This window comes from Mycobacterium sp. Dal123C01 (assembly GCF_052566995.1).
Map to the genome: position 1 here is coordinate 3697153 of NZ_CP199580.1, position 115343 is coordinate 3812495.

101 protein-coding genes and 2 pseudogenes (2 of these 103 only partly in view) are annotated in these 115343 nt (G+C 65.4%); 67 read left to right on the top strand and 36 right to left on the bottom strand.

Annotation, left to right across the window (positions count from 1 at the left end):
- Window positions 1-1042: the 3' portion of a DEAD/DEAH box helicase gene (locus ACTXG5_RS17470; protein WP_445164475.1), read on the top strand. Its footprint begins 1721 nt before the window's first position; 1042 of the gene's 2763 nt are visible here — the last part of the coding sequence; the start codon falls outside the window, past its left edge; it ends in the stop codon at window positions 1040-1042.
- A gap of 55 nt (window positions 1043-1097) precedes the next feature.
- On the top strand, window positions 1098-1877 hold the full coding sequence (locus tag ACTXG5_RS17475; RefSeq protein WP_445159988.1) for a DUF4333 domain-containing protein: 780 nt from the start codon (window positions 1098-1100) through the stop codon (window positions 1875-1877).
- Window positions 1878-1881: 4 nt separating this feature from the next.
- On the opposite strand, the gene ACTXG5_RS17480 is transcribed toward ACTXG5_RS17475, so the two are convergent.
- Window positions 1882-2838, bottom strand: coding sequence for a 5'-3' exonuclease (locus ACTXG5_RS17480; protein WP_445159989.1), 957 nt, complete (start codon window positions 2836-2838; stop codon window positions 1882-1884).
- 47 nt (window positions 2839-2885) lie between these two features.
- On the opposite strand from ACTXG5_RS17480, the gene ACTXG5_RS17485 reads away from it, so the two are divergent.
- Window positions 2886-4022 (top strand): M24 family metallopeptidase, encoded by a 1137-nt coding sequence (locus tag ACTXG5_RS17485; RefSeq protein ID WP_445159990.1) that lies wholly within the window; start codon window positions 2886-2888, stop codon window positions 4020-4022.
- Here ACTXG5_RS17485 and ACTXG5_RS17490 read toward each other — a convergent pair.
- Both ACTXG5_RS17490 and ACTXG5_RS17495 read right to left on the bottom strand, forming a co-directional pair.
- Entirely contained in the window at window positions 4019-4351 is a 333-nt protein-coding gene (locus ACTXG5_RS17490) for a DUF2563 family protein (protein WP_445159991.1), read from the bottom strand. The two genes, ACTXG5_RS17485 and ACTXG5_RS17490, sit on opposite strands and share 4 nt — an antisense overlap.
- A gap of 8 nt (window positions 4352-4359) precedes the next feature.
- On the bottom strand, window positions 4360-5103 hold the full coding sequence (locus ACTXG5_RS17495) for a DUF5631 domain-containing protein (protein WP_445159992.1): 744 nt from the start codon (window positions 5101-5103) through the stop codon (window positions 4360-4362).
- A 283-nt stretch (window positions 5104-5386) separates the two neighbouring features.
- Here ACTXG5_RS17495 and ACTXG5_RS17500 point away from each other — a divergent pair, with 283 nt between their 5' ends.
- Window positions 5387-5638: a hypothetical protein gene (locus tag ACTXG5_RS17500; RefSeq protein WP_445159993.1), complete on the top strand. Its 252-nt coding sequence runs from the start codon at window positions 5387-5389 to the stop codon at window positions 5636-5638.
- A 536-nt stretch (window positions 5639-6174) separates the two neighbouring features.
- Window positions 6175-6447 (top strand): hypothetical protein, encoded by a 273-nt coding sequence (locus ACTXG5_RS17505; protein WP_445159994.1) that lies wholly within the window; start codon window positions 6175-6177, stop codon window positions 6445-6447.
- A 74-nt stretch (window positions 6448-6521) separates the two neighbouring features.
- On the opposite strand, the gene ACTXG5_RS17510 is transcribed toward ACTXG5_RS17505, so the two are convergent.
- Entirely contained in the window at window positions 6522-6974 is a 453-nt protein-coding gene (locus ACTXG5_RS17510) for a hypothetical protein (RefSeq protein ID WP_445159995.1), read from the bottom strand.
- A 913-nt stretch (window positions 6975-7887) separates the two neighbouring features.
- Window positions 7888-8811 carry a hypothetical protein gene (locus ACTXG5_RS17515; protein WP_445159996.1) on the bottom strand — a complete coding sequence of 308 codons (924 nt, stop codon included), beginning with the start codon at window positions 8809-8811 and terminating at the stop codon, window positions 7888-7890.
- Between the two features lie 345 nt (window positions 8812-9156).
- Here ACTXG5_RS17515 and ACTXG5_RS17520 point away from each other — a divergent pair, with 345 nt between their 5' ends.
- A complete protein-coding gene (locus tag ACTXG5_RS17520; protein WP_445159997.1) occupies window positions 9157-11676 on the top strand; it encodes an ADP-ribosyltransferase in 2520 nt (839 codons plus the stop codon).
- A gap of 43 nt (window positions 11677-11719) precedes the next feature.
- Window positions 11720-11941 carry a hypothetical protein gene (locus tag ACTXG5_RS17525; RefSeq protein ID WP_445159998.1) on the top strand — a complete coding sequence of 74 codons (222 nt, stop codon included), beginning with the start codon at window positions 11720-11722 and terminating at the stop codon, window positions 11939-11941.
- On the opposite strand, the gene ACTXG5_RS17530 is transcribed toward ACTXG5_RS17525, so the two are convergent.
- Complete coding sequence (locus tag ACTXG5_RS17530) at window positions 11942-12352, bottom strand: F420-dependent biliverdin reductase (RefSeq protein WP_445159999.1); 411 nt, start codon at window positions 12350-12352, stop codon at window positions 11942-11944.
- A gap of 35 nt (window positions 12353-12387) precedes the next feature.
- Between ACTXG5_RS17530 and ACTXG5_RS17535 the strand changes: the two genes are divergently transcribed.
- From ACTXG5_RS17535 to ACTXG5_RS17550, 4 genes are read left to right on the top strand one after another with little or no spacing between them, the layout of a single operon-like run.
- Window positions 12388-13137 (top strand): SDR family NAD(P)-dependent oxidoreductase, encoded by a 750-nt coding sequence (locus ACTXG5_RS17535; RefSeq protein WP_445160000.1) that lies wholly within the window; start codon window positions 12388-12390, stop codon window positions 13135-13137.
- Window positions 13134-14300: a precorrin-6y C5,15-methyltransferase (decarboxylating) subunit CbiE gene (gene cbiE / locus ACTXG5_RS17540; protein WP_445160001.1), complete on the top strand. Its 1167-nt coding sequence runs from the start codon at window positions 13134-13136 to the stop codon at window positions 14298-14300. The genes ACTXG5_RS17535 and cbiE overlap by 4 nt, the downstream gene beginning before the upstream one ends.
- Window positions 14297-15052, top strand: a complete 756-nt coding sequence (cobM, locus tag ACTXG5_RS17545) for a precorrin-4 C(11)-methyltransferase (protein ID WP_445160002.1) — start codon at window positions 14297-14299, stop codon at window positions 15050-15052. Before cbiE ends, cobM begins: the two co-directional genes overlap by 4 nt.
- The gene (locus ACTXG5_RS17550) at window positions 15052-15777 is read left to right on the top strand and encodes a cobalt-precorrin-6A reductase (protein ID WP_445160003.1); all 726 of its coding nucleotides are present in this window, start codon (window positions 15052-15054) and stop codon (window positions 15775-15777) included. The genes cobM and ACTXG5_RS17550 overlap by 1 nt, the downstream gene beginning before the upstream one ends.
- Here ACTXG5_RS17550 and sigC read toward each other — a convergent pair.
- A complete protein-coding gene (sigC, locus tag ACTXG5_RS17555) occupies window positions 15774-16328 on the bottom strand; it encodes an RNA polymerase sigma factor SigC (protein WP_445164476.1) in 555 nt (184 codons plus the stop codon). The genes ACTXG5_RS17550 and sigC overlap by 4 nt on opposite strands.
- A gap of 189 nt (window positions 16329-16517) precedes the next feature.
- Window positions 16518-17153: pseudogene (locus tag ACTXG5_RS17560) on the bottom strand (DUF2275 domain-containing protein); the annotation flags it as partial.
- Window positions 17154-17307: 154 nt separating this feature from the next.
- On the opposite strand from ACTXG5_RS17560, the gene ACTXG5_RS17565 reads away from it, so the two are divergent.
- Window positions 17308-18879, top strand: a complete 1572-nt coding sequence (locus ACTXG5_RS17565; protein WP_445160004.1) for a PPE family protein — start codon at window positions 17308-17310, stop codon at window positions 18877-18879.
- 15 nt (window positions 18880-18894) lie between these two features.
- Here ACTXG5_RS17565 and ACTXG5_RS17570 read toward each other — a convergent pair whose 3' ends face one another.
- The 3 genes from ACTXG5_RS17570 to cobG all read right to left on the bottom strand — a co-directional run bounded on the left by ACTXG5_RS17570 (window position 18895) and on the right by cobG (window position 22167).
- On the bottom strand, window positions 18895-20367 hold the full coding sequence (locus ACTXG5_RS17570; protein ID WP_445160005.1) for a precorrin-2 C(20)-methyltransferase: 1473 nt from the start codon (window positions 20365-20367) through the stop codon (window positions 18895-18897).
- The gene (locus ACTXG5_RS17575; RefSeq protein WP_445160006.1) at window positions 20364-20990 is read right to left on the bottom strand and encodes a precorrin-8X methylmutase; all 627 of its coding nucleotides are present in this window, start codon (window positions 20988-20990) and stop codon (window positions 20364-20366) included. Before ACTXG5_RS17575 ends, ACTXG5_RS17570 begins: the two co-directional genes overlap by 4 nt.
- Window positions 20991-21066: 76 nt before the next feature.
- Window positions 21067-22167, bottom strand: a complete 1101-nt coding sequence (gene cobG / locus ACTXG5_RS17580; RefSeq protein WP_445160007.1) for a precorrin-3B synthase — start codon at window positions 22165-22167, stop codon at window positions 21067-21069.
- Between the two features lie 122 nt (window positions 22168-22289).
- Here cobG and ACTXG5_RS17585 point away from each other — a divergent pair, with 122 nt between their 5' ends.
- Window positions 22290-23744, top strand: a complete 1455-nt coding sequence (locus ACTXG5_RS17585) for a flavin-containing monooxygenase (RefSeq protein WP_445160008.1) — start codon at window positions 22290-22292, stop codon at window positions 23742-23744.
- A gap of 5 nt (window positions 23745-23749) precedes the next feature.
- Here ACTXG5_RS17585 and ACTXG5_RS17590 read toward each other — a convergent pair whose 3' ends face one another.
- Window positions 23750-24037 carry a CDGP domain-containing protein gene (locus ACTXG5_RS17590; protein ID WP_445160009.1) on the bottom strand — a complete coding sequence of 96 codons (288 nt, stop codon included), beginning with the start codon at window positions 24035-24037 and terminating at the stop codon, window positions 23750-23752.
- Between the two features lie 339 nt (window positions 24038-24376).
- Here ACTXG5_RS17590 and ACTXG5_RS17595 point away from each other — a divergent pair, with 339 nt between their 5' ends.
- Window positions 24377-25456 (top strand): methyltransferase, encoded by a 1080-nt coding sequence (locus tag ACTXG5_RS17595; protein ID WP_445160010.1) that lies wholly within the window; start codon window positions 24377-24379, stop codon window positions 25454-25456.
- 41 nt (window positions 25457-25497) lie between these two features.
- On the opposite strand, the gene ACTXG5_RS17600 is transcribed toward ACTXG5_RS17595, so the two are convergent.
- Window positions 25498-26145 (bottom strand): CGNR zinc finger domain-containing protein, encoded by a 648-nt coding sequence (locus tag ACTXG5_RS17600; protein ID WP_445160011.1) that lies wholly within the window; start codon window positions 26143-26145, stop codon window positions 25498-25500.
- Between the two features lie 144 nt (window positions 26146-26289).
- On the opposite strand from ACTXG5_RS17600, the gene ACTXG5_RS17605 reads away from it, so the two are divergent.
- The 5 genes from ACTXG5_RS17605 to cobN all read left to right on the top strand — a co-directional run bounded on the left by ACTXG5_RS17605 (window position 26290) and on the right by cobN (window position 33377).
- Window positions 26290-26802 (top strand): YkgB family protein, encoded by a 513-nt coding sequence (locus ACTXG5_RS17605; RefSeq protein ID WP_445160012.1) that lies wholly within the window; start codon window positions 26290-26292, stop codon window positions 26800-26802.
- Between the two features lie 36 nt (window positions 26803-26838).
- Window positions 26839-27714: a LysR family transcriptional regulator gene (locus ACTXG5_RS17610; RefSeq protein ID WP_445164477.1), complete on the top strand. Its 876-nt coding sequence runs from the start codon at window positions 26839-26841 to the stop codon at window positions 27712-27714.
- A gap of 65 nt (window positions 27715-27779) precedes the next feature.
- Window positions 27780-28616, top strand: coding sequence for an LLM class flavin-dependent oxidoreductase (locus ACTXG5_RS17615; RefSeq protein ID WP_445160013.1), 837 nt, complete (start codon window positions 27780-27782; stop codon window positions 28614-28616).
- Window positions 28617-28677: 61 nt separating this feature from the next.
- Complete coding sequence (locus tag ACTXG5_RS17620; RefSeq protein ID WP_445160014.1) at window positions 28678-29718, top strand: alpha/beta hydrolase; 1041 nt, start codon at window positions 28678-28680, stop codon at window positions 29716-29718.
- An 83-nt stretch (window positions 29719-29801) separates the two neighbouring features.
- Window positions 29802-33377 (top strand): cobaltochelatase subunit CobN, encoded by a 3576-nt coding sequence (cobN, locus tag ACTXG5_RS17625; RefSeq protein WP_445160015.1) that lies wholly within the window; start codon window positions 29802-29804, stop codon window positions 33375-33377.
- 31 nt (window positions 33378-33408) lie between these two features.
- Here cobN and ACTXG5_RS17630 read toward each other — a convergent pair whose 3' ends face one another.
- From ACTXG5_RS17630 to ACTXG5_RS17645, 4 genes are read right to left on the bottom strand one after another with little or no spacing between them, the layout of a single operon-like run.
- Window positions 33409-34212, bottom strand: a complete 804-nt coding sequence (locus ACTXG5_RS17630; RefSeq protein ID WP_445160016.1) for an SDR family NAD(P)-dependent oxidoreductase — start codon at window positions 34210-34212, stop codon at window positions 33409-33411.
- Window positions 34213-34225: 13 nt separating this feature from the next.
- Window positions 34226-34876: a TetR/AcrR family transcriptional regulator gene (locus tag ACTXG5_RS17635; protein ID WP_445160017.1), complete on the bottom strand. Its 651-nt coding sequence runs from the start codon at window positions 34874-34876 to the stop codon at window positions 34226-34228.
- A gap of 4 nt (window positions 34877-34880) precedes the next feature.
- A complete protein-coding gene (locus ACTXG5_RS17640; protein ID WP_445164478.1) occupies window positions 34881-36038 on the bottom strand; it encodes a sulfotransferase family protein in 1158 nt (385 codons plus the stop codon).
- A complete protein-coding gene (locus tag ACTXG5_RS17645) occupies window positions 36035-37240 on the bottom strand; it encodes a DUF1214 domain-containing protein (RefSeq protein WP_445164479.1) in 1206 nt (401 codons plus the stop codon). Before ACTXG5_RS17645 ends, ACTXG5_RS17640 begins: the two co-directional genes overlap by 4 nt.
- Window positions 37241-37381: 141 nt before the next feature.
- Here ACTXG5_RS17645 and ACTXG5_RS17650 point away from each other — a divergent pair, with 141 nt between their 5' ends.
- Together ACTXG5_RS17650 and ACTXG5_RS17655 are read left to right on the top strand one after the other, a co-directional pair.
- Window positions 37382-37777 (top strand): PPOX class F420-dependent oxidoreductase, encoded by a 396-nt coding sequence (locus tag ACTXG5_RS17650; RefSeq protein ID WP_445160018.1) that lies wholly within the window; start codon window positions 37382-37384, stop codon window positions 37775-37777.
- Window positions 37778-37784: 7 nt separating this feature from the next.
- Window positions 37785-38642, top strand: coding sequence for a type 1 glutamine amidotransferase domain-containing protein (locus ACTXG5_RS17655; RefSeq protein ID WP_445160019.1), 858 nt, complete (start codon window positions 37785-37787; stop codon window positions 38640-38642).
- A gap of 13 nt (window positions 38643-38655) precedes the next feature.
- On the opposite strand, the gene ACTXG5_RS17660 is transcribed toward ACTXG5_RS17655, so the two are convergent.
- The gene (locus ACTXG5_RS17660) at window positions 38656-39348 is read right to left on the bottom strand and encodes a dienelactone hydrolase family protein (protein ID WP_445160020.1); all 693 of its coding nucleotides are present in this window, start codon (window positions 39346-39348) and stop codon (window positions 38656-38658) included.
- A gap of 73 nt (window positions 39349-39421) precedes the next feature.
- On the opposite strand from ACTXG5_RS17660, the gene ACTXG5_RS17665 reads away from it, so the two are divergent.
- From ACTXG5_RS17665 to lnt, 3 genes and pseudogenes are all read left to right on the top strand, one after another.
- The gene (locus ACTXG5_RS17665; RefSeq protein WP_445160021.1) at window positions 39422-39967 is read left to right on the top strand and encodes an FxsA family protein; all 546 of its coding nucleotides are present in this window, start codon (window positions 39422-39424) and stop codon (window positions 39965-39967) included.
- A 34-nt stretch (window positions 39968-40001) separates the two neighbouring features.
- Window positions 40002-41606, top strand: a complete 1605-nt coding sequence (locus ACTXG5_RS17670; protein ID WP_445160022.1) for an amidohydrolase — start codon at window positions 40002-40004, stop codon at window positions 41604-41606.
- A gap of 271 nt (window positions 41607-41877) precedes the next feature.
- Window positions 41878-44513 (top strand): annotated as a pseudogene (gene lnt, locus ACTXG5_RS17675) (apolipoprotein N-acyltransferase).
- 21 nt (window positions 44514-44534) lie between these two features.
- Here lnt and ACTXG5_RS17680 read toward each other — a convergent pair.
- On the bottom strand, window positions 44535-44870 hold the full coding sequence (locus tag ACTXG5_RS17680) for an RNA polymerase-binding protein RbpA (RefSeq protein WP_313862306.1): 336 nt from the start codon (window positions 44868-44870) through the stop codon (window positions 44535-44537).
- A gap of 170 nt (window positions 44871-45040) precedes the next feature.
- On the opposite strand from ACTXG5_RS17680, the gene ACTXG5_RS17685 reads away from it, so the two are divergent.
- From ACTXG5_RS17685 to ACTXG5_RS17700, 4 genes are all read left to right on the top strand, one after another.
- Window positions 45041-45400, top strand: a complete 360-nt coding sequence (locus tag ACTXG5_RS17685) for a hypothetical protein (RefSeq protein ID WP_445160023.1) — start codon at window positions 45041-45043, stop codon at window positions 45398-45400.
- Between the two features lie 375 nt (window positions 45401-45775).
- Window positions 45776-58291 carry a type I polyketide synthase gene (locus ACTXG5_RS17690; RefSeq protein ID WP_445160024.1) on the top strand — a complete coding sequence of 4172 codons (12516 nt, stop codon included), beginning with the start codon at window positions 45776-45778 and terminating at the stop codon, window positions 58289-58291.
- Window positions 58292-58363: 72 nt separating this feature from the next.
- Entirely contained in the window at window positions 58364-61009 is a 2646-nt protein-coding gene (locus tag ACTXG5_RS17695) for a sugar epimerase family protein (protein ID WP_445160025.1), read from the top strand.
- 7 nt (window positions 61010-61016) lie between these two features.
- Window positions 61017-62099 (top strand): NAD(P)H-dependent amine dehydrogenase family protein, encoded by a 1083-nt coding sequence (locus ACTXG5_RS17700; protein WP_445160026.1) that lies wholly within the window; start codon window positions 61017-61019, stop codon window positions 62097-62099.
- 3 nt (window positions 62100-62102) lie between these two features.
- Here the strand turns inward: ACTXG5_RS17700 and ACTXG5_RS17705 are convergent, their stop codons facing one another.
- On the bottom strand, window positions 62103-62732 hold the full coding sequence (locus tag ACTXG5_RS17705; protein WP_445160027.1) for a TetR/AcrR family transcriptional regulator: 630 nt from the start codon (window positions 62730-62732) through the stop codon (window positions 62103-62105).
- 93 nt (window positions 62733-62825) lie between these two features.
- On the opposite strand from ACTXG5_RS17705, the gene ACTXG5_RS17710 reads away from it, so the two are divergent.
- Together ACTXG5_RS17710 and ACTXG5_RS17715 are read left to right on the top strand one after the other, a co-directional pair.
- Window positions 62826-64037, top strand: a complete 1212-nt coding sequence (locus ACTXG5_RS17710) for a cytochrome P450 (protein ID WP_445160028.1) — start codon at window positions 62826-62828, stop codon at window positions 64035-64037.
- A gap of 2 nt (window positions 64038-64039) precedes the next feature.
- Window positions 64040-65002 carry an SDR family NAD(P)-dependent oxidoreductase gene (locus tag ACTXG5_RS17715; protein WP_445160029.1) on the top strand — a complete coding sequence of 321 codons (963 nt, stop codon included), beginning with the start codon at window positions 64040-64042 and terminating at the stop codon, window positions 65000-65002.
- Window positions 65003-65020: 18 nt separating this feature from the next.
- Here ACTXG5_RS17715 and ACTXG5_RS17720 read toward each other — a convergent pair whose 3' ends face one another.
- On the bottom strand, window positions 65021-65710 hold the full coding sequence (locus tag ACTXG5_RS17720; RefSeq protein WP_445160030.1) for a hypothetical protein: 690 nt from the start codon (window positions 65708-65710) through the stop codon (window positions 65021-65023).
- 78 nt (window positions 65711-65788) lie between these two features.
- On the opposite strand from ACTXG5_RS17720, the gene ACTXG5_RS17725 reads away from it, so the two are divergent.
- From ACTXG5_RS17725 to ACTXG5_RS17735, 3 genes are read left to right on the top strand one after another with little or no spacing between them, the layout of a single operon-like run.
- On the top strand, window positions 65789-67294 hold the full coding sequence (locus ACTXG5_RS17725; RefSeq protein ID WP_445160031.1) for a carboxylesterase/lipase family protein: 1506 nt from the start codon (window positions 65789-65791) through the stop codon (window positions 67292-67294).
- A 59-nt stretch (window positions 67295-67353) separates the two neighbouring features.
- Window positions 67354-69357: a DUF7064 domain-containing protein gene (locus ACTXG5_RS17730; RefSeq protein ID WP_445160032.1), complete on the top strand. Its 2004-nt coding sequence runs from the start codon at window positions 67354-67356 to the stop codon at window positions 69355-69357.
- Window positions 69327-69881, top strand: a complete 555-nt coding sequence (locus tag ACTXG5_RS17735) for a gluconokinase (protein ID WP_445160033.1) — start codon at window positions 69327-69329, stop codon at window positions 69879-69881. The genes ACTXG5_RS17730 and ACTXG5_RS17735 overlap by 31 nt, the downstream gene beginning before the upstream one ends.
- Here ACTXG5_RS17735 and ACTXG5_RS17740 read toward each other — a convergent pair.
- A complete protein-coding gene (locus tag ACTXG5_RS17740; protein ID WP_445160034.1) occupies window positions 69850-70860 on the bottom strand; it encodes a DoxX family membrane protein in 1011 nt (336 codons plus the stop codon). The genes ACTXG5_RS17735 and ACTXG5_RS17740 overlap by 32 nt on opposite strands.
- A 77-nt stretch (window positions 70861-70937) precedes the next feature.
- On the opposite strand from ACTXG5_RS17740, the gene pncA reads away from it, so the two are divergent.
- The 3 genes from pncA (at window position 70938) to ACTXG5_RS17755 (ending at window position 73093) form a co-directional block, all read left to right on the top strand.
- Complete coding sequence (pncA, locus tag ACTXG5_RS17745; RefSeq protein WP_445160035.1) at window positions 70938-71498, top strand: pyrazinamidase PncA; 561 nt, start codon at window positions 70938-70940, stop codon at window positions 71496-71498.
- A complete protein-coding gene (locus ACTXG5_RS17750; protein WP_445160036.1) occupies window positions 71498-72298 on the top strand; it encodes a ketosteroid isomerase family protein in 801 nt (266 codons plus the stop codon). Before pncA ends, ACTXG5_RS17750 begins: the two co-directional genes overlap by 1 nt.
- A gap of 141 nt (window positions 72299-72439) precedes the next feature.
- On the top strand, window positions 72440-73093 hold the full coding sequence (locus tag ACTXG5_RS17755; protein ID WP_445160037.1) for a hypothetical protein: 654 nt from the start codon (window positions 72440-72442) through the stop codon (window positions 73091-73093).
- Here ACTXG5_RS17755 and ACTXG5_RS17760 read toward each other — a convergent pair.
- On the bottom strand, window positions 73090-73446 hold the full coding sequence (locus tag ACTXG5_RS17760; RefSeq protein ID WP_445160038.1) for a DoxX family protein: 357 nt from the start codon (window positions 73444-73446) through the stop codon (window positions 73090-73092). The genes ACTXG5_RS17755 and ACTXG5_RS17760 overlap by 4 nt on opposite strands.
- 186 nt (window positions 73447-73632) lie before the next feature.
- Between ACTXG5_RS17760 and ACTXG5_RS17765 the strand changes: the two genes are divergently transcribed.
- The 6 genes from ACTXG5_RS17765 to ACTXG5_RS17790 are packed head-to-tail and all read left to right on the top strand — an operon-like array spanning window position 73633 to window position 79775.
- Window positions 73633-74646, top strand: coding sequence for a sigma-70 family RNA polymerase sigma factor (locus tag ACTXG5_RS17765; RefSeq protein WP_445160039.1), 1014 nt, complete (start codon window positions 73633-73635; stop codon window positions 74644-74646).
- Window positions 74636-75961, top strand: coding sequence for an ABC transporter substrate-binding protein (locus ACTXG5_RS17770; protein WP_445160040.1), 1326 nt, complete (start codon window positions 74636-74638; stop codon window positions 75959-75961). The genes ACTXG5_RS17765 and ACTXG5_RS17770 overlap by 11 nt, the downstream gene beginning before the upstream one ends.
- Window positions 75958-76920, top strand: a complete 963-nt coding sequence (locus tag ACTXG5_RS17775) for a carbohydrate ABC transporter permease (RefSeq protein ID WP_445160041.1) — start codon at window positions 75958-75960, stop codon at window positions 76918-76920. The genes ACTXG5_RS17770 and ACTXG5_RS17775 overlap by 4 nt, the downstream gene beginning before the upstream one ends.
- Window positions 76907-77749 (top strand): carbohydrate ABC transporter permease, encoded by an 843-nt coding sequence (locus ACTXG5_RS17780; protein WP_445160042.1) that lies wholly within the window; start codon window positions 76907-76909, stop codon window positions 77747-77749. Before ACTXG5_RS17775 ends, ACTXG5_RS17780 begins: the two co-directional genes overlap by 14 nt.
- A 2-nt stretch (window positions 77750-77751) precedes the next feature.
- Complete coding sequence (locus ACTXG5_RS17785; RefSeq protein ID WP_445164480.1) at window positions 77752-78822, top strand: ABC transporter ATP-binding protein; 1071 nt, start codon at window positions 77752-77754, stop codon at window positions 78820-78822.
- Window positions 78819-79775 (top strand): patatin-like phospholipase family protein, encoded by a 957-nt coding sequence (locus ACTXG5_RS17790; protein WP_445160043.1) that lies wholly within the window; start codon window positions 78819-78821, stop codon window positions 79773-79775. The genes ACTXG5_RS17785 and ACTXG5_RS17790 overlap by 4 nt, the downstream gene beginning before the upstream one ends.
- Here the strand turns inward: ACTXG5_RS17790 and ACTXG5_RS17795 are convergent.
- On the bottom strand, window positions 79772-80056 hold the full coding sequence (locus tag ACTXG5_RS17795; RefSeq protein ID WP_445160044.1) for a DUF3349 domain-containing protein: 285 nt from the start codon (window positions 80054-80056) through the stop codon (window positions 79772-79774). The two genes, ACTXG5_RS17790 and ACTXG5_RS17795, sit on opposite strands and share 4 nt — an antisense overlap.
- Window positions 80057-80248: 192 nt before the next feature.
- Between ACTXG5_RS17795 and ACTXG5_RS17800 the strand changes: the two genes are divergently transcribed.
- Window positions 80249-81082 carry a DUF3097 family protein gene (locus ACTXG5_RS17800; protein ID WP_445160045.1) on the top strand — a complete coding sequence of 278 codons (834 nt, stop codon included), beginning with the start codon at window positions 80249-80251 and terminating at the stop codon, window positions 81080-81082.
- Window positions 81083-81089: 7 nt separating this feature from the next.
- On the opposite strand, the gene ACTXG5_RS17805 is transcribed toward ACTXG5_RS17800, so the two are convergent.
- Complete coding sequence (locus ACTXG5_RS17805; protein WP_445160046.1) at window positions 81090-81506, bottom strand: hypothetical protein; 417 nt, start codon at window positions 81504-81506, stop codon at window positions 81090-81092.
- 172 nt (window positions 81507-81678) lie between these two features.
- Here ACTXG5_RS17805 and efeU point away from each other — a divergent pair, with 172 nt between their 5' ends.
- The 9 genes from efeU to ACTXG5_RS17850 all read left to right on the top strand — a co-directional run bounded on the left by efeU (window position 81679) and on the right by ACTXG5_RS17850 (window position 90446).
- Complete coding sequence (gene efeU / locus ACTXG5_RS17810) at window positions 81679-83283, top strand: iron uptake transporter permease EfeU (protein ID WP_445160047.1); 1605 nt, start codon at window positions 81679-81681, stop codon at window positions 83281-83283.
- Window positions 83284-83317: 34 nt separating this feature from the next.
- A complete protein-coding gene (efeO, locus tag ACTXG5_RS17815) occupies window positions 83318-84490 on the top strand; it encodes an iron uptake system protein EfeO (RefSeq protein WP_445164481.1) in 1173 nt (390 codons plus the stop codon).
- A 2-nt stretch (window positions 84491-84492) separates the two neighbouring features.
- A complete protein-coding gene (gene efeB, locus ACTXG5_RS17820) occupies window positions 84493-85800 on the top strand; it encodes an iron uptake transporter deferrochelatase/peroxidase subunit (protein ID WP_445160048.1) in 1308 nt (435 codons plus the stop codon).
- Window positions 85801-85963: 163 nt separating this feature from the next.
- Window positions 85964-86488 (top strand): OsmC family protein, encoded by a 525-nt coding sequence (locus ACTXG5_RS17825; RefSeq protein WP_445160049.1) that lies wholly within the window; start codon window positions 85964-85966, stop codon window positions 86486-86488.
- Between the two features lie 96 nt (window positions 86489-86584).
- Entirely contained in the window at window positions 86585-87652 is a 1068-nt protein-coding gene (locus ACTXG5_RS17830) for an acyl-CoA dehydrogenase (protein ID WP_445160050.1), read from the top strand.
- Between the two features lie 10 nt (window positions 87653-87662).
- A complete protein-coding gene (locus ACTXG5_RS17835; protein WP_445160051.1) occupies window positions 87663-88277 on the top strand; it encodes an RNA polymerase sigma factor in 615 nt (204 codons plus the stop codon).
- Window positions 88274-88543 (top strand): hypothetical protein, encoded by a 270-nt coding sequence (locus ACTXG5_RS17840; RefSeq protein ID WP_445160052.1) that lies wholly within the window; start codon window positions 88274-88276, stop codon window positions 88541-88543. The genes ACTXG5_RS17835 and ACTXG5_RS17840 overlap by 4 nt, the downstream gene beginning before the upstream one ends.
- The gene (locus ACTXG5_RS17845; RefSeq protein ID WP_445160053.1) at window positions 88540-89454 is read left to right on the top strand and encodes a formate/nitrite transporter family protein; all 915 of its coding nucleotides are present in this window, start codon (window positions 88540-88542) and stop codon (window positions 89452-89454) included. Before ACTXG5_RS17840 ends, ACTXG5_RS17845 begins: the two co-directional genes overlap by 4 nt.
- 104 nt (window positions 89455-89558) lie before the next feature.
- The gene (locus ACTXG5_RS17850; RefSeq protein WP_445160054.1) at window positions 89559-90446 is read left to right on the top strand and encodes a universal stress protein; all 888 of its coding nucleotides are present in this window, start codon (window positions 89559-89561) and stop codon (window positions 90444-90446) included.
- Here ACTXG5_RS17850 and mhpA read toward each other — a convergent pair.
- From mhpA to ACTXG5_RS17865, 3 genes are read right to left on the bottom strand one after another with little or no spacing between them, the layout of a single operon-like run.
- Window positions 90424-91983: a bifunctional 3-(3-hydroxy-phenyl)propionate/3-hydroxycinnamic acid hydroxylase MhpA gene (mhpA, locus tag ACTXG5_RS17855; protein ID WP_445160055.1), complete on the bottom strand. Its 1560-nt coding sequence runs from the start codon at window positions 91981-91983 to the stop codon at window positions 90424-90426. The two genes, ACTXG5_RS17850 and mhpA, sit on opposite strands and share 23 nt — an antisense overlap.
- Window positions 91980-92915: a fumarylacetoacetate hydrolase family protein gene (locus tag ACTXG5_RS17860; protein ID WP_445160056.1), complete on the bottom strand. Its 936-nt coding sequence runs from the start codon at window positions 92913-92915 to the stop codon at window positions 91980-91982. The genes mhpA and ACTXG5_RS17860 overlap by 4 nt, the downstream gene beginning before the upstream one ends.
- Entirely contained in the window at window positions 92912-94045 is a 1134-nt protein-coding gene (locus ACTXG5_RS17865; RefSeq protein WP_445160057.1) for a VOC family protein, read from the bottom strand. The genes ACTXG5_RS17860 and ACTXG5_RS17865 overlap by 4 nt, the downstream gene beginning before the upstream one ends.
- A gap of 82 nt (window positions 94046-94127) precedes the next feature.
- On the opposite strand from ACTXG5_RS17865, the gene ACTXG5_RS17870 reads away from it, so the two are divergent.
- A complete protein-coding gene (locus ACTXG5_RS17870) occupies window positions 94128-94781 on the top strand; it encodes a TetR/AcrR family transcriptional regulator (protein WP_445160058.1) in 654 nt (217 codons plus the stop codon).
- Window positions 94782-94790: 9 nt separating this feature from the next.
- Here ACTXG5_RS17870 and ACTXG5_RS17875 read toward each other — a convergent pair whose 3' ends face one another.
- Window positions 94791-95159 (bottom strand): nuclear transport factor 2 family protein, encoded by a 369-nt coding sequence (locus tag ACTXG5_RS17875; RefSeq protein WP_445160059.1) that lies wholly within the window; start codon window positions 95157-95159, stop codon window positions 94791-94793.
- Between the two features lie 415 nt (window positions 95160-95574).
- Window positions 95575-96912: an acyltransferase family protein gene (locus tag ACTXG5_RS17880; RefSeq protein ID WP_445160060.1), complete on the bottom strand. Its 1338-nt coding sequence runs from the start codon at window positions 96910-96912 to the stop codon at window positions 95575-95577.
- Between the two features lie 98 nt (window positions 96913-97010).
- On the opposite strand from ACTXG5_RS17880, the gene ACTXG5_RS17885 reads away from it, so the two are divergent.
- Window positions 97011-97982 carry an aldo/keto reductase gene (locus tag ACTXG5_RS17885; RefSeq protein WP_445160061.1) on the top strand — a complete coding sequence of 324 codons (972 nt, stop codon included), beginning with the start codon at window positions 97011-97013 and terminating at the stop codon, window positions 97980-97982.
- A gap of 4 nt (window positions 97983-97986) precedes the next feature.
- On the opposite strand, the gene ACTXG5_RS17890 is transcribed toward ACTXG5_RS17885, so the two are convergent.
- The 4 genes from ACTXG5_RS17890 to ACTXG5_RS17905 all read right to left on the bottom strand — a co-directional run bounded on the left by ACTXG5_RS17890 (window position 97987) and on the right by ACTXG5_RS17905 (window position 102031).
- Complete coding sequence (locus ACTXG5_RS17890) at window positions 97987-99120, bottom strand: phosphotransferase (RefSeq protein WP_445160062.1); 1134 nt, start codon at window positions 99118-99120, stop codon at window positions 97987-97989.
- Between the two features lie 102 nt (window positions 99121-99222).
- The gene (locus ACTXG5_RS17895; RefSeq protein WP_445160063.1) at window positions 99223-99843 is read right to left on the bottom strand and encodes a TetR/AcrR family transcriptional regulator; all 621 of its coding nucleotides are present in this window, start codon (window positions 99841-99843) and stop codon (window positions 99223-99225) included.
- A gap of 151 nt (window positions 99844-99994) precedes the next feature.
- The gene (locus ACTXG5_RS17900; RefSeq protein WP_445160064.1) at window positions 99995-101107 is read right to left on the bottom strand and encodes an NAD-dependent epimerase/dehydratase family protein; all 1113 of its coding nucleotides are present in this window, start codon (window positions 101105-101107) and stop codon (window positions 99995-99997) included.
- A gap of 111 nt (window positions 101108-101218) precedes the next feature.
- A complete protein-coding gene (locus ACTXG5_RS17905; RefSeq protein ID WP_445160065.1) occupies window positions 101219-102031 on the bottom strand; it encodes an acyl-CoA thioesterase in 813 nt (270 codons plus the stop codon).
- Between the two features lie 135 nt (window positions 102032-102166).
- On the opposite strand from ACTXG5_RS17905, the gene ACTXG5_RS17910 reads away from it, so the two are divergent.
- The 5 genes from ACTXG5_RS17910 to ACTXG5_RS17930 all read left to right on the top strand — a co-directional run bounded on the left by ACTXG5_RS17910 (window position 102167) and on the right by ACTXG5_RS17930 (window position 106267).
- A complete protein-coding gene (locus tag ACTXG5_RS17910) occupies window positions 102167-102565 on the top strand; it encodes a nuclear transport factor 2 family protein (RefSeq protein WP_445160066.1) in 399 nt (132 codons plus the stop codon).
- Between the two features lie 116 nt (window positions 102566-102681).
- Complete coding sequence (locus ACTXG5_RS17915; protein ID WP_445160067.1) at window positions 102682-103977, top strand: acyl-CoA dehydrogenase family protein; 1296 nt, start codon at window positions 102682-102684, stop codon at window positions 103975-103977.
- On the top strand, window positions 103974-104993 hold the full coding sequence (locus ACTXG5_RS17920; RefSeq protein ID WP_445160068.1) for a zinc-dependent alcohol dehydrogenase family protein: 1020 nt from the start codon (window positions 103974-103976) through the stop codon (window positions 104991-104993). The genes ACTXG5_RS17915 and ACTXG5_RS17920 overlap by 4 nt, the downstream gene beginning before the upstream one ends.
- Before the next feature lie 19 nt (window positions 104994-105012).
- Entirely contained in the window at window positions 105013-105597 is a 585-nt protein-coding gene (locus tag ACTXG5_RS17925; protein WP_445160069.1) for a TetR/AcrR family transcriptional regulator, read from the top strand.
- A 40-nt stretch (window positions 105598-105637) separates the two neighbouring features.
- Window positions 105638-106267, top strand: coding sequence for a TetR/AcrR family transcriptional regulator (locus tag ACTXG5_RS17930; protein ID WP_445160070.1), 630 nt, complete (start codon window positions 105638-105640; stop codon window positions 106265-106267).
- On the opposite strand, the gene ACTXG5_RS17935 is transcribed toward ACTXG5_RS17930, so the two are convergent.
- Together ACTXG5_RS17935 and ACTXG5_RS17940 are read right to left on the bottom strand one after the other, a co-directional pair.
- Window positions 106232-106996, bottom strand: coding sequence for an SDR family NAD(P)-dependent oxidoreductase (locus ACTXG5_RS17935; RefSeq protein ID WP_445160071.1), 765 nt, complete (start codon window positions 106994-106996; stop codon window positions 106232-106234). The two genes, ACTXG5_RS17930 and ACTXG5_RS17935, sit on opposite strands and share 36 nt — an antisense overlap.
- A complete protein-coding gene (locus ACTXG5_RS17940) occupies window positions 106993-108024 on the bottom strand; it encodes a phosphotransferase family protein (protein ID WP_445160072.1) in 1032 nt (343 codons plus the stop codon). Before ACTXG5_RS17940 ends, ACTXG5_RS17935 begins: the two co-directional genes overlap by 4 nt.
- A gap of 202 nt (window positions 108025-108226) precedes the next feature.
- Between ACTXG5_RS17940 and ACTXG5_RS17945 the strand changes: the two genes are divergently transcribed.
- From ACTXG5_RS17945 to ACTXG5_RS17980, 8 genes are all read left to right on the top strand, one after another.
- Complete coding sequence (locus ACTXG5_RS17945; protein ID WP_445160073.1) at window positions 108227-109459, top strand: acyl-CoA dehydrogenase family protein; 1233 nt, start codon at window positions 108227-108229, stop codon at window positions 109457-109459.
- A gap of 34 nt (window positions 109460-109493) precedes the next feature.
- Window positions 109494-110360, top strand: a complete 867-nt coding sequence (locus ACTXG5_RS17950; RefSeq protein WP_445160074.1) for a hypothetical protein — start codon at window positions 109494-109496, stop codon at window positions 110358-110360.
- Between the two features lie 24 nt (window positions 110361-110384).
- Window positions 110385-111527 (top strand): cation:proton antiporter, encoded by a 1143-nt coding sequence (locus ACTXG5_RS17955; RefSeq protein WP_445160075.1) that lies wholly within the window; start codon window positions 110385-110387, stop codon window positions 111525-111527.
- Between the two features lie 98 nt (window positions 111528-111625).
- Entirely contained in the window at window positions 111626-112603 is a 978-nt protein-coding gene (locus ACTXG5_RS17960; protein ID WP_445160076.1) for an Acg family FMN-binding oxidoreductase, read from the top strand.
- Between the two features lie 117 nt (window positions 112604-112720).
- The gene (locus tag ACTXG5_RS17965) at window positions 112721-113485 is read left to right on the top strand and encodes a universal stress protein (RefSeq protein ID WP_445160077.1); all 765 of its coding nucleotides are present in this window, start codon (window positions 112721-112723) and stop codon (window positions 113483-113485) included.
- Window positions 113486-113504: 19 nt separating this feature from the next.
- The gene (locus ACTXG5_RS17970) at window positions 113505-114362 is read left to right on the top strand and encodes a universal stress protein (protein ID WP_445160078.1); all 858 of its coding nucleotides are present in this window, start codon (window positions 113505-113507) and stop codon (window positions 114360-114362) included.
- A 60-nt stretch (window positions 114363-114422) separates the two neighbouring features.
- Complete coding sequence (locus ACTXG5_RS17975; protein ID WP_445160079.1) at window positions 114423-115076, top strand: response regulator; 654 nt, start codon at window positions 114423-114425, stop codon at window positions 115074-115076.
- Between the two features lie 192 nt (window positions 115077-115268).
- A protein-coding gene (locus ACTXG5_RS17980) for a GAF domain-containing protein (protein WP_445164482.1) crosses the window boundary here: on the top strand, window positions 115269-115343 show its 5' end (the start). It continues 1575 nt past the right edge of the window; 75 of the gene's 1650 nt are visible here — the first part of the coding sequence; it begins with the start codon at window positions 115269-115271; the stop codon falls past the right edge of the window.

The following is a 115343-nucleotide window of genomic DNA, read 5'->3' on the forward strand; positions in this document are numbered from 1 at the left end:
CCGGCACAACGGGCTGGCGGTGGTGCTGGAGTCGGCGCGCGAAGGCGATGATCCCCGGCCGCTGGTGCTCACCGAACACCGTTGGGCGGGGCGGATTTCGTCGGCCGACTATTCGGGTGCTTCGGCGCCGGCCGGATCGATGTCGTTGCCCAAGCGGGTCGAGCACCGCCAGCCGAGGGTGCGGCGCGATCTGGCCTCGGCGCTGCGGTCGGCCGCCGCCGGGCTGGCCGCTTCGTCGGGCCGTCGCGGCGCGGATCCCGACGGGAGCTTCCACGATCCGGAGCTGGCGTCGTTGCGGGAAGCGTTGCGTCGGCACCCCGCACACAACAGCGCCGGCGTCGAGTCCCAGATGCGTGAGGCCGAGCGGTACCTGCGCCTCGAACGGGACAACGCGCAGCTGGAAAAGAAGGTCGCCGCGGCCACCAACTCGCTGGCCCGCACCTTCGACCGGATCGTCGGGCTGCTCACCGAGCGCGAGTACATCCAGGGCTCCGCCACGGATCCCCGAGTCACCGACGGCGGCCGGTTGTTGGCCCGGATCTATAGCGAGAGCGACCTGTTGGTCGCCGAATGCCTGCGCACCGGCGCGTGGGCGGACTTGAAGTCGGCCGAGTTGGCCGCGGTGGTCTCCTCGGTGCTCTACGAGACTCGCGGCGCCGACGGCCCCGGCGCCCCTTTTGCCGCCGAGGCGCCCACGCCGCGTTTGCGGCAGGCCCTGCATCAGACAGCAAAGCTGTCGTTCGCGCTGCGCGCCGACGAGCAGACGCACCGCATCGCCCCGAGCCGCGAACCCGACGACGGCTTTGTCAACGTCATCTACCAATGGGCCCGGACCGGCGATCTGGCCGCCTCGCTGGCCGCGGCCGACGCGACCGGCAACGGTTCGCCGTTACTGGCCGGAGATTTCGTACGGTGGTGCCGCCAGGTGCTCGACCTGTTGGACCAAGTTCGCAATGCCGCGCCGGATCCTGAAGTGCGGGCCACAGCAAAGCGCGCTATCACCGACGTTCGGCGCGGCGTCGTCGCGGTTGACGCCGGGTAGGCTGGGCGCGAGCTACCGTTACATGGCCAGGACACAAGGCGATTGAGGAGAGACGATGAGCGGACCGCAGGGATCGGACCCGGGCCAGCAGTGGCAACCGCCCGGCGAGGGTGGCGATCGCTCCCAGGAACCGACTCAGGTGGGCTCGCCGTGGCAACAGCAGCCGCCGACCCAGGAGGGGACGTGGCAGGCCCCCGCGTACACGCCGCCCGCCGAGTACCCGCAATACCAGCAGCCGGCTGAGCACGCGTACCAGCAGCAGTACCCTCAGCAGCCGCAGCCGGGTTATGGCCAATCCGAGCAGTACGGTCAGCCCGGCCAATACGCCCAGCCCGGTCAGCCTGGTCAGTACGCTCAGCCCGGCCAGTATGGCCAGCCGGGTCAGTACGCTCAGCCGGGCCAGTACGGCCAGCCGGGCCAGTACGGACAGCCAGGCCAATACGGTCAGCCCGGCCAGTACCCGCAGCAATACCCGGGCTACGAGCAGCCGAAAAAGAAGCGTTCGATGGCGCTGATCGGCGGCGTGGGCGGGGCGATCGCCTTTCTGCTGATCGCGGTCGTGCTGGTGCTCGGTTTCTGGGAGCCCGGCTTTTTCGTCACCACCAAGCTGGACGTCAGCAAGGCTCAGACCGGTGTGCAGCAGGTTCTGACCGACGAAACCAATGGCTATGGCGCAAAGAACGTCAAAGACGTGAAGTGCAACAACGGCGGCGACCCGACCGTGAAGAAGGGCAGCACGTTCGACTGCGCCGTCAGCATCGACGGCGCGCAGAAGCACGTGACGGTGACCTTCCAGGACGACAAGGGCACCTACGAGGTCGGCCGGCCGCAGTAGCAGGTCACTGCGGCAGCGAGTCGAGCGCTTTCTGCAGCCGGGCTATCGAGGACCCCACGCCGAATTCGGTCGCCAGCTCCGCGGTGCGCTGCGGGTCGGCGGCCACCAGCGGTAGTTCGTCGGTTCGTGTCGACAGCGTGATCGCTGCGTCGGTGGCCACCCTTACAACCTGGGCGGCGGCGTCGATGTAGTCGGTCGCGGCCAGAAGCTTGGCCCGCAATCCCTTGGCGAGCTTGGATTTCGGGTCATGCGCGGCGGCCAGGATCTGATCCAGCGAGCCGTGCTGAGCCAGCAGAGTGGCGGCCGTTTTCTCCCCGACGCCGGGCACACCCGGTAGGCCGTCGGACGGATCACCGCGCAGCAGCGCCAGTTCGGCGTAGGCGGGTCCGGCCCGATCCGCCGGCACGGAATAGTGCTCGGCCACCTCGGCGGGCCCGAACAGGGTGGCCTTGGCCAGCCCGCGGCCCAGGTAGAGCACCCGAACCGGGACGGGATCGTCGGACACCACTTGCATCAGGTCGCGGTCTCCGCTGACCACGACGACCGGGTCTTTGCGTTCCTTCGCCGCCAGCGTGCCCAGCACGTCGTCGGCCTCGAAACCCTCGGCACCTGCCGTCGCGATCCCGAACGCGTCCAAGAGCTGCATGATCATGTCGACCTGTGGTGTCAGCTCGTCGGGCACTTCCTCGACGTCGGGCGTGCCTTCCGGTTCCGGCTCGGCGACCCGATGCGCCTTGTACGACGGAATCAGGTCCACCCGGAACTGCGGGCGCCAATCCAGGTCGAGGCACACCGCCAGCCGGTGGGGCCGCTGCTGGGTGATGACCACGGCCATCGAGTCGATGAATCCGCGGACGGCGTTGACCGGCCGGCCGTCGGGAGCGGTGATCGACGACGGCACCCCGAAATACGAGCGGAACCACATGCTGGCGCCGTCGAGCAGCAACAAAGGTGCAGGCATGCGGGCTATCCTGCCAGCGTGGCCGCGGCGCGGTTAGCCTGGCTGCCATGGAATCTCATCGATTCGATGCCGGGGTCTATGGCCGCCGGCTCGCCGCGGCGGCCGCAGCGACTGCCGATGCCGGTCTCGACGGCCTGGTGATCACCCCGGGATATGACCTGCGCTACCTCATCGGATCCCGTGCCGACACGTTCGAGCGGCTCACTGCCCTGGTATTGCCGGCTGCCGGTGAGCCGACGGTCGTGGTGCCGCGGCTGGAGCTCGCCTCGTTCAAGGGATCGGTCGTCTCTGAACTGGGCTTGGCGCTGCGCGACTGGGTGGACGGCGATGACCCGTACAAGTTGGTGAGTGCCGCGTTGGGTGGTGCACCTGCGGCGACGGCCGTCACCGATTCGATGCCGGCGCTGCATGTGTTGCCGTTGGCTGGTGCGTTGGGTGTGCTGCCGGTCTTGGCCACCGATGTGCTGCGCAGGCTGCGAATGGTCAAGGAGCAGTGCGAGATCGACGCGCTGCGCAAGGCCGGTTCGGCAATCGACCGGGTGCACGCCCGGGTGCCGGAGTTCCTCATTCCGGGCCGCACCGAGGCCGACGTCGCCGCTGACATCGCCGAAGCCATTGTCGCCGAAGGGCATTCGGAGGTGTCCTTCATCATCGTGGGTTCCGGCCCGCACGGCGCCGATCCGCACCACAGCTATTCGGATCGCGAACTGCAGGTCGGTGACATTGTCGTCGTCGACATCGGGGGATCCTACGAGCCCGGATACCACTCCGACTCGACGCGCACCTATAGCATTGGCGAGCCCGAAGACGACGTAGCGCAACAGTATTCGGTGCTACAGCGCGCCCAGCGGGCGGCGTTCGACGCGGTTCGTCCGGGAGTAACCGCCGAGCAGGTCGACGCCGCGGCCCGCGAGGTGTTGGCCGAGGCCGGGCTCGCGGAGTTCTTCGTGCACCGCACCGGCCACGGCATCGGGCTCTCGGTGCACGAGGAGCCCTACATCGTCAGCGGCAACGACCTGCCTTTGACTGCGGGAATGGCTTTTTCGATCGAGCCGGGCATCTACTTCGCGGGCCGCTGGGGCGCCCGCATCGAAGACATCGTCGTTATGACCGAGGACGGCGCGCTAGCGGTCAACAGCCGCCCACACGAGTTGATTGTGGTGCCGGTGTCCTCAGGGGCTTAGCGGCGTGCTTGTGGAGCGGAGGTGGGTCGCACGGCGCGAAGGTCCGCGGCGTTGTGTTCCTCCATGTCGGTGAATCCTGAGGCGGCCTTGTAGGCCTTACTACCGACATCGGTCAGCGTTTCCCCGTGGGCCTGAAGGCCTTTCACGTGCTTACCGTGGGCCACGCTGACCGCTTCGTGGAACTCCTCGGCGGCGGGAAAGCCACCGAACATTCCCGACATCAGCGGTCCCCGCGACAGGCGGTCCGCCGCGTCGTGGGCATGCCCTCCCGCGCGGTGAGACTGGCTTCCCCCCGAGTGCAATAGTCCAGTGTCGACGAACACCGTCATCCCTTCCGTCAGTGTTGCGTTTTCCCGATCGTGGTGCTGCAGGCCTGGAACCAGGCGAAGTGATAAGTGGCGGACGACTTTTCGCCGGCCGCCAGCGCGTCGATGGCGGCCAGCAACTGCCAGTTGCCGACGTCGTGGAAATCGACGTGCTCTGGGTAGGCGTCCAGAACGCGGGTACTGACCTCGCGGAGATGCGTCTGCAGGAGGTCGACCTCTCTGTCCAGCACCCCGGTACCGCTGGAGGCGGCTTTCGCCAGGGTGTGGGCCAGTCGGGGTAGGCCGTCGCGCCACTGGGTCGCTTGGTTGAGTTCCCAGCCAAGGTCGTCGATGTCGGCCACGCGCCGGGGGCGTGGCGAGGTGGGGACCGGCTCGTCCTCCCCGGGAACGTGATGGATCGGGGTGTAGCCGGCGGCGACGGTGACTTCGCCGAGCAGGGTTTCCAAGTCGCCGCGACGTCGTTCCGGGGGCAACAGTGTGACCGCGGCGGGGAGCTCGATGCCAGGCGGGATCCAGCCGCTGGCCAGATCGGTGGCCAGCACCGTCGTGTTGTCCGGGCGATCGCCGGCCGCCCAGGCCAGCCGGGGTTGTTGGCGGGCCACTGCGGCCACCAGACGTTCTAGTCGCGCCCGCGCGGTGGCGTTGGCCGATGCGGCTCCGGCGACCGCGCCGGTGGCGGTGGCCGCGACGGCCTCGGTTCCCAGACTCGACGGCGACGGCGACGACGGAGGCGCGGGCGGGGGCGCTTGACGCACGACCGCGGGCTGGGCCGGGCTCCCTTGCCCCGCCGAGGGGTGCACAGGTGCAGAACCCGGCATCGCCGAGAGGGGTGGGCTCGGTGGGAGAACAGGAGCGGAGGCCGCGGGGATCGTCGGGCGTATGTCGGAGGCGTAAGCGGGCAGCGGGCCCGCTGGTGATGGTGCGGCGGGGGTCGCTGATCCCGCGACGACCTGGGGTGCCGGGGTCGCATCAGGGGCTGTGGCGTGTGCGACGGGCGGCGGCGCATCGTATGTCGGCGCGTTGGCGGGAACGCTTCCCATGCCAGCGGTGGGGGTCGTCGGGGCCTGCGGGTCCGGGGGTGGCATCTGTGGCGGCGGCACCGCACCAGCGGTTGCGTTGCCGGCCTGCATGCCCTTGTCGAAGCTGTGCACCAAGTCGGCGGGTGTCACCGGTTGGACTGGGCCGGAGGGCGCGCTGGGAGCGCCGGCCAAGGATGTCGCTCCAGCTGTGGGCAGACCCGAACTAGGCGCACCCACCATCGGCGTTCCCGGTGCTGAGGAGCCGCCGTGAAATGGCGCGGGTGCGGACGGCATTGGGCCCGCAACTGCGGCGGGTTCGGCCGGTGCCGGCGGCGGCGTTTTGCCAAAAGCTGACCGGAAATTCATGCGAGAGCCAGGGGCAGGAGCAACCTGCCCTGGCCCGGGGGGAGGTGGAGTTTCCAGCGGTGTCTTAAAGCTTGTCGCGGCGCCCGTGGGAGAACTGACAGCAGGCGGAACCTGCCCTTCCGGAGAAGGGGGTGGTGTGGTGAAACCTGGAGTGGCGCCGATCTGCGACCCGTGGCTGCTGAGGTCGCGTTTTACCTGATCTTCTAGGCTCTGTTGGTCTTCGGGTTGGCGGAACATATTGCCGACATCGACCCCATGGGCTTGCGCGAACTGACGTGCTGATTGCCCGGTTCCCTCCGCGTCGAGGATCCGCTGCATGGCATCAAACACGTTGCCGGAATACTTCGCAGCGACCATGTTTGCTAGGGCTCGATACTGCTGTAACGCGGCGACGATCTGGGGCACCTTGGCTTCCACGGGCTCTTTGGAATCTTTGATCTCTTGGATCCGCGTGTTGCCCTCCCTGGCGATATTGGTCAGATCGTGCTGGAGGCTCACAATGCTGTCGTAGGCGGTGCCATACGCGCCCTCTTTGGCACCGTTCTTTTCAGCAACTCGTCGCGCCTGATCTTCACCTTGTCGGAAAGAGTTGCGGAGGTCTTCAACCGTATGGCCATGCTGGTCGGCGAGCAGACCGGTTTGAGCGTTACGCAGCATGTCCGCAAAATGTATAAATCCTGCTTTGAGCTGTCCGCGATTGAGCTTGCCATCTGACAACGCCATCAGGTCCTGGTCATCCACCCATTGATCTCCGACGATTGGTATCGAATACTGTCCAGGAGGGAAGATCATTTGCAGAGTCCCTCGATCGCTAACGTGGTCTCGTCACCCGCACGCAGCATCGGCGCCATTTCAGAATCCGGCATGCTATTCTGGTAGTCGTTTACGAGCTCTTGGAAAATGTCAGTAAGTTTCCGAATTGTATTTGCGAGTTCAGTTGGCGTCGCAGGCAGTTCGGACAGGGTGGTACGAAGGTATTCGCTCCCCGCGAGAATTGCCTGTTGACCATTTATGGCGAATACCAATTGGGCGGTTGGATCGGTGCCCTGATTGCGGGACGAACTCGCTTTGATTGCACTGTGCACCTTTTCGTACACACCACACACTTTGGCCTTGGCGTCGGCGACCTGTTGGGCGGTGTATGCGGGAGGTGGTGGCGGTTTCGCTGACACAGGTCGAAACCAGCCCACGATTGCGACGGCAAGCGTCGCCAACAGGGCGATGACTAGGAAAGCAAACATCAGCCAAGGCTGCCTGCCTCGGGACGGCAGCGGTTCTGGCCAGGGGGGTGGAAGGGGCGACGAAGCAGGGGGTAGTCCGAGGTCCGACACGACCTCAATCGTATCGTCCGTTCGAGATAATGCCAGTCACCCATTCTTCGGGCTATGTTGAAGTCAACTGCCCTAACTCAATCAATAGAAATGATCTATGCGCCTACGGATCGTATGTTAACCGCATCTCATTTACACAAGTTCTCTAGCTTCGAAGTCGCGTCATCTCCAGAACGCACTGACGCGTTTATTTCGGAATCGGGTGCCTCGGCTAGTAATTGAACCGTGAGCAATTGGTAAACATTTGTGAGGTTTCGAACCCCGCCAGCGATATCAGGGGGGGTTGCTGGGGTGTCGTTGAGAGTGGTTGAGAGGTATTGGCTACCGGCGACGAGCGCTTGGCGGGCGTTCACTGCCGAGGCAAGTTGAGTCGCGTAGTCTGGCCCCCTGTCGCGGGCACCTGTCAACTGGATGGCGTTGTGGACTTTGCCGAAGGCAGTGCACACCTTCGATTTGGCGTCGGCGATCTCTTGGCTGGTGTAGGTGGGGCCGGCGGCTGGCTTACTGGTGGGGACTGGGCGGAACCAGGAACCGATTGCAACGCCAATTGCGAGGAGCGCCAACGCCAGTGCTGCAATCGTTAGCCATGCGACAGGGCGCTTTTGCGCGGGCGGGCGCTGGGCCACCCAAGGGGGCTGTGCGGGCGGCGGAGGAGGAAGATTCGACACTGCCCGATCGTATCTCTCAACCGAGTTTGGGTAGAAGACCTTGGCACCATGCATAGGGCACCACTCGGCATCTGATTGTGCCCATAAATCTCAACGCGGTCGTCACATTTTAGTTTCCGAAACGTGTTCCTGGGGAACGGATCTGACGGCGCCCGCTAGCGACTCGCGTCCTGATCGTCGTCATCGCGCTTTGAGTCGGGCAAGATGATGCGCCGACTCGCAACCGGTTTGCCCTCAACACGTTTGACGACTTCGGGTCCGGGCGGCGGTGTGGTGATACGCCCTTGCACCGGCGCGCCGTTCTTCACTGTCGGCGCCACAACGCGTTTGGTGTCGGGCTTCTCGTCTTTGCCCGCTGCTCCTCCGCCGTGCATGGCGCCCGGCGGCATCATTGGCATCGCACCCATCGGACCCCTGGGCGCACCAGGCGCAGTCTGTCCACTCGGTGGCGTGGGCGAAGTCGTATGTGCCGATGCGGGCTCAGTACCGGCCGACTGCGGCGGCAGTGGCCCGAGCATCGCGGTCGGTGTGGTGGCGCCACCACCCAGCCCACCACCGCCGCCACCACCCAGCTCGCCAGCGCCGCTCGTGGATCCCATCAGCTCACCAGGAATGGCCGCGCCAGCGCCCGCGCCGTGCTGTAGCGCGCCCATACCCGTCTGCATCATCTGCTGTCCGATCTGAGCAGCCTGCTGCGGAATCTGGCTCAACGGTTGGAGTAAGCCGCCCATCGCACCCGAGATACCGCCCGCGACGCCAGAGATCATCTGCGGAATCTGCTGAGCCATCTCACTCGGGCTGCCGACACCGGCCATCTTCCCGGCTGACTCTGCTTCATTCGCAGGAAACTTGCCCATAGCGTCAGCGGTTTTCTCGCCACGTTCGGCATATCCGGTTTGGGCGTCGCCCATGTCTCGGGGATCGCCGCCATTAGCAGCAAGACCAAGAGCTCTCAGCAGCTGACTCAAAGGAACAGTTCCCGTAGCCAGCTGATCGGGCGTGATCCCCGGCGGCAGTGGACCCCCACTCAACTTGGCCAGGTGCTCGAGAATTATTCGGATTTCATCGTCGCCACTCATGACATCCTCCCGCGCAGCGTCGGGCGGAGCAGGGTGCGCCGCGGAAGCGAACCCGCGCAGCACAACTGGCTCGCTTCAGTAGCGAACCAGTGTCGATCACCATCTTTGCCCCTGACCATTCGTGCCCCCACAGGCCCTGATTGCGAGGCTAATCACGGTATCGGTGCCGGTCAATTCACTGTTAAAAGCAACTGCCCGATATAGACGGCAAGTACCCGCGCGGACGAATGTTGATGACTGCGCTGTAGCGACGAGATGGTTCTGGCTAGCGTCGCCCCGCGACCGTGGGGTGAATAGCGGCAGCGGACGGCCTGGACGACAATTCGGCACGTGCCAGTCCTTGCGGTGGATCCGGAGGCGCTGTCCGCGGCAGGCAGCGCCGTGGTTGCGACTGGCGATGGGTTGGGCGCGGCGATGGCTGTGTTGACGGCTGGTTTCGGCGCCAACACCGGTCTGGATGTGGCTGGCATGGTGTTCGGTCTGTCGTATCAGTCAACGGCCGAGTCGCTACTGAAGCTTGCGACGGCGGCAGTTAACGCCTGCCGTTGCAACGGAGCGGCGATTCAGGCTAGTGCGTCGAACTATTCGAGGGCCGAAGTAGCCTCGAGGTTAGGCGGCGGTGGCGGCGTGTTATCGGCGCCCAGCGAGCCGGCTCGGATCGGATCATCCGGACCGCCAGGAACATTGGGTCCAGGAGAACCACCACCGCTGCTATGGGCTTTGGTGCAGTCGTTTGTCGTTGATGTATGGCCCGACGGCGACGTACCGGCACTGCACGCCGCCGCCGGTTGTTGGCGCGCGTTCGGGTCGGCGGCCAGCGGCATGCAAGGTGCGCTGAACGCATCTAAGACGATCGTCGGGACGCAGCAGATTCCCGAAGCCGATCTGATAGGCGAGGCCTTGTCGCAAATGGGCGGCGCCGTAGATGGTTTGGGCGACCTGTGCGGAAAAATGGCCGCCGCCCTAGACGATTTCGCCAACCAAGTGGCTCACGCCCAGAGCACTATTCGGGATTTGTTGCGTCGTCTGGAGTCCCTCACCGACCTATGGCACGACGTGGTCTCGATATTCAACGGCGATGCGCTTGAGGAAATCAAGAGAATCGCCGAAGACATCAACGCCGTGCTGCACAACTTGGGTCGCGAAGCCCGGGCCCTCGAGCAGGGCACAGGTCTGATGATGCAGCGCGCCGACAACTCGATCGTCGACATGGAAAAGCACATGCGCGGCAAGTTCTCCCATTTTCTGGGTGAGGATGTCGGAAATCCGGTCGCGACGGTCTTCGACACCTGGGTGAATGGAAACGAGGGAGTCGTCAAGGCCGCCGTCGGGGCGCTGCGGTCCATGGCGGATCTGGACCCCCGGTTGTTCCTCCTCGATCCCAAGGGGGCGGCGGCCACTTGGATGGACATGACCAAAACAGGCTTGCTCAACGACCTCCTTAACCCGCAGGAGGCCGGCGAAGCAAATCTGCAATCGTTCAAATCGCTTCTACACCTGGAAGATTGGCGCAGAGATCGGCCGGGGTTAGGGCTCGGAGGAGACATCTTCGAAGCAGCAATGCTGTCCGGAGGTGGGGAAACCAGCGCGGCAGACGGTGCCGGGGCAGCTGCACGTGCCGCTGAGCGCGGCGGCGACGCTGCGGGCGCAATGCGTCGCGCTGGCGAGCTCGGAGATGTCGCCCGCGCGAGCGGTGCCCTCCGCGATATCGGCAAGGTGAGCGATGGTCTGACCAAAGACCTCGAAAACCTCAAATTGCAGCCGTCCAAAGCCGATCCGTTACCCGGCGGGCGGCCAGTCGGCGTGCCGCCGGGCAAGCCGATTGAGGCGCCCGTCGAGCCCACGTCGCGCCCGGTCGAATCCGCGCCGCCGGGTACGCGTGCACCCGAATCCCCGACTACCCCGGGCGGCCCACCAGCCCCAGATCGCCCCAATGGACCAGTTGCCCCCCACGATCCAGTACCCGCAAACGAGCCGCCCTCTTCGGGTGGTCCACGCGAAGAAGGCCCTCACGATCCGGTGCCTGCGCGGGCGGGCGGTCCACACGAACCGGCGTCAGTGCCCACGACGCCCGTCGAGCAGTTGCCGTCGAATAAGTTAGAGCCGGCTGAGCCGACTCAGCCACGACTGCCACTCTCGTCGGTCTCGCCGCCCGCAGAGCCTGCGCCCGTCGCTGCTCAGCCGGTATCAGCCCCAACGCCGACGACGCCCCCCGTGCAGGCTCCCGACTTTGGGCCTCGCGGGGGCCACCAGCCTGATCCGTCAGGTCCGCACGGCAGCGGGCCGTATGGGCTCGAGGAAGGCAAACTTCCCCACGGTCAACCCTCCGAACCGGGGCTACGCGGTCCCGGCGATGGTGGTGACGGTGCGCTTGCCGATGGCCATGCCGATCCGAACCCGCACTTGCCCTTCAACTCGGATGATCTGGCTGCACTCGCCGATTACACTGGTTCTGGTTACCAGGACCTAAATCACGGGTTGAGGAACGTTTCGATGGATGCATCGCAGCTTGCTCGTGTCGACGCAGTAAATGCTGCGTTGGAGAAGCTTCCAGTATATGAGGGCCCCGTAATTCGTGGGTCAGACATACCGGCTGAGATGCTAGAGCTATATAGACCCGGCGAAAGTATCACCGAGCACGGGTTCTTGAGCACCACGACTGATCTTACGGTGGCGCGGTCGCCAGCATTCGCAGGGAACGTTGAATTTCGGATTCTGTCTAAGTCAGGACGAGATATTTCTCCCTATTCGATGTTTCCGGAAGAGCAAGAGATCCTGTTTCCATCGGGTACAGAGTTTTACGTGGTGGACAAAGTCGTGAATCCGCTAACCGGTCGGACCGTCATCAGAATGATCGAATATTAAATCGTGGGCAATCGGTAGGCGCAGGGACGATAGGAGTCATTACGTGAGTAAGACGATCGGTGGAAAGAGTTTTTCAACACCGGAGGAAGCGGGCCGGACACCACCGACAGAGGCCGAGTTGGCGCGCGCCCGCCAAATCTTAGACGAGTTCGAGCAGCGAATAGATGCCATCCCGCCAGAAGATCGAGCGAAAGAAGTCTCACCGAAATTCTGGGACGACACTTCAGGCACTGAGTTTGAGCGCCGCGATCCCGAATCGCCCTAATTACTCGCCGCGGTCGAGCAGATCCGACGATCCCAGCACCCGCTCGATCTGAACCTCGATGACCACGCGTCGGGGATTGGGCCTCGGGGTGCGGTAGCGCTGCGCATACCGCAATTCCGCATCGCGGACGGCATTGACATCGTTGTTGACCTTGGCGCGCCCCTCCAGCGAGAGCCAGCGTGCGCCGTCGACCTGGCTGAGCACAGCCATCCCGGCGCGGTCGGCATTGATGGCCTTCTGCGAGCCCCCGGTGGTGATCACCCGCGCGATATGAGTCACGGGGTCGAAGGTGAAACCCACGGCCACCACATGCGGCGAGTTATCGACGCGAAGCGTGGTCAACATGGCCAAATGACGTTCGGACAGAAACGCCAAAGCGTCATTGGTGAGCCGCGTAGTGGTGTTGGCCATCACCGTTCACGCTAGCGCAGGTGATAATCGCAGCCGTGGACGACACGGGCGCGGGTCCAGTTCTAATTCTGGGCGGCCGCAGCGAGATCGGCATCGAACTCGCGCGGCTGCTGGCTTCCGGGGCGACGGTAGTGCTGGCCGCGCGCAGGGCCGACCGCCTCGACGAGCAGGTCGGTGCGCTCAAAGAAGCCGGCGCGAAGGCGGTACACACCAGGGAGTTCGACGCCGACGATCTGGCCTCGCACGGCCCGCTGGTCGCCTCGATCATCGCCGAGCACGGCCCCGTCGGCACCGCGGTGCTGGCCTTCGGGATCCTCGGCGACCAGGCCCGCGCCGAGGCCGACGCCGACCACGCGGTGGCCATCGTGCACACCGACTACGTCGCCCAAGTCAGCATGCTCACCCAGCTGGCCACCGCCATGCGCACGGCCGGCAGGGGATCGCTGGTCGTGTTCTCCTCGATCGCCGGCGCGCGCGTGCGGCGCGCCAACTACGTCTACGGCTCAGCGAAGGCCGGCCTGGACGGCTTCGCCAGTGGCCTGGCCGACGCATTGCACGGCACCGGGGTCCACCTACTGATTGCGCGCCCCGGATTCGTCATCGGGCGTATGACAGAGGGCATGACGCCGGCACCGCTATCCAGCACCCCGGAGCAGGTGGCCGCCGCGACCGCGCGTGCGTTAGCCAAGGGCAAAAGGACCGTCTGGATCCCGTGGGCGTTGGGGTCCGCGTCTGTCGTGATGCGGATGCTGCCGCAGTTCGTCTGGCGCAGGATGCCGCGATGATCATTGTGATCGGTATCGGCGCCGACGGTATGGCGGGGCTCTCGGCGATATCTCGCAATGAATTGCACACGGCCACAACAATTTACGGTTCACAGCGACAACTCGGCTTGCTCGACGACACGGTGACCGCCGAGCGCAAAGAGTGGCCGTCGCCGATGCTGCCCGCCCTGCAAGCGCTGCCCGTCAACGACGACATCCACATCGTCGCCAGCGGCGACCCACTGCTGCACGGCATCGGCGGCACCTTGATCCGCCTCCACGGCGCAGAAAAAGTGACAGTGCTGCCGCATGTGTCGGCGGTGACGTTGGCATGCGCGCGAATGGGGTGGATCGTGCACGACACCGAGGTGATCAGCCTGGTCACCGCACCGCCGCACACCGCAGTGCGCCGCGGCGGCCAGGCAATAGTGCTGTCGAAAGACCGGTCCACACCGAATGCCCTGACCCGGCTGCTCACCGCGCACGGCCGCGGCGATTCCGAGGTCAGCGTGCTCGAACTGCTCGGCGGCCCCGCCGAACGCCGCCGCGACGGCACCGCGCACCAGTGGGCCGAGGACGCGCCACAAGACGTCGACGACCTCAACGTGATCGCCGTCCGCTACTTGCCCGACGAGCGCATCGCACCATTGCCCGACGACGTGTTCGTCCACGACGGGCAGATCACCAAACAAGGCATCCGCGCGGTGACCCTGGCGGCACTAGCGCCGCGGCCCGGCGAACGGTTGTGGGATGTCGGCGCGGGATCGGGCAGCATCGCCGTCGAATGGTGCCGCAGTTGGCGGGGCTGCAGCGCCGTGGCCTTCGAACAAAACGAGCAGCGCCGCCGCAACATCGAGTTCAACGCCGCCGCCTTCGGCGTCAACATCGACGTACGCCAGCAAGCACCCGACGCATTCGACGGCGCCGCACCGCCATCCGCGATCTTCCTCGGCGGCAGCCTGACCCATCCCGGTCTGCTCGACGCCTGCCTCGACAACCTGCCCGCCGACGGGCGCCTGGTTGCCAACGCCGTCACCGTCGAATCCGAATCAATTCTGATACAAGGGTATTCGCGCCTCGGCGGCCAGCTGCGGCGCTTTCAGCTCTATCAGGGCGAACCGCTGGGCGCCTTCACTGGTTGGCGCCCGCGCCACCCGGTCACCCAGTGGGCGGTGACGAAGTGACGGTCTATTTCATCGGCGCCGGCCCGGGTGCGGCCGACCTCATCACCGTGCGCGGCCAACGCCTGCTGGAACAATGCAAAACGTGCCTCTACGCGGGTTCGATCATGCCCGACGACTTATTGGCCCTCTGCCCGCCCGACGCGAAAATCGTTGACACCGGCCCGTTGACGCTCGAGCAGATCGTCACCGAACTCGCCGACGCCGACACCGCCGGCCAGGACGTGGCCCGGCTGCATTCCGGTGACCCGTCGCTGTACAGCGCGCTGGCCGAGCAATGCCGCCGACTCGACGCGCTGGGCATCGGCTACGAAATCGTGCCCGGCGTCCCAGCTTTCGCCGCGGCAGCCGCCGCGCTGAAACGCGAGCTCACCGCCCCGGGGGTGGCGCAGACGGTCACGCTGACTCGCATAGCGACGCTGTCGACACCCATGCCGCCCGGCGAAGACCTCCAAACCCTCGCCCAATCCGGTGGCACCCTGGTGCTGCACCTGGCCGCCGCCCAGATCGACACCATCGTCGCGCAACTCCTGGCAGGCGGCTATCGTCCCGAAACCCCGGCCGCAGCAGTAGCTTTCGCAAGTTGGCCGCAGGAGACGATACTGCGTGGGACGCTGGCCAGCATCGCCGACCAAATGCACGAGGCCACCATCACCAAAACCGCCGTCATCATCGTCGGCGACGTGCTCGCTGCCGAAGGCTTCACCGACAGCTACCTCTACTCGACTGGGCGGGCCCGGGGGAGCCAACACTAATGCGGGTGCTGCTGCTCGGTGGCACCGCTGAGGGACGCGCGCTCGCCAAAGCGCTGCACCCCAATGTCGACGTGACCAGCTCGCTGGCCGGCCGGGTACCGGATCCGGCACTGCCCGTCGGGACGGTGCGCATCGGTGGATTCGGCGGTGTGGACGGGCTGCGGAACTGGCTACAAGAACAAAGCATCGACGCCGTCGTCGACGCGACTCACCCCTTTGCGGCAACCATGACCGCACACGCCGCCGAGGTGTGTGGCGAACTACGCATACCGCACCTGGTACTGGCCCGCCCAGCCTGGGATCCCGGCGACGCCATCGTAGTCGCCTCGGATAACGAAGCCGCGGAAGTCATTGCCCAAAAACACTATTCGCGGGTTTTTCTCACTACCGGCCGCTCCGGGGCCAGGGCCTTCGCGGGCAGCGACGCGTGGTTTTTGATTCGCGCGGTCACCGAGCCGGACGCGGCAACGTTGCCGCGCCATCACCAGATCGTGCTGTCCCGCGGGCCGTATCGCTACGACGACGAGACGGCCATCATGCGCGATCACCGGATCGACGCCCTGGTAACCAAGAACAGCGGCGGCGACATGACCCGGCCGAAGCTGGATGCCGCTGCGGCACTGGACATTCCGGTGGTAATGGTGGCGCGCCCGCGGCTGCCGGACGGAGTGAACACGGTGGCCACCGTCGGCGAGGCTGCGGATTGGGTTGCCGGGCTGGGCTAACCGGTCAGGTCGTCGCGTTCCGCGTCGGCCAGCAATGCATCGCGGGCGCGGGCGACGCGGGATCGGATAGTGCCCACGGGGCAGCCGCATACCGCGGCAGCGTCGGCGTAGGGCAGCCCGAGCAGCTGAGTTAGCAACAAGGCTTCGCGTTGGTCGACGGTGAGGTTGGCGATCATCGTGGTCACTTCGACGAGGTCCTCAAATCCGCGCGCGTGGCGGTCGCCGTTACGCACCTGCTCGGGGTCGGCACCCGGAGCGGTGCGCGGCCGCGACTGGACGTGGCGAATGTGATCGGCGACCACGCGCCGCGCGATGGACAGCAGCCAAGTGCGGGCAGTGGAGCGCCCGGAGAATCGTTCGATTGCCCCGATTGCCCGTAGGAAGGTTTCTTGGGTCAAATCATCGGCGCTGCCCGCGTCGGACAGGTACGCGACGAAACGCCACACGTCTTTCTGAGTGGCCTTGATAAAAGCCTCAAGAGCTCGCTCATTTCCGCGCGCGGCTGCCAAGGCGAGTTCGGTTACGGCCTCGTCGTCGCTTGACGCGGTCATGGCCAACCACCTTCGTTGCGCGGGTTCGGTCAGTCTACGACGGGCTGTCGTAGAGTTTGCGGTGGGGTCCGACGACGACCGGTTGATCGGCCGCAGATGGCCGCGTCGCCGATCAGCGAAAGACCGTGTGTGGCTCGGCAGATCGGCATCGAAAGCGTCGAAATCGGAGTTTCGGGGGCTCCGTCGATCCGTGCGTTCGCGCGCCACCAACACCGCGAACGCCAGGCCCAGCAGTAGGGGGACGTGACTGGCGACGCGGGTCGCGGTCACCTGTCCGTCGAGCGCGTCGGCGGTCACGTAACCCATCAACGCCAGCGAGTACGCACCGGAAATCGCCGCGACACCGATCGCCATCACCGGCCAGATGCCGGCGGCGATCATCGCCACCCCCAACGCGAGCAACCATGCGGTGGACTCGTGCAGGAGATGTTCGCCGGACATGGCCCCGTGCATGTGGTGCGACACCATGCCGAAATTGACTCCGCCGATTTGGGCGGCCGCGATCGCCACCTGGAATGCACCCACAGCGATGAGTCCCCACCGCGCGTAGCGCGACCGCACCGCCCGCATCCAGCCGTGATGCGCGGTGGCGTCGTCGTCGATACTCGCCATGATTCGGTCGACCAGGTCGGGTCCGTCGCCGGGCTCAATCGAGGCGAACCGGCGAGTCTGCGCCGCGGCACCGATCAGCCAGGTGCGGCAACCCCGACACGACTCCAGGTGGGCATCGACCTGCTGTGCGAGCACTTCTGGACGCTCGCCATCCAATCGGGCGGAAAGCGCCTCGCGCACCACGTCACACCGCATCCCTGCATCGTTGCGCATGCTTGCGCCGCGTGCAAAGGCCTGGAAGAAACCCGGCGGGAACTAAACCGCGCCGCAAAGCGACCACTGAAGACAAGCACCGCCAGCCCGCACCGCTTACAAGGCTCACCGAAGAGGTATTCGTGTCGCCGTTTGTCCCGGAAGGCCCGCTTCAATGACCGCCCCGATCTGGCTCGCTTTTCCACCCGAGGTGCACTCGACACTGCTGACCAGCGGGCCCGGGCCCGGGCCGTTGCTGGCGGCGGCGGGGGCTTGGTCGGCGCTGAGCACCGAATACGCCGATGCCGCAGATGAACTCACCGGGTTGCTGGGCGCGGTGCAGGCCGGGGATTGGCAAGGCCCCAGTGCGGAGCAGTACGTCGCGGCCCACGCCCCGTATTTGAGCTGGCTGATGGCCAGCTCCGCCGACAGCACGGCTGCGGCCGCACTGCACGAGACCGCGGCCGGGGCCTACACGGCCGCCCTGGCCGCAATGCCCACGCTGGGCGAACTCGCTGCGAACCACGCCATTCACGGCGCCCTGGTCGGTACCAACTTCTTCGGTATCAACACCATCCCGATCGCTGTCAACGAGGCGGATTACGCGCGCATGTGGGTGCAAGCCGCCACGACGATGAGCACTTACCAGGTTGTCAGTGAATCCGCACTGGCCGCGGTTCCACCGTCCACGCCGGCGCCGCAGATCATGACGGCGGCTGCGGATACGTCGACCACCCAGCAGCAAGCCGCAACGGCCGCGCAAACCTATCCGTCCTGGATGGATCAGCTCACCCAATGGCTGCAGCAGTACACCAGCGGCTTCGCGTGGCCGGTGTCGAAGTGGCTCAATCCGGGTGGCTGGCCTTTCCCGGCGGCGCCGTGGGTCAACAACCTCGCCGCTTTCTTCGGTCAACTGGGACTTTCGCCAGCCCTGTCGAGTGCGCTCGGCTGGGCGATCTTCCACACCTTGATGATCTTCTGGCCGTTCATCCAGGTCGCGGTTCAGCTGGCCGTTGTCGCCCTCCCGGCCATGATGGTCATCGCCGCTGCGGCTGGCGCCGGGGCGGCAGCCGGCGCGGCGGCGATCGCGGTGGGCACCGCGGTTCCCCTGTCGATCCAGCCCCCGTTGCCCGCAATGGCGCCCACGCCGATGCCTACCGCGCCGGCCCCGGCGGGATTCGGCAATGTGCCGACAACCTCGAGCGCCAGCGCACCCGGGCCCGCCCCCGCGACGGCGACTACGGCACCCGCCGGCGGAGCCCCACCGGCCGGTGCCCCACCCGGAGTTGGCTTCGGTCCGACCAGTACGAGCGGACTCGGCGCCGGTCTGTCCGACGCGCTGTACGCCGTCGGTCTGTCGGGGTTGTCGGGGAGCAGTAGTGCGAAGAATCGTTCACGCCGCAAGTCCGAGGAGCCCGCGCCGGACGACGCCGATGCTCCCGCAGCGGCCGCGGCGGCATCCGCCAAGGAGAAGTTGAAGGCCCGGCGCCGCCGCGGGGCAACCGTCAAGGACAAGGCCTACCGCTACGAATTCATGGACCTCGATGACGCGGCTTCTGGTCCGGGCGACGAGCCCAGCGCGTCGGTGGGAGAATCCGGCCAGCCGGCGGGACCGCTCGGATTTGCCGGAGCCGCAACCACATCCGGTGCGAGCCACGCGGCAGGGCTGGCGACGCTGACCGGTGATGGTTTGAGTGACGGTCCGGCAGTGCCGATGTTGCCGAGCAGCTGGGGCCAAGACAAGTGACGTCGGTCGCCGCGTTCAGGTCGGATAACGCCGGGGAGTAAACACCTTGTCGCCGGAATCGCTTGTATACCACTGGGTTTGAGACGATCCGACGATCAGCAGGCAGCGCATGTCGACGTCGGCGGGGTCTAGGTCGGCCAACCGCACCACGCGGACGTCCTCGTCGGGCCCGGACACGTTGCGGCCGATCACCACTGGCGTTCCCGGTTCGCGATGGGTCAGCAAGACGTCGCGCATGGCGCCGACCTGCCAGGTCCGGGCTTTGGAGGCGGGGTTGTAGATGGCCAGCACCAAATCGGCTGCGGCCGCTGCGGCCAGGCGTGCCTCGATCACATCCCAGGGCTTGAGCCGGTCGGACAACGAAATCACCGCGTAGTCGTGACCAAGCGGAGCGCCGACCCGGCTGGCGACGGCCTGAGCGGCGGTCATCGCGGGAATCACGCGGACCTGCACTCCGGGCCATTGTTTGGCCTCTTCCAGGACGGCGGTGGCCATCGCGAACACCCCCGGATCGCCCGACGACACCACCGCCACGGCGCGGCCCTGTTCGGCCAGTGCGCAGGCCAGTCGCGCCCGTGCGGGTTCGTCGGTGTTGTCGCTGGGATGACGCTGCTGACCGTCGCGGACCGGGACGCGATCCAGGTAGTTGCCGTAGCCGATCAGGTCGGTTGCCGCGGCCAGCTCGCGTCGGCTCTGCGGCGTCATCCAGTCGTTGTCGCCGGGGCCCAGGCCCACGACGGCGACGGCCCCGACCGGCGACCGCTCTCGGCGCCCGCCGGGCAGCATGGCCAGTGAGAAGTAGGGAACGCTGGCCTCGTCGACGTCGGCGGCCGGCGATATCCGTTGCGCGGGGGTGCTGGCCCGCTCCACGTAGTAGGCGTCGCCTAGGCGTCCGGATGCCGAAAGTGCTTCCCGCACCGCATGATACGAACGACCTAGTTTGAGTACCACGGCGGCGTCCGCATCGGCGAGCCGGCGGGTCAGCTCGGCGACCGGCAGGGTTCCCGGCAGCACCGACAACACTTCATCACCGGCCACCAGCGGCGTCGCGATGGCCGCTGAAGCGGCGCTCACCGACGTCACACCCGGCACGATGACGGCGTCGAACCGATGGGTCAGGCGGGTGTGCAGATGCATGTAGGAGCTGTAGAACAGTGGATCGCCCTCGGCCAGCAGCGCCACATTGCGTCCCGCATCGAGGTGCGCGGCGATGCGGTGGGTGGCTTCGACATAGAAGTCCTCGATCGCGCCGGCATAACCGCCAGGATGATCGGTCACCTCGGTGGTCACCGGATAGACCAGGTGCTCCTCGATCTGGCCGGGCCGCAGATACGGTTCGGCGATCCCGCGGGCGATGCTGCGGCCGTGCCGAGCGCTGTGGTAGGCGACCACGTCGGCCTCGCCGATTACCCGGGCGGCCTTGACGGTCACCAACTCTGGGTCGCCGGGTCCCAGCCCGACTCCCCAGAGCGTGCCTCGCGTCGTCATTCGGCGTCGCTCGCGATCGCGTTGACGGCGGCGGCGGCCATTGCGCTGCCACCGCGGCGACCCCGCACCACCAGGTACGACATTCCGCGCGGGCGGTCGATGAGCTCGTCCTTGGACTGTGCCGACCCGACGAATCCCACCGGGCCGCCCAGCACCGCCACCGGTGTCGGCGCTCCCTCGTCGATCAGTTCGAGCAGCCGGAACAGCGCGGTGGGTGCATTGCCGATCGCCAGCACCGCGCCGTCGAACCGGTCAGCCCACAGCTCCACACCTGCCGCCGAGCGAGTGGTGTGTCTTCGGGCGGCCAGCTCGGGCGCGCGTGGATCGGCCACCAACGACACGACCTCGTTGCCGGCGGGCAGGCGTGCGGTGGTGATTCCGGCGGCCACCATCGACGAATCGCACAGCACGGGAGCGCCATTTCGCAGCGCGGCACCGGTCCGCGCCACCACGTCGTCGGTGAAGGCGACGTGCTCGGCGACGTCAACCTGCCCGCAGGTGTGGATCAACCGGACCACGACTTGGGCCACGTCGGCGGGGAATCGTGCCAGGTCGGCTTCGGTGCGGATGGTCGCGAACGACTGGCGATAGATCTCCGCCGCGTCGCGGATGTAGTCGAGCACGTGCTCACCCTAAGTCTTTCTGGCGTGGCGACCCGCTGCACCCGGCTCCGCCGCGCTGGCGATCGCCACAGGCCCGCTAGCTTCGTAGCACGCGATATCCGTCGCCGGTGGCGACCAGCACCTGACCGGCCGGCGGGCTGCCGCACGCGCGTTCGCAGCCGACGAAGTGACGATGCACCGCGGAATCCGTCCCGACCGAATGCGCGGCGTCCGCCCGCACGTCGGCGGCCGAGTGTGCGCACCCGGGGCTTCCGGTGCATGCGCTGACGTCCAGCCAGGGGGAGTTCTCGTCGAACACCAACCCCAACGGCGCCAGCACCCGCAGCGCGGCTTCGGCGACACCCTCGTCGAGGTCGCACACCAGCACCGAACGCCACGGCGTAATCACCATCGGAGCCTCGATCGCGGCGAGGTACTCCGCAACTCGTGCGGGCAGGACACCCAGCGGCACCGCGGCGCCCAACGCGACCCGGCCATCGTCCTGGGGTATCCAGCCCACTGGCGCTTTGGAGACGGGCGCAAAGGGGGTGGCGCTGAGCCCGGCGCCGGGCAGCAGACTTTCTATGTCAGCTAATTCACTTATGCGCCAAGCTGTTTCGCGGACCTCGACGAACCGGACAGCCACTCCGATCAGTGTCATGACTACGTCGTCGGGCGCCACGCGCAGACCGGTGTCTCGCCCCGTCAGCAGCAGTGCGCAGCCGTCGTCGTAGACGTGCGCCCCGACGTCGGCGCCCAGTCCGGACACGTCGGCGCGGCCGTCGTCGATGCTGAACCAGAACCGGCCGCCCAGTTCCACCAGTTTGGGCTCGGCGCAGATCGCCGCATCCAGCGCGCTCACCCAGGCCCGCACGTCTGCGCGTCCGCCGGCGCGACCGGTCAGCGGTGAGGCGACAATGTTGCGCACCCGTTCGTGCGTCGCCGACGGCAGCAGCCCGGCGTTGGCGATGGTCTCGGCAACCGCTGTCACGTCGGTGATCGCGCGCAATTGCACATTGCCGCGCGCGGTCAGCTCCAAGGTTCCGGAGCCGAAGCCACTGGAGATGCGGGCCAGCGCCGCCAGCTCTGCGGCGGTGATCATCCCGCCGGGCAGTCGGACCCGGACCAGCGCGCCGTCAGCCGCCTGATGCACCTGCAGCGCACCTGGACAAGCGTCGGTATCGCGGGTTCGGGCCACCTGTCCACGGTAAGGCAGAAGTGAGCGGTGAAAACACCTATTGTCTGGCCGTTTGCTGGGCCCACACCCGCGCGCCGCGTCGGTACCGTCAGGCTAATACCGGGGGGAAGTTGGTGGTTGTGATGGCCCAGCAGCGTCAATTGAGAGTTGCGATAATCGGGGCCGGGATGTCGGGCCTCTGCATGGCGGTTAAATTACAGGACGCCGGCATCGACTCGTACATCATTTTCGAAAAGGCCGACGAGGTCGGAGGCACCTGGCGCGACAACACGTATCCGGGTCTTACCTGCGATGTTCCGTCGCGGTTCTACTCCTACACGTTTGCGCCCAACCCGCAGTGGTCACGTCTGCTGTCACCCGGGCCGGAAATACAGGCGTACTTCCGAGGGTTGGCCGACGAACGTGGCGTCCGGCGCCACATCCGTTTTGGCTGCGACGTCACCAGAGCCGAATACGACGACGGAAAATGGTGTCTCACCACCACATTCGGCGAAGAGACGTTTGACGTGGTGATCACCGCAACCGGGGTGCTGCGGATACCAAACTATCCCGACATCCCCGGGCGGGAGACCTTCGCCGGCGTGGCCTTTCATTCATCGCGATGGGACCACTCGGTTTCCCTGCCGGACAAGCGAATCGGCTTGATCGGAAACGGGTCGAGCGGTGTGCAGATCGTTGCGGAGCTCGGCGACAAGGTACGCCAGTTGACCCTGTTTCAGCGCACGGCGCAGTGGGTGCTGCCGCTCCCCAACCCGCGGTACTCGCAGCTGACTCGGCAGCTACTGACCCGCGTGCCGGCGTTCAACGGGCTGGGGCACTCGTTTTGGCGGTCGTTCTCCGAGCGCTTCCTGGGCCGCGCTCCAATCCGTGCGGGATTGCGCCGAAGTCTGGTCCAGGGCACGTGTCGATGGAACCTGCGGCGGGTGCGCGACCCGCAGCTGCGGGCCAAGCTCACCCCGACGTACGAGCCGATGTGCAAGCGGCTGGTGATGTCGGGACGTTTCTACCGGTCCGTGCAGCACCCGACTGTCGACGTCGTCACCGATCGGATCGAGCGAATCGAGCCGCGCGGCATCGTGACCGTCGATGGCACCTTGCACGAACTCGATCTGCTGGTCTACGCCACCGGGTTTGACGCCAGGGCCTACGTGCGACCGCTGCAGCTGATCGGGGAGGGCGGGATCACCTTGGACGAGGCCTGGGCCGACGGTCCGATCGCGTATCGGTCGGTCGCGGTGCCGCGGTTTCCCAACCTGTTCATGCTGATGGGTCCACATTCGCCGATCGGCCATCAGTCCTACATGGCCATCGCCGAGGACCAAGCCGATTTCGCGATCTGGTGGATCAATCAGCTCCGTGCTGGATTGGTGCGTACTGTCGCGCCGACGGAAGCCGCAACCAAGGAATACAACGAGCTCCTGAAAGGCGCTATACCGCAGACTATTTGGGCGTCCGGCTGCAACAGTTGGTACGTGGGCAAGGATGGCCTGCCCGAAGTGTTCCCGTGGACACCGGAAACGCACCGCAAGCTTTTGCGCCAGCCCGATCTCGCGGACTTCGACGTGCGCACCGCTTGACAGGCTTAGTCGTCGATGTGCACGGGTGGGTCAGCGAAGGCACCCCAAGGGTGCTGGTCAGCACCCATCACGTCGCAGCGCTTGTCGGGCACCAGGAAGGAACTGGCGCCGCTAGGCACTAAGTAGGTAGATACCACGCAACGTTGCCAGGTGCCGTCGGGCTGGATGGGTCCATCGCACTTGCTGAGAACGGGTCCTCCGTACTGGCAACCGGCGCTGGCCGGCGGCGCCGCGGCGATCAGCCCTCCGCTGATCAGCACGGCGGCCACTCCTCCGACGATGTAGTGCGTCATGGTTTTCTCCCGTCACATCGCCGCTGGTGCGTAACCAATGACGCTACCGAGTGTGTAGTCCCGGCGTCGAGTGTGCATTGAGGGTGAAATTCGGGGCCCATTCCCGCCTTGGACGCACACTAAACGCCGGCATTGCACACTCCCCGCCGGCCGTACCGGAAAACCAAGGATCAAGCACCCTCGCCGTGGGCCTCTACATATTCGACTTTTCTATGTTTGCATTCTAAATCTGTATGCCTGTCAATGCCCGACCTGCTCGCGTAATGGCTAGCGTTGCAAGGGAATCAAAAATTGGCTGCGTGGCCAGCGTGCCGTAACCACTGACCAGAGGAGCCTGCATTGACTGCAGAATCACAACCCCACCACCCCGAGTCGACGCTCGCTAGGACAGTGCCTGCCGATGCTCACCAAGAGAAGGATCATGTCCACCAAGAGGTGATGGACATGATCCTGGGCTACTGGGTCTCCCAAACAATAAGGGCTATCGCGGATTTGTCGATCGCCGATCACCTCGCATCAGGTGGTTTGACCGCAGACGAGATAGCCGATCGGGAGGGCGCTGCGGTGGAGACCACTTTTCGACTCCTGAGGGCCGGAGTCGGGTTGGGGTTGATAACCGTCGATGCCGATAGGCGCTTCCACTCAACTGACGGATTGGCTACTCTCCGCCAGGACGCGACGCGTTCCCTGCGGTCGATTGCGTTGTCCTTCACCGATCCTGAGGTGCTGCAGAGTTGGAATGGATTCGTCACGTCCGTCAGGAATGGAGACCGCCAAGCCGATGGTGCCGCTGAGCCGCAGTTCTACGCCCATCTCGCGCAGAACCCGGAGGCCGGTGAACGATTCTCTGCTGCCATGGCTAGTGCGACGTCATGCTGGAGTCACAACATCGCTGAGGTGATCGATACGACGAAGGTGCAACGTGCCGTCGACGTTGGCGGTGCCAATGGGACGTTGGTGCGCCTTCTGCAACGGGCCAACGCGGCGTTGCAGGCGGTCATCTTCGATGAGCCGGCGGTTATCGCGTGGGCCCAGTCCGACATCGCCCGGTCGGGATTTCCGGATCGCACCGTGGTGGTGGGCGGGGACTTCTTCAAGTCGGTGCCGCCGGGCGATCTTTACCTTTTGAAGTTCATTCTGCATAACTGGAATGACCAGCAGTGCATCGAAATACTGCGACAGTGCCGCCGCGCGGCCCTTCCCGGAGCCAGAATCGCGATCATCGAATTCATCGTCGGAGAACTCACCGACCCCGGCCGCATGGCCACCCTGGACGACCTGGCCATGCTTGCCGTCCTTGGCGGACGGTCGCGTTCGCTCGACGAATTCGATAGCCTCCTCACCGCCGCGGGACTGCGCCGCATCTCGGTGCGTCCTACCACGTACCCGCAGAGCGTTATCGAGGCAGTCGTTGACTAGACCAAGCTCGCCGCAGGAAGGCCGGACCTTGCCACCTAGAATTATGGATCCTGTTTGCCGACAGGCGATTTGCGAGGCTGCACGACGCGGCGTCGCTGCGCGTGTCGCGCGACTCGGGCACGGTTGCCACACACAGCCGAGCACCACTCGCGGCGGAAGTGCTCTTTGACGAAATAGTAGGCGCATCCCGGGGCGACACAGGGACGCAACTGCTGCCACTGTGGGCTGAAGATCAATTCCATTGTTTCGCGCGCGATTACCGCGGTGAGCGCATCTACGGATGATCCGCCATCCCAGACATCGCGGCGTCCCAGCGTTGGCCCGTCCAGAACAAGTTCAGGCCGCACGGAACTCAACGCCGATGCGGCATTCACCATCGAAATGGCCGTGGTTCGGTCGGGTACGGGGGACTCACCCAAAGACCTTGGATCGTCAGTGTGTTCAGCGGCCAGCCGTCGCACCGCATCCCGCAGACCAACCAGGCGTTGCGCGGCGTCGACCGAAATCGTGTCGGTGTTGCGCAGTGCCGGCCTCAGCTTCATCGACTCGCCAACCGCCCGAACCCACAGCTGCACGTCGGCGGTCCCGCCGAGCGCATCGTGCACACCAAAGCGGTCCGCCCAGATCGTGTTGACCAGGGCGATTGGCCTGGGCTCATCCAGGCGGGGCTTATACGTGGAAGTCGACATCGTCACCTCCAGTATGTCGACCACTTGACCGGCTTCCCATTGCAACCTGTCGTACTAATGGTTAGTATCTACTATAACCATTAGTACGTCAGCGTGAGCCTTGTTGTGAGGCCGACCCATCCCACCACCCCGCAGGAGATAGAGATGACGACCTTCCCGACCCCTTCTCTTGGTGACCGTGCCCTGCGCGTCTCCGTGATCGAGACGATTGCCGGTGTGCTGGGGCGCTATGGCCTGGTCGTCGTCATCGGTTGGATCGGGGCGCTGAAGTTCATGAACTTCGAAGCACACCAAATCCAGCCCCTCGTGAGCAATAGCCCGTTTATGGGCTGGCTCTACCAATACCTGCCGGTGTATGGCTTCTCGGCATTATTGGGTGTATTTGAAGTTAGCGCCGCGCTCTTGCTGGCTATCAAGCCGCTCGCGCCAAAATTGTCGATCGTCGGAAGTCTGCTGGCGATCATGCTGTTCGTGTTCACTATCAGCTTTCTGTTCACCACCCCAGGTGTCGGCGAAGCGGCAGGTGGTGGTTTCCCGGCGCTCTCGCTTACCGGCGAGTTCTTACTCAAAGACATTCCGCTACTGGGCCTTTCATTCTGGACTCTGGCGGATGCCATTCGCGCCTCGAGGCCTTCGGGTCTCGCGGCCACCCAGTGATCTGAGGCGGACGACAAATTGACGACTTTGCGAACGTTGGAGTGCCTCGTCGCGCTGGTGGAGCACCGATCGATCAGCAGGGCTGCGGCAGCGCTCTACATATCACAACCCGCAATGTCCCATCAGATCGCTTCATTGGAACGGGAACTGGGTGCAGCCGTCGTGGAACGCCTGCCGCGAGGGATACAGCTGACGGCGGCTGGCCGAGCCGCAGCCGAGGAGGCCCAACTCGCGCTCGCCGCCGCAGCAAGGGCAATACAGGTCGGGAGGGGAGTCGGTCGCGCCCGTGCGGGCAGGATTCGGATTGCATGTGTAGAGACGATGACCGCGTGGCTACTGGTCCCGGTGCTGCGTCAGTGGTGTTCGCAGCGCCCCGACGTGCAGCTGGACCTCTCAGAGTTCACCAGCGCCGATGCGATGGTCAAGCGTCTGGAAGGCGGGCACATCGACATTGCCTTCGGTCCCCGGCCAACAACCACGAGCGCTCACGTCAGCGTTCTTGGCCAAGAGGAGATGGTCGTTGTTGTGCCAACGGGTCATCGTTTCGCAGACCTGAATACGGGAGTCGCCATACGCGAGCTGGCTGGTGAACCATTCGTCCACTACGACACCGACAACGGCATGTCTGCGTGGGTCGACGAGTTTGCTGACCGGCATAAGGTCGCGCTGAATCCTGTACTGCGCACGCGCAGTCCACGCACAGCAGCCCAATTGGCCGCGGCAGGAATCGGTGTCGCGCTTGTTCCCGTATCGGCCTTGGCCCCTGAGCCGAAGGGGGTAGTGCGGCGGCTACAACCCGCAGTAGAGCGCGACATCATTGCTGTGGTTGCCTCACCTTCAGACGCACTCGTGCGCCAATTTCTCACGGACATCCGTCGTCGCGGTCTGCCCGCCTGGCCGGATCCTGGTTAACGCACGAGAACGCTTTCATTACACCTGGCGCGAGTTTTACAACGTCATGAAAGGCTGCCAATCCGGTGATCCACCAAATCAAGATCGGAGTCCACCTCCGTCCTAGCGGTCCCGGTGACTACTCACTGTGGCGTGACACCGTTCGGCGCGCAGAGGATCTCGGAGCTGACCTCATCTTCGGCAATGATCAAGTTCAGCACCCCACCGTCGGCGTCGCAGGCAATGCCGTCCAGATATTAACCGGCGCAGAGGAACTTAACTACTTCGAAGGCTGGACTGCGCTTGGCTCGTGGGGCGAGATTACCAACCGGGCCGAAATCGGATTGTTTGTGACGGGCATCGGGTACCGCAACGTGGACCAACTGGCCGACATGGCGCACACGGTCGCTAGCATCTCAGGCGGCCGACTCGTCTTCGGAATTGGCGACCACGATCCTGGTGCGGTGATCTCGCGTTACGGCGTGGACTACAGCCGATACGGCCACGACACCGCTGCTTCGCGAATGAATCGATTCGAGGCCGCCCTTCAGCACCTCGAGCGCGTACTGTCCGACCCACTTCATCCACAAGTCCGCGCGATCCCGATCATCATGACTGGATCTGGTGGGCCACGGGCAATGGGCCTAGTCGCTCGTCATGCCCAAACATGGCACAGTTGCGCGGATCTCGTCGTTTTCCGGCGTGATAATGCCTTACTCAATACGACGATGCACGAACTATCGCGTGACCCCGCTGAGATCGCACGGTCAGCCGCCTGGGCGGGGGCAGCGCACGCCGACACCCTTCTCGCCGAGGGCGTTAGAACGTTCGTCGCCGAAGTCCAAACGACGCTTGGCCGGCATGACCTGACGGTCCTCGAAGACATGGCCGCCTGGCGACGCGCACTCGACCGATCGGAATAGGACCGAGACGTCCAGCACAGCATGGGATTCCGAATTTCATTCCCCGAGTAAGGAGAGATAAATGAGTGGTGGATCAGACCAGGATGTGAATGAGCTTGTGTTTCTGGGCAATCCAGATGGTGGCGCGGGCGGCAGCGGACCTGCCAGAGCAGACATCGATCCAACGTTCAAGGCGTTACTGGACTCGTTGCCCCCGATCTTCAACTTGGCAGACGGTGTCGATGCGGTACGCGCCAGGGTCAAGCAGCTCCAAGTACCCCCGGAAACGCTTCCGGAGCTACGGATCGAGGACCGCACCGTCGGCCACGGCGAACACACCGACATCGCAGTCCGCATCTACTGGCCGCCCAGTGAGGTTCCCGATGCGGCGCTGCCCGTCGTCGTCTTCTACCACGGAGGCGGCTGGTCGACCGGCGATCTGGACACCCACGACGGTGTCGCTCGCGCGCACTGTGTCGCTGCGGACGCCGTTGTGGTGTCGGTTGACTACCGACTGGCCCCCGAGCATCCCTTCCCGGCTGGGATCAACGACAGTTGGGCGGCATTGCGTTGGGTGAGCGAGCACGCCGCCGAGCTCAGCGGTGACCCCAACCGGATCGCCGTCGCCGGGGACTCGGCCGGCGCCAACATCTCCGCTGTTATGGCACAGCTGGCGCGCGATAACGCCGAAAACGGCGTGCCCCCACTCGTTTTCCAGTTGCTCTGGTATCCATGGATCACTCCGGACCCGTCGTTGCCCTCTTTCACCGAGAATGCTGATGCGCCCCTGCTGGACCGCAAGGGCATCGAGACATTCCTGACTTGGTACGTGCCCAACCTCGACCTCAGCGATCGCGCGACACTGCCCGCCACCCTCACGCCGTCTAACGCCGCTGACCTGTCCGGTCTGCCGCCGGCCTTCATTGGCACCGCCGGGCATGATTCGCTACGCGACCATGGAATCCAGTACGCCCGGTTGCTCCAGGCCGCCGGTGTCTCGGTGGAGTTGAGCAACGAGCCGTCCCTGGTGCACGGCTATGTCAACTTCGCCGATCTTGTACCCGCCGCCGCCGAAGCCACCAACCGCGGGCTGGCGGCGTTGAACAAAGCACTGCATCGGTAATATTGGCCGTGTCGAAGGCCGATGCCTCAGCGTCAGCCTCGGCCGCCGCTGCGCACCAAACCTCTCTGGGGTACGAATGAGGGGTGCCTGAGCCGACGATCGTGCTGCTGTCGACGTCCGACACCGACCTGATCAGCGCCCGTTCCAGCGGCAGAAACTATCGATGGGCCAACCCGTCGCGGCTGTCTGATGAGGAGCTGCCCGACCTGTTGGCCGGCGCGTCGATCGTGGTCGTCCGGATTCTCGGCGGCTACCGCGCCTGGCAAAGCGGCATCGACACCGTGATCGCCAGCGGGATTCCGACGGTGCTGGTCAGTGGCGAGCAGGCTGCCGACGCCGAGTTGACCGGTCTGTCGACCCTCTCGGCCGGCATCGCGGTACAGGCTCACATTTACTTGGCGCACGGTGGCGTGGAGAACCTGCGCCAGCTGCACGCCTTCCTGTCCGACACCGTGCTGATGACCGGCGTCGGGTTCACCGAGCCGGTGGTGACCCCGACCTGGGGTGAACTGGAACGGCCGCAATCGCAGAACGCCGACGGCCCGACGATCGCGGTGCTCTACTACCGCGCGCAGCATCTGGCCGGCAACACCGCATACATCGAATCGCTGTGCGCGGCCATCGAAGACGCCAGCGCGCGACCACTACCCGTCTACTGCGCATCGCTGCGCACCGCTGAACCCGAACTACTGCAACGGCTGGGCAGTGCCGACGCCATGGTGGTCACCGTGCTGGCGGCCGGGGGATTGAAGCCCGCGACCGTGTCGGCCGGCGGGGACGACGACAGCTGGAACGTTGAACACCTTGCGGCCCTGGATATCCCGATCTTGCAGGGCTTGTGCTTGACGAGCTCACGTAGTCAATGGTGTGAAAACGATGACGGCCTCAGCCCGCTGGATGTGGCCAGTCAGGTGGCGGTGCCCGAGTTCGACGGGCGCATCATCACCGTTCCGTTCTCGTTCAAAGAGATCGACGACGACGGACTGATCGCGTATGTCGCCGACCCGGAACGCTGCGCACGGGTCGCGGGACTGGCCGTCCGGCACGCGCAGCTGCGGTATATCGCTCCCGCCGACAAGCGGGTGGCTCTGGTGTTCTCGGCGTATCCCACCAAGCACGCCCGCATCGGCAACGCGGTCGGATTGGACACCCCGGCCAGCGCGGTGGCGCTACTGCGGGCGATGCGCGACCGCGGATATCAGGTGGGCGATCTGCCCGGAGTGGACGCCAATGACGGCGACGCCCTGATACACGCCCTGATCGAACGCGGCGGGCAGGACCCCGACTGGCTCACCGAAGATCAATTGGGCGGCAACCCGATCAGGTTGTCCGCCAAGGACTACCGCGATTGGTTCGCCACCCTGCCCGAAGAATTCCGCGACGCCGTCGAACAGCATTGGGGCCCAGCGCCCGGGGATCTGTTCGTCGATCGTACCAACGACCCCGACGGCGAGATAGTCATCGCCGCAATGCAGTCCGGCAATCTGGTAGTGCTGGTGCAGCCGCCCCGCGGGTTCGGCGAGAATCCCGTCGCCATCTACCACGACCCCGACTTACCGCCCAGCCACCACTACCTGGCCGCCTACCACTGGCTGGACGCCGGATTCGGATCCCACGCGGTGGTGCATCTGGGCAAGCACGGCAACCTCGAGTGGCTGCCGGGCAAGACGCTGGGCATGTCGGCGTCCTGTGGATCCGACGCCGCGCTGGGCAACCTACCGTTGATTTACCCGTTCCTCGTCAACGATCCCGGCGAGGGCACCCAGGCCAAGAGGCGGGCACACGCGGTGCTCGTCGACCACCTCATCCCTCCGATGGCGCGCGCCGAAAGCTACGGTGACATCGCGCGTTTGGAACAGCTGCTCGACGAACACGCCAACGTCGCCGCCCTGGACCCCGGCAAGCTGCCCGCCATCCGCCAGCAGATCTGGACGCTGATCCGGGCCGCCAAGATGGACCACGACCTGGGCCTGACCGAGCGGCCGGAAGAAGACACGTTCGACGACATGATCCTGCATGTCGACGGCTGGCTGTGCGAGATCAAGGATGTCCAGATCCGCGACGGCCTGCACATTCTCGGGCAAAAGCCAACGGGGGAACCAGAACTCGACCTGGTGCTGGCCATCCTGCGGGCCCGCCAGCTGTTCGCCGGCGAGCATGCACTGCCGGGTCTACGACAAGCACTCGGTCTCGCCGAAGACGGCACCGACGATCGGACCAAGGTCGATCAAACCGAGGCCGTGGCACGCGGCTTGGTCGCGGCGCTGCAAGCCAGCGGCTGGGATCCCGACGCGGTCCCACGACTCACCGACAATGCCGAGGTCGCCGCGGTGCTGCGGTTCGCGGCCACCGAAGTGGTGCCCCGGCTCGCCGGCACCGACTCCGAGATCGAGCAGATATTGCGGGCGCTGGACGGCCGGTTCATTCCGGCTGGCCCGTCGGGGTCTCCGCTACGTGGCCTGGTCAACGTGCTGCCCACCGGTCGCAACTTCTACTCCGTCGACCCCAAGGCGATACCGTCCCGCCTGGCCTGGGAAGCCGGCGTCGCGCTTGCTGATTCACTGTTGGATCGGTACCGCAGCGACCATGGGGAGTGGCCGCAATCGGTCGGGCTGTCGGTGTGGGGCACCTCGGCGATGCGGACTTCGGGCGACGATATCGCCGAAGTCCTTGCGCTGCTGGGGGTTCGGCCCGTCTGGGACGATGCATCGCGCCGCGTCGTCGGCCTGACCCCGATTCCGCTGGCCGAGCTGGACCGCCCGCGAATCGACGTGACGGTGCGGATCTCGGGGTTCTTCCGCGACGCGTTCCCGCACGTCGTGACGATGCTCGACGACGCCGTGCGGTTGGTCGCCGAACTCGAAGAGCCCGCCGAGGCCAACTACGTCCGCGCCCACGCGCAGGCCGACCTGGCCCAGCACGGTGACGAACGACGTGCCACCACAAGAATTTTCGGATCGAAACCGGGAACATACGGTGCCGGGCTGCTGCAGCTGATCGACAGCCGCAACTGGCGCGACGACGCGGACCTCGCGCAGGTGTACACCGCCTGGGGCGGGTTCGCCTACGGGCGCGACCTGGATGGTCGCGAGGCGGTCGAGGACATGAACCGCCAGTACCGGCGGATTGCGGTGGCGGCCAAGAACACCGACACCCGCGAGCATGACATCGCCGACTCCGACGACTATTTCCAATACCACGGCGGCATGGTGGCCACGGTGCGAGCGCTGACCGGCAAGGCGCCGGCCGCCTATATCGGAGACAACACCAGGCCCGACGCGATCCGGACCCGGACGCTGTCCGAAGAGACCGCGCGGGTATTCCGCGCCCGGGTGGTCAATCCCCGCTGGATGGCCGCGATGCGCCGGCACGGCTACAAGGGCGCATTCGAGATGGCAGCGACCGTCGACTACCTCTTCGGCTACGACGCCACCGCGGGGGTGATGGCCGACTGGATGTATGAGCAACTCACCGAGCGCTATGTGCTGGATCCGGAGAACCGCAAGTTCATGACGGAATCTAACCCGTGGGCATTGCATGGTATGGCCGAACGGTTGCTGGAGGCAGCCGGCCGCGGCATGTGGGCCGAGCCGCAGCCGGAAATCCTGGACGGACTACGCCAAGCGCTATTGGAAACCGAGAGCGATCTCGAGGGCTAGGCAGCACCTGCTGGCGGGCTAACGGTGCCCCTCAGATGAAGTCCGATCCGCCGTCCACGTTCACCGTGGCTCCGGTGACGTAGCCGTTTCGCCGGGACGCCAAGTATGCGGTGATGGACGCGATCTCCTCGGGAAGCCCGGCGCGACCGAGGTCGCAAGGCTGATGAAAGTTGTTGTCGATCCAGGTCATGACATCGTGGGGGTCAGTGGCGTCGAGGCCGTCGGCCGCCAGGATGTCTTTGAGGTTTTCGGTGAAGCTGGCGGTCACAATTGTCCCTGGACATACGCAGTTTACCAGGATGCCTTCGCTGGCAAGGCGTTTGGAAAGGTTCTTGGTGATACTGGCCAATGCTGCCTTGGACGCGGTGTAGGCGACGATGCGCGGATTCTGTCGTTGAATCGAGTGCGCGGACAGCGTCACAATGCGGGCCCACTCCGCTGAGCGCAGTAGCGGCAACGAGGAGCGGATCGACCGCACGGCCGACATCGTGCCCAGCGCGAACGCATCGTCCCACTGCGTGTCATCCATCTGCTCGAAGTAGCCGTCACCCGGGCCGATGGTGTGGACCAAGCTGTTGAGTCGGCCCCAGCGCTCGGCGACTGCCGCGAAGCCATTGGCGATGGACTCGGCGTCAGCCATATCCACGCTGATCCCCACGGCGTCGGGTGCGCCGGCCTTCTGGAGCGATCCCACGGCGGCATCGAGGGCCGCCCGGTTCCTGGCCATCACCGCCACGCTGGCCCCTTCGGCCGCAAGGGCTTCGGCAATGGCCAGCCCCATCCCCTTGCTGCCGCCGGTGACCACGGCTGTCGATCCGGCGAAACCCAGGTCCATGGATACTCCCTTGTCAGTCGGTTGAGCAGATCTGATAGATCGCTTCGGGTGCCGCGCCCAACGCGCGCAGGCAGAAACGGAGCGCGTCTTCGCGGACTTCGGCGCGATCGCAATCGCCGGTCCGCCACTGCCGGTTGGTGCTCGCCCACACCACGCCTTGGATGAACTCCGCGTCGGTCACTGGGTCGATGTGGTGGAACACCCCGCGCTGCAGGCCGTGCTGCAGGGCGTCGCTGAGTGGCTTGAGCATTTCGGCATATGCGGGCTGAACCAGACCAGGGGAGGCGAAGGTCTGTGATTGAGCTTCCAGCGACAGTCGCCGCAAATCGGACTTGAGGTTGTCGTCGAACGCCAAGTCGAGTCGTCCGTCGATCCACGCTGCTACCGCTTCGACCTCCGTTGCGGCAGCGGCCATTCGGCGTTGGAGCCGGCGCCTTTCCGCGCGTGCGGCCTCCAGGAAGACCGCGGCGACCAGTTCCTCCTTGGAGTCGAAATGCCGATAGAAGGCGCGAGTGCTCAACTCAGCGCGTTCCAGCACCGCGGCGATGCTCAGTCCGCGGACACCGTTCTCGCGCAAGGTTTGTGACGCGGCCGCGAGAATGTCGCGGCGTACCGCCGGGTCTGGATCCAGTTTGTCGCGCCGCCGCGCCCGGGGAGCGCTCATCCGGTTAGGCGGTGGCATCGTAGGTGGCGAGGTAGTCCGCGAACCGTTCACGAACCCCCTCGGACGTCAAGCCGTACTCGGCCAGGTCATAGTCGTGTGCCCCACGAGAGCCGGGTTTGTGCCCTTCGGCCCACTGCCTGACTGAGTGCGAGGTGGCCTCGGTAAAGCTCAATCCCAGGCGCTCGTAACTGGTTTGCAGCGTGCGCACCGGATCAGTTTGCAGGTCGGCGAAGGAAACGTCAGCGAATCGGTCTTGACGACCTTCCGAGCCCATTCGGCTGCGGAAATCCATTGCCCGCCGGACGGCTTCGGCCCAGCTGTCGACTTGCTCGGCACCAAGTTCCTTGGGATCGTCGCGATCGCTACTCCAGCTACGGACATACTGGATCAGGCTGCACACCGAGCCCATCACCTTGGCCGGGTCGCGGTGACTCCACAGGAATTTGGCGTTCGGGTAGGCCTCGACGAGCGCGTCGAGGGCGAACATGTGCACCGGGGTCTTGAGGTGCCACAGCCCCGGCGGGCAATGCCACTGCAACAGCTTGAGCACCCTTCGGTGAAAGGTGTATGTCTCGGCCATGTCGCAGTCGATCAGCCACGCCAGATACCCGGGGGCGCGAACCGCGCCGTCAAAGTGGAAGGTACGGAAGCTCATTCCCATCAGGTCCTGGCATTCGGTCGCGGCCGTCGCCTCGGAGTTGTGCATCGTTTTCATCAACGGAAACATGTCGTCGAGCATCTTCAGGCCGGCCTCGGCCTGTGCGATCCGCGGATCGGTGTGTTGGGTGGCGGCCTCGGGCGGTGGCGTGGGCGCCTGGGATTCCCACATTCGCAGCGACCGGAATTGGGGATCGGCGGCCACCAGTTGGCTCAACGCCGTGGTGCCCGTGCGGGGCAACCCGATCACGAAGACGGGGCCGCCGACCACCTCGTCGTCGATCTCGGGGTGCAGGCGGTACGTGTCTTCGATCTTGAGGCGCTGAATCAACGCGTTGCTGATGGTGGCGTGCTGGATGACGCCGCCGATCTCGTTGAGGCCAGCCTCGGTGTTCAGCGCCTCGACGATACGTTCGAGTCCTTCGCGGTAGTACGAAGAACCGAAATCGTCGAGACCTGTTGCGGTGCAAGCGCCGTTCTCTAACTCATCGGCATCAAACATCAGTATTCGAACCTTTCCCGCACGGCTTTCCGGCGACCCGCAAGGATGGACGCGCGCTCCTCGGCGCCGACCGTCGTGGTGTCCGGAGGCAACTCCGCATGAACCTGGTCGAACGGCACGGCACGCGTCGACGGTGTCGGCGCCGTTTTGGTGCGCACGCAGCGCAGGATGATTGGTCCGTTGCTGTGGCCTGCTGTGTCAAGCCAATTCGCGACTCCTGGATCACGCTCACACAGCACCACTCGCACCACGCCATCGGAATCCACGGCCGCCTGATGGGCATTCAGGCTGGACTGGTGGCGCCCATAGTGGATCGTCTCCCACCACGGATTGCCGATGGAAAAGCTCCAGTAAATGCCTTCGGGCGGTTCCACTTCCACGATCAGCGCCTCGTCCGGTTGCAGCTCCCACCGGCCGATCACGGGCCGGTTCTCCGCCGCCGCACCGATATCGGTCCGGTCGATCGGTGGCAGGAAGCCGTTCGGCGGCGCCGCGGCACCGAATTGCACAAAGAACGCCAGGTTGTCGTGTACGAAGTCGCCGAGTGCGACCAACTGCCGCGACACCGCCACGGCAGGATCGAGCGAGCCGCCGTTCGAGTCCACCGCGTCGCCGAGTCGCTCAATATGCAGTGACGACGCCACCTCGGTGTCCCAGTCGTAGAAGAAGTGCCGCACCGTCAATGTCGGGTGATCGCCTTCGATGCGCATCCAATTGCCCGGGCGTTCATCGGGGGACAGCACCACCTCGAAGTTTCCGTCGCCATCCACGTCCAGTTCGTCGACCAGTTCGTTGGCCGTTGCCGCGATGCCGTTCATCGTCTGCAGCCCGACATAGCGTGCGGTGCCTCGGTTGCCGAACAGTCGATAACTCTCTCCGCCGCGCAGCACGGCGCGGGTGTAAATGCAGTCCGGACACTCCATTCCCCAGGTCACGATGTCGTCGGTGCTGGTGCGTTGGACACCCAGGACCGGTTGGGGATCGAACCGCAACACCTCGTCGATGCCCGCGGTGAGCAACACCAGCAGGTGCCGCATTCCCGCGGCGAGATCGACCCGATTTCGACTCATCGGGTCGGACGCCACGGCCTGCGCCGCTTTGCCGAGCTGCTCCTGCAGATACGACCAGGACTGCGCGAGGTCCACATCGTCGCCGGCAGATCCCGACAGCGCTGCCTCAGCGATTGAGAACGGCAGCCACGCCATTGGGTTCTTTGGATGGCTCACGCGTTTCCTCGCTCCTATCGCAGACCCAGGCCCTTAAATGAAAACAATATTTTCACTTAACACTGCTGACTATCGCAGCTAACTGCTGAGAAAGTCAACGCTCGCGAGTAGGTTGACACCGTGGCCCCCTCTTTCGCCGACCTCGCCAAGTCGCAATACATCCTGCTGACGACCTTCACCAAGGATGGCCGACCCAAGCCGACGCCGATCTGGACGGCTTTGGACACAGAGCGCGGTGACCGGCTGTTGGTGATCACGCAGGGAGATTCCTGGAAGGTCAAGCGGATTCGCAATACGCCCCGCGTGACGATGGCCACCTGCACCATGGGTGGTCGTCCGACGAGCGAGGCCGTCGAGGGCACCGGGGCCCTGCTCGACAAGTCGGAAACGGGCACCGTCTACGACGCGATCGGCAAGCGTTACGGCATCGTGGGCACCGTATTCAACTTCTTCAGCAAGCTGCGCGGCGGCATGGAAAACAACATCGGCCTCGAACTCAAAGTGGCCCAAGGCTAGAGCGCCCATGGGCACCGTGCTGATCCCGATTCCGGACCGGGACTTCGACCCGACCGAGGTCGCGGTCAGTTGGCGGGTCTTGACCGACAACGGTCACCGGGTGATCTTTGCGACCGAAAGCGGCACGGCGGGTGTGGCCGACGACATCATGGTGACCGGTCGGGGTTTGGATATCTGGTCTGCGCTACCGGTATTGGGCTCCCTTCCGCTGATCGGTCTGGCGTTGCGCGCCAACAAGAACGGCCGAGACGCCTACGCCGCCATGGTGGGTTCGCAGGAGTACCGGCACCCCGTCAGCTGGAGCGCAGCCACGCTGGACGGCGCCGACGCGTTGCTGCTGCCCGGCGGTCATCGCGCCCGCGGGATGCGCAGCTACATCGACAGCGACGTCCTGCAGCGCCTGGTGGTCGAAGCCTTTACCCGCGGAATGATCGTGGCCGCGATTTGTCACGGCGTGCTGCTGGCCGCCCGCAGCGTCGATCCCAGCACGGGCCGCTCGGTGCTCTACGGACGCAAGACCACGTCGCTGACCTGGGCGATGGAGCGTCTGGCCTGGCGCCTCACCCGGATCACCCGATTCTGGGATCCCGACTACTACCGGACGTACTCCGAGCAACCCGGCCAGCCGGGCGGCTATATGTCGGTGCAGTCGGAAGTCACCCGCGCGCTGAAAGATCCGACGGATTTCCGTGACGTCGCGCGCGGTACGCCGCACTGGCGGTTGAAGTCCTCCGGGATGGCGCGCGACACCGCGACGGACTCACGGCCCGCATTCGTCGTTGACGACGGCAACTACATCTCGGCGCGCTGGCCCGGCGACACGCACACCTTTGCCGGTGTTGTGTCGGACAAACTGCGGCCCTAGAAATACCGAAGCGCTACCGCAGGTGCTCACCGAAGAACGAGAAGACGCGGCTCCAGGCGTCTTCGGTTGCGGCGTGGTCGTAACCGAAACCCGCGATACGCAGCAGTGGTTGGGCGGGCAGGGCGTTCGCGAAGCTGTGCCCGACGCCCGGATAGGCCTTGACGTCATTGGTGATCTGCTTGGCCGCAACCACTTCGCGCAACTTCTCGGGCGCACCCTTGCCCAGTGGGTCACGCGCGCCGAAGCTCGCCACGATCGGGCACGCGCCATCCAGCGTCTCGCTGAGGTGCTGCGGTAGGGGAGTGCTATAGAACGGGGCGGAAGCGCCAAAGCCTTTGGGCGACATGACGAGTGCGAACTGACCGCCCATACAGAAGCCGGCGATGCCCACCTGCCCGGAACATTCCGGCCGGGCTTGCAGGTGATCGCGGGCGGCAAGGATGTCGTCAAGAGCGCGGCCGCGCTGTGTCATCAGCTCACGCATGACTCGGGTGATGCAGCGGATTCGGCCGCCCCGCGCATACATGTTCGGAGTCAGCGCCACATAGCCTGCCTGCGCGATCCGGTCGTTGATCGACTGCTTGTCCCGGCCGTAGCCGAAGGCGTCGTGGATCACCACCACACCCGGCCAGGGGCCATTCCCGGGTGGAATGCTCAGCAGTGCATCGATCGGTCCGTCGGGGGTATCGATCTCAATCGTGGTCATATCGTCATCTAACTGCAGCCGCGATACGAGTCACTAGGGGAACTCGGGTGCAACCCGCAGACGTTGGCCTCACATGGTGAGCCGGTTGTTACTCGTTTATGCCGTCGTCGAGCTGGCAGCGATCTTCGCGCTGGTAGGGACGATCGGGTGGGGCTGGACCCTGCTGACCTTGCTGGTCACATTCGTTCTCGGGTGGGGATTTTTGGCCCCGATGGCGGGGTCGCAGCTCATTCGCGACATCGGGCGGATGCGCTCCGGTCTGAAGGAGCCGCGCACGACCCTGGGCGACGGCGCGCTGGTCACCGTCGCGACGGGGCTGGTCCTCGTTCCCGGGCTGGTCACCACGGTTTTGGGGATGTTGCTGCTGCTACCGCCGGTGCGGGCCGCTGCTGGGCCCGGATTGACCAATATCGCACTGCGTGGTTTGCAGCGCCGCGCACCTTTGGTCAGTTATCCGACGACTTTCACCGACTTCCGTCATCAGTCTGCGAGTGATGGCGGGGACTACATCGACGGCGAGGTCATCGACGTCCACGATGTCGAGCCGCCCGCATTGCCGAAGGATCGGCCGGCCGACGAGCACTGGGGCGGCCCCCGATTCGCGACAGGCTCGAACTGATTGCTTTGGGCGCTGCTCCACGTAGTTTTGCCCTGTGACGCAGATTCCTACCACGCTGCTGCTGAACGGGCGGGTGCACAGCCCCACCCATCCTGATGCGACCGCTATGGCGGTGCGGGGCGAGGTTGTTGCGTGGCTGGGCAGTGATGACGTCGGCCGCAGCCAATTTCCCGACGCCGAGGTGGTGGACCTCGACGGTGGTTTCGTGGCCCCGGGATTCGTGGACAGCCACATCCATGTGACGGCGACCGGCCTCACGCTCAGCGGACTGGACTTGCGGCGGGCTACCTCGCCCGCGCACTGCGTGCAGATGGTCGCCGACTACGCCGCCGCCCACCCCGGTCAGCCGGTATGGGGACACGGCTGGGACGAGTCGTCGTGGCCCGAGAACCGTCCGCCGTCCACCGCCGATCTCGACGCGGTGCTCGGTGACCGGCCGGCCTACCTGGCTCGTGTCGACGTTCACTCCGCACTGGCGTCGACGGGGCTGCGCAGGCTGGTTCCGGATCTGGCGGCCGCGCGCGGTTTCACCGCTGACCGGCCGCTGGCCGGCGACGCACACCATCTGGTCCGGGCCGTCGCCCGTGGCCTGCTGACTGCCGCGCAGCTGGCCGAAGCCAGGTCCACCGCGCTTGGGGCCGCAGCCGCGGCGGGCATCGTCGCGGTACACGAATGCGCGGGTCCCGAGATCGGCGGCCTCGACGATTGGCTGCAGCTGCGTGCCTTCGATCACGGCGTCGAGGTGATCGGTTACTGGGGTGAAGCGGTGACCACCGCCGAACAGGTCCGCGCGCTGATGGCCGAGACCGGGGCCCGGGGGCTGGCGGGTGACCTGTTCATTGACGGAGCCCTCGGGTCACGGACCGCCTGGCTGCACGAGCCCTACCTCGACGCCCCGAAGCGCGTCGGCACCTGCTACCTCGACGCCGAGGTCATCGAAGCGCATCTGCGGGCGTGTACCGAGGCGCAGGTGACGGCCGGTTTCCACGTCATCGGCGATGCCGCGGTCTCGGCGGCGGTTGATGCGTTGGAGCGCGTCGTCGCGGCGCTCGGGGTAGTTGCAGTTGCTCGCTGTGGGCACCGACTCGAGCACCTCGAGATGGTGACTGCCGATCAGGCCGCCAAACTGGGCGCGTGGGGCGTCATCGCCAGCGTGCAGCCCAATTTTGATGCGCTCTGGGGTGGTAGCGACGGTATGTACGCCGATCGGCTCGGCGCAGAACGAGGGAGCCGGCTGAACCCGCTTGCGCTGTTAGCATCCCAAGGCGTGCCCCTCGCGCTAGGTTCCGACGCCCCGGTGACGGGGTTTGACCCGTGGGAGAGCCTGCGCGCAGCGGTCAATCACCGCACTCCGGGCAGTGGCGTGTCGGTCCGGGCCGCGTTCGCCGGCGCGACCCGCGGCGGGTGGCGAGCGTGCGGTATCCGCGACGACAACATCGGCGCTTTGGTGCCCGGCGCCCCCGCCTCGTATGCCGTGTGGGACACCGGCGACCTCGATGTCCACACGCCGGACGACAGTGTCCAGCGGTGGTCCACCGACCCGCGTTCCCGTGTTCCCGCGTTGCCCCGGTTGGGCCAGACCGATGACTTGCCGCAGTGCCGGCGGACTGTTCACCGAGGTGCCGTCATTTATGGCTAGACAATGGTTCGGCCGCGACAAGCGGGCTGGCGAGAGCGAGGTCGACCCGGCGGATGCGGGGCCGGAGATCGCCGAAGACGACGAGGCGCCAGAAGCAGCCGACCCGCACGACGACGACACCGAGCCAGATGACGACGGCGCCGAGCCGGAGCCCGCGAAAGACGACGACGACGCGGAATCCCGAGCGTCTGAGGACCACACCCCGAGCCCGCCTGAGGGCCCCGGCGTGGCCGGTCGGCTGGCCGCCGCGACAGGCCACGCAATAACGACGCTGGGCGCGGGGGCGATCGCGCGGCTCCCTGTCCTTGGAGCCGCGTTGCTGCCCCGGCTGCCGCGGCTGGTGCTCAGCGTCGGGGGCGGATTGCTGCTCTGCGCCAGCTTCCCGTCGGTGAACTGGTGGTGGGCCGCCATCGTCGCCGCCGCGCTGCTGGCGTGGGTACTGAAGCATCCCGCCACCACACGGGCGGGTGGCCTGGGCTACGGATTCCTGTTCGGGCTGGCGTTTTATGTGCCACTGCTGCCGTGGATCAGCATCCTTGTCGGACCCGCGCCGTGGTTGGCGTTGGCCACGATGTGTGCCCTGTTCCCCGGCATCTTCGGTTTCTTCGCGGTCATGGTGCGCGGATTGCCGGGTTGGCCGATCTGGTTCGCATTGGTGTGGGTGGCTCAGGAGTGGCTGAAGTCGGTCTTCCCGTTCGGCGGCTTTCCCTGGGGCTCGGTCGCCTTCGGTCAGGCCGAAGGCCCGCTGCTGCCGTTGGTCCAGCTCGGCGGGGTTGCGCTGCTTTCGATGGGGGTCGTGCTGGTGGGCTTCAGCGCGACCGCGATCGCGCTGGAAATCGCCAAGTGGTGGCGAACCAGTAGCAAGGCGCGTGGTGGCGCCTCCACTACGGCGGCGCAAGCCACGGATGACGCACCGCCGCCGCCCGCGGTCGTGCTTCCCGGTGTCTGCATCTGTCTGGTGTTGTTCGCCGCGGTCATCATCTGGCCGCAGGTGCGCCACTCCGGAGCCGGATCGGGTGGCGAACCGACGGTCACCGTCGCGGCGGTGCAAGGCAACGTCCCCCGGCTCGGTCTCGAATTCAATGCGCAACGTCGAGCGGTACTGGACAACCACGTCGACGAGACGCTGCGGCTGGCCGAGGACGTGCGGGCCGGGGCAGCTCCGCAACCGCAGTTCGTCATCTGGCCGGAGGACTCCTCCGACATCGATCCATTCGTCAACGCCGACGCGGCCCAACGGATCGCGGAGGCAGCCCATGCGATCAACGCCCCGATCCTGATCGGCGCGGTACTCGCAGTGCCCGGCCGCGACCAAGGACCCGTCGAATACACCAACACCGCCATCGTCTGGAATCCGGTCAGCGGACCGGCCGACCGCCACGACAAAGAGATCGTGCAGCCGTTCGGCGAATACCTGCCCATGCCGTGGCTTTTCAAATATCTGTCCGGCTATGCCAATCGGGCCGGCAATTTCGTGCCCGGAAAAGGCAGCGACGTGGTGCAGATCGCCGGAGTGCCGGTCGGAGTGTCCACCTGCTGGGAGGTGATCTTCGACCGGGCGCCGCGAAAGGCCGTCCTCAACGGCGCCCAGTTATTGGCGGTGCCTGCCAACAACGCCACCTTCAACAAGCGCATGAGTGAGCAACAGCTGGCGTTCGCCAAGGTGCGGGCCGTCGAGCACGATCGGTACGTGGTGGTTGCCGGCACGACCGGGATCAGTTCGGTGATCGCGCCGGACGGTGCCGAACTGGTCCGCACCGACTTCTTCCAGCCCGCCTACCTGGACATCCAGGTGCGCCTCAAAACGCAGCTGACGCCGGCAACCCAATGGGCCCCGATCGTGCAGTGGGTTTTGGTTGCGGCGGCCGGAGCAGTCATTCTGGCCGGAATACGGCACAATAGGTGGTTCCCGCGTCCGATTCGTCTCAGGTCCAGGCCTTCGGCTGAATCGGCAGACCGTGGGGCAGCCCCGGACGAACCCCGGCCCGACGAGGAAGCCCCAGCCGACGAGCACGACGCTCCGCCGGACACCGACACCGGCGATGACTACACTCCGCTCCACCAGAGGGGCGACCCACAACCGCGTTATCTCGGGCGACACAGAGGAGCTAAATGACCACCGGCCAGCAGGCGACCCGCGCCCCGGGCAATCGTCCTAGCCAGCGCGTCCTGGTTATCATCCCAACCTTCAACGAGCGGGAGAACCTCCCGCTGATTCACCGGCGGCTGAAGGATGCCTGCCCGGAGGTGCACGTGCTGGTCGTGGACGACGGCAGTCCCGACGGGACCGGCGAACTCGCCGACGAGCTGGCCGCGGCCGACGGCGGTCGCACGCATGTCATGCACCGCACGGCCAAGGACGGCCTGGGCGCCGCCTACCTTGCGGGTTTCGCCTGGGGTTTGAGTCGGGAGTATGCAGTGCTCGTCGAGATGGACGCCGACGGCAGTCACTCACCCGAGCAGCTGCGCCGTCTGCTGGATGCGGTCGACACCGGAGCCGACCTGGCCATCGGTTCGCGCTACGTCGACGGTGGCGCGGTGCGAAATTGGCCGTGGCGACGCTGGGCCCTGTCCTGGACGGCCAACACCTATGCGCGAGTGGCACTCGACATCGATATCCATGACATCACCGCCGGTTACCGCGCCTACCGTCGCGAAGTTCTCGCAGCGATCGATCTCGACGGGGTGGACTCCAAGGGCTATTGCTTCCAGATCGATCTGACCCGGCGCACCCTCGACAGCGGCTTCATCGTCGTCGAGGTGCCGATCACCTTCACCGAGCGCGAACTGGGCGTCTCCAAAATGAGCGGATCCAATATTCGCGAGGCGCTGGTGAAGGTTGCGAAATGGGGCGTTCAGAGTCGCAGGAACGGCGCCCGAGCCGCTCGCGCTGCCAACCGCACGTAATCGAGCGGCGGCGAAGCCCGCTCAGCCGCGCCGGCGTGACCGAATCAGGTCGAGGCGCTCCTTGAGCAGCTCTTCGAGTTCTTCGACGCTGCGGCGCTCCAGCAGCATGTCCCAGTGCGTGCGCGGCGGCTTGACCTTCTTCGGCTCGGGCACGTCGCCCTCGATCAGGGTGCCTTCCATGCCGTTGCGGCACAGCCAGCTGCCGGGGATGTCGGCGTCGTCGGCGAACGGAACCTCGAATTCCTCGCCGTTCTCGGTGCGGTACTTCGCGAGCTGGCGGGGAGCCAGGTCATGGTTGCGGTCGGTCTCATAGCTCACGGCTCCGAGGCGACTGCCCCTCAGTACACGATCAGCCATGGCTGTTACTCCTTTAAATCCTTTGAGCTCTTAAGCTCCGGTGACGCGATTCTATTCGCATAGCAAACGCTCTGACGTTCTGCGTAGTTCCCGGGTCGACACGCGGCGTGCGCGACTCGACCTTCGATGATACCGGGATCGCGGAGGGCGGCGGACTAAAGTCTGCAGGCGTGAGCCGCCGTAGCCACCCACAGCCATGCCGCTGGTGCGGTCGAGACGTCACCGAAATCGGGATGGGTCGGCGCCGTCAATATTGCCGGCAGTCTTGCCGGCAGCGGGCCTACGAGCAGCGGGCTGCGATCACCCGGGGTGAGCCTGGGACCGTGTCGGGCTTGCCCGCTGATGCCGTGGTGCTGTCGGCAGACGAGGCGGCCGACCTGTCGGACCGCGTTTACCAGGTCCGATGCGCCGCGGAAGACGTCGCCACGGCGCTCGACGAAGGTGCCCAAGCAACCGAACTGCGGGAACTATGCGATGTGCTGATCCGCGCCGCCCAGACTGCCGACGGCTGGCGCCGAGTGGTCGTCTGACCACATCGCTCGTACCGCGCCCCCCGTCGGTGCCTCCGATCAGGAATTCCACCGCCATGCGCCCGCTCACCACCGATGATTAGCCGGGTACAGTCGCGCCATGGACGGCGTGTCGGGTGTATGGCGCGGTCAGCGGGACCGCAACGGCGCCGGGCATGTCCGCATCGCCTTGGACACGGCGTTCCGCGCATCGAACCCCGTCCTCCTTTAGCAACCGGGAATGTCCGACGTTTTGAAATCCTGCCGGAGTTGGCCATACTCACCAGCGACATTCTTAGGTCGGAGAGCAGCACGACGACGTCGCTTCGTGCCGCAACTGCCGTGACTCGGCATCCGGTGGTTGAAAACGGCCAATGTTAGGCGAGAGGTACTGAGGTGGATCAACTCCAGCATGCGACCGAAGCGCTGCGGAAAGCGCTGGTCCAGGTTGAACGCCTGAAGCGCACCAACCGTGCGCTGCTGGAGCGGGCGAGCGAGCCGATCGCGATCGTCGGCATGTCCTGTCGCTTCCCGGGTGGTGTTGATACTCCCGAGAGTCTGTGGCAAATGGTGGCCGACGGCCGCGACGTGATCTCGGATTTCCCGACGGATCGCGGTTGGGATCTGGCGGGGCTGTTCGACCCCGATCCCGACATGCGCCACAAGACATACGCCCGTACCGGCGGCTTCGTTGACGATGTCGCGGACTTCGACCCCGCCTTCTTCGGCATCGCGCCCACCGAGGCGCTCGCCATGGACCCCCAGCATCGAATGCTGCTGGAACTTTCGTGGGAGGCGTTGGAGCGGGCCGGGATCGACCCGAGCGGGCTGCGCGGCAGCGCCACCGGAGTGTTCGCGGGACTCATTGTCCAGGGCTACGGCATGCTCGCCGAGGAGATCGAGGGCTACCGCCTTACCGGCATGACCTCCAGCGTCGCCTCGGGACGGGTGTCGTATGTGCTGGGGCTGGAGGGCCCGGCGGTCTCGGTGGATACCGCGTGTTCGTCGTCGTTGGTGGCGTTGCATATGGCGGTGCAGTCGCTGCGGTCCGGCGAGTGTGACCTGGCCCTGGCCGGCGGCGCCACTGTCAACGCCACGCCAACGGTTTTCATCGAGTTCAGCCGGCACCGGGGGCTCTCGCCCGACGGGCGGTGCAAAGCCTATGCCGGGGCGGCCGACGGGGTTGGCTGGTCCGAGGGTGGCGCCCTCCTGGTGGTGGAGCGGTTGTCGGATGCGCGTCGGCTGGGCCATCCGGTACTCGCGGTGGTGCGAGGCTCGGCGGTCAATCAGGATGGTGCCTCTAATGGGTTGACCGCGCCCAATGGTCCGTCTCAGCAGCGGGTGGTGCGTGCGGCGCTGGCCAACGCCGGGTTGTCGGCGACCGAGGTCGATGTGGTGGAGGGCCACGGCACCGGCACCACATTGGGCGATCCCATTGAGGCGCAGGCATTGCTGGCGACCTACGGGCAGGACCGCACTGAGCCGCTGTGGCTGGGCTCGATCAAGTCGAATATGGGTCACACGCAGGCCGCTGCCGGGGTGGCCGGGGTGATCAAGATGGTCCAGGCGATGCGCCACGAGGTGCTGCCGGCGACGTTGCATGTGGATCAGCCCAGCCCGCACGTGGATTGGTCGGCGGGCTCGGTGTCATTGTTGTCCGAGGCGCGGCCCTGGCCGGCCGCCGACCGGATGCGCCGGGCCGGCGTGTCGTCGTTCGGGATCAGCGGAACCAACGCCCACGTGATCGTCGAGTCCGCCCCGGCGGAAGAGTCGCGGCAGGCCACCCCGGCGCCCGTGGTGGTGCCGTGGGCGCTCTCGGCAAAGTCGTTGTCGGCGTTGGGGTCTCAGGCGGCACGACTGGCGGCACACGTAGGTGCCGATGACTCGCTTGACGTTGCCGACGTGGCATGGTCGTTGGCGGGCCGGGCGACCTTTGAGCATCGGGCCGTCGTCGTCGCTCGTGACCGCGACCAGTTGCTGGCCGGCCTCGAGGACCTCGCCGGCGACAACCCGAGCGCCTCGATCGTTCGGGCCGCCGCGCTGCCGGCGGGCAAGCACGTCTTCGTCTTCCCCGGCCAAGGCTCCCAATGGGTGGGCATGGGCATCGAATTGCTCGACACCGCACCGGTATTCGCACAGCAGATCGAAGCGTGCGCCGAGGCGTTCTCGGAGTTCGTCGACTGGTCGCTGATCGATGTGCTGCGAGGCGCGCCGGGCGCTCCGGGCATGGATCGCGTGGACGTCGTGCAACCGGTGCTGTTCGCGGTGATGGTGTCATTGACCGAACTCTGGAAGTCGGTCGGAGTGAATCCGGACGCGGTGATCGGCCACTCGCAAGGCGAGATCGCCGCGGCCTACGTCGCCGGTGCGCTGTCGTTGCGCGACGCCGCGCGGGTGGTCACGCTGCGCAGCAAACTGCTGCGGACGCTGGCCCATCCCGGAGGCATGGTTTCCATCGCATGCAGCACCGAGCGGGCGCGGGAATTGCTGGCGCCCTACGGTAATCGAATCAGCATCGCCGCGGTCAATGGCCGGTCGGCGGTCGTGGTGTCGGGTGACGTCGCCGCGCTGGAGGAACTGATCGGCTTCTGCGCCGACCTGGAGCTGCGGACCCGCCGGATCGACGTGGACTATGCGTCGCATTCGATTGAGGTCGAGGCGATTCGCGACGAGCTGACCGAGGTTCTGGCCGGCATCGAGCCGCGTTCCTCGCGGATCGCCTTCTTCTCTACCGTGACCGGAAGTCGTTTGGATACAGCAGGTTTGGATGCGGCGTACTGGTATCGCAACATCCGGCAGACCGTTCAATTCGACCAGGCGGTGCGCACCGCCTGCGAACACGGATACCGGACATTCATCGAATCGAGTCCGCATCCCGCGTTGATCGCTGGAATCGAAGACACCTTCAACGACACCGGCGCCGCGGGCGACACCGAGGCCATCGTCGTTCCCACCCTGGGCCGTGACGACGGCGGACTCGAGCGGTTCCTGACCTCGGCCGCCACGGCGTTCGTGGCGGGTGTGACCGTGAACTGGCGCGGGGCATCGGGCGGTGCCGGCTTTGTCGAGCTGCCGACGTATGCCTTTGATCGACGCAGGTTTTGGCTGTCCGGCGAGGGTATCGGAGCCGACGTCGCGGGCTTGGGACTGGGAGCCAGTGAGCACGCGTTGCTGGGCGCGGTGGTCGAGCTGCCGTCCTCGGGCGAGGTGGTGCTGACCGGTCGATTGTCGCCGAGTGTGCACGGGTGGCTGGCCGACCACGCAGTGTCCGGCACGGTGGTGTTCCCGGGCGCCGGGTTTGTGGAGCTCGCGATCCGCGCCGGTGACGAAGTCGGTTGTTCGACAGTCGATGAGCTGACTTTGCAGGCGCCGTTGATGTTGCCGGTTGGCGATTCGGGATTCGGCTCGGTGGCCGTGCAAGTCGTGGTCGGCGCGGGCGAAGAATCGGGCCAGCGCAGTGTCGCGATTTTCTCGCGCGCCGACGCCGGCTCCGCATGGGTGTGCCACGCAGAAGGGGCATTGAGCTCCGCGCCGGTCGAGCCCAGCGCCGATCTGTCGGTGTGGCCACCGGCGGGTGCGGTTGCGGTGGACGCGTCCGACGGCTACGAGAAGTTGGCGGCGCGCGGATACGGTTACGGCCCGGCGTTCAAGGGGTTGACCGCCACGTGGGTCCGCGGCGACGAGGTGTTCGCCGAAGTGCGACTGCCAGACGCCGCGGGAGGCGTCAGCGGGTTCGGCGTGCATCCGGCGTTACTCGATGCGGCAATGCATTCCATGATCATCGCCCACCAGGCCGCGGACGAGACCGACGTGGTGTTGCCCTTCTCGTGGCAGGGCGTTTCGCTACATGCCGCGGGCGCATCGGCGGTACGCGCGCGCATCGCCCCGGCGGGTCCTTCGGGAGTCTCGATCGAGCTTGCCGACGGGCTGGGGTTGCCGGTGCTGACGGTGGGCACGATGGTCGCCCGGCCGGTGAACGAACAGCAACTGCGTGCGGCCATCTCGGGCTCGGGCCCGGACCGCCTGTTCGAGGTGGTGTGGTCGGCCGCGCCGGCGACCGCCGGTACCAACCCGGTTCCGTCCCATCAACTACTCGAATCCGTTGCCAGTGAGCATGATCCGGTGGAGGCTAGCTATCAGCGCGCTCACCAGGTGCTTGCGGCGGTGCAGTCGTGGCTGACCGAGCGCGATTCGGGAATCCTGGTCGTGGCCACTCGCGGCGCAATGGGGTTGCCGGGCGAGGACATCACCGATCTGGCGGGCGCGGCGGTGTGGGGTCTGGTGCGATCGGCGCAAACCGAGCATCCCGGCCGGATCGTGCTGGTGGATTCCGATGCGCCCCTGGACGATGACGCAACGGCCGCCGTTTTGGCCGCCGGTGAACACCAGGTATTGCTGCGCGGCGCAACGATCTACATCGCACGGGTAAACGGCAGCCGCGCGGTAGACGGAATCTTGGTGCCTCCCGCCGACGTGCCTTGGCGGCTGGGTATCAGCAGCGCGGGCACCTTCGAGAACCTGCGCCTGGAGCCGGTTCCCAACGCCGATGCGCCGCTGGAGGCGGGCCACGTTCGGGTCGCTCTGCGCGCCATCGCCACCAACTTCCGCGACGTCATGATCACCCTGGGCATGTTCACCCACGATGCGCTGCTCGGTGGCGAAGGCGCGGGTGTTGTGGTCGAAGTCGGGCCGGGCGTCACCGAATTCGCGGTCGGTGATTCGGTCTATGGATTCTTCCCCGACGGCAGCGGCACGTTGGTGCCCGGCGATGTGCGCTTGCTGCTCAAGAAGCCCGACGATTGGTCCTACGCCGAAGCTGCCGCCATCTCAGCGGTTTTCACCACCGCGTACATGGCGTTCATCCACCTGGCCGATGTCAAGCCGGGCCAGCGGGTATTGGTGCATGCCGCCGCCGGCGGAGTGGGCATGGCTGCCGTACAGCTGGCCCGGCACCTGGGTCTTGAGGTGTTCGGGACCGCTAGCCGTGGCAAGTGGGACACCTTGCGGGCCATGGGCTTTGACGACGACCACATCGGGGATTCGCGCAGCCTGGATTTCGAGGAGAAGTTCCGGACGGTTACCGGTGGGCGCGGCATGGATGTGGTGCTGGACTCGCTGGCCGGGGAATTCGTGGATGCGTCTCTGCGCCTGGTAGCCCCCGGCGGCGTGTTCTTGGAGATGGGCAAGACCGACATCCGCGACCCCGGCGTGGTCGCGCGGGAATACCCGGGTGTTCGTTACCGCGCCTTTGACCTCTTCGAGCCGGGCCGTCCCCGGATGCACGAGTGGATGCTAGAGCTCGCCGGACTATTCGACGCCGGTGTGTTGCGGCCATTGCCGGTGACGACGTTTGATGTGCGACGCGCTCGTACGGCATTGCGGTACTTGAGTCAGGCCCGCCACATCGGCAAAGTCGTCATGACGCTGCCGGACTCCTGGACGGCGGGGACTGTGTTGATCACCGGTGGAACCGGGATGGCGGGTTCCACGCTGGCCCGGCATTTGGTGACACACCACGGGGTACGCAATCTGATGCTGCTGAGTCGGCGCGGTCCGGACGCGCCCGGGTCTGCCGACTTGGTCGCCGAATTGGAGTCGGCCGGAGCCCGAGTGAAGGTGATCGCATGCGACGCTGCCGACCGGGCAGCACTAGCCACGGTGATCGCCGATATTCCGGCGCAGCATCCGCTATCCGGAGTCGTTCACGCCGCCGGCGTGCTCGACGACGCGATGGTCACATCGCTGACACCCGACCGAGTGGATCCGGTGTTGCGGGCCAAGATCGACGCGGCATGGAACCTGCACGAGCTCACCCGCGACCTGGATGTGTCGGCGTTTGTGATGTTCTCGTCGATGGCCGGTCTGGTGGGTTCATCGGGTCAAGCCAATTACGCGGCGGCCAACTCATTCCTTGACGGGTTGGCCGCGCATCGGCGTGCCCACGGGTTGCCGGCGATCTCACTGGGGTGGGGGCTGTGGGATCAGGCCAGCGCCATGACCGGCGGACTGGACGCCGCCGACCTCGCCCGGCTGGGCCGCGACGGAATCTTGGCGCTGTCGTCAGATGAAGCGATGGAATTGTTCGACACCGCACTGATTGTCGACGAGCCATTCATGGCCCCCGCCCGCATCGACCTGGCCGCGCTGCGTGCGCATGCTGCCGCAGTGCCGCCGATGTTCACCGACCTGATCAACGCGCCGGCACGGCGCCAGGTCGACGACTCACTGGCCGCCGCGAAATCGAAATCAGCTCTGGCTCACCGCCTGCACGGCCTACCCGAACCCGAACAGCATGCTGTGCTGCTGGATCTGGTCCGCGCACACATCGCGACCGTGTTGGGCAATACCACTGCCGAGGCGATCGACCCGGACAAAGCGTTCCAGGACCTGGGTTTCGACTCGCTGACTGCGGTCGAAATGCGCAACCGGCTGAAAACCGCTACCGGCCTGGCGCTTTCACCCACCCTCATCTTCGACTACCCGACGCCGAACGGACTGGCCAGCTACATCCGTCACGAGCTGGCCGGCGTCCCGCAAGAGATCGGGCCCACCCCGGTCGTTCACGTCACCGGCGATGACCTGATCGTGATCGTGGGTATGTCGTGCCGCTATCCGGGCGGGGTGACTTCGCCCGAGGATCTCTGGGAGATGCTGACCGAGGGCCGTGACGTGCTCTCCGAATTCCCGAGCGACCGTGGCTGGGATCTGGACGGCGTGTACAACCCGGATCCCGATGTTCCAGGCACGTGCTACACCCGCACCGGCGGATTCGTGGACGGTGTCGCGGACTTTGACCCCGCCTTCTTTGGTATAGCGCCGAGCGAGGCGCTCGCGATGGATCCGCAGCAACGGATGTTCCTCGAACTATCCTGGGAAGCCTTGGAGCGGGCAGGAATTGAGCCCGGCGCGTTGCGCGGCAGCGCCACCGGCATATTTGCCGGGGTGTACACACAGGGCTATGGCATGGGTGCCGCGCCCACCGCGGAGGGCTTCCGGCTGACCGGCCAGTCATCCAGTGTGGCGTCGGGCCGGGTGTCCTACGTGCTCGGGCTGGAGGGCCCGGCGGTCTCGGTCGACACGGCGTGTTCGTCGTCGTTGGTCGCGTTGCACATGGCGGCCCAATCGCTACGTTCGGGCGAGTGTGACCTGGCCCTGGCCGGCGGCGTCACGGTCAACGCCACACCCGACATCTTCGTGGAGTTCAGCCGGATGCGCGGGTTGTCGGTGGACGGCCGGTGCAAGGCATATGCGGGAGCCGCCGACGGGACCGGATTCTCCGAGGGCGGCGGCATGCTCGTGGTCGAGCGGTTGTCGGATGCGCGGCGGCTGGGTCATCCCGTGCTGGCGGTGGTACGGGCCTCGGCAATCAATCAGGACGGCGCCTCCAACGGGTTGACCGCGCCGAACGGCCCGTCTCAGCAGCGGGTGGTGCGTGCGGCGCTGGCCAACGCCGGGTTGTCGGCGACCGAGGTCGATGTGGTGGAAGGCCACGGCACCGGCACCACATTGGGCGATCCCATTGAGGCGCAGGCGTTGTTGGCAACCTACGGGCAAAACCGCGCTGAGCCGTTGTGGCTGGGCTCGATCAAGTCGAATATGGGTCACACGCAGGCCGCCGCGGGGGTGGCCGGGGTGATCAAGATGGTGTTGGCGATGCGCCACGAGCTGCTGCCGGCGACGTTGCACGTCGACGGGCCCAGCCCGCATGTGGACTGGTCGACGGGCTCGGTGTCGTTGCTGACCGAGGCGCGGCCGTGGCCCGCTGCGGGTCGCGTGCATCGGGCGGGCGTCTCGTCGTTCGGCATCAGCGGCACCAACGCTCACGTGATCATCGAGGCCGCACCCGCCGAACCGCACCCCGTCGTAGACCGCGCCAAGGTACCGGTGCTGCCGTGGGTGGTGTCGGCAAAGTCGTTGTCGGCGTTAGGTTCGCACGCTTGTCGGTTGGCCGCTCATATCCGTGCCGATAGCGAGCTCGACGTTGCCGATGTGGCGTGGACGTTGGCGGGCCGGTCAAACTTTGAACATCGCGCCGTGGTTGCCGGTGCTGATCGCGACCAGTTGCTGGCCGGCCTCGACGAATTGGCTACCGGCGACGTCGGATCGGTCGTACAGGGCACCGCAACGCAAGGCGGCAAGACCGTCTTCGTCTTCCCCGGCCAAGGCTCCCAGATACTGGGCATGGGAATGGGGTTGCACGCCGGCTACCCGGTATTTGCCGAGGCGTTCAACACCGTCGTGGGTGAACTGGATCGGCACTTGCTGCGCCCCTTGCGCGAAGTCATGTGGGGCCATGACGAAGACCTGTTGAACACCACCGAATTCGCCCAACCGGCCTTGTTCGCGATGGAAGTCGCCCTGTTCCGGTTGCTCGAATCCTGGGATATACGACCCGACTTCGTGCTGGGCCACTCGATCGGTGAGTTGGCGGCCGCGCACGTCGCCGGTGTCCTGTCGCTGGAGAACGCCGCGGTCCTGGTGGCCGCCCGGGGCCGCTTCATGCAAGCGCTGCCGGCGGGCGGTGCGATGATCGCCGTGCAGGCCACCGAATCCGAAGTGCGTCCGCTGCTGGTGCCCGAGGTCGGCATCGCAGCGATCAACGGGCCGGGCTCGGTGGTGATGTCGGGCGCCGAAGACAAGGTGACCGCGATCGCCGACCGTCTCCGTGCCGACGGCCGCCGTGTTCACCAACTGGCCGTCTCGCATGCCTTCCACTCTCCGTTGATGGATCCGATGATCGACGAATTCGGAACGGTCGCAGCCGGACTCGCTATCGGCAAGCCGACCATCCCGATTGTGTCGAACGTGACTGGGCAGCTGGCGGGAGACGACTTCGCGACGGCGGCATATTGGAAGCGGCACGTGCGCGAGGCGGTGCGATTCGCCGACAGTGTGCGCTTCGCGCACTCGGCAGGCGGAACGCGTTTCCTCGAAGTCGGACCCAGCAGTGGCTTGACGGCGTCGATCGAAGAAACGCTTGCCAGTGAAGGGCAAGCGCCGGTGATCACGATGTCCGCACTGCGTAAGGACCGCCCGGAGCCGGAAACCCTGACCACTGCGATCGCCCAGGGGTTTGCCGCCGGGATGAACGTGGACTGGCGCGCCGCCATCGGCCAAGCAAGTTTTGTCGATCTGCCCACCTATACCTTTGAGCGGCGGCGGTTTTGGCTCTCCAGCGACGGCGCCGCGGTCGACGCGGCCGGTCTGGGACAGGCCGCCAGCGAACACCCGTTGCTGGGTGCGGTCGTCGAGCTGCCGGCCTCGGGTGGGGTGGTGCTGACCGGCCGGTTATCGCCCGGCGTGCAGACCTGGTTGAACGACCACGCCGTGGGTGGAGTCGTGCTATTCCCCGGTGCGGGATTCGTCGAGTTGGCGATCCGCGCCGGCGACGAGGTGGGTTGCGGAGTTGTCGACGAACTGAATCTTGCGGCGCCCCTGGTGTTGCCGGCCGGCGGGTCGGTCGCTATCCAGGTGGTGGTTGGCGGCGCCGATGATTCGGGCACCCGTGCGGTGTCGATCTTTTCCCGTGCCGCGGCCGGTTCCGGCTGGTCGTTGCACGCCGAGGGCATGCTGCGCACGGGATCGTCCGAGCCGAGCGCGGATCTGTCGGCATGGCCACCGGTTGGCGCGGTCCCCGTCGACATCGGCGACGGCTATGACCGGCTAGCCGAGCGGGGATACGGATACGGGCCCGCGTTCCGCGGCTTGACCTCGATGTGGCGTCGCGGCGATGAAGTGTTCGCCGAAGTGACGCTGCCGACGGATGCCGGGGTGTCGGTGGCCGGGTTCGGTGTGCACCCGGTGATGCTCGACGCCGCATTGCACGCGGTGATCCTGGCCTCCGATAGCCACGAGCTTGCCGAAGGTTCGATGATGGTGCCGTTCTCGTGGCAGCAGGTGTCTCTGCATGCCGCGGGCGCAGCGGCGGTGCGGGCACGGATCGTGCCGGTCGGAGATGCGTCTGCGGGCGGCAGCAGCACGGCGGTGTCGATAGAGCTCGCGGATGGCCTCGGGCTGCCGGTGCTTTCGGTGGCCTCGATGGTGGCGCGGCCCGTCACCGATCAGCAGTTGCTTGCCGCGGTCTCGAGCTCTGGACCGGACCGCCTCTTCGAAGTCGTCTGGTCCGCGCAGCCCTCATCCTCGGTGCAACCGGTATCGGTGTCCGCCTGGGGAGCAACGGAATTGGAGACCGCCGAGGGACAGCGATCGGCGGTGGTGTTCGAGTCGGCGCCGGTCGCCGATGACGTGCTGGCAGGCGTGTACGCAGCAACCCGCGCGGTGCTGCCGGTGCTGCAGTCGTGGTTGGCCCGCGAAGGGGCGGGGACGTTGGTGGTGGCCACCCGGGGCGCGATGACGTTGCCGGGGGAGAAGATCACCGATTTGGCGGGCGCCGCGGTGTGGGGTTTGGTGCGTTCGGCGCAGACCGAGCATCCCGGCCGGATCGTACTGGTCGACACCGATGCAGAGCTAGACGAAGACGCGGTGGCCGCGGTCTTGGCCACCGCCGAGCCGCAATTGTTGGTGCGTGGCGCAAAGGTGTATCTCGCGCGAGTGCATGGCAGTCACGCCGCCGGCGGTCTCTTGGTGCCGCCGGGCGATGGTCCGTGGCGGCTGGGCATGAGCAGTCGCGGCACCTTCGAGAATCTGCGATTGGAACGAATCCCGGATGCCGACGCGCCACTGGGACCCGGGCAGGTTCGGGTCGCGCTGTCGGCTATCGCGGCCAACTTCCGCGACGTGATGATCGCGCTTGGTCTTTACCCCGATCCCGACGCGGTGATGGGTATCGAGGCCTCGGGCGTGGTCGTCGAAACTGCCTCGCAGGATGGCCGTTTCGCGATTGGCGACCGGGTCATGGGCCTGTTCCCGGACGGGACCGGAACGATCGCCATCACCGATCAGCGACTGCTGGTCCAGATGCCGGCCGGATGGTCGCACACCACCGCCGCGACCACCACGGTGGTTTTCGCCACTGCCTATTACGCGCTGTTGGACCTGGCCGCGGCGAAACCCGGTCAGCGGGTATTGGTGCACGCTGCCGCCGGCGGTGTCGGCATGGCTGCGGTGCAGCTGGCCCGGCACCTGGGCCTGGAGGTTTTCGCGACAGCGAGCCGCGGCAAGTGGGACACCTTGCGGGCCATGGGCTTTGACGATGATCATATTTCCGATTCGCGCAGCTTGGAATTCGAGGACAAGTTCCGCGCGGTCACCGCTGGCCGCGGCATGGACGTGGTGCTGGACTCGCTGGCCGGTGACTTCGTTGACGCTTCGCTGCGGCTGGTTGCCTCCGGTGGGATTTTCCTGGAGATGGGCAAGACCGACATCCGCGAGCCCGGTGTGATCGCCGAGGAACACCCGGGTGTCCGGTACCGCGCATTTGACCTCTTCGAATCGGGACCCGAGCGCATTCAGCAGATGCTCGACGAGTTGGCCGCCCTGTTCGGCGAGGACGTGCTACGGCCGTTGCCGGTGACCAGATTCGACGTGCGTCGCGCGCCGGCGGCATTGCGGTACTTGAGTCAGGCCCGCCACGTCGGCAAGGTCGTGATGACGCTACCTTTCGGGCCAGGGGGCGGGCTGGGTACCGGCACCGTGCTGATCACCGGTGGAACCGGCATGGCCGGTTCGGCCTTGGCCCGCCACGTGGTGTCGCGCTACGGCGCGCGCAACGTGGTACTGGTGAGCCGGCGTGGTCTGGATGCGCCGGGGGCCGCGGAGTTGCTGGCCGAGCTCGGCGCCACCGGCGCCCAGGTGCAGGTGGTGGCCTGCGACGTGGCCGACCGCGAGGCATTGGCCAAGGTGATCGCCGATATTCCGGTGCAGCGACCGCTGTCTGGCGTGATCCACGCGGCCGGGATGCTCGACGACGCGGTGATTTCCTCGTTGACCCCGGAGCGGGTTGATGCGGTGTTGCGGGCCAAGGTCGACGGGGCCTGGAACCTGCATGAGTTGACCCGTGACCTCGATGTGTCTGCCTTTGTGCTGTTTTCGTCGATGGCCGGCTTGGCGGGCGCGTCGGGTCAGGCCAACTACGCGGCGGCCAACTCGTTCCTCGACGGGCTGGCCGTGCACCGGCGTTCCTACGGGTTGCCGGCGATGTCCTTGGGCTGGGGTCTGTGGGATCAGACCAGCGCCATGACCGGTGCGCTGGGCGCCGCCGATCGTGCCCGGTTCGGCCGCGACGGCATCCTCGCGATGTCCTCCGATCAGGCACTGGAATTGATGGACACCGCCCTGATTGTCGACGAACCGTTCCTGTTACCTGCCCACATCGACCTCGCGGCGCTGCGCGTCAAGTTCGATGGGGGAACGTTGCCGCCGATGTTCGTTGATCTGATCAACGCCCCGACGCGGCGCCAGGTCGACGACTCGTTGGCCGCGGCGAAGTCGAAATCGGCTCTGCTGCAACGCCTCGAAGGGTTGCCCGAGGACGAGCAATACGACGTTCTGCTGGATTTGGTGCGCTCCAATATCGCCACGGTGCTGGGCAACTCCAGCCCCGAGTCCATCGATCCGGAAAGAGCGTTCCAGGAGCTCGGCTTTGACTCGCTGACCGCCGTCGAGATGCGCAACCGGTTGAAGTCCGCTACCGGTCTCGCGCTCTCACCCACGCTGATCTTCGATTACCCGAACTGCGCGGCGCTGGCCGGTTACATGCACCAAGAGCTCATTGAGACTTCGGAGCAAAGCACCCCGGTTGCCGTGCCCGGGGAAGCTGAAATTCAGCGTGTTGTGGGGGCCATTCCGGTCAAGCGACTCCGGCAGGCGGGAGTGCTGGAGCTGTTGCTGGCGTTGGCAACCGAAGACGGCACCACTCAGGCGGTGGCCGCCGGGGCGAGCACAGAAAAGGACATCGCGGACATGGACCTCGATGCCTTGGTCAACGCCGCGCTGATGGACGACGACGAATAACCCATGAAAGCGCGCCGGCGACGATGCAGAGCGCAGCGATGAGGAGGAGTGGCGCTTGAGCAGGGGCAGTCAGTGAGAGTCGCGGTCACCGGGGCCAGTGGTGTGCTCGGCCGCGGTCTCACTGCCCGACTGCTCAGCCTGGGTCACGATGTCGTAGGGATCGCCCGGCACCGACCGGAAAGCTGGTCGAGTGCTGCCGATTTCATCGAGGCGGATATCCGGGACGCCGGCGCCGTCAGACGCGGTATCGCCGGCGCGGACGTCGTCGCGCATTTCGCGTGGGCACACAGCCCCGGGCCCGACGAACGTATCGGGCATGAGGTCAACGTCGGGGGCGCGCTCAATGTTCTGGAAGCAATAGCCGAGACCGGTTCCAGGCGCATCGTTTTCGCGTCGTCGGCACATGTCTATGGCCGCGCAGAAGCGGCGAAAGCCGAGCACGAGGCGATGGCCCCGGTGTTGGCCGACGGGTTGCATCAGGCCCGCGTCGAAGACATGCTCGGGGCATCGGGAGCCGAATGGGTCGCGGTCCGTTCCGCGCTCATCGTCGGTCGCAACGTCGACAATTGGGTGCGCCGGCTGCTGGCGTTGCCGGCGTTCCCTAACGGGTCTGCCGATCGCCGCATGCAAGTCATCCACCTCGATGACGCGCTTCGGCTATTCACCCGCGCCGTCGTGGGTACCGAAATTGCGAGCAGTCCAGTCAATCTCGCCGCTGCGGGTGAGCAGACGTTTCGGCAGATCGCCGCCGGCCTCGGGCGCCCGGTCGTGCGGATGGGTGGCGCGGTTACGGCTCTGGGGCGACGAGGCCCGACTGCGTTCGCCGAGCTGGAGCTGGTGCGAAGCGCCCCGCTGATGGATACGTCACAGCTGCGCGACCAGTGGAAATTTCAGCCGGCGTGGAGTTGCGACGAATGTATCGAGGACTTCGCATTGGCGGTGCGCGGCCGCGTCGCGCTGGGTAAGCGGGTTGTGTCGCTGCCGTGGCGGCTAGCCAACATTGGGGACCTACCTGCCGTCGATGCGGCCGCAGCTGACGGTGTGCTCCCCAGACCGGCTGGCCCAGAGCAAGATAACGGCGAGTTCGACACTCCTATCGACCCGCGTTTTCCCACCTTCCTGGCCACCAACTTGTCCGAGGCGCTGCCGGGCCCGTTTTCGCCCTCGTCGGCTTCGGCGACCGTACGGGGGTTGCGCGCTGGTGGCGTTACCATTGCCGAGCGGTTGCGCCCGGGCGGAATGGTCCAGCGCGAAATCGCGATGCGGACAGTCGCGGTATTCGCCCATCGGTTGTATGGGGCGATCACGTCGGCGCACTTCATGGCTGAAACCGTGCCGTTTGCCAAGCCGTCGATGATCGTCAGCAACAGCGGGTTCTTCGGCCCAAGCATGGCCTCGCTGCCGATCTTCGGTGAGCAACGTCCCGCCGAAATCAGTCGGGCCCGAAGGCAACTGCGCAACGGTCGCAATATCGGAGTATTCGGCGTCAACCTGGTAGGCCTGAGCTCCGGTGCGTCGCGCGATACGCACGACTTCATTGCCGATGTCGATCGGCTGGAACGGCTGGCCGACGATGTGGCCCAACTCGACGACCCCCGGCTTCTGAGCCTGATCGTGTTGGCCCGCGACCATGTTGTGCACGGTTGGGTGCTGGCCTCGGCGTCGTTCATGCTGTGCGCTGCGTTCAATGTGTTGCTGCGCGGCCTGTGCGGGCGCGACACCTCCGCGCCGGCGGGGCCGGAACTGGTCAGCGCTCGATCGGTCGAGGCCATGCATCGATTGGTGGTGGCGGCGCAGCGCGATCCGAACGTGGCTCGGCTGCTCACCGAGCCGGGGGAGCGCCTTAACAAGCTGGCCGTCGACGCGCCGGAATTTCACGCCGCGGTGCTGGCCGAGCTGGCGCTGATCGGGCATCGCGGCCCGGCGGAGCTGGAGATGCTGTCAACCAGCTACGCCGACGACCCCGAACTGCTGGTCCGGATGGTGGCCAGAGCGATGAGTGCGCCTCAACCGCCGCAACCGCGGCATCCACGGATTCCGTTGCGGGCCAGGCCCGTAGCGCTGCTGGCCGCGCGCCAACTCCGCGACCGCGAAGCTCGTCGCGACAAAGTGGTGCGGGCCAACTGGGTGCTGCGTGGTCTGCTGCGTGAGTACGGGCGCCGCTTGGTCGACGCCGGAATCTTCCACACCACCGACGATGTGTTCTACCTGCTGGTCGACGAACTCGACGCACTACCGGAAGACGTTGCCGGGCTGGTAGCCCGGCGCCGAGCCGAACAGCACAGGCTGGCTGCCGTGACTCCGCCGACGGTGTTCAGCGGGACCTGGGAGCCGTCCACCACGTCGTCGACGGTTCTTGCCAGCGGAGGCACCTTGCGCGGAGTCGGCGTGTGCGGGGGGCGGGTGCGCGGCCGGGTGCGCATCGTGCGGCCCGAGACGATCGATGATCTGCAACCCGGTGAGATTCTCGTCGCGGAGGTTACCGACGTCGGGTACACCGCCGCTTTCTGCTACGCCGCGGCCGTGGTGACAGAACTCGGCGGTCCGATGTCACACGCCGCGGTGGTGGCCCGCGAATTCGGCTTCCCGTGTGTGGTCGACGTCCATGGGGCAACCAAGTCGTTGCCGCCGGGCGCCCTCATCGAGGTCGACGGCACTACCGGCGAGATCTGCATGCTTGAGCTGGCCCCGAAAGATGCAGCACCGCTGGAAGGATGAGGTAACCGTGCGCAGAGTCATCCAATTCTCCACCGGAAACGTCGGCCGGCATTCGTTGCGAGCGATCATCGGTAGGCCAGATCTGGAACTGGTCGGGGTGCATGCGTCCAGCGCCGAGAAGATTGGTCAGGACGCGGCGCAGCTGTGCGGGCTGACCAAACCGACGGGTGTCATCGCCACCGACGACGTCGACGCGCTGGTCGGCCTCGGAGCCGATTGCGTCGTCTACACAGCTCTAGGGGAGACGCGGCCGAAGGAAGCCATCGAACAGATGGCCAAGTTCCTCGCGGCGGGCACCAACGTCGTAGGTACGTCGATGGTCTGGCTGGTCGCGCCGCACCATGCCGACGACTGGTTGCGGGTGCCCCTGGAGCGCGCCTGTGCAGCCGGCAACGCCTCGCTCTACGTCAACGGCATCGATCCAGGCTTCTCTGCCGATACCTTGGTGCATGCCGCGGTCAGCCTAACGACCCGAGTCTCTTCGATCACCGTGCAAGAAATTTTCGACTACGGAGACTATGACGACGCCGAGTTCACTGGCGCCGCTATGGGTTTCGGAACGACTGCGGACGACGAGCCGGCGCTGATGTTCCAGCCGGAAGTCGTTGTTTCGATGTGGGGCGGTCAGGTGCGCAGTCTGGCGGACAATCTCGACATCAAACTCGACGAAGTGCGGCAGCGCATCGAACGCTGGTTCACGCCACAGCGTATTGACTGCACAATGATGACGGTGCAGCCCGGCCAGATGGCCGGGGTCAAGTTCGCCACCGAGGGTGTCCGTGACGGTGAACCGGTGATCACCCTCGAACACGTCACCAGGCTTAGCTCGGCCGCAGCGCCGGATTGGGAGTATCCGCCCGAGGGCCACATCGGCGTGCACCGTGTCATCGTGGAGGGCGAACCTCGGGTGCAGATGGACACACATGTTTCCCATCCTGTTTTCGAAACCACTGATGCAGCGTGCATTTCGACCGCGGCTCGGGTGATCAATGCGATCGATTGGGTATGTCGCGCGCCCCAGGGACTGATCGCGGTGGAGGACATTCCGTTGCCCGCGACGATGCGCGGCCTGATGTGGAACGAAGGGTAGGGCTTACAGCGGCCAGTTGTTCGGCTCAGGTGCCTGGAAAGCGGCCGCCGGGGGCAGAGGTCGTCGTTCCCTCGTCGATATCGCATCGAGGATCAGGGCCACGTAGCGTCGCCAGCCGTCGCTGCCCGGCGCCATCGTGGACAGCACGCTGTAGAGCATGCCGATCAAACGCAGAAGGTCCTCGGCCACCAGGTCGGCGCGGATGGCGCCGTCTTGCTGACCCCGGCGGACAAGCTCGGTGAGCGCTTCAATGAGCGAGTCGGAGATATCGGAGGTCAGCGATCCGGCCCGTTGTGCGGCGATCAAGAGGTTCTGTTCATGCGAGCCGAGCGATATCGCTGCTTCGATCAACTGGGTGAGGCCGCGCAGCGCGTCTTTGTTCTGTCGAGCTTTCGCGATCGCCGGCGTGAGCTGTTCGGCGATGCCCTGATCCAGCGCCGCCCGAACCAGATCGGCCTTGGCGGGGAAGCGGCGGTAGAGGGTTCGTTCGCCGACTCCGGCACGCCGTGCGACCGCCTCCACGGGGGCATCGGGTCCCAACTCGCCGTATACATCCCGTGCGGCGCGAAGAATCCGCTCGACGTTGCGGGCCGCGTCCGCCCGCAACTGTTGCCGGTCTTCAACCGCTGTCATTGTTACAGCGTAACTGACAGTTGACTGCCAGTCAGGTAGGTTCTAGGCTCGTACAAATGGCAGCCATCTGACACTTATGGGGAAACGCGGCTAATGTCAATCGCTTTCGAAACGTCCGAATCTGGCCTTCCCGTCATACCCGTTCAGCGCGCCGCGCGCTGTCCGCTCCATCCGCCGCCCGAGTTCGTCAGTTGGCGCGACGAGCCCGGGCTGCGCAGAGCGCTGTACCACGGCCAGCCGGCCTGGGTGGTGAGCCGCTACCAGGACATCAGGGAGGCGCTGCTCGACCCGCGCCTGTCCGCCGATACCATCCCCGCCTCCCTGAAGCCGGAGAGCTCGGACAGCGCTGTGCCGGTGATGTTCGCGCGGATCGACGATCCCGAACACAATCGGCTGCGCCGGATGATGATGCGCGACTTCACCTTCCGGCGTTGTGAGGCGATGCGGCCGCGGATTCAGGAGATGGTCGACCGATTCATCGACGCGATGATCGCCAACGGACCGCCCGCCGACTTGGTGCGGGACTTTGCCCTGCCGATCCCGTCGCTGGTGATCGCGCTGCTGCTGGGCGTGCCGTCCGCAGACCTGGAGCTCTTCCAGCGCAACTCCACGCTGGGGCTCGAGACGAGCACGACCGACGAGGTGAGGGCGCAGGCTTTCGCGGAGATGTATGTCTATATCCAGGAGCTGGTGGGTCGCCGAGCGCATGATCCGAGCGACGACCTGATCAGTCGCCTCGTTGTCGACTATGTCGCGACCGGTCAACTCACCCGCGAGACGGCAGCGATGAACGGTGTGGTGATGATGCTGGCTGGTCATGAAACCAGCGCCAACATGATCTCGCTGGGAACGGTTGCGCTGCTTGAGCATCCCGACGTCTATGACCGCCTCGGCCGCACCGACGACCACGCCGTCATCGACAACATCGTCGAGGAGCTCATGCGTTATCTCAGTATCGTGCACAGCCAGGTGGATCGGGTGGCAACCGAGGACTTCGTTCTGGGCGGTCAATTGATCAGTGCCGGCGACATGGTCTTGATGAACATACCGGCGGGAAACTGGGACGCAGAGTTCGTCGAGAATCCGGAGAGCTTCGACGCCGAGCGGAACACCCGTGGGCACTTGGGGTTTGGCTACGGTGCGCACCAGTGCATCGGGCAGAATCTTGCCCGCGTCGAGATGCAGGTCGCGTTCGCCACGCTGGCGCGACGGCTGCCCGAGCTCAAATTGGCGGTCTCGCCGGAGGAGCTGAAGTTCAAACAAGCAGACATCTACGGCATGAAAGAACTTCCGGTGAGCTGGTGACGATGTCAACTAGTGAGCTGCGATTCGACGACCAGGTCGCCGTCATCACCGGCGCGGGCGGTGGCCTGGGCAAGGAGTACGCCCTACTGCTGGCATCTCGCGGGGCGCGCGTGGTGGTCAACGACATTGGCGGTTCGGTGACCGGCGATGGTTCTGACACCACGGCGGCTGAGGCCGCAGCAGCCGAAATCCGGCAGCTCGGTGGCGAATCCGTCGCCGACAGCCACAGCGTGACCACCCCGGACGGGGGAGCGGCGATCATCGACACCGCCCTGAGTACCTGGGGACGAGTCGACATCGTGATCAACAACGCCGGCATCGTGCGGGATGCGCCGTTCGAGGACATGACCGCCGAGCGGTTCGAACCGCTGCTGGACGTGCATCTCAGGGGTGCTTTCCACGTGACCCGCCCGGCGTGGAAAGTGATGCGCGAGCAGAGATATGGGCGAATCCTCAATACGACCTCGGCGGCTGGAATCCTGGGCGCCCCCGGCATGAGCAATTACGGCTCGGCCAAAACCGGGCTGATCGGCTTCACCCGTGTCCTGGCCGCCGAGGGCGCCGACCACAACATCAAGGTGAACGCCGTCGCCCCAATCGCCTTTACCCGGATGCTGACACACTCGATCGACAGCGCCGGGCCACCGGAGGACGCGGGGTCCCAGGCGGTAATGGACGACCTTGTCAACCAGTATCTGAAAAAGCTGGACCCGGGGCTGGTGGCGCCGGTGGCGGCCTTTTTGACCCACCGCGATTGCCCGGTTACGGGAGAGATTTATACCGTTGGCGCAGGACATGTTTCCCGGTTTTTCATCGGGCGCACCAAGGGCTTCTACAGTCCCGAGCTGTCCGTCGAGGAGGTGCGGGATCACCTGGCCGAGATCCGCGACGAAGCCGGATACACGGTGCCCGGTGGACCCGCCGACGAGATGAGCGAGCTCTTCGCGACGCTCATGTCTTCATGAGCCACGTTGGGCTCGAGGTCAGCAGCCGAACGCTATCCCGATGCCGTCGGGTGGCGGCACCGACCGCAAACAGCCGAACTGCTGGATTCCGGCGCTGCTGAACCGCACCGCGGACTGGTGGGCGTAGTTCACACAGAACAGGCCGGCCTGGTCGGCGCGACACCGGTAGTCGTCATAGGACAACGTGTCCCCGCCCACCAACTCGGCCCCGTTGCCGTTGACGAACGGACCCGGATCGGCCCGGGCCGCTCCGACCCGCAGGTTCGTCCCGTCGAAGTCGACCCATCCGCCTTTCCACTCGCCGTAGGCCGTTTCCGGCCGAGGTGGGGGATTGGTCAGGTCGACCAGGCAGGTCAGCATGCCGCCGGTGTGGTGGGAATCCGTCGTGCACGTGACGGGGCGGCCCGCGGAGCCGGCCGCCAAAGTGAAGGCGATGTCGTTACCCAGCTGCGTGGTGACGCCGTCGCGCGTGACGGCGTGATAGCGGGCCGGATCAGCCCCATGACCTGCCTCGATCCACGTGATGACATCAGAGATCGCTGCGCCGGCCGCTGGTGGGGCCGACGGCCCCGGTGGTTTGCTCCCCGGCGAGACTGTGCTCGCCGTCGCAGAACTCCCGGTTGTCTGGGTCTGCTGCGACTGGCCTCCGCCGGTGTGTGAGCAACCGGCAACCAGCATCGAAAGTGTGACCAGCGCGGCCATTCGCATGCCGACAGGCTAACCGTCACACTTCGGATTTAGGCGCTCCGCGCGCCCTACATACGTAGTGTCGGCTACCGTCGGCGTATGCACGAGCGCACTATCCGCGCACGCACCGTCAGCGGCACCGTCGAGGGCTTTACCCGCGGCGGCGTCAACCGCTGGCGATCCATCCCCTATGCGCGGCCGCCGGTCGGGCGGCTGCGATTCCGGGCGCCGCAGCCGGCTCGGCCCTGGTCGGGTGTGCGTCATTGCCACGGCTTCACCGACTGCGCTCCCCAGCAGCGTCGCTACACGTTGCTCGCTCTCGGTAAATACCAGTCCATGAGCGAGGACTGCCTCACCCTCAACGTCGTCACGCCGGAAACCGCTTCCACCGAACCACTGCCGGTCATGGTCTTTGTTCACGGTGGCGGATACATCCTGGGCAGTTCGGCGACCCCGCTGTACGACGGCGCCGCATTGGCTCGCCGCGGTTGCGTGTACGTATCGGTCAACTACCGCCTCGGCGCACTGGGATGTCTTGACCTCTCGTCGCTGTCCACCCCGGACATCACCATCGACAGCAACCTGTATCTACGGGACCTGGTGCAGGCGTTGCAGTGGGTGCGCGACAACATCGCGGGATTCGGTGGCGATCCGGACAATGTCACCATCTTCGGTGAGAGCGCGGGTGCGTGCATCACCGCCACGTTGTTGGCCGTGCCGGCCGCCGAGGGCCTGTTCGCCCAGGCGATCTCCGAAAGCCCGGCGTCGGGCCTGGTGCGGTCGAAGGAGATTTCGGACCAGTTCGCCACGCGGTTCGCCGACTTGCTGGGCGCGCGGCCCGGCGATGCCGCCAACGCGTTGATGCAGGCCACGTCGGCTCAACTCGTGGAAACCCAACACCGGCTGATCGATCAGGGCATGGAGAACAGGCTGGGCGCCTTCCCCATTGGCCCGGTGATCGGCGACGACTGCCTGCCCGAAGATCCCGTCGAGGCGATGCAGAGTGGTCGGGCGCATCGTGTCCCGCTGATCGTGGGCACCAACGCCGAGGAAGGCCGGTTGTTCACCCGCTTCCTGCGCATGCTGCCCACCAACGAATCGATGATCGAGGAATTGCTGGCCGACGCGGAACCGGCTGCGCGCGAACGTATTACGGCCGCATACCCGGGTTATCCGTCGTCGTCGGCCTGCATCCAGCTCGGCGGTGACTTCGCCTTCAGCTCGGCCGCCTGGCAGATCGCCGAGGCGCACAGCAGTCACGCGCCCACCTATCTGTACCGATACGACTACGCACCACGGATGCTGCGCTGGTCGGGTTTAGGAGCCACCCACGCCACCGAACTGCTCGCCGTCTTCGATTTCTATCGGACCCGGCTCGGCGGGTTTTTGACTGCCGCGGCCGACCAGCGCGCCGCGCTTCGGGTCAGCAACCAGGTGCAACGCCGTTGGCGAGCGTTCAGCCGCAGCGGGGTGCCCGGTGACGACTGGCCCGCGTACACCGCCGACGACCGCGCCGTCATGGTCTTCGACAGCAAGTGGCGTATCGAGTTCGATCCGCACCCGCATCGCAGGACGGCGTGGGCCGGCTTCTCATTGGCAAGGTGACCTGGCACGCTGACGTGGCACGCTGAAACCGTCAGCGAGAAATTCGGCAGAGGACGTCAATGGAGACCCAGCCAGTCGAACGCCCCAGTGATCTCACAGTTTCGTGGTTGACCGCCGCGATCGGCGCCGGAGACGTCGCCGACTTCGACGTGGAGCGCATCGGCACCGGCCAAATGAGCGAGTGCTACCGCGTCCGGCTCAGCTACGCGGAGGGGACCACGGGACCCGATAGGCCGGAGTCGGTGGTGCTGAAGGTTGCGGCCAGCGATCCGGTGAGTCGGCAAACCGGGTCGGCGCTGGGCCTCTACGAGCGCGAAGTTCGCTTTTACGGCGATATCGCGCCCCGCCTGGGCGGTCCGATAGCGCCCTGTTATCACGCCGCGGTCGACACCTCGACGGGGGTTTTTGACCTGCTGCTCGGCGACGCGGGGCCGGCGGTCGTCGGTGACGAAATCGCCGGTGCCACAATCGAACAGGCAACACTCGGTGTTGTCGAGCTGGGGCGGCTGCACGGCCCGCTGCTCGGCGACACATCGCTGGCCGACGCGCCGTGGCTCAACCGTGAGGCTCCGCTCAACCAGGCGATGATCACTGCCCTCTACGCCGGCTTCCTCGACCGTTACGGCGACCAGATCGCGCCGGCGCACCGCATGGTGTGCGAACGGCTGGTCGGCGCATTCGACGCCTACCTGGTCGCCGAAGGGGAGCGGGACGGGGTGCAGGGTCTGGTCCATGGCGACTATCGACTGGACAACATGTTGTTCGGCGTCGACGGAGCCGATCGAGCGCTGACGGTGGTCGATTGGCAGACCGTCTCCTGGGGACCGGCACTGACCGACCTTGCTTACTTCCTCGGCTGCGCACTACCGACCGATGATCGTCGGGCGCACTATGACACATTGCTACGGGCCTACCACGAGGCCCTCGGCCCGGACGCGCCCATCACCCTCGCCGATGTCGCCGAAGGTGTTCGCCGGCAAGGCTTTTTCGGCGTGACGATGGCGATCGTCTCGTCGATGCTGGTGGAACGCACCGAGCGTGGCGACCGGATGTTCATGACGATGCTGCAGCGGCACTGCGATCATGTGCTCGATACCGACGCGTTGGCGACGCTGCCCATTGCGGTCGCGCCGGAGCCGCTGCGGCCATCGGACGAGGACGAACTCGCGCATGTCCCGACCAGCGAACCGCTCTGGAGTGAGAGCTGGTATGCCGACTTCGTCGATCCCGCACAGGGATTCGGCGGCTGGTTCCGTATCGGTCTGGTGGCCAACCAGCAGGTCGCGTGGGTTCAGGTTCTGCTGTGCGGACCAAATCTGCCGACCGTGGCCGTTCTCGATTACGAAGTGCCGTTGCCCGCGGACCCGTGGGCGTTGCGCACCGACGCCTTCGACATCGGCCACTGCGCCAGCGCGCCGCTGCAGACCTATCGCGTCGACGTTCGCGCGCAGGGTCAGTCCTATTCGGACCCGTCGGCCCTATTGCGCGGAGAGCCGGGAACTCCAGTCGACGTGACGATGAATTTGGTGTGGGCCACCGACGGCGCCCCGTACAAGTACCGGGTGACGACGCGTTACGAAATTCCGTGCACGGTAACGGGAACCGTCACCGTCGACGACACCGGCTACCGCCTGGATTCCGTTCCGGGACAACGTGACCACTCGTGGGGTGTGCGGGACTGGTGGAGCATGGACTGGATGTGGAGCGCGTTGCACCTCAACGACGGCACGCACCTGCACGGGTTGGACATCGACATTCCGAATGTTCCCGCGGTGGGTATCGGCTATATCCAGGATCCCGACCGAAACGTCACCGAACTCCACACCGTGACTAACCCGCGAGCGTTCGGCGCCAACGGTTTACCGCTCAAGATGACCCTGAGCCTCGATCCCGGTGAGATCACCGGTGACGTGGATATCCATGGCCACGCACCGGTACGGCTGATTGCCCCCGACGGACGAGTAAGCGAGTTCGCACGCGCCTGGGTCAGCATCGACACCGCGGACGGCCGCAACGGCGTCGGCTGGATGGAATGGAACCGCAACCTCCCGCAACAGGCATAACCGCGGTGCCGGACGGCGCGGCGCCACCCATCGTGGTGATGGGTGTCTCCGGGTCGGGCAAGTCGACGGTGGGTTCCGCACTGGCGCAACGGTTGCGAGTGCCCTTCGTGGACGCCGACAGTTTGCATCCACCGGCCAACGTCGCCAAGATGAGCGCCGGCCAACCGCTCAATGACGATGATCGCTATCCGTGGCTGGAAAGAGTCGGGGAGTGGCTGGCCGGCCACAGTGACGGCGGTGTGGTGAGTTGTTCGGCGCTCAAACGCAAATACCGTGACGAGCTACGCACGCACTGTCCGCGCATTGAGTTCTTACACCTGCGCGGCTCACCGGAGATGATCCGTGCTCGGCTGGCCGCCAGATCGGACCATTTCATGCCGGCCGCGCTGCTGCGGTCACAATTCGATGCGTTGGAATCGCTGGGCGCCGACGAGACCGGTGTCACCGTCGATATCGGTCACGATGTCGATGCCATCATCGACACCTTCCTGATTACCAGGGGAGCCTGCGACGACGAGTCTTGACCTGCCCTCCGACTCGCTCTCGCGCGGTGTCGGCCAATTCGCTCCCGTGCGTGCGGGCGGTTTCAGCCAATTCCTCCCCGCGAGCTCGGGCGGTGCTGGCCAGCTTTTCGCCGCGCTTGCGGGCCTTTTTCGCCAGTGGTCCGGCCTTCTGGGCCGCCTCGTCCGCGAGCTTCTCGCTGCGTTCGCGGGCTTTTTCGGCCCTTTCGGCCACCTCGTTGGCCAGCTTCTCGCCGCGCTTGCGTGCCTTCTTGGCCAACGGCGCGCCTCGTTCGGCCGCGGTGTTGGCCCAATCGCGGCCGCGGTCCAGGGCTACCTCGGCGTACGGTGCGCTTCGTTCGGCTGCGGTGTTGGCCCATTCGCGCCCGCGGTCGAGGGCGGCTTCCGCGTAGGGTGCGCTTCGTTCGGCCGCCGTGTTGGCCAGTTCGCGGCCCCGTTCGGCGCCGACCTGCAATCCGTGCGCGATCCTTTCGCCGAACTCACCGAAGTCGGTGTCGTCGGATCCCGGTAGGGCGGAGGACACCCGCTCCGAAAGACGCTCGGCTGCCCGGCGGCCGCGCCATCCCAGCGACGGCTTGCCCGCGGTATCGGCGGAGGCGATCATCAATCCGCCCACCAGGCTCAAATCCTTCAGGAACCCGCGGCGCAGCTCGGCTTTGCGCTCCGGGTCGGTTTCGTTCCAGAACGAGTACGTTCCGAAATTGGCCGGCAGCACGGTGACCGCCAGTACGGCGGACGCGACGCGGGGCAATTTGCCCGTCGCGAGCAGCAAACCACCCCCGATCTGAACAGCCGCGGTTACCTGCGCGAACGTCTGGGGGTCGTTCGGCAGGCTGCGGGCCACCGAATCCGGCAACGCCTGCAGACCGTCCACCGCGGGCGCTGCGGCTTCCGCAGCTGACTTGGGATTAAGTAGGGACTCGACGCCTTGGCCGATAAACGCAACTGACAACAGTGGCCGTGCGATTCTGCGGATCAACATGGCAGGTGGGTTACCCGGCGATTCGGCAAACAAACCGCCGGTCCATCGCCGCAGTTGACGGGGATATGGTGGAGCGCGTGCGAGCGTTGATCATCGTCGACGTGCAAAACGACTTTTGCGCGGGTGGCTCGCTGGCTGTCACCGGCGGCGCCGCGGTGGCCGGCGCGATCAACGACTATCTGGCCGGCGACCCCGGCTACCAACACGTCGTGGCCACCAAGGACTTCCACATCGAACCGGGTGATCATTTCTCCGGCCACCCCGACTACTCCTCTTCCTGGCCGCCGCACTGCATCGCCGGAAGCCCCGGAGCCGATTTTCGCCCCGACCTCGACACCAGTCCGATCGAGGCGGTATTTCGCAAGGGTGCCTACGCCGCGGCGTACAGCGGCTTCGAGGGCGCCGACGAGAACGGGACGCCGCTGCTCGAGTGGTTGCAACAGCGGGGTGTCGACGAGGTCGACATCGTCGGCATTGCCACCGACCAGTGCGTCCGGCGAACGGCCGAGGACGCGGCACGAAACGGCTTGACCACCAGGGTATTGGTTGACCTCACGGCGGCTGTGGCGCCGAGTTCGGCCGCCGAAGCCTTGGCCCAGATGCGAAGTGCCGGTGTCGAATTGGTTGAGGCCGTCTGATGGTGGTGCCACTGGATCGCGAGTCACTGCTGGCCGCGGTGGAGCGGTCGCCGCAGGCGGCGGTCGCGCATGACAAGCAAGCTTGGGTAGGCCTCTTTACCGGCGACGGCCAAATCGAAGACCCGGTGGGCGCACGACCGCACGTGGGCCGGGTACAGATCGGGAACTTCTACGACACCTTCATCGGTCCGCGCGACATCAAATTCCATCGCGATCTCGACATCGTCTTCGGGACCGTCGTGCTCCGCGACCTCGAGCTCGAGGTGACGATGGGTTCGGCCGTCACGATGTACATTCCGGCGTTCCTGCGCTATGACCTTCGAGAAGCGAACGGGGAGTGGCAGATTGCTCATCTGCGGGCATACTGGGAGCTGCCCGCGATGATGCTGCAGTTCCTGCGAACCGGATCGCGAGCGGTGTCGCCTGCCCTGCAACTGTCGCGAGACCTGCTCGGCAATCAAGGGCTGCCGGGAACCGCGGGCTTCATGACCGGCTTTCGCCGGGCGGGTGTGCGGCACAAGAGGCTCGTGCAGACCTTCCTCGGTGCCGTTTCGCGCGGCGATACGTCCGTCGCCGAGCGCGCGTTATCACATTCTGCCGCAATCACTTTAGGTGACAAAGACCCGCTCGACATCGCCGAACTCGCGGAAGAGCTCAACGGAGCGAACTGGACCAAGATGAATGGTGCGGGATCCACGGTCACCCTCTCACTCAATTCAAGTCACGGGCGCGGCATCATGTTCGCCGACGTGGCCTGGCGAGGCAAAGCGATCAACCAGATCCGTTATTTTCCTGCCTGACCGCGCGCCCCGATCCGGTCTCTACCAGCACCGCCCGCGGCTAAAGCTGAGCTTGCAGGTCACTGCCGCCGGCCCGGCGACGCGCATCGCATGGTTGCACGTATTGCCGTGGGGGTGATGGGTGCCGTAGAAATAGCTGTCATGGAGCGGAAGCAAACGATGAATGTGGTGCGAACCGTCGGGGTTGGGGTGGCGATCACCGCCCTGCTGACTGTCACGACAGGCTGCGGCAAAGACGAAAAACCAGCTTCCTCGTCATCGTCGTCGAAATCATCGTCGACCTCAGCGGCGTCGTCGAGCTCAGCAGCATCCTCGTCGGCATCGAGCGCGGCGCCGTCGGGGACGGCCCCACTGGGCGACTACTCCAACTTGCTCATCCAGGCCAGCGATATCGGCGCTGACACGACATTGGGTCCGCCGCAACAGAACCCCGGCGGCGTGGCCGGGGTGGCGGTGACCTTCAGCAACAACGCCAAGACCCACACCATCGACGACCTCCTCGTGGTCTTCACCGATCCGGCTTCGGCTACGCAAGGGGCTAAAGACCGCCCGTCGTCGCTGGGCAAATACGTCACCGGTACCCCAGCGCCGTTCGAGGTCGGGACGAACGGGATCATCGTGGTCGGCCCGTCGCCCGATAACACCAAATCGGTGACCTACGTGGTGTTCGCCGAGGGCAAGGTCGTTGTCGATCTGGAGTTCGACAGCGGACCCAACGACGCCGCTCCGCAGGACTTCGTGCTTGACGTCGCCAAGAAGCAGGACGACGCCGTCAAGACCCGAATGACCAGCTAGTAGGGCTCACCGATCAGCAGCGCCACTGACGCTGCCGACAGGCACAGGAACGCGCCGGGAAAGGCGATGTTGTACAGGACGTGTGCCCTGAGGTGAGTCATCACCGCGCCGACGAAGAACAGGACCAGGCCGGCCGCGGCCGCGATACCTACAGCCGGTAGCGCCACGATCCCGACAACCAGCCCGACGGCTCCGGCTAGCTTTGCCGCCCCCAGTGCGGGCAACCACGAACGAGGAACACCGACCTCGGCCGAGTTTGCCAGGACGAATCCCGCGGGGATGAAGTCGGCGACGGCGATCCCGCCGGTGATAATCGCGGTAATCAGCGTGATCACAAGATATGCGGTGTGCATTCGAATCAGCTCCTTTTCCTTCGTTCAATCCGTTGCGGTGCAGCTATTTCGGCACCGGCGAGCCGCGTGGGTGCTGTGCGTGCTGCGGCGCACAATCGGTAGGGTCATGGTGCTGGTCTCCTCGGGACGGAGAGTTCGATCGATGCGGTCATCTTCTTGACGACTCCCGTGCGGAGAAGGTGACCCATGAGCGCAACCAAAAATCTGCTGGACCTCACCGATCTGGCACACCGGTTTGACGCGGACCGTCAGCACTTGCGGGCGGTGGCGTTTCGGCTGCTCGGTTCGATCGCGGATGCCGACGATGCGGTGCAATCGGCCTGGCTGAAGGCCAGTCGGGCGGATTTCGACAGCATCGGCGACATTGCCAACCTGACTGGTTGGTTCACGACGATCACCGCGCACGAGGCGTTCGACCAGCTTCGAGTGCGCAAGCGCCGTGCCGAGCAGCCGCTGGCCGACGCGGGAGAATTCGACCGGCTGGCGGCCACGGCGTCAGCGCCGGCGGACGAGGATGCGCTGTTGGCTGACTCGGTCAGCAGCGCCATGCAGGTCGTGCTGGACCGCCTCTCGCCCGCGCAGCGTGTCGCGTTCATCCTGCACGACGTTTTCGCCGTGCCCTTCGATGCGATCGGCGACGTGTTGGACCGGTCGCCGACGGCCGCGAAGAAGCTGGCGAGTCGGGCCCGATCGCGGCTGCACGACAACTCGCCCGCCCAACCCGGGCTCGTCGCCCAGCACCTCGAGATCGTGGAAGCCTTTCTGGCGGCCTCCCGCGGCGGCGACATCGCCAGGTTGCTCGAGCTGCTGGCTCCCGACGTGGTGCGCAGGGTCGACCGGCTGCTGGTTCCTGATGACGTGCCGACCGAGTTGCGTGGAGCACGTGAGGTCGCCGAGGAGACCCGTCGATTCGCCCAGCGCGCGCGGGCCGGTGTCGTCATGCTGGTCGACGGTGTGCCCGGCATCGTCATCGCGCCGCACGGGCGGGCGCAGATCCTGTTGCAGATCGGCATCGGGGCTGATAGCCGCATTCACGCGATTGACATCACCGCCGACGCCGACCACCTGCGCCGGGCCATTCTCGCGCTGCCGGGGTGGCCGTCTCAGGCACCGTTAAGTCCCTTCGGGTACCAAGGACATGAGACACGGCCGGCGCAGTCGTCGGCGATGGGGCGAGTACGGGAGCACGATGCTCGGTAAGCCGTTCGGACGGCGGAATCTGTTGCGGGGCGCTGGCGCGCTCTCCGCGGCGGCTTTGGCGCCGTGGGCCGGCGGTTGTGCTTCCGACGACGACGCCGTGACCTTCTTCTTCTCCGCGAACCCGGACGAGGCCGCCGCCCGGATGCGCGTCGTCCACGAATTTCAGCGCCGTCATCCCGACATCAAAATTCGCCCGGTACTTTCCGGGCCGGGCGTGATGCAGCAACTATCGACCTTTTGCGCCGGCGGCAAGTGTCCGGATGTCCTGCAAACGTGGGAGTTGTCCTATGCCGAGCTGGCTGACCGGGGCGTGCTGCTGGACCTCAACGACTCTTTGGCGCGCGACCAGGCGTTCGCGGCGCAGTTGAGAGCGGACAGCGTTGGGCCGTTGTATGACACGTTCACCTTCAACGAAGGCCAATACGCTTTTCCGGAGCAATGGTCCGGAAACTACTTGTTCTACAACAGGCAGCTCTTCGCCGACGCCGGAGTGCCGGCTCCGCCGACGGCCTGGGATAAGACCTGGACTTTCGGTGAATTCCGGGACGCGGCTATCGCGTTGACCAAGCGCGATGGATCGGGCCGAGTTACGCAATGGGGCTTCGTCAACACCTTTGTCTCGTACTACTCGGCCGGATTGTTCGCCTTGAACAACGGCGTGTCATGGTCTAGCCCGCGGAAGAATCCGACCCACTTCAATTTCGATAACGAGGCGTTCATGGAGGCGGTGCAGTTTTACGCCGACCTGGCCAACAAGTACAAGGCGGCGCCCAACGCATCCGAGGTGCAGTCGATGTCCACGCCTGATCTGTTCGCGTCCGGCAAGGCGGCGATGGCGCTGGGCGGCCACTGGCGATACCAAACATTCATCCGAGCTGCAGACTTGGATTTCGATGTCGCCCCGTCGCCGGTAGGACCATCGCTGCCCAAGGGGCAAAGCGCCCGTTCCAATATCGGCACCACCGGCCTGTCCATCTCGGCCAGCAGCCAACGCAAGGATCAGGCATGGCAGTTTGTCAAGTTCGCCACCGGCCCCGTCGGTCAGGCGATCATCGCTGAATCCTGCCTCTTCGTGCCGGTGTTACGGTCTGTGCTGAATTCGGACGGATTCGCCAAGGCCCACAATAGGATTCGAAATCTCGCCGTGCTCACCGAAGGGCCGTCCCACTCCGAAGGCCTGCCTGTCACACCGGCATGGGAAAAAATCGTTGCGCTGATGGACCGGAACATGGGACCCGTATTGCGAGGGGCCCGCCCGGCGACATCACTGACCGGTCTATCGCACGCCGTGGACGAGGTGCTGCAGAACCCATGACGTCGACCAACACCTCAGCGAAATCCGCGCCGGTCGGCGCGCAACGACGAGTCAAAAGACCTCGTCCCTCGCGCCGGCGCGAATGGGCCGGTCGCTTGTTCGTCGCACCGAACCTGCTCGCGGTCACGGTGTTCATGCTGTTTCCGCTCGGTTTCTCGTTGTACATGAGCTTTCAGCGCTGGGATGTGTTCAACCCGCCAAAGTTTGTGGGCCTAAGGAACTTCCAACAACTTTTCACCTCTGATCCGCTGTTTCTCATCGCCATCCGCAACACCGTGGTCTTCACCGTCGGAACGGTTGTACCGACGATCTTCATCAGCCTCGTCGTTGCCGCTGTGCTAAACCAGAAAGTCAAGGGCATCGGGGTTTTTCGGACCATCGTCTTCATGCCCTTGGCCATCTCGTCGGTGGTGATGGCGGTCGTGTGGCAGTTCGTCTTCAACACCGACGACGGGCTGCTCAACATCATGCTCGGCTGGATCGGCATCGGCCCGATCCCGTGGCTGGTCGACCCCAACTGGGCGATGGCCTCGTTGTGCATCGTCAGTGTGTGGCGCAGCGTTCCGTTCGCCACTGTCATCTTGTTGGCCGCGATGCAGGGAGTTCCGGAGACCGTCTATGAGGCAGCCAAGATCGACGGCGCCGGCGAGATACGGCAGTTCGCCTTCATCACGGTCCCGCTCATCCGCGGTGCGATATCTTTTGTGGGGGTCATTTCAATCATCCACGCGTTCCAAGCCTTTGATGTGGTCTATGTCCTCAACGGCTCCAACGGTGGGCCGGAGACCTCCACCTATGTTCTGGGCATCATGCTGTTCCAGCACGCATTCTCGTTCCTGGAGTTCGGCTATGCTTCGGCCCTGGCATGGGTGATGTTCGCGATCCTGCTGGTGCTGACCGTGCTGCAGTTGCGGATCACCCGCAGGCGTTCCTGGGAGGCTTCCCGTGGCCTTAGCTGAGCACGTGGTCAGGCGCAGCGTTCTTCGCGCTGTTCCGGCCTACGCCGCGCTGGTCGGCATCGCATGGTGCTGGCTGTTCCCGGTTGCCTGGGCGGTTTCGGGCTCGTTGAAAAAGGAAGGCGAGATCAGCGAGCCGACGTTGTTCCCCGCCAACCCGCAGTGGTCGAACTACACCGAGGTGTTCAAGCTGATGCCGTTCTGGCGGATGTTCTTCAACACCGTGCTCTATGCCGGCTGCGTCACCGCCGGCCAGGTCTTCTTCTGCTCGCTGGCCGGATACGCCTTTGCGCGCTTGCAGTTTCGCGGCCGCGACACGTTGTTCGTCTTGTACCTCGGCACCCTGATGGTTCCCCTGACCGTCACCGTGATCCCGCAGTTCATTCTGATGCGGATCGCGGGGTGGGTCGACACTCCGTGGTCGATGATCGTGCCGGGCTTGTTCGGTAGCGCGTTCGGCACCTACCTGATGCGGCAGTTTTTCCAAACGCTTCCCAGCGATCTCGAGGAAGCCGCAATTCTCGACGGTTGCTCGCCGTGGCAGATCTACTGGCGGATTCTGCTGCCCCATGCCCGGCCCGCGGTGATGGTGCTTGCCGTGCTCACCTGGGTCAACGTCTGGAATGACTTTTTGTGGCCGCTGTTGATGATTCAGCGCAATAGCCTGGCCACGCTGACTCTTGGGCTGGTCCGGCTACGGGGGGAGTACGTCGCGCGCTGGCCGATCATCATGGCGGCCTCGATGCTCATCATGGTGCCGCTGGTCGTCCTCTATGCGATCTCGCAACGTTCGTTTGTTCGTGGTATCGCGGTGACCGGAATGAGTGGGTGACAGTGGCTTCGGTGAGTTTTGAGCAAGCGACGCGGTGCTATCCGGGCACTGATCGGCCGGCCCTGGATGGTCTCGACCTTTTTGTCAGCGACGGTGAGTTCGTCGTTCTGGTCGGGCCATCGGGCTGCGGTAAGACGACCTCGCTGCGGATGGTGGCCGGTTTGGAAACGCTGGACGCCGGCTGCGTCCGTATTGGCGAGCGCGACGTGACCAACGTCGATCCCAAGGATCGCGACGTGGCGATGGTGTTCCAGAACTACGCTCTCTACCCGCATATGACGGTCGCGCAGAACATGGGTTTCGCGTTGAAGATTGCGAAAATCCCGAAGGCCGAGATCAGCGACCGGGTGCTGGCCGCGGCGAAAATGCTTGATCTGGAACCGTATCTGGGTCGCAAACCCAAAGATCTCTCCGGTGGGCAACGCCAGCGGGTGGCGATGGGACGCGCGATCGTGCGGCGCCCGCAGGTGTTTCTGATGGACGAACCGCTGTCCAATCTCGACGCCAAACTGCGGGTGCAAACCCGCAATCAGATCGCCGCGTTGCAGCGACGGCTCGGCACCACGACGGTCTACGTCACCCACGACCAGGTCGAGGCCATGACGATGGGTGACCGCGTGGCAGTCCTGCGCGACGGCGTGCTGCAACAGTTCGCGGCACCACGCGAGCTCTACCGCAACCCCGCCAACGTCTTTGTCGCCGGATTCATCGGCTCTCCGGCGATGAACCTGTTCACTTTGCCGATCGTCGATTCCACGGTGTCGCTGGGGGATTGGCCGATCCAGCTACCGCGCGAGGTCGCCGACAGCGCGAGCGACATCGTAGTTGGGGTCCGTCCGGAGCACTTCGAGGTGGGCGGTCTTGGTGTCGAGATGGAGGTCGACGTCGTCGAAGAACTCGGGGCCGATGCCTACCTGTATGGCCGAATCGCCGGCTCCGCGAAGGTAATCGATCAATACGTGGTCGCCCGCGCCGACGGTCGCAATCCGCCCCAAAAGGGCAGTCGGGTGCGACTGCATCCAGAACCCGGACACCTGCATTTCTTCGGGGTCGACGGCGAGCGGATTTCGTGAACACGGCGTCGGTCGATCTGGTGTGCGAAGGCGGCGGTGTTCGGGGTATTGGCCTGGTCGGTGCGGTGGACGCGTTGGCCGCGGCCGGATACCGGTTTCCTCGAGTTGCCGGGACGAGCGCGGGAGCGATCGTCGCGTCGCTGGTCGCCGCCCTGCAGACCGCCGGCGAACCACTGAGCCGGCTCGCCGAGATCATGCGTTCTCTCGACTACCGAAAGTTCTTGGACCGCAACCTGGTCGGGCACATACCGCTCATCGGTGGGGGACTATCACTGCTGGTGTCGGATGGCGTCTACCGCGGAGCCCACCTCGAAAATGTGCTGGCCGGCCTGCTCGGCGATCTGGGCGTGCACACCTTCGGCGACCTGCGCACCGGCGAGGGGCCCGAACAATTCGCGTGGTCGCTGGTAGTCACCGCCAGTGATCTGTCCCGGCGTCGGCTGGTGCGCATCCCGTGGGACCTCGACTCCTATGGGATCGACCCCGACGAATTCTCGGTAGCACGCGCGGTGCACGCCTCGGCGGCGATTCCCTACATGTTCGAGCCGGTGCGGGTGGGCGGTGCTACCTGGGTCGACGGCGGGCTGCTGTCGAGCTTCCCGGTACAGCTCTTCGACCGGGCCCAGCCGCGATGGCCCACATTCGGGATCCGGCTGTCGGCGCGGCCGGGCATTCCACCCACCTATCCGGTGCATGGGCCGGTTTCGTTGGGCATCGCCGCGATAGAGACCTTGGTGAGCAATCAGGACAACGCCTACATCGACGATCCATGCACGGTGCGACGCACCATCTTCGTGCCCGCCGAGGAGGTGAGTCCGATCGACTTCGACATCACCGTCGAACAACGCGACGCGCTGTATCAGCGAGGATTTCTCGCTGGCCAAGAGTTCTTGAAGGCGTGGAACTATGCGGACTATCTGGCGGCCTGCGGCGGCCCGGTCGCACAGGACTAGCGCTGCGCGCCGATCGCATCAAGTCGGCGTTCGACGCGCTTGATGTCATCCAGTGAGGGCATCTCGTTCGTGATCCGGAAGATCGCGACTCCGACATCGACGGAGCTGATGCGTGCAGGTCCCCGAGCCACGAATTCGCTTGTGATAGCGACGATTTCGTCGTCAGCAAGACGCCGGGGCAACAGTGCCGCCAGCGGTGTGTAGCCGGTCGCCGGCATCGCGGCCGGGTAGCCGGCGCGCAGAAAAGCGACAATCCTCGACACCCGATCGGCCATTCCCATGCGTCCACCTCGTTTAACTGCCGCGCGTTAGGCGCTCTAAGTAAGGTAGCAGCGGCCACATCGTTTGGAGGCAAAGCAACGTAGTCCTTACGTGTCCCGCGTTGATCTTTTCTTTTTATTAACACCTACTCGGCCGGCGCCCGTGGGCGCGCCCTAACGAATTTTGGCCGTGAGCGTTCCTAGTATTGCCGCGTGATGGATCGCTACGGAACCGACATTCTGGCCACCGGTCGGCGCAAGCCGCGCTCGACCGAACATCCCGCTGAGCCGGGCACGGTCGTCGAGGATGTCGAGACCGGTTACGTCGGTGCCGTGGTTCGAGTCGAGTACGGACGCGTCGACCTGGAAGACCGCCATGGCCACGTCCGCGGCTTTCCGCTGGGGCCCGGTTACCTGCTGGAGGGTCGTCCGGTGATCCTCACCGCGCCGCGGCGCGCGGCCCCTGCCGTCGCGAACCGTACGGCCTCGGGCTCCGTCGCGGCACCGCGCGCTCGCGCGCGAGTTGCGCGCGCCAGCCGTATCTATGTCGAGGGCCGGCACGACGCGGAGCTGATCGCGCAGGTCTGGGGCGAGGACCTGCGCATCGAAGGTGTCGTCGTCGAGCACCTTGGTGGCGTGGACGACTTGGTCGGCATCGTGGCAGAGTTCGCTCCCGGTCCGGGGCGCCGGCTCGGAGTTCTCGTCGATCACCTCGTCGCGGGTTCGAAAGAGGCGCGGATCGCCGAGGCGGTGCGCCGGGGACCGGGCGGCCCCGACAGTCTGGTCGTCGGCCATCCCTATGTCGATATCTGGCAGGCGGTGAAGCCGCAGCGGCTCGGTCTGGCGGCCTGGCCCGACGTGCCGCGACACATCGAGTGGAAGCACGGCGCGTGCCAGGCGCTCGGTTTGCCGCACGCTGACCAGGCCGACATCGCCAGGGCATGGCGGCGAATCCGCTCGCGCGTGCGCGACTGGAACGATCTGGAACCTGCGCTGATCAGCCGAGTCGAAGAACTCATCGACTTCGTGACGCAACCGGGCCACTAGGGAAATCTCACCTCGGCCCATTCGACCGGGCGGGGAGACCCAGCGCCGCTGAGCAGAGCAGAACCCCGCCCAGTGCGATCGCGTTGAGGGTGGCGTCGCGGGCTCCGTACATGTGCAGCATCGGCAGGTGATAGATCAGATGCAACAGATTGAACGTCGTCCAGCTCAGCGCGGTGACAATCCGTAGCGTCCGATTTGAGAGATAGACGAGCGTCAGGGCACTCAATGCAGTCAGCGCCAGGTACATCGCGCCGACGTCTTTGACGAGATGCTCGTTGTACGGGCCGAGGACAGCAAGCCATCTCAGGCCCATGCCGGGAAAGGTGTTGTACCAACTCAGCGGAGCGAAATACGCCCAGCAGCCGACAAACACGCCCGTCAGCGTCAGCACAAACAAACACACGCGGTACAAGATGAAATTCATGACAGCTATGACGGTGCAACGTCGGTGGATGTGACATCGGGCCAGCAGGTCCGGTGGGTCCGTGGCCGCCATCCTCACCCCGGCGCTGAGGCCGAAACCGCGGCCTGATCACGGCTGAAAGTTTGGATAGGCTAAGCCGAAGGTCCCGATCCACGGGACAGGAATCGGATGCATGCAGGGCGTATTCGGCGTTTTCCTCGGCACGTTCCTCATCGGCCTGCGTGAAGGCCTGGAGGCGACGCTCATCGTGAGCATCGTTGCCGCCTTCCTCAAGCGAAATGGCCAATCGACGCGTCCAATGTTTGCCGGCGTGGTCTTAGCCGTGCTGATCAGCATCGCGGTTGGCGTCGGCCTGGATCTGTTCTCGGCGACGCTGCCGCAAACCCAGCAGGAGATGATGGAGACGGTCATCAATGCCATTGCCGTGGTGTTCGTGACCTCGATGATCATCTGGATGAACCGCAACGCCCCGCGGCTCAAGGGCGAACTCGAGCGTGAAGCCCAACAGGCCCTGAATCGTGGCGGCGCGCTGGCACTGGTTGCTATGGCATTCCTTGCTGTGCTCAAGGAGGGCTTCGAGACGTCGGTGTTCCTGCTGGCGGCCGCGGAGACGTCGCACGGCAATCGTTGGTTCGCCGTGCTGGGCGGCGCAGTGGGGATCGGGGCGTCGATCGCGCTGGGCATCGGCCTGTACTTCGGCGGTCTGAAGCTCAATCTGGGCCGCTTCTTTCGGGTCACCGGCGCGTTTTTGGTGCTGATCGCCGCGGGGTTGGTGCTCGGCGCGCTGCGGACCGCTCACGAGGCGGGCTGGGTGACGATCGGTCAGCAGCAGGTGCTCGACTTCTCGGCCTGGGCACCGAGCCAGTCGGTCCTGGGGGCGCTGCTTGCCGGCCTGTTCGGAATACCCACCGACCCTCGCCTCATCGAGGTGCTGGGCTGGCTGCTCTACGCGGTGCCCGTGCTCGCCGTCTTCCTATGGCCGTCACGCCTTGCCGCGGCGCCGCGAACGCGGTGCCGGTTGCTGGCGGCGACCTCGGCGGTGCTGGTCATCGTCGCTGCGGTGCTGGCGATCGTGGTGCCCGTCGGCGGCACCGCACCCGACGCGCGGACTCGCACCGTCACCGACCGGGCCGGCCACACCGCCCGGGTGTCGCTGGCCGGGGGCCTACAGAGCCGCACGCTGATCGTCTCCGAGGGCATCGGGAACGAACACAGCATCCCGCTTGCCCCGCCAGGCGACCAAACCGTGGACGGCTTGCCGGTACAGCTATGGCAGGCTTCCGAGGCTGAGGGGGCCGATGGTGCGCCGGCAGTTACCTTGGATCAGTTGCTCAGCATGACGGGGGGCCGGCTGCCGGTCGGTCTCGCGGTTGGCCGTACGCCGGGGCCGTTTCTGGGGCAATGGGCAACGACCACCGTGTATACCGTGCTCGCACACGGTGATTCCGTGGTAAGTGCGCAAGCGACGAGCAACCGCACGGCGATCCTGACCGGCGGGGGGCTGACCGGGGCCAAGACCGTCAGCCTTGGCGGGCTGCCGACCGATTGGTCCACGGCCAGCGCCGACGACCGGTCGACCGCCGCCCAGATCGCGGTAGGTGCCCAAAAGCACGCGGAGAGCCAGCTATGGCGAGTCTGGCTTCCGTTGGTACTAGCCTGTTTTGCGCTGGCCTGCGCCCTTGGCGCCATAATCTCGATGCGCGGCAACACGCGAGCCGACCAGGAGAGGAAAACGATTGATAGCGAATCGCACCGCCCGGGCAAGGTGGCAGTCTAGTGAATTCTGGCTGACCGCACCGGCTTTGGTCGCCGTGGTGGCGCTCGCCGCGACCGCATGCAGCCACTCGAACGGCAACTCCAGCCCGTCAACGAGTGGTGGAACCAATGCGGTCAAGGTGACGATGGCCAACAACGGCGGAAAAGATGGTTGCGCACTGAACACGACCAGCGTGCCGGCCGGGCCGGTGACCTTCACCGTGGTCAACGCCAACGCCCCGGGCATCACCGAAGTGGAGTTGCTCAGGGACCAGCGCATCGTCGGTGAGAAGGAGAACCTCGCGCCCGGCCTGGATCCAGTGTCGTTCACCCTCACTTTGGATGGCGGCTCCTATCAGCTGTATTGCCCCGGCGCCAGCGCCGAATATCAAACACTGACGGTGACGGGTCAGGCACCACCAGGGCCGACGGGCACGGTGGCGAGCATCCTCAGCCAAGGCACCAAGGACTACGCAACGTACATCGTCAATCAGGTCGGTCAGCTCGGTGACGGCGTGAAGGCACTCGACGCGGCGATACAGTCGGGCAACCTGGACGCCTCGAAGGCGGCCTACGCCAAGGCCCGACTGTTCTACGAGCGTGCGGAATCCACGGTAGAGGGTTTCGTCCTACCGGGCTTCGCGGTCGGCGACAACGCGGGCAGCCTGGACTATCTGATCGACATGCGCGCGTCGACTCCCGTCGATGCCAAAGTCGGGTGGAAGGGCTTTCACGCGATCGAGCGCGACCTCTGGCAGGGCGGCGCGATCACTCCCGGCACTAAGGCTCTGAGCACCGAATTGGTCAGTAACGTCGGCAAATTGAAAGACGTGGTCGCCACTTCGCAATACAAGCCAGAGGATTTGGCCAACGGCGCCAGCGATTTGATCGAAGAGGTGCAAAACACCAAGATCACCGGCGAAGAAGAGGCGTTCAGTCACATTGACCTGGTCGATTTTTCGGGCAATGTCGAAGGTGCTCAACAGGCCTACGCTTCGCTGCGGCCGGGGCTGGAGAAGATCGACGCCAATCTGGTCAACCAGATCGATCAGCAATTCCGGGCGGTGCTGAGTGTGCTGGACGGCTACCGAGATCCGTCGGCGCTGGGCGGCTACCGGACGTACACGCCCGCACTGCAGGCCAGCGATGCACCGAAACTGACCGCGGTGATTCAGCCGCTGCACCAGAGCCTGTCCACGGTCGCTCAAAAAGTGGTCTCCGCTAACTGATAATGGCTGACGACGAGCTGGCTCAACCCGCCGACAACGCCGAGACGCCGGCCGACACCGCGGCCGTATCGCGCCGGCGCATGCTCGGCGGCGCCATGGTGGCCGGGCTCACCGGGACCGCCGTCGGCGCCGTCGGTGGCGGGTTCGCGGGCTATGCATCCGCGGCCGCGCATCGTGGTGACGATGACGACACGGTGGACCTGCGTCGCAGCTATCCCTTTTACGGCCAGGTCCACCAGGGCGGAATCGCCACGCTCCCACAGCGTTACGCCGTATTCATGTCGTTCTCGCTGGCTTCGAGTGCCGGTCGCGCCGATCTACAAGCGCTGCTGGCGCGCTGGTCGGCGGCGATCGCTGTCCTGCAGCAGGGCAAGCCCGTCGGAACTGTCCAGCCGCAGGTCGAAGTGCAGCCTCCCACCGATACCGGGGAGGCCTACGGGCTCAGCCCCGCCAGTCTCACCGCCACGATTGGGTTGGGGCCCTCGCTGTTTGGCGATCGGTTCGGACTCGGCACGCGGCGTCCGACGGCGTTTACCGATCTACCGCCGCTCAACGGAGACAACCTGGATCCCCGTCTGCACGGTGGCGATCTGTCGGTACAAGCCTGCGCCGATGACCCGCAGGTCTGCTACCACGCCGTCCGCAACCTGGCCCGCCTTGGCCGCAATATCGTGTCGCCCTTCTGGGCCGTGCTGGGCTTCGGACGAGCTTCGGCCGGCCCCGGTCAGCAGACTCCGCGAAACCTCTTGGGATTCAAGGACGGTACTCGCAACGTCACCAGCGAGGCGGAGTACGCCCGTTTCGTATGGGTCGACAACAGCGACCAGCCCTGGATGAACGGCGGAACCTATCAGGTCGTCCGCAAAATCCGGATGCTGCTGGAGACGTGGGACGTCGACCGGATCGGCAACCAGCAGAAGATTTTCGGCCGTACCAAGGAGGAAGGGGCGCCGCTGAGCGGCAAGGCCGAATTCGACACGCCGAACTTCAGCGCGAAAGCCGCCGACGGCAACCCGCTTATCGATCCGTTGTCACACGTCGGCTTGGCCGCCCGGGAAAACAATGACGGCATCATGATCCGTCGACGGCCGTACAACTACACCGATGGCCTCGACCCCAATGGCCAACTCAACGCCGGATTGCTGTTCATTTCGTACCAAAAAGATCCACAAGATTTTATTCGTCTGCAGAACCGGCTCGGCGCCAACGATCTGCTCAACGAGTACATCCGCCACATCGGATCAGCTATCTTCGCAGTGCCGCCCGCGCCGGCGGAAGGCCACTACATCGGGCAGAGTCTGTTCGGCTGAGCAAATCTCGCCGGCGCGCGGCCAGCCACCGGCGACCGCGGCGTTTCAGGCATGTGATGTTTCGTGTCGTCTCGGTAAATCAATCCGACCGACCGTCACGCACTGGCGCCCGCCGAGCACTAACGGCGTGGAGACCAAAATCAGCGAGAAACGGAGGAACTCCATGACCGACGCGCTTGTCATCGACGCAGAAGGGCTCGACCGGCTGTCGTGTAACGCCAAGGCCAACCCCACCACCGGCAAGAAGACCCTGAAAGCCAAAACGGTTTGTGAGGCTGGGTTTCGCAATATGACCTATGTGCGCGACCTGGTACCGATGCTCGTCGGCGAGCCGCCGGCTTTACTCGGCGACGACTCCGCGCCCAATCCCTCCGAAACGGCCCTGGCCGCCTTGGGGTCCTGCATCTCGGTCGGCTTGCTGGCCAATGCCACGCACCGCGGCGTGCGGCTCACCAAAATCGAGGTAGAGATGGAAGGCGACATCGACATCTCGGCAGTGTGGGGAGTCGGCGACACCCCGGACGGCAAGGTGCTCGGCTTCAGCGCGGTTCGCTGCAAGGTGTCGTTGGCCGGCGACACCGACGACGAGACGCTCAAGGAGATCCATGACAACGCGATCGCCTGGTCGCCCGTGGTGAATACGTTCCGTCGCCCGGCAAGCGTCGACTCGACGCTCGTCCTCGACTAATCCTCTCGACGGGAAGCCAACCGTGACAAACACATTGACTGAAACGGACCGCGCGACGGAACCACCAGCGCCATCAACCGAACAGGAGGCACTGCCGTGACCGCAACCGTGGACGCCGCAGTCGAGCGGCTCGATCCGGAGCTGCTGGCAGATATTCGTGCCCATGCCGGCACGTTGGACCGTGGCGAGGAAACCTCCCGCCGCAGCTTCACTCGGCTCGGTGCCGCCGGTCTGCTTGGCCTCGGCGCCCCGGGAAACACCGATGGACGGCTCCCGCAGATGGCCGATGTGATTGGCCGGATCTCCGGAGAGTGCATGAGCACGGGATTCTCGGTGTGGGCCAACCGGATGGCGGTGGAGTATCTGCTCACGGCAGCAACGCCATTCAGCCTCGCGGCGGCCCAGCCGCTGATTTCCGGCACCACTCTGGGAGTGACCGGAATGGCGTCGGCGTTCAAGGACGCGGCCGGCTGCGGCAGCCTGGATCTGACCGCTGCACCAGTCGAGGGCGGCTACCGGCTGAGCGGTTCAATCAGATGGGCCAGCAACCTCTATCCCGACTCGACGATGATTACCGCTGCGCGCACCGATGCCGGCGAGAAGTTGATCGTGGCTCTTCGGCTGGATACCCCGGGCATTGTGATCGGCGATCACTTCGACCTGTTGGCAATGGGAAGCACCGCTTCGTCGTATCTGAAGCTGCAAGACGCACATGTCAGTTCCGAACAGGTGCTGTCCACGGACTTCCACGAGTTTCTGCAGACCGTGCGACCGACTTTCCTTGTCCTGCAGTCGGCCATGTGTCTGGGGCTGACCAGGACTACCGTCGAACAGAGCAAGCTCGGGCTCAGCGGGGTCAACTCGGTTTTCGCCGCCGACGTCGACGTCATCGCGGAGAAGCTCGCCGCGGCGGAGGCGACGTTGGCCGAGTTGGCCGCCGCTGTCGGTGGGTCGAAGTCGCCGACCAAGAAAGATCTGCTGTCACTGCGCCTTGCTGCTTCCGAACTATCCAGCGCCAGCGCCGATTTAGAGATCCGAACCGCGGGCGGAAAGGGATACGCGAGCAGGACTTCGGCCAGTCGACGCTACCGGGAGGCGGCGTTCATCCCCGTGCAGTCGCCGTCGGAGGCGCAACTGCGCTGGGAACTAGGAAGATGCGCTTGAGTTCGGGTCGATGGTGACTCCGGTGGCGGTGCCGCCGGAGGGCACTCAGTATGTGGTCGGCGGGATACCGCTGGCCAATTTGGTCCGCGACTTTCATCGGCCGATGGTGAATTTCGCCCGCACCATGGTGGATTCGCCGACAGTGGCCGAAGAAGCGGTGCAGGAAGCGTGGGTACAGGTCTTGCAGTCGTCGGCGTCTTTCGAGGGCCGCTCGTCGGTGGGCACCTGGTTGTTCGGAATCGTCAAGAACACCACTTCGCGGCACCGGCGCCGGGAGTCTCGGATTCGCGACCATGAGGTGCTGAGCGCCGCCGGCGCCGACCCACTGTCGGACCGTATGCATCCCGCCGGCCACCCCGAGGCCGGGCATTGGAGTCTTCCGCCGTCACGACGCTTTCTCCCGGAGGACCGAACCGTGGCACAGGAGCTGATCGGCTACGTGCGGGCGGCTTTGGACGCGCTGCCGCAACGGCAACGGCAGCTCATCATCCTGCGTGATCTCGTCGGCACCTCGGGCGAAGAGGCAGCCGAGATTCTCGAACTATCCGCTGAGGCGCAGCGCGCACTTCTGTACCGCGCCCGGGGCAACCTCCGCAACGAACTAGAGAAGCGGTACCACCAATGACCACATACGACAACACAATTCCCGCGATCGACTGCGTCGATTTCGTCCGTCTGGTCGACGATCTGGTCGACTCCGATCCGGACCAATGGGGTCCGATCGTGGCCAAACATCTCGAGGACTGCCCGCCATGTCTGGTCTATCTGCAACAAATGCTCGACCTCAAGGTTTTGCTCAACCTCGTCTTTGAGGGGGAGAAGCTCAGCGAGGAGCACATCACGGGGGTCGTCAAGGCAATCAGCAACTTCAGGGAAGGTCAACACCGATGACAATCGACGCGCAGGCGCCGCAGCGAGAGAGACAAGTGTCGACGCAGAACACGTTGACCGGCTTGCCTTCTGGGGTGACCATCGGCCAGCCTGGTGACGACCCGTTCGAGCCACTGAGCGTCGGTGCCATGGTGGATCGGGTGGCCGCTATGGCCGTGGAGAAGGCCGCGCACCCCTGGGCGTTTTTCCTGCGCTCCCTGGTGGGCGGCGCGATGGTGGCGTTCGGAGCGCTGCTGGCATTGGTGGTGAGCACCGGCGTCAAGACGCCGGGCATCGCAAGCCTGGTGATGGGTTTGGCGTTCGGCATGTCCTTCGTTCTGATCCTGGTGTCCGGGATGTCGTTGATCACCGCGGACATGGCCGCCGGGTTCCTCGCCGTGCTCAAACGCAGCATGAAGCTGCGCACCTACGTGTTTCTGGTCGCGATTGGGCTCGTTGGCAACATCGTGGGCGCACTGGTGTTCGTGACCGTCTGCGGCGCGGCCGGGGGCCCGTACTTGGGTGCCTTCGCCGAGCGGGCGGCAACCGTTGGTGCTGCGAAAGCAGGCCAGCCCTTCTGGACGGCGTTCTTGCTTGCGGTGGTGTGCACCTGGTTCCTGCAGACCGCGATGTGCATGTACTTCAAAGCGCGCAGCGACGTCGCGCGGATGGCTTTTGCGTTCTACGGCCCGTTTGCCTTTGTGATCGGCGGGACCCAGCACGTCATCGCTAACGTCGGTTTTCTCGGTCTCCCGTTGCTGCTCAACCTCTTTCACCCGGCCGCGCCCCGTGGTGGGATCAGCTGGGGGTTCGGCGACGACGGGTTGCTCACCAACATCGGCATCACCACGGTGGGCAATTTGGTGGGTGGCACGCTGTTCGTGGCCTTACCGTTTTGGGCTATCGCGCGACTGCAGCGCCACCAGATCTAGCCGTGGACGGGTGAAGGTCCTCTGACCCGGTGGTTGGGGACTAAAGCCTCACGACCGGCGACTGGGCCGGTCAATAGCGTTACTCCTGACCAAGGGAGTACGAAATGTCGGCACCTGTGCAGCAACTCGGTATCGTCGTCGCGGTCGACGGCTCAGCAGCATCGAACGCCGCCGTTGTCTGGGCGGCCCGCGATGCCGCGACGCGAAGCATTCCGCTGACCCTGCTTCACGCGGTGGTGACTCCCACCGCGACCTATCCACCGGTTCCATACCCCGACTCGCTGGCGGTAAAGCTGGAAGACGAGGGGCGCAGGGAAATCGCCCATGCCCTCAAGCTGGCGCACGACGCGATGCCGGCAGACCGGAAGGTCACCATCAACAAGGAGATGGTGTATTCGACCCCGGCGCTGGCCCTGATCAAGTCGTCCGACGAGGCGGAGATGATCGTCGTGGGCAGCTCCGGCCGCGGGTTGCTGGCGCGGGGTCTGCTCGGGTCGGTCAGTTCGACGGTCGTCCGGCACGCCCGCTGTCCGGTCGCGGTCATCCGTGACGAAGATCTGCCGGACCCGCAGCACGGTCCCGTCTTGCTGGGAATCGACGGCTCACCGGCTTCCGAACTCGCAACGGCGATCGCGTTCGACCAAGCGTCTCGCCGCAGGGTCGATCTGCTGGCGTTGCACGCATGGAGTGACGTCGCCGTGCTCGAACTCCCGGCATTGGACTGGGACGCAGTGGAGGCCGAAGCCGAGCGCAGTCTCGCCGAGAACCTGGCGGGCTGGCAGGAACGCTATCCCGATGTCACGGTGCGCCGACTGCTGGTCCGTGATCTGCCGGCCCAACAACTCATCCACCAGTCGGAATCCACGCAGGCGCAGCTGGTGGTCGTGGGCAGTCACGGCCGGGGCGGTCTCACCGGTCTGATTCTGGGTTCGGTCAGCAACACCGTCCTGCACTCGGTCCGGATCCCGGTCATCGTCGCCCGGCCGGTGTAAGTGCCTGGCCGAACCGGCCAGCAACGACGCTGGATGCCCATGCGCACAGTGCAGAGACGTCGCGCCCGGCGCGCATGACCGTCCGGTCGGGGCGGATCAGTGCGGCCGTGGCGCGGCCGCCGCGCAGCCATTGCGTGAGCGCATCGCCCGGCTGGGTGACCAGCACGACAATGCCGTGCTGCCCAAGCGCCGCCTCGTCGGCAACGCCGAGGCCGCGAGTGGTGATCAGGGCGAAACCTGTTCCCAGCACGTCGTCGAGCCGTCGACCATCGCGCAGCTGCGGGTTGGGGCACAGCGTGCCGGCGAGTTGGCGGGGTCGGCGCGATGTGCACACCAGCGCAGAAGTAGGCAACGCCGGTGTGGTGGAGTCGATGAGCTTGTCGCGCAGACCGGGGATCAGTCGCAGCCGGGGTAGCACCAGGCGGCGCACGGTATTGCCGACGCGGGCGCCGCCGGTCATCGCGCGACCGACGTTGAGCGCCAACCGGATCATCTGCCGGGTGTGTGGTTTGCGTTCCTGCTCATAGGTATCCAGGACGTCCGGGGCCAGGGCGCCGTGGTGAACTCCGGCAATCTTCCAGGCGAGGTTCGTCGCGTCACGCACTCCTGCCCCCATGCCCTGGCCGATGAACGGGGGAGTGAGGTGCGCCGCGTCGCCGAGGATGAAGATGTTTCCCCGGCGCCACCGCGCGGCGATCTGGGCGCGGAACGTGTACTCGGTGACGCGCAGCAGTGTCAGCTCGCGATCCCCGACATCGGCCGTCCACGGCCTGATCAGTGGTCGCAGGGCGGTCAGGGTGGCGAAGTCATCGGCGCGTTCGCCGGCCAGCAATTGAAACTCCCAGCGGTAGCGGGATGCGCCGATGCGCATGTAGGTTCCCGCGCGAACCGGATCACATGCCTGGTGCACGCCTTCCCACTGCTGGAGGTCGGCGCCGGTGGCGACGTCGACGACCAGCCAGCGCTGCTTGAAGTTCAAATCGTTTATGGCCGAACCCATTCGGGTGCGCACCATGCTGTTGGCGCCGTCGCAACCCAGCAGATAATCGGCATCGACCCGATGAATCGTGCCGTCGGTGCGGTCGGTGAAGGTGATGCGCACGTAGGTTCCGGTGTCCGTCACATCGGTCACGTCGGCGTCGCCGCGAAGCTGGGCGTGCGGGTAGCGCTTGAGGTTTGCCCGTAGCAGTGCCTCGAGCTCCGGTTGGTCGAACATGTTGGCCTGCGGGAAGCCATTCCGGCTGCGGGAGGCGTCGCGGGTGAACTCGGCAAGAACCCGGAATCGATCATCGAGCAATCGCAAACCCAGCGTCGGCCGCGAAATCGCCGCGAACTCTTCGGCAATGCCGAGCCGGGCGATGACGCGGTAAATCTCGTCGTCCAGATGGACGGCACGCGGCTGCGGGTACACGCCGTGCCAGCGATCGAGGAGCAGGCTGTCCACGCCGTATTGCGCCAACAGCGTGGCGGCGGTGATGCCGGTCGGTCCGGCGCCGACGATGACGACGGGAACGCGCCGAATAGCCTTAGCGCTCATGCGAATCGAATGGTGTTGCGCTGTGTTCCGAGGTCGATGAGTCCGTCGTCGGTGGCTACCGACGCCTCCACGATGTCGCCGTGCGCCAGATACTTCGGGTTGCCGGCTTGACGACTGAAAAAAACCTTCCATTTGAGATTCGTCGGCAACAGGTTTCCGATCATCGCCAGCGGCTTGGGCGGGGCGCTCAGCGCGGTGCCGGCCGGGGTACCGGTGAGCAACAAATCGCCCGGGGCGAGTTCCTGGAATTGGGTGAGCGACTGCAGTGCCTGCAGTGGCCGGTACAACATATCCCCGTCGACGAGCGCGTTCTGCCGTTCCACGCCACCGACGTTCAAGCGCAGCCGCAGATCGCCGAAGCGCCTGAGCTCTTCGGCCGTCAGCAGCACCAGTTCCGGTCCGACCGGGGTGAACGTCGGATAGGACTTGGCCTCATAGAACTGGGTTTGCGGAAGCTGGACGTCGCGTGCGGAAACATCGTTGGTGACGACCAGTCCCGCGATGAACTCGGCCAAATTCGTCTCGGAAATGGTGGTGCCGACCGGGATTGCGCGTCCGATCACCAGCCCGATCTCCACCTCGTAGTCGAGCAGCTGGACATGCGGGGGTTTGACGATGTCGTCGAATGGGCCGTTGATCGATGCCGACGCTTTGCGGAAGAACGTCAGCGGAACCGATGCCGGGTCCATGCCGGCATCCTTGACGTGCGACTCGAAGTTGGTCATTTGGGCCACCACCCGGCATGGCCGGGTGACCGGTGACAGCAGCGTGAGATCGTCGACCGCGACGGTATCCGCGGTGGTGGCGGCGTCGATTGCCGCCCGATTCGACAGCAGTGCGCCGGTGGTCGTCGCGGTGGTGTCGATCTTCGCGGCGCCGGCTTCGGTTTTGAGCCACCAGGCGTCGGCAGTGCGCAGGATGGAAACGGTCATGATGTGGGCACTTTCAGTAGACCGATCAGACGGCTGATATCGAACTCGTTGTGGGCGCGAAGTGCGGTGATCATCGAAACCAGTTCGTGGCGAGCCGATTTCAGATTGGTTCCGAGAAAGTCTCTGGTCGCCGGCGGCCCCCACTGGGCCAGCCCGGACGCGCTGAACGGTGCCCAGCCGGGTTCGACGGTGTTGTCGAACCGGTCACCATCGGCGAAGTGCTCGACCAGGAAGCCGTCGGGATCACGCCAGTAGTCGAAGATCTGACTGCCCTGGATGTGCCGGCCGATTCCCCACGACCGCGAGTAGCCGCGCTCCTGCAGGTATTCGCCGCCCGCGGCCAGGGCATCGAGATCGCTGACCTGATAAGCCGAATGGACGTAGCGGTTCGCCGGGCCCAGCGCCACCGCGAGCGTGTGGTGATCGGTGGCCGCCGACCCGCGATCGCAGCGGATGAAGCTCATGGTCGGTCCTCGTTCACGCTGGCCGGGAAAGAACAAGAAGTCGCTGACGACCATCCCCAGGTTGTCCAGATACCAGTTCAGCGTTTCGAGATACTTCGTCGTCTGCATCACCAGGTGGCCGAGCCGCTGCACCCGAGCGGGGACGCGAGCGGGACGCTGGCTGACGTTGATGCGCTGCGCGTTGTCGCCGAAGTTGAACGTGTGGGGTTGCTGGCCCGGTAGTTCCGGCAGCTCATGCATGCCGGCGACCACACGGACCGGCATCCCGCTGGGGTCGATCAGGTCGACCGACAGTCCGCCGAGGGTCTGCGGCAGCGGCCGCGCGCGAATGCCGGATTTGTCGGCCAGCCGCAGCACGTCGGCCTCGTCCCCGGCCCGAAAGGCGGTGCAGCTGAATCGCGTTCGCGACCCCCGCCGCACGATTACGCACGGTGCACCCGGGTGGGTGCCGCGCAGCTGGATCTCGTCTGGACGGTGTTGTGCCGCCTGAAAACCGAAGGCCCGCGCGAACGCCTCGCAGCGTGTCAGGTCGGGCTTCTCGAACTCCAGCCACGCGATGTCGACGGCCTTGATCACTGGATTTCGTGACCGACCGGTGTGTTCGCCCGGGAGTGCTCCCTGCTCGCTGTGCAGGTCCCGGTGCGTGCGTTCCGTCTGGGGCAACATAACTGACGAAATCGTCACATATGTGTCACCGCTCAGTCAAGACTTCTGACGAAATCCTCAAAAGTGATGCATACTCTCTGAGATGAGCGCGATGCCCGACGAAGCCGACCCGCCCAATGGCTTGGCGCGGCGCAAGCAGCGCACCCGGGCTGCGCTGATCAGGGCCGCGCAACGGTTGATCGCCGACGGCAAGGTCAACGTGCCGGTTCTGGAGATCACCCAGGCCGCCGACGTCGGGATGGGTTCGTTCTACAACCACTTCGACAGCAAGGAGCAGTTGTTCGAGGCCGCGGTCGCCGACGTGCTCGACGCCCACGGGGCAATGCTGGATCGCCTCACCGAGTCGATCGAGGATCCGGCCGAAACCTTTGCCACCAGTTTCCGGCTGACCGGCCGGCTGTTTCGTCAGCGCCCGCAGGAGAGCGAAATTCTGTTGGCACACGGAACGGCATTGCTGTCGTCCGAACGCGGCCTGGCTCCCCGCGCGCTGCGCGACATCAAGGCCGGCGTCGACGCCGGCAGATTCCACGTTGACGACCCGGAGCTCGCCCTCGCCATGGCCGGCGGTGCGCTGCTCGGCCTGGGAAAGCTGCTGCGCGACGACCCGGCCCGCGACGACGCGCATGCTGCCGACATCGTCACCGAAAACGTGTTGCGGCTGTTCGGGCTCAGTGCCGACGAGGCGTACGCGGTCTGCCGGCGTCCGCTGCCGGACAGTACGTTCGCCGAGGCCTAAGTCGGTGCGTCACACGTAGATCGGCGTCACGTCGAGGAATACGCGGTAGTCATCGATTTTTCCGTCGCCATCCGCGTGGTAAACGGTAGCGGCGGGCAGTGTTACGTGGGTGCCGTCTTTCCGCTGGTACTTAGCGTCAACATGGGCGATCGTGTCATCGCCGGCTCGCCAGACTCTCACGAGGGTGTGCTGAATTCCCGCGATGGTGTCGAAGAAACCTTTGACACCATCTCTGATCGCGTTCACACCCACATACGGAGGCTCATTGCCGAACGTCACCCGCGCATCTTCGGTGAAAAGAGTGGTGAGCTTGTCGAGATCCATGGTGTCGACGGTCTCGAATACATGTTGCGGCTGTGGGTGATTCGGCTCAGTCATGCGACAACGCTAGCCGTCGTAAAGCGCCTCGCGGTTCGATCTAGCCCGCCGACAACGGGCGGGGCCCCTAGCGATTGCGGGTGTCGATCGACCACAGGGTTGCACAGCCCGGGCATTGCAGGTTGACCCGCGTCGCGTGATTGCTCAACAGGTACTGCCAATGCGAACGGCAATTGCGGCTGCTGCGGCACTCCGCACACTTGTCGCGGCCCCAGTGGCAGCTGGGGCAGGGGAGCCACGCGCGCCGGGACGGATCGGCGTGCGGATCAATCGGCATCGTCAGTGTCATGGCACGCCTTTCTCTCGCATTCGGCATTAGGTTAGGCTACCCATACCCACAATGCAAAACGGGCGGACAGCCTGCCCGGATGGGGGGCTGCCGGAGCTATCCGGATGCGTTACGAAAGCGCCTGCACTACAGCCCCTTTAGGGGGCGAGAGGGCAGATGGGCGGGCTGCGGGCTGACCTGTTTGGGACAAATCGCGACCAGCATCACCCCAGTGGCGAAGACCAGGGCGGTCACCAAGGGAAGGTGCCCGTCCGGAGCAAAGCCCGCGGCGGCGACAAACGCCAGACCGTAGGCCGCCATCGCGGCTCCGGCCAGCATGACCGGTTCGCCCCAGCGTTCCGCGAGCGGGATACCGAGCCTAGGCAGGGGGGCCGCGAAGAAGCGTCGTCCCCACCACAACAGCACCAGCTCGACCGCTGTCACGAGGCTGAGGATGGCCACCCATTCCAGCCGCGCCAGCCACCACTGCGCACTACCTTCGGTCGGTTGCGGCAACAATCCCGCGGGGTAGCCGATGATCGCCACGATCACCACCGGAATCATGTGCCATAGGTAGAGGGCCATCACGTTGTCGTTGGCGACAGTCAGCAGGCGCCGCACCGGGCGGGCGCGCAGTGCGTGGTTGAGCGCGGGTGCAAGTGCCATTGCCAACCCGGTCTGTGCGCAGCCGAACGCCAACAACGCCACGTTGGGCGGCGTGGTGTTGTCCACGGTCTGGCCGGGAACACCGATCATGCTGACCGGATAGATTTTCAGCCAGATCAACAATGCCAGTGTGCTCGCCGATACCGCAGCGAGCAGTGCGGGTCTGGATCCCCCCAATAGTCCGTCGTGCCAAGCTATTCCGAGCTGGTACAACACACCCCAACACAGCAGGTAGTTCAACCAGCCCAGGTAGGGCAGGTGGGCGCCGAGCGTGGCAACGTCTACCAACGCGACGCCGATGGCGAGTGCTGCCGGCACCAACAGTCCCCAACGGCGTTGTGCGGCAACGGCGATGGGTGTCAACGCGACCACCATGAGGTAGACGACGAGGAACCACAGGTGCATCGCTACCGCCCAACCCGCATATTCCATCGTGGAACTGCCCACGTGCAACGCTCCCAGCACTACCACGCCCACCGACACCACCGCGGCGTACGCTGCGGTCGGGCCGAGAACTCGGGACAGTCGATGCCGCAGCCACGTCTGGCGCGATACTCCGTTGGTGTCGCGCCGATGCGCCCACGACACTGCGCTTGCGTAGCCTGCCGCCAGGAAGAAGGTGGGGACAGCCTGCAGCGGCCAGGTCAGCCATTGGGTCCAGGGCATGTCGACAAGCGGATTCTGCCTACCGAAATGTCCGTCGTAGTAGGTCACGCTTCCGGCCAGCCAGTGCCCCACCACAATAAGGACCACGCCCGATACTCGGTAGTAATCCACCGCCAGATTGCGGACCGGACGTGCGGTGTTTGCGCGGTCCATCAGATCGGGGGAAGCTCGACGCGGTACACAGCGCCACGGTACCCGGGCAGCTCTCGCCGCGACCGAACGAAACCGCGTCTACGACAGGAGAACGTGCCATGAAACAGGCTCACCTCGCCGATCTGCAGGTCGGCCGTATCGGCTTAGGCGCGATGGGGATGTCCGCCGCCTACTCCATCGGCGGCTTTGACGACGCCGAGTCCATCCGCACGATTCACCGCGCTCTCGATCTGGGTGTCACATTGATCGACACCGCCGAGGTCTACGGCCCCTACATCAACGAGGAGCTGCTCGCCGGTGCCCTGCAGGGCCGCCGGGATCAGGTGGTGCTGGCGACCAAATTCGGCCTGATCTCCCACACCGGCCGGGACGGCCTCGACAGCAGCCCCGACAACATCCGCGTCGCGGTGGACGGATCATTGAAACGGCTGGGGACCGACTACATCGACCTGTACTACCAACACCGCCTCGACCGCGGCACCCCGATCGAAGACACCGTCGGGGCGCTGGCCGAGCTGGTCGCCGTCGGGAAGATCCGCCACATCGGTCTTTCCGAAGTGGGCGTCAACACGATCCGCCGCGCCCACGCCGTGCATCCGATCTCGGCCGTGCAATCCGAATACTCGATGTGGACCCGCGATCCCGAAGACGGGATATTGGAAGTCCTGCGCGAACTGGGAATCGGGTTCGTCCCTTACTCCCCGCTGGGCCGCGGCTTCCTCACCGGCGCAATCCGTTCCACCGAGGAGCTTCCCGACAGCGACTTCCGCAAGACCAACCCGCGGTTCTTCGACGAGAACTTCCGCCACAACCTCAGCAGCGCCGACGAGCTGCGCGACATCAGCGTCGACATCGGCGCTACTCCAGCCCAGGTTGCGCTGGCCTGGCTGCTGGCGAAGGGGCCCGACATCGTGCCCATTCCGGGGACCAAACGGGTTGCGCGCCTTGAGGAAAACGTTGGCGCCGACAGCGTTGAACTCACACCCGAGCAACTGGCCAGGCTTGACCAACTCACCCCGGCGGTCGGCGGCCATCACGCCGAAGCGCAAATGGGATGGATCGACCGCTAACCGCCTACAGCGAACCCTTCAGTGCGGCAACGGTTTCGAGATCGTCGAGAGCCGCGACGCCGCGTCGCAAGCCTTCCATGGCGATATCTTCGACCTGCATTCCGCCGATTCCCGCGGTGATCAGTGCGGCGACATACGCGTAGAGCGCGCCTTGCCGGTACCGCAGCCATAGGTCTTCGCGGTCCAGGTCGGGTCCACCGGCCGCGGCCAGCGCCTGCCGGTAGACGTCGAGCAACTCGCGCTGGGCGGTCGAGCGGTCTTCCGGTGTCAGGCTGGTGATCAGGGTGTAGGCCAGTTCGCGGGACGGATGTCCGCGCCGCACGACCTGCCAGTCCAACAGTCCCGCCTCGCCATCGCGGAAGTACATGTTCCCCGGATGAGCGTCGCCATGCATGACCGTGTGCGGGGGAGTGTCGATCACCGCGGCGACCGCACGGTAGTTCTCGGCGATGAATCGACCGTTTTCCACCGGTATCGTGGTCCGCTCGGCCAGGCGCTTCATCGAGGTCGTCATCAGCGAGCCGGTCAACAGCGAGGTGACGTCATCCGACGGCGTGTAGAGCCAGCTCAGCGGCCCGCGTCCGCTTTGGCGCATGCGGTCCCAGAAAGTTCCGTGCAGGTTCGCCAGTAGCTCGACGACGAGGCCGGCCTGATCGGTGGACAGCGGGTGCAAGGTGTCGGGAAATACGCAGGACTCGGGTAGGTCTTCCAGGACCAGCAGGTACCGACCGGTCCACTTGTCGAATGCCGCCCCGTAGGCCACCGGCACTCCCGGGAGTTCGGGAGCGAGCTGACTGTAGAAACGGACCTCGGTGTCGCCCAGCCGGCCCAGCTCACCCATCAAGCGGGTTGCGGCGGTCTGCGCCGCAATCTTGATGAACACCGACTCCGGCACGTCATCCCCGGTCAGCACCACCCGTGCCCGCGACGACGTCCCCGCATCGCTGGCCAGGACGCGGATCGACCTGACATTGCGACCCATGACACGCGAAAGCGCCGCGGTGTTGAGATCGCCGACCGTGCGGGGCAGCCCCGCACGACTGCCCACGATGGCGTCTGCGGTCACCCGGCCGATTCCCCGCCCGAGATGAGCTGCCAGGCCGACAACCGAAAGGGCCTGTTCAACGGGATTTGTCATCACTGTCCGTCCTGTGTGCGCCACCGGACCCACGTACAAGTGTGCGCGAATGGGTTGCCACGACAAAAATAGCTTAATGTCTGGACATCAGACAAAGTGAGACTAATGTCTGATCTGTGGCACCAGGGCCCGCACCAAGAACTGCTCGACGAATTGGCGCTTGTCGGCCACGGGGCGGTGCCGCCACGCCGGCGCCAGCAAAAACAGCGTCGTCGTGTTCAGCCACTGGACGATCGCGCGAGGATCGAGGTCGGCGTGGAGCTTGCCGGCCTCCTTCCACCGGTGCAGCAGCGGCCCATAGTGGACCAGCAGCAGATCGACCATCGGTTCCGACCCCAGCTGCAGGGCCGCGGGGACCGCGGTGCTTTCGGCGGCTAACAGCGCCTCGTTCAAGGGATTGCCCGCCACCGACTCCACCCGCGCCAGGACCATCTCGGGCAACGAGCGCGCCGGGTCGTCGGGGTGCTGCAGGGCGTCGACCAAGTCGCCCAGCGCGGTGTCGACCCGCGCCAGCATCAGGCCCAGCAGGACCTCGTCGCGATTGGGGAAGTAGCGGTACACCGTCGAGCGGGATACACCGGCCTCGTCGGCCACTTCGGCCATCCGGATCTGGGCGTTGCCCCGCCGCACGATGCAGCGCCCGGCCGCGCCCAGAAGACGCCTGCGCGCCTCCTCGTCATCGAGGATCGCGCGGTCGTCGCCCCACCACCGGCTCGGCTCCATGCAGCGATATTAGGGGATGTGTTGCGCCGTTGGGTATCTGATGCGCGAGGTTTGGCGATAAATCTTCATCGATACGACGTGATCTCCGAAAGTATTCGATGGCAATAGGTTTCGCCATCGGGCAGTACGCGCATTCATGGGCTTCGCGCGACTAGTCCGTCGGCTGATCGGCGTGAGCCAGCGCGCCGGGGCCGTATTTCTTTTCGATCAGCGCCCACGGGTCGGCGTAGGGTCCTCGTCCCTCCGCGCAACGCTGTAGCTTCAATGCGGCTAGCAAGAGCGGCCGCAGTAACGGGCCGAGCACGCGCAACACCAGGCGCAGATTCCCCTGGGCCTCGGCAATCCAGGCCAGGGTTTCGGGCCAGTCGTGCTCTTGGAAGTCAAGCAGCGCCTGCGATTCGGTGGTGTCGTACCAGCCGGTGAAACTCCAACCGCGGTCGTCGTCGGGGTCTCCGGGCAGGCCCGCCGACGGGCCGAGGCGATCCAGGCCGACGGCGGTCATCAGGTCGCCCTCAAAATCGCTCTCCAGCGCCACGTACGATTCGTTTCCGCCGATGAGCAGCACCTTGCCGGCAATGGTGGCTTCGCGATCGACACCGTTGGCAAATGCCAGTGCCACATCGCGCGCGTCCACCGCATGCATGCGGTTGTCGCTTGGCAGTGAGCGCATGATCAGCAGGTAGTCGCCATTGAAGCTCGAGCCGGAGTCCGGCGACATGACCCCACCCAGTCGCAGCAACGCGTAGGGGAGGCCGCTGGCGCGGATTACCGCCTCCGCCAACACTTTGTCCTGACCGTACTGATCGATCGGGTTCAAGGCGGTGTCCGGAGTAATCCGCTCTGGAAGGCGATGAGGGTTGCGCGACCCGTACACCGCGGCGCTGGACGCCAGCAGGAAAAGCGGTAGGCGAGGCAGTCCCGCTGCTGCCGCGAGGAGGTTTTCGGTACCGCCGACATTCACCTTTTTGGCCAATATGGGGTTTCGGTACGACAGTGGTGCGAGGAGCGCCGCAAGGTGAACGATCGCTCCTGGCTGGTGCGTCGCGATCAGTCCGTGCACCGCCTCGGCATCCGTGAGATCGACATATTCGGGAATCAGTGCCCCGGACTGCGCGGTGGCGGACAATTCCTGTTCTACCGCAACGGTTTTGTCGTTGCGCAGATCGACGGCGATGACGGTCCGGCCTCGATCGAGCAGGATCTGGGCGCATCGCTTGCCGATCTGCCCGAACGCGCCGGTGATCAAAATGGTGTCGACTGTCATGGAATTCCTTTGCTAACCGAGCAGCCGACCGGGCGAGCCTGGCGGCCGTCCTGCGGATTCGGTCACGCCAAGCGTGACATTCACGCGTTAGCTGGACAGCGGTGGGGCCGGTCAGCCCTTGAAGTACACGATCTGATGTGTGGTGGCCAGCAACGCGCCGTCACGAGTCCACACCTGCGCGCTCTGATCGAAGTGGCCGCGTGAGAAGCGGTTGGCGTGAGCGCTCGCCAGGACGTAGTCACCGCCGAGGGCGTCAAGTTGCTGCTGATCGGCGTGGAAATAGGTCGTCAGCGAGATCGTCCCGGCAGGCACGACTCCGCCGAGGCGCTGAAACACCCGCGGATAGAACACGTCACAGAGGGCGGCCAGCGCCGGATAGTCGACACGGCGTTGCGCACCGTCGCGCACCCACAAGGTGCTTGTCGACGTCGAGGTGGCCGGCTCACCCGGGGAGGGAAATGCGCCCGCAACGAAGCGCATGTCGTAGAGGCGCGCCCAAACGACGACTTCCTCCTGATCGCGACTGGGAGCAATCTGCTCTGGCGCCGGCACTCTCGGCAGACGCGCTTCGGTGTCGCCCCAGGTGTCGCGTCGGACGCCGAACACCGCGGTAGCGGTGGTCTTGACGTCGCCGTCCTGACTGAGTTCGAGAATCCAGTGCTGATTGGTGCGGTTGGTGCGGGCGGCCCGAAGCGAAATGTCGAAGTCGCCGTCGGCGAGGGGACCGGCGAAGTTCACGGTGATCGCCAACGGCTCACCGATGCGGTCGGGGTGAGTCTCGACCGCATGCACCAGGACAGCGGTGGTGATGCCGCCGAACGGTCCGACCATGTTGGCCCACTCCGGATGAGTCCGGCCGCGCCTGACGGTGCCGTCGAGGGCATCGAGCCGGATGGCCCTGTCGAAGGGGTGCGTGGGCGTCATGGTGACGGCAGACTACTTCCCGCCGACCCGAAGGCCGGACACGGGGTTGTCGCGATCGCCAGGCATCGGACACTCCGAGCGCGTGTGGAAGCGATGTAATTTTAAATTTCCGATGCGGTGCGTGGAAAGGTCGGTATGACAGAGTCGTCGACGCGTGAGTTGCTCACGGCACTGGTGGACGCGTTCGGTGATGCCGAGCGCATCACCGAATTGCTGGCGCCCGATGCGCAGTGGTGGATCACCCCGACTGTCGGTGTGCTGGGCAGTCCGACAGTAGGGCGCGATGCGATCCGTGCCGCGATGCGGGTGATCTTCGGCCAGCTGTATGACGACGTGTCTACGACGGTGCACCACCTGCTCTGTGACCACGACATGGGCGCCACGCGTTTCACGATGCGGGCAACCGCATTGTTTGCCGGCGGGCAACCCTACGAGAACGAATACAGGGTGTGGGTCCAGGTGCGGGACGGGCAGATCGTCCGGGTGTGGGAGTACCTCGACGTTGCCCATGCGTCAGGTCAATTCAGCGCATGATCAGCCGTCTGGGCAGCGGTGTTGCGCTGACGCATCACACTATGATTACACTGTGATCGCACTGTAAGGAAGTGCGCCGATGTTGCCAGCAAGCGCGACCGACGGTGAGGAAAGCGATGGCCTGGGACTTCGAGACGGATCCAGATTTCGCTGAAAAGCTTTCGTGGATGCGCGATTTCATCGACTCCGAGGTCATCCCGCTGGAGCCCATCCTGTCGGAGATCCCGGCCGACGACTGGCAGCTGGTCAAGCGCCACCTGCAGGCCAAGGTCAAGGCGCAAGGGCTATGGGGCTTGTTTCTCGATCCCAGCCTGGGCGGCGCGGGGCTAGGGCAGCTCAAGCTCGCGCTGATGTCGGAGATCATCGGCCGGTGCATGGTGTCAATGGAGCTCTTCGGGGTCCAGGCGCCCGACAGCGGCAACATGGAGCTGCTCGCGCACGGCGCGACCGATGCGCAGAAGCAGCGCTGGTTGTATCCCAACCTCAACGGGGAGATATCCAGCGCGTTCGCGCTGACCGAACCATTCCTTGCCGGAGCCGACCCGACCGTCATCGACACCACCGCCGTACTCGACGGCGAGGACTGGATTATCAACGGCCACAAGTGGTTCACCACCAACGCTTCCTGCGCGGACATCATCTTGGTGGTCGCCGAGACCGACCCCGCCGGCCGGCCACACCGGCACGCTTCGATATTCGTCGTTCCGGCGGGAACGCCAGGGTTGAACATCATCCGCGACATCCCGACGATGGCCCATCCCGACCCGGAGTTCGGCCGGCGTGGCAACCATGCCGAGATTGTGTTCACCGACTGCCGCGTCCCGGCCGATCACCTGGTCGGTCCGCGCGGCGGTGGCTTTGTGCTGGCCCAACAACGCCTTGGCGGCGGCCGTATCCATCACTCGATGCGTTGGCTCGGGCAGGCACAGCGGGCCCTGGACATCATGGGTGAGCGCGCGGTCTCGCGCCGTTCACACGGCCGGCTGTTGGGTGAACATCAGATGGTGCAGGACTATATTGCGCTGTCGCACACCGAGATTCAGGCAGCCAGGTTGCTGACATTTCAGACCGCCTGGAAAATGGACCGCTTCGGTGCGGCAGAGGTCCGAGCCGAACTGGGGATGATCAAGGCGCATGTGTCGAAGGTGGTGCTGGCCGTCCTCGACCGCACCATCCAGGTCTGTGGCGCACTGGGCTATTCCGGGGACTTGCCCGTCGAATCCTGGTATCGGATGACGAGATTCGGGCCGATCGGCGATGGGCCCGATGAACTGCACAAGTCGGTGCTGGCTCGGCATGTGCTCAAGAAATACCGTCCGGTGCAGGGTTGGCCCACCGACCACCTTCCGTCGCGGCGGCCGGCAGCCGAACAGAAGTGGCAAGCCCTACGTCAGGAGGCGGGGATCGCATGAGCATTCCGGAGCATCAGCGGGCCATCGTTATGACCGGGCCCGGCGAGCCCGTGCAGACCGTGGAAAGGCCGGTGGACGAGCCCGGTCCCGGGCAGGTGCTGGTCAAGGTCAACGCCTCGAGCCTCAACTTCCACGACAACGTCAATCTGATGGGCCTATTGCCCGGGCCGTGGCCGCGCGTGCCAATGACCGATGGCGCCGGAGAAGTGGTGGCAATCGGGCCGGGAGTCGACGAGCTGCGGACGGGTGATCGCGTCATGGGCGCATTTCACCCGGGCTGGCACGACGGGCTGCCCACCCCGGAAGCCAAGCGGGAGGTACCTGGCGATAGCGGCGACGGATGGCTGCAGCAATACCGCGTCGCCGAGGTCACCGGCTTGGTCCGCACTCCCGAACACCTCAGCGATGTCGAAGCCGCGACGATCCCCTGTGCGGGTGTGACCGCGTGGAGTGCGTTGGTGGAGGCCAACATCGGCGAGGGTGACGTCGTGGTTACCCAGGGAACCGGTGGGGTGTCGCTGTTCGCCGTGCAACTCGCCCGCACGCGGGGTGCCACCGTGATCTTGACCTCTTCCTCCGACGACAAGCTCAAGGTCGGATCTGATTTGGGGGCAACACATCTCGTCAACTACCGAACCACTCCGGAATGGGAGACCGAGGTGAAGCGACTGACCGAGGGGCGCGGCGCCAAGTTGGTCGTCGATCTCGGTGGGCCCGCCACGCTGGCGCATTCGCTGCATGCGGCGGCGATGGGCGGCACGATCGCGGTGATCGGTGTGCTCAGCGGATTCGACATGGCATCTATCGCAGTCGCCGAGGTGATGCTGAACAACCTGCGCGTCATCGGGATCACGGTGGGCAGTGTGCGCGCTCACCGCGAGATGTGCGAGGTGGTGTCCGAGGCCGGCATCAAGCCGCAAATCAGCCACGTTTTCGACTGGGAGCAGCTCGATGAGGCGCTTCGGGTGATGCGGGCCGGTGAACATGTGGGCAAAATCGCCCTGACTATCCCGTGACCTCGCGAGGAGGATAGCCGTGCCTGGTGAACTCGAACTCGACGCGGACCAGATCGTCGCTGCCGCAGTGGAAATCATGCGCGAGAGCGGCCTGGACGCGATCAGCATGCGCAGCGTGGCCAACCGTTTGGGCGTCACGCCGCCACCGGTCTACTCCCGAATCGGCAACAAGGACGCGCTGATCAATGCGGTCGCCGAGCACCTGCTGGACGACCTCGCGCCCGCCTTGGAACGCGACGAAACCTGGCCGGACTACGCGCGCCGCTGGAGCCGTCAACTTCGCGCCCGATTGACCGACACGGCCGACAGCCGCCTATTCCTGCAGGTGAAGCGTCCGGCGTATCTGGAAGCATCCCGCCCACTGCTGAAAAGCATGCGCCGCGACGGTATGTCGACCGATATGTCGGTGCGCGCTTGCCGGCTGTTGACCTGGGCGACCGTGGGTTTCGTCGCGATGGACCACCCGCCGAGCACGAACTCGACGCGCAGGCGGGGCCGACTGGCTGGCAGCGACCCGGCCGGAGTGACGCACGAGGAAGTCGACGAGCTCTTTGCTACGCACATCGACTATCTGATCGACGGAATCCGCCGCGACTGCGCTTAGCCTGCGGGGTTGGCACGCTCAGGGCTTGTACGATGCAGCGATGGCCAAGCCGCTGATCCCGGCCGACGATATCCTCACGCACGCTCTGGACCTCCTGGATACCGAAGGCATAGAGGCTCTCAGCGTCCGTCGACTATCGGCCGCACTCAAGATCTCGCCGCGGACGCTGTATCAACAGGTCGGCAACCGCGAAGCCTTGATCAGGGCTCTGGTCGCCCGACATTTCGAGCAGCTGAAACTCGACTTCAAGGAATATGACACGTGGGAGTCGACGGCGCTGTATTGGTGCTTGGCATTGAATGACGCCCTTCGTGCCCATCCCTTTCTGACCGAGCTGATGACCATCGATGATCGCAGCGCCGTCACCGATTATGTCGATGCGCTGCTCAAAGCGACTCTGCAGGAAGGGATTCCGCGGTCGCTCGCCACTGAATGCTGTCGCGGCCTAGCGCACCTGACGATCAACCACTCCATTGTCGAGGTGCGGGCCTTGCGGGAGCCGCAGCGCTCCGCAACGGAGACGGCCAAGATCGAGGAGAATTTCCCCCGGCTGGTCGAATGGGTGATCTCCGGCGTGCGGGCGCAGGCTCGCGATGTCGATCTCAAAACGACCCGGCCCAGACGGTTCCGCCGGTCATCCGGAGCCGCCGCCGTCAACCGTCATCAATGACCCGGTGGTGTAAGTAGAGGCGTCGGAGAGCAAATAGACGGCGGCTCCGACGATCTCGTCAGGACGGCCGACACGTCCGAGCGCGACGCGACGCACCAGCTCCGGCAGGAGTTCGGGGTCGCGAACGAAGCCCGATGCCGCGTCGGTATCGAAGGTGCCGCAGATGATCCCGTTGACGCGCACGCCGACACCGGCGTACTCGAGGGCTGAGGCGGTGGTCAACGCGTTCAGGCCGGCCTTGGCCGCCGCGTAGACCGTGGTGACGGGGGTCGGCTTTACCGACGCCAGCGAACTGATGTTGATGATCGACCCACCACTGGTCGCGGCCATCGCGGTGGCAGCCAGCGCCGTCAACCGGGTGGGGCCTTTCAAGTTCACTCCGATCACCTTGTCGAACAACACCTCTGAAGTTTCCAGCAGCGAGGGGGCAACTGGGCTCATACCGGCGTTGTTGACCAACCCGTCCAGCCGACCCCATCGGGAGACGGCGGCCTCGACCACGCCGGGCAACGATTCCCAATCCCCGACATGGCACGCCAACGGATAGGCCTGCCCGCCCGACTCGGTGATCGTGGCGGCCAGTGCCTGGCAAGAGGCAAGCTTTCGGCTCGCGATGACCACGCGTGCTCCGCGCTGGGCAAGCCCGACACTCATCGCGGCACCCAGTCCGCGGCTGCCGCCCGTGACGAGAACCACCCGATCTACCAGGTTGAACAGGGGATCGGTCATTGCGCGAACCTCCTTGCGCGGCTGAGCAGTTCATCGATGACCGGTCCGAAGAACTCGTGGATCGGATTGCGGGACTCGCCGCGCAGAAATTTGGCGTAGGACGCCTCCAAGACGATCGCCAGCTTCCACGCGCTGAACACCTGATACCAGTCGAATTGTGACAGATCGCGGCCGGTGGCCTCGGCGTAGCGTGCGATCAATTGACCCGGCGTCTGGCAGTGATCGCGGTCGATGCCGTGCGGCGCATCCGGCGATCCCAGCGCGATGGGGTTTCCGGCCTCCGGCCAGAAGATCATCGCCCAGGCCAGGTCGATGAGGGGATCACCCACCGTCGTCATCTCGAAGTCGACGACGCAGGCGATCCGGGGTGGGGGCGCCGATGCCCAGATGACGTTGTCCAGCTTGTAGTCCCCGTGCATGACGGTGAGGTCGCCGTCGGCGGGCAGGTTGTCGCGCAGCCAGCCGGCGAGCTCGTCTACACCGTCCAAATCGCGGGCCCGGTAGCGCGCAAGTTGAGTGAGCCACCGATCGACCTGGCGCGGCAGAAACCCCTGCGGGTGGGACAGTTCGGCGAGCACGGTGTCCGACCAGTCGATCGCGTGCAGTCGGACCAGGGTGTCGATCAGCTGTTCGCCGATCAGCCCGTGTGACGACGGATCCCGACGTAGCGCTTCAGGGAGCCCGTCTCGGCGGATCACACCGCCGTCGACATACGACATCACGAAGAACGGAGCACCCAGGATCGTGGGATCGTCGCTGCGAGCCAGCACCGTCGGCACCGGCATCCCGGCCGCGCCCAGCGCCTCCATGATCCGTGCCTCGCGGACTACCTGATGAGCGGTCTCGGATACCGCGGCCAGGGGAGCGCGGCGGACCACCCAGGCCTGTCCCAGCCGGTCGACGCGGAACATCTCGCAGCTGCCGCCCCCTCGAATAGGGCTTACCGATACCTCCGCGGCCTCACCCGTCGCGGCGGCTAGCCACTCGAGAAACCGCGAGACATCGAAACCCGTTGCGGCAGAACTCATGCACCGACCTCCGATTGCCGGTTAAAATCACGCGGATTCCGCAAAGATAGCAGCCCGATGGCCGATCCCGGGATAGTTTCCATCGGTCTGTATAGTCAGTCACCGGTGTTGTGCAGTCGCCCAGCACAAGCTCAATATTCGGATACGACAATGGCGTCGGGAGGTCATCGTCGATGACGCACAGACGAATTCGACACTGCCGGTGACTGCCGAGACCGTCGCGGAGTTTCGCAGCCGGGCCAGGTCATGGTTGGCCACCAACATGCCGCCGTTCGATCGCGACAAGGCAGCGCTTTTAGAGCGCGACGACCTGGTGTCCTGGAAGCGGGCCCGGGAACTGCAAAAGACACTGTACGACGGGGGATTCGCCGGCATCTGCTTTCCGCGAGAGTACGGCGGGCTCGGACTGGGCTACGAGTACAAGAAAGCCTTCGACGCCGAGGCGCTCAACTATGAAACGCCGTTGCTCCTCAACGTGCCGTCCTTCGCCATCTGTTGCGCGACCATCCTCGACATGGGCAGTGCGGAACAGAAACGCGCCCACATCCAGGCAGCGTTGCGCGGGGACGAAGTGCTGGTGCAGCTGCTGTCCGAACCCAGCGGTGGCTCGGACCTCGCGGGCGTCATCACCCGTGCCGACCGCCGGGACGGTCGATGGATCATCAACGGCGCCAAGACGTGGAGCACCTGGGCGTTCGCCGCGGACTACGGGCTATGCCTGGCCCGGACCGATTGGGACGCACCGAAACACGAGGGACTGACGATGTTCCTGGTGCCGCTTCGGCATCCCGGAATAACGATCAACCGCATCCAACAGATCAACGGGTCCATCGAATTCTGCGAAGAGTTCTTCGACGACGTCGACGTGGGAGATGACGCCGTTGTCGGCGAACCGGGCAAAGGATGGGAGGTCGCATCCCGGCAGCTCTACCACGAACGTCGGACCATGGGCGACGGCTCGGAGTACACCAGTGGGCCCGGAATATCTGAGGCCGAAGATATTTCGATCGACCTGCTGTCGCTGGTCGAGAAGACGAACCAGCAGCACAGCGAACGCGTCCGGGAGATGGTTGGGCGCGCCCTGGTCCACCGCACCGTTGCGCGTCAGCTCAGCGAGCACGTCTTTCACGCGGTGGCGGGCGGAGCCCTGCCGCCGACCGCGGGATCGATCATCCGGCTGTCGATGGCTGCAGTCCACGACGTCGAAACGGACACCGCCGTTGCCGTTACGGGTACGGCGGCCGTGATCGAGGATGATGCACACCTACTTGATATCGGCATCCGCTACCTGGGCCGTCAGATCGCCAGCATCGGCGGCGGGACCACTGAAATGGCGCGGAACGTGATCGGCGAGCGGGTGTTGAACTTCCCCCGCGAGTACGCTGCCGACCGCGGCGTGCCGTTCAACCAAGTGCGGCGAAACAGACTGTCCTGACGTATAACTCAACGTCGGAGAAAGGTGGCTGAAATTGAGTGACCAACTGCGAGACATCCGAGAGTTGGCCGACGACGCCGACGCCTACCGAGATGAGCTGTTCCGCCGCTGGACGGGTCTGCTCAGTTACCGTTACATCGGGCGCAAGCACGCGTCCATGGATCTCGGCGAAGTCGATGACACCGTCGTGATCCGCCGGGACATGCGCAACGAGGCGGGCGGAATCATGGTTGCGCCGTTGGCCATTTCGTCGCCCGAGGGTTGTCAGACAGACATGGTCGCGGTCCCCAACCCGGTCATCGCCTCGGTGCAGATCATCGACCCCGGTTACGACGTCTCGCGGGTGGAGATCGTCGGGTCGGGCGTCGTGCATCAGGGCCGGACCATGGGCTACGGGCGGTGCACGATCGTCGACGCCGACAACCCGGACCGGGTGATCGCCTTCAACGAGGGGCAGGGGGCGATCATCGGTATCCCGCCGGAAGGCCTTGACAAGATGGATGTTTCGGGTACCGAGCTGGTTGTCGAGGACTCGCCCGACCTGCCGCCGCTGTGGGCCGCATTCGGGGCCGCCAGGCGCGACGACGGTCACTGGGTGCTGCCCGCACTCAGCGCAGAATTTGCCTCGCCGGACGCTGCGTTGCACATCGGGCCCCAACACGTCGTGCTGGAGACCGCGGCGACCGACCTGGCCGCCGATCTCGCCGGGACTCCGAAGGTACAGATTGTCAGCTGGCACGTCATGTTCATGTCCCGCGGGAAGATCGGGCCGTTCCGGGTCGAGGGCACCGCGCACGCGGGCGGACCCGGACGCATCGGCGTGCGCATGCTGCTGCACGACGAAGGCAACGCCGACAAAGCCGTTACCTCCGCCGCGGCGATCTTCGAGGTCGTCGGCTGATCGCGCCGCTGAAGGGTTGCTGAGATGTCGGGGTTCGGCTTCGACACGCTGGCGCTGCTGACTGCGGTAGGTTTCGCCGGCCCGCTGCTGACGTCACTGCCGCACCTGCGGATTCCGCTGATCATCGGCGAGCTGGTCGCGGGACTCGTTCTCGGCAAAACCGGTTTCGGTGTCCTCGACGAGTCGAACTCGACGTTCCAGTTGTTCGCGAACATCGGCTTCGCGCTGGTGATGTTTGTCGCGGGCACACATGTCCCGGTACGTAGCCGCGAGGTGCGTGCGGCGGTGCCGCGGGCGCTGGCGCGAGCGGTGCTGTGCGGCGTCGTCGCGGCCGCCTTCGGTGTCGCGCTGGCGTGGCAGTTCGGTACCGGCCACGCGGCGCTGTATGCGGTACTGATGACATCGTCGTCCGCGGCACTGGCGCTGCCCGTGATCGGTTCATCGCACCTGCAGGGACCACCGGTGCTTTCGCTGACTGCGCAGATCGCTATCGCCGATACCGCGTGTATCGTGTTGCTGCCGTTGGTGATCGACCTCCACAGGGCGTCGACAGCGGCCCTGGGTGCGTTGGCGATCGCGGCCTGCGCTGTGCTGCTGTTTGTGGTTCTGCTCGCGGCTGATCGCCGAGGCTGGCGTCAACGGATGCACGACTATTCCGAGAAACACAAACTTGCGCTGGAACTGCGGACCAATCTGTTCGTGCTGTTTGCGTTGGCGGCCCTGGCGGTCAGCACCCACGTGTCGATCATGCTGGCCGGCTTCGCATTGGGTTTGGTGGTCGCGTCGGTCGGGGAACCGCGACGGCTGGCGCGCCAGCTGTTCGGGATCACCGAGGGATTCTTCGGGCCGTTGTTCTTCGTCTGGCTGGGCGCCTCGTTGCACGTGCGCGAGCTGGGTGCGCACCCGAAGTTGATTCTGTTGGGTGCGGGCCTGGGGCTGGGCGCGGTGCTGGCGCATTGTGTGGGCAGGCTGCTCGGCCAGCCGCTGACCCTTGGTGTGCTCTCGGCCGCGCAGCTTGGGGTCCCGGTGGCCGCGGCCACGATCGGGAACGAGGAACACCTGCTGGCCGCGGGCGAAGGGTCGGCGCTGATGTTCGGTGCCTTACTGACAATCGCATCCGCCTCGATTGCGGGTGCATTGGCGGCGCGCGGCCAACCTCGTACGTAATGGCACAAAGTCCTTGAGGATTGGGGCCGTCCTGCCCTCGTGAGGCCGCAGCGCTTGCGCGATCGTTGACTTGACGCTTCAGCGAAGGGGCAATGGCGATGAATGCGAGCCTTCCCGATGCCGCCGCGATCCGGACTGTCCTCGGTTTGGCTTCTCGCGCTCCCTCGGTCCACAACACCCAACCGTGGCGTTGGCGAGTGGATGAGTCGAGCCTGCATCTCTACTCCGACCCGGGCCGGCAGCTGCCCAACACCGATCCCGATGGCCGGGATCTGATCCTGAGCTGCGGTGTGGCACTGAATCATTGCGTCGTTGCCTGGGCGTCGGTCGGGTGGCGGGCCAAGGTAACTCGGCTTCCGGATCCGGATGACCCCAGCCATCTTGCCGCGATCACGTTGTCGCGCTACAGCGCTGATTCCCTCGATATTGCACTGGCCGCGGCGATACCACGGCGGCGAACCGATCGGCGTCACTACAGTTCCTGGCCGGTACCGGTGGGTGACATCGCGCTGATGGCCGCACGGGCGGCCCGTAATGGTGTCACGCTATGTCAAGTCGAAGACATCGATCGGCTGCATAAGATTGTGTCCCAATCCATCTGGGACCACCTCACCCATGACTATCTTGCCGAGCTCACCGAGTGGAGTGGGCGCTACGAGTCGGTCGCCGGGGTTCCTGCCCGCAATGTTCCGGTCTCGGATCCACGCGCCAAAATTCCGGGCCGTTTGTTCGCCGGTCCCGCCTTAGCGATGCCACCGGGCACCTCAGCGGCCGAGGACAACGCCGTGGTGCTGGCACTCGGCACCAGGACAGACGACCGGCTGGCGCAGCTACGCGCCGGTGAGGCCACCAGCGTGGTGCTGCTCACCGCGACGTCGATGGGGCTGGCGAATTGCCCGGTCACCGAGCCGCTGGAGGTGACCGAAACTCGCGAGTCGGTGCACGCGGATATCTTCGGCGGCAGCCACTATCCGCAGATGCTGCTTCGCATCGGGTGGGCGGCGATCAACGCCGACCCATTACCGGCCACACCGCGGCGTGACCTCACCGAAGTCGTCGAGTGGGGAGGGCGTTAAAGGGACGAACGGCGACGCAGGTAGGGCCTTTTGGCCCCTTCGCGGCCGGCGAGTCCTCAATAGCCTGAAATTGGGCGATTCGCATGATCAGCCCGGGCACGCTAATCAGGAGCCAACATGAACCAGCTGCACTGCAAGTCGGTGGTCGTCGGCGTCGACGGGTCGCAAGCCGCGATCAGCGCTGCCAAGTGGGCAATCGACGAGGCGATCAGTCGCGCACTGCCGCTGCGTCTTGTCCACGTCATCCCGCGTGCAGAGGCGTGTGGCCCGCAACCCTCCGACTGGGAGGTCGAGTGCGGCGAAATGGCACTCTGCCAGGCCGATGGCGCCGTGCACGGCATGGGAAAGCCGGTCGAGATCGAAACAGCGCTTCTTTCAGGAGATCCCGAGCAGGTGTTGATCAACGAATCACAGGATGCCGCCCTGGTGTGCCTGGGCACCGGCAAACGCGAATGGGGGAGCGACGAGCTGTTGGGGCCCACCGCAGCCGCTTTGGCGACGCGGGCGCGTTGCCCGGTGGCCATCATCCACAGCGATTCCGACGAACCGCCGACGCAAGGCGGTGTGATTGCCGTCGTGCTCAACGACGAACCCGACAATGACGAAGTTGTGCACCACGCCATGGAGGAAGGACGGCTGCGCAAAGCCACTGTGCGACAGATCGATCAGCGATTGAGCGGCTGGGTCCGGCGCTATCCCGACGTCCACGTCGAGCTTGTCGCCGCCGGCGCCGGCGTGAAGGTCACCGAAAATCACAGCAGCGCAATCGACCTGGCTGTCGTCGGCCAGGCCGACGCCAACGAGATCGCCGGACTTCGCGCTCTCAACTGCCATCCGATTCCGGGCTATCCGGATTGCTCGGTATTACTGGTCCGCCACTGAATCGCCGAAGAAGCCTTCGATGGAGTTCGTTACCCCCCGATCGATCGTCGTCGGCATCGACGGATCGAAAGCGGCTCTGCGCGCTGCCTATTGGGCGGTCGACGAGGCAGTAAAACGTGACGCGCCGTTGCGTCTGCTCTGCGCAATCGACGCGGACCACGCCCGGGAAACCACGCCGGTCGACATGGCGCGCAAGCTTGCCACCGCCGAATCCGCCCTTCGCCGAGCTCATGCGGCAATCGAGGCGATGAGCCGGCCGGTAAAGATCGAGACTGAGATTGCTCACGAGCCGCCGGTCAAGTCGTTGTCCCGGGCTTCGGCATCGGCGGCGATGGTATGCGTGGGCGCGGTTGGATTACATCACTTTCGGGCGGGCCGGATGGGCTCGACGATTGCGGTTTTGACCGCATCGGCGCACTGCCCGGTGGCGATTGTTCGCGACCGCGACGACCATTCCCGAGACCTCGGGGACGGGATTGTCGTCGAGGTCGACGGAGCTCCCGATAACGGTCTGGTGCTGGGCGCCGCGATGGAAGAAGCGTTGCTGCGCGATGCCCCAATCCAGGCCGTCATCTGCCGGCAAACCGTGGCGGACGACGATGGCGCCGCGGATGACGATGGCGATCGACGGGCGCTCGCCGACCTGGATCGCCGGCTCTCCCGGTGGAAGCGGCAGTATCCGCAGCTGCGGGTGCGGTCGCTCACGGTGCGCGGCACCCTGACGGAGTATCTGGCTTATCGCCAGCGATCGGTGCAGCTGGTTATTGTCGGGTCCCACGACCGTGAGCATCTGGGAGAGCTGCTCGGGCCCGTCGGCAACGCTGTCCTGCACGACGCCGACTGCTCGTTGCTTATCGTCAACCGCCAACATTTGTGAAATGGGGCGATGATGAAGACGGCGCATCTCGCCCCGCCGAGCCGGCCGGAAGGACTCGCAATGATCACGGTTTTCCTGGTCGACGACCACGAAGTCGTTCGCCGCGGGTTGGCCGACTTGCTGGCCTCGGACACTGAGCTCGAAATCATTGGTGACGCGGGCTCGGTGTCCGAAGCCATGGTGCGCATACCTGCGTTGAAGCCCGACGTCGCGGTGCTCGACGTCCGTCTGCCGGACGGCAACGGAATCGAATTGTGCCGGGAACTGCTATCCGAATTACCCGACCTGCGGTGCCTGATGTTGACGTCGTTCACCTCCGATGAGGCAATGCTCGAGGCGATTCTGGCCGGTGCTAGCGGCTACGTCGTCAAGGACATCCGGGGTATGGAGCTGGCTCAGGCGATCAAGGATGTCGGTGCCGGTAAATCGCTGCTGGATAACCGGGCTGCGGCCGCATTGATGGCGAAACTGCGCGGCAATGCCGAGCCTCCAGACCCGCTTTCCGGATTGACCGACCGGGAGCGAACCCTGCTCGGTCTCCTCAGTGAGGGATTGACCAACAGGCAGATTGCCGCGCGGATGTTTCTCGCCGAGAAAACCGTGAAGAACTACGTATCGCGATTGCTGGCCAAACTCGGTATGGAGCGGCGGACCCAGGCAGCGGTGTTCGCCTCGAAGCTAGAGCAGCGGTCCACCAAGCCAACGTGGCCGTAGCGGAGCAGCCTCATCGCCGTAGCACGCGTCGGAGCGATCCGCTTAAGCTGGGCCAAGGCATCTTGGCGTCGTCTGCTCCGTCGACGCGGGTTGCCTACAGCCGAAGGTTTCGTGGAGGTATCGGGTCGAGTGGCCAGCGATGAGAGCGGCTCGGCTTTTGCCGGACTCGGCCGGCGCGGGCTGGTTCACCGGATGCACGAGCAACTCGACGAGTTGCTGGCAGGGCGCGATCAAATGGAGCAATTGCTGCGGGTAATCGTCGAGATC

Coding starts and splice junctions, on each gene's coding strand:
- ACTXG5_RS17475 (WP_445159988.1), top strand. CDS start 1,098: ATGAGCGGACCGCAGGGATCGGACCCGGGCCAGCAGTGGCAACCGCCC.
- ACTXG5_RS17480 (WP_445159989.1), bottom strand. CDS start 2,838: ATGCCTGCACCTTTGTTGCTGCTCGACGGCGCCAGCATGTGGTTCCGC.
- ACTXG5_RS17485 (WP_445159990.1), top strand. CDS start 2,886: ATGGAATCTCATCGATTCGATGCCGGGGTCTATGGCCGCCGGCTCGCC.
- ACTXG5_RS17490 (WP_445159991.1), bottom strand. CDS start 4,351: ATGACGGTGTTCGTCGACACTGGACTATTGCACTCGGGGGGAAGCCAG.
- ACTXG5_RS17500 (WP_445159993.1), top strand. CDS start 5,387: ATGCCAGCGGTGGGGGTCGTCGGGGCCTGCGGGTCCGGGGGTGGCATC.
- ACTXG5_RS17510 (WP_445159995.1), bottom strand. CDS start 6,974: ATGTTTGCTTTCCTAGTCATCGCCCTGTTGGCGACGCTTGCCGTCGCA.
- ACTXG5_RS17515 (WP_445159996.1), bottom strand. CDS start 8,811: ATGAGTGGCGACGATGAAATCCGAATAATTCTCGAGCACCTGGCCAAG.
- ACTXG5_RS17530 (WP_445159999.1), bottom strand. CDS start 12,352: ATGGCCAACACCACTACGCGGCTCACCAATGACGCTTTGGCGTTTCTG.
- cbiE (WP_445160001.1), top strand. CDS start 13,134: ATGATCATTGTGATCGGTATCGGCGCCGACGGTATGGCGGGGCTCTCG.
- ACTXG5_RS17550 (WP_445160003.1), top strand. CDS start 15,052: ATGCGGGTGCTGCTGCTCGGTGGCACCGCTGAGGGACGCGCGCTCGCC.
- sigC (WP_445164476.1), bottom strand. CDS start 16,328: ATGACCGCGTCAAGCGACGACGAGGCCGTAACCGAACTCGCCTTGGCA.
- ACTXG5_RS17565 (WP_445160004.1), top strand. CDS start 17,308: ATGACCGCCCCGATCTGGCTCGCTTTTCCACCCGAGGTGCACTCGACA.
- ACTXG5_RS17570 (WP_445160005.1), bottom strand. CDS start 20,367: ATGACGACGCGAGGCACGCTCTGGGGAGTCGGGCTGGGACCCGGCGAC.
- ACTXG5_RS17585 (WP_445160008.1), top strand. CDS start 22,290: ATGGCCCAGCAGCGTCAATTGAGAGTTGCGATAATCGGGGCCGGGATG.
- ACTXG5_RS17590 (WP_445160009.1), bottom strand. CDS start 24,037: ATGACGCACTACATCGTCGGAGGAGTGGCCGCCGTGCTGATCAGCGGA.
- ACTXG5_RS17600 (WP_445160011.1), bottom strand. CDS start 26,145: ATGTCGACTTCCACGTATAAGCCCCGCCTGGATGAGCCCAGGCCAATC.
- ACTXG5_RS17605 (WP_445160012.1), top strand. CDS start 26,290: ATGACGACCTTCCCGACCCCTTCTCTTGGTGACCGTGCCCTGCGCGTC.
- ACTXG5_RS17620 (WP_445160014.1), top strand. CDS start 28,678: ATGAGTGGTGGATCAGACCAGGATGTGAATGAGCTTGTGTTTCTGGGC.
- ACTXG5_RS17630 (WP_445160016.1), bottom strand. CDS start 34,212: ATGGACCTGGGTTTCGCCGGATCGACAGCCGTGGTCACCGGCGGCAGC.
- ACTXG5_RS17635 (WP_445160017.1), bottom strand. CDS start 34,876: ATGAGCGCTCCCCGGGCGCGGCGGCGCGACAAACTGGATCCAGACCCG.
- ACTXG5_RS17645 (WP_445164479.1), bottom strand. CDS start 37,240: ATGGCGTGGCTGCCGTTCTCAATCGCTGAGGCAGCGCTGTCGGGATCT.
- ACTXG5_RS17655 (WP_445160019.1), top strand. CDS start 37,785: ATGGGCACCGTGCTGATCCCGATTCCGGACCGGGACTTCGACCCGACC.
- ACTXG5_RS17660 (WP_445160020.1), bottom strand. CDS start 39,348: ATGACCACGATTGAGATCGATACCCCCGACGGACCGATCGATGCACTG.
- ACTXG5_RS17665 (WP_445160021.1), top strand. CDS start 39,422: ATGGTGAGCCGGTTGTTACTCGTTTATGCCGTCGTCGAGCTGGCAGCG.
- ACTXG5_RS17680 (WP_313862306.1), bottom strand. CDS start 44,870: ATGGCTGATCGTGTACTGAGGGGCAGTCGCCTCGGAGCCGTGAGCTAT.
- ACTXG5_RS17705 (WP_445160027.1), bottom strand. CDS start 62,732: ATGACAGCGGTTGAAGACCGGCAACAGTTGCGGGCGGACGCGGCCCGC.
- ACTXG5_RS17710 (WP_445160028.1), top strand. CDS start 62,826: ATGTCAATCGCTTTCGAAACGTCCGAATCTGGCCTTCCCGTCATACCC.
- ACTXG5_RS17715 (WP_445160029.1), top strand. CDS start 64,040: ATGTCAACTAGTGAGCTGCGATTCGACGACCAGGTCGCCGTCATCACC.
- ACTXG5_RS17720 (WP_445160030.1), bottom strand. CDS start 65,710: ATGCGAATGGCCGCGCTGGTCACACTTTCGATGCTGGTTGCCGGTTGC.
- ACTXG5_RS17725 (WP_445160031.1), top strand. CDS start 65,789: ATGCACGAGCGCACTATCCGCGCACGCACCGTCAGCGGCACCGTCGAG.
- ACTXG5_RS17730 (WP_445160032.1), top strand. CDS start 67,354: ATGGAGACCCAGCCAGTCGAACGCCCCAGTGATCTCACAGTTTCGTGG.
- ACTXG5_RS17735 (WP_445160033.1), top strand. CDS start 69,327: ATGGAACCGCAACCTCCCGCAACAGGCATAACCGCGGTGCCGGACGGC.
- ACTXG5_RS17740 (WP_445160034.1), bottom strand. CDS start 70,860: ATGTTGATCCGCAGAATCGCACGGCCACTGTTGTCAGTTGCGTTTATC.
- ACTXG5_RS17750 (WP_445160036.1), top strand. CDS start 71,498: ATGGTGGTGCCACTGGATCGCGAGTCACTGCTGGCCGCGGTGGAGCGG.
- ACTXG5_RS17755 (WP_445160037.1), top strand. CDS start 72,440: ATGGAGCGGAAGCAAACGATGAATGTGGTGCGAACCGTCGGGGTTGGG.
- ACTXG5_RS17760 (WP_445160038.1), bottom strand. CDS start 73,446: ATGCACACCGCATATCTTGTGATCACGCTGATTACCGCGATTATCACC.
- ACTXG5_RS17765 (WP_445160039.1), top strand. CDS start 73,633: ATGAGCGCAACCAAAAATCTGCTGGACCTCACCGATCTGGCACACCGG.
- ACTXG5_RS17770 (WP_445160040.1), top strand. CDS start 74,636: ATGCTCGGTAAGCCGTTCGGACGGCGGAATCTGTTGCGGGGCGCTGGC.
- ACTXG5_RS17775 (WP_445160041.1), top strand. CDS start 75,958: ATGACGTCGACCAACACCTCAGCGAAATCCGCGCCGGTCGGCGCGCAA.
- ACTXG5_RS17795 (WP_445160044.1), bottom strand. CDS start 80,056: ATGGGAATGGCCGATCGGGTGTCGAGGATTGTCGCTTTTCTGCGCGCC.
- ACTXG5_RS17805 (WP_445160046.1), bottom strand. CDS start 81,506: ATGAATTTCATCTTGTACCGCGTGTGTTTGTTTGTGCTGACGCTGACG.
- efeU (WP_445160047.1), top strand. CDS start 81,679: ATGCAGGGCGTATTCGGCGTTTTCCTCGGCACGTTCCTCATCGGCCTG.
- efeB (WP_445160048.1), top strand. CDS start 84,493: ATGGCTGACGACGAGCTGGCTCAACCCGCCGACAACGCCGAGACGCCG.
- ACTXG5_RS17825 (WP_445160049.1), top strand. CDS start 85,964: ATGACCGACGCGCTTGTCATCGACGCAGAAGGGCTCGACCGGCTGTCG.
- ACTXG5_RS17835 (WP_445160051.1), top strand. CDS start 87,663: ATGGTGACTCCGGTGGCGGTGCCGCCGGAGGGCACTCAGTATGTGGTC.
- ACTXG5_RS17840 (WP_445160052.1), top strand. CDS start 88,274: ATGACCACATACGACAACACAATTCCCGCGATCGACTGCGTCGATTTC.
- ACTXG5_RS17845 (WP_445160053.1), top strand. CDS start 88,540: ATGACAATCGACGCGCAGGCGCCGCAGCGAGAGAGACAAGTGTCGACG.
- ACTXG5_RS17850 (WP_445160054.1), top strand. CDS start 89,559: ATGTCGGCACCTGTGCAGCAACTCGGTATCGTCGTCGCGGTCGACGGC.
- mhpA (WP_445160055.1), bottom strand. CDS start 91,983: ATGAGCGCTAAGGCTATTCGGCGCGTTCCCGTCGTCATCGTCGGCGCC.
- ACTXG5_RS17860 (WP_445160056.1), bottom strand. CDS start 92,915: ATGACCGTTTCCATCCTGCGCACTGCCGACGCCTGGTGGCTCAAAACC.
- ACTXG5_RS17865 (WP_445160057.1), bottom strand. CDS start 94,045: ATGTTGCCCCAGACGGAACGCACGCACCGGGACCTGCACAGCGAGCAG.
- ACTXG5_RS17870 (WP_445160058.1), top strand. CDS start 94,128: ATGAGCGCGATGCCCGACGAAGCCGACCCGCCCAATGGCTTGGCGCGG.
- ACTXG5_RS17875 (WP_445160059.1), bottom strand. CDS start 95,159: ATGACTGAGCCGAATCACCCACAGCCGCAACATGTATTCGAGACCGTC.
- ACTXG5_RS17880 (WP_445160060.1), bottom strand. CDS start 96,912: ATGGACCGCGCAAACACCGCACGTCCGGTCCGCAATCTGGCGGTGGAT.
- ACTXG5_RS17885 (WP_445160061.1), top strand. CDS start 97,011: ATGAAACAGGCTCACCTCGCCGATCTGCAGGTCGGCCGTATCGGCTTA.
- ACTXG5_RS17890 (WP_445160062.1), bottom strand. CDS start 99,120: ATGACAAATCCCGTTGAACAGGCCCTTTCGGTTGTCGGCCTGGCAGCT.
- ACTXG5_RS17895 (WP_445160063.1), bottom strand. CDS start 99,843: ATGGAGCCGAGCCGGTGGTGGGGCGACGACCGCGCGATCCTCGATGAC.
- ACTXG5_RS17900 (WP_445160064.1), bottom strand. CDS start 101,107: ATGACAGTCGACACCATTTTGATCACCGGCGCGTTCGGGCAGATCGGC.
- ACTXG5_RS17905 (WP_445160065.1), bottom strand. CDS start 102,031: ATGACGCCCACGCACCCCTTCGACAGGGCCATCCGGCTCGATGCCCTC.
- ACTXG5_RS17910 (WP_445160066.1), top strand. CDS start 102,167: ATGACAGAGTCGTCGACGCGTGAGTTGCTCACGGCACTGGTGGACGCG.
- ACTXG5_RS17915 (WP_445160067.1), top strand. CDS start 102,682: ATGGCCTGGGACTTCGAGACGGATCCAGATTTCGCTGAAAAGCTTTCG.
- ACTXG5_RS17920 (WP_445160068.1), top strand. CDS start 103,974: ATGAGCATTCCGGAGCATCAGCGGGCCATCGTTATGACCGGGCCCGGC.
- ACTXG5_RS17930 (WP_445160070.1), top strand. CDS start 105,638: ATGGCCAAGCCGCTGATCCCGGCCGACGATATCCTCACGCACGCTCTG.
- ACTXG5_RS17935 (WP_445160071.1), bottom strand. CDS start 106,996: ATGACCGATCCCCTGTTCAACCTGGTAGATCGGGTGGTTCTCGTCACG.
- ACTXG5_RS17940 (WP_445160072.1), bottom strand. CDS start 108,024: ATGAGTTCTGCCGCAACGGGTTTCGATGTCTCGCGGTTTCTCGAGTGG.
- ACTXG5_RS17955 (WP_445160075.1), top strand. CDS start 110,385: ATGTCGGGGTTCGGCTTCGACACGCTGGCGCTGCTGACTGCGGTAGGT.
- ACTXG5_RS17960 (WP_445160076.1), top strand. CDS start 111,626: ATGAATGCGAGCCTTCCCGATGCCGCCGCGATCCGGACTGTCCTCGGT.
- ACTXG5_RS17965 (WP_445160077.1), top strand. CDS start 112,721: ATGAACCAGCTGCACTGCAAGTCGGTGGTCGTCGGCGTCGACGGGTCG.
- ACTXG5_RS17970 (WP_445160078.1), top strand. CDS start 113,505: ATGGAGTTCGTTACCCCCCGATCGATCGTCGTCGGCATCGACGGATCG.
- ACTXG5_RS17975 (WP_445160079.1), top strand. CDS start 114,423: ATGATCACGGTTTTCCTGGTCGACGACCACGAAGTCGTTCGCCGCGGG.